This window comes from Marinobacter maroccanus (genome assembly GCF_002933275.1).
GTDB classification, from domain to species: Bacteria; Pseudomonadota; Gammaproteobacteria; order Pseudomonadales; family Oleiphilaceae; genus Marinobacter; species Marinobacter maroccanus.
Map to the genome: position 1 here is coordinate 1 of NZ_PSSX01000017.1, position 94,665 is coordinate 94,665.

The window sequence follows — 94,665 nt, forward strand, 5'->3', positions numbered from 1 at the left end:
TAGCATTCATAGGGACGGCGGTGGATTGGTTAATTTTGTTGTTTTGGCGAACTCAAAACTAACCGGTTTTACCGCCGTCTCCTACTTTTTCACGCTAACCTGCGATGAACCAAAAAAAAGCCCGGTCAGCAGGGGGGAATTAGCCTGACCGGGTCGCGAAAGATAACGCTGGAAGACGCAGGATCGCGTAGAGAGGAGTCGCCTATCCTTTAACACCGCCGGCTGTGAGCCCGCCGACAATCCACTTCTGGCAATAAAGGAAGATCACTGTGATCGGCAGACCGGAGAGTACCGCCGCTGCCGCGAAATCACCCCACAGGTAGTTCTGTTCATACAGATACTGCTGGGCGCCCACCGCCAGGGTCAGTTTATCGGTATCCACCAGAAGCACCGACGCCATCGGGTACTCCATGATTGTCATGATAAATGCCAGGATGAACACCACCACCAGAATCGGAACCGACAAAGGCAGCAGGATATAGCGGAACGCCTGCCAGGTGGTGGCGCCATCCACGATAGCGGCTTCCTCCAGGGAGCGGTCAATAGAGTCGAAATAACCCTTGATAGTCCAGATATGCAACGCCATACCGCCCAGGGAGGCCACGATGACCGCACCATGGGTATTCAGCCCGAGCCAGCTGACGTGGTTGCCGATCTGATCGAAGAGGGCGTACAGCGCCACCAGGGAAAGCACCGGCGGAAACATCTGGAAGATCAGCATCGATTTCAGTACAAATCCCTTGCCGGCAAAACGCATGCGGGCAAAGGCGTAGGCACTGGTGGTGGAAAGTGCCAGGATCAGCACCGCCGAAACAACAGCGATCTTGATCGAATTCCACAACCACAGAAGCACCGGAAACGGTGGCTGCGTGGTCACGCCATCTTCACCGGTGTAGGGAATACCCAGCGCCAGATACCAGTGTTCCAGCGAAGGATTCTCTGGCAGCAGGCTGCCGGCGGCAAAGTTACCGCTGCGGAACGAGATGGAAATGACCATCAACAGCGGGAACAGAATGATCGCGATGAACGCCAGCATCCCCAGGTGGGATGCCAGCACGCGGTATTTGGTGGAGCGGGGTTCAACCATGGCCATAAAAAGCTCCTTATACCTTGATCTTGGACAGTTTGAGATTGATCAGGGACAACGCGCCCACCACCAGGAAAATTGCGGTGGCAATAGCGGCGGCCAGACCAAAGTTCTGCCCGGAATCCTGGAACGCAATGCGGTAGGTGTAGCTCACCAGCAGATCGGTGGTACCTGCCGGCGTGCTCGCACCGATGATATCCGGGGCGCCCCCGGTCAGCAGTGCAATCAGGACAAAGTTGTTGAAGTTGAATGCGAAGCTGGCAATGAGCAGCGGCATCAGCGGTTTGATGATCAATGGCAGGGTGATATTGAACAGATTGTTCACCGGGCCTGCCCCGTCCATGGCCGAAGCTTCATAGAGGTCCCGGGGGATGGCCTGCAAAAGTCCCATACACAGCAGCATCATGTAGGGATAGCCGAGCCAGGTATTCACGATCAGAATCATGGTGCGCGCCAGCGCCGGATCACTGAACCAGTCCGGACGGATCCCGAACAGTCCCTCAAGAACAAGGTTGATCTCACCGAAGTTCTGATTGAACAAACCCTTGAACACCAGAATCGAGATAAAGGCCGGCACCGCGTATGGCAGGATCAGCATGGTGCGGTAAAAGCCCTTGCCGCGAATCTGGTCCCACTGCAGCAGGTTGGCCAGCAACAGTCCCAACGCCAGGGTAAAGACAACCGTGGCGACTGCGAACGAGAGCGTCCACACGAAAATCTCGAAGAATGGCCCGCGAATGGAGGGGTCGGACACCACTTTGAGATAGTTGTCCCAGCCGATATTGACCGTCCAGCCGGGCGAGAGGGCATTGCCATCGCCGTCCCGGTAGAAACCGGTTTCCTGGTCCGGGAAATAGGTAACGCCGGTCTGGTTGTTGGTCAGGCTGCCATTGTCATGCAGCGTAAACTGGGGATGAATCGCAGCGAAAGAGCGCAGGCTGGCCTGGCTTAACTCACGCCCATCTTCGGTGATCAGAGTGAGTTCCGAGAGTTTGCCCCTGAGCTGGATAATCTCGCGAATGGACAGCGGCTCACCCTGCGGCTTGCCAGACACTGGCAACACAGGCGCCGAGCGCTCCCCGCCCTCCAGGTCTACAGGTGTTGAAGTCAGATCCTGATGCTCGCCCTCAAGCCAGAAGACATAGCCTTCTTCGGTCTTGAAGAGCTGGTAGTCATAGCGAACCGCTTCGGACTGATAGCTCCGGCTCAGAAGGTTTTCCTGCACCTGCTCGAAGCTCAACAGATTGCTGGCGCTGTAATTGGTGAAGCCGATTCCCACGGTGTACATGAGCGGGAAAATGACGAACAGGCCCATGCCGGCGATGGCCGGAAAAATATATCGGTGCGCGTACAGCTTCTTGCTGACAAACACCGCAACTGCCGAGGCGGTGAGCACCAGAAACAGCATGGCAAAGACAAACTCGCGCTGGGCGTAGAGTGCCAGTATCAGGTAGAGCGCGGCGCCGACCAGCACCGCCAGTGCTCCCCATTTGAGAAGTACTCGGGTCATGGAGTGTCTGCTTTCAATACCGGGAGAGGACAGAGTTTCCGTTATCATTGTAGTCAGCCCGTTAATGACCGTCGCGCGATGGCAACGGCGGATGTTCATGCACGTCTCAGCGGACCGGTGTCGGACGCAAGCATAGCCCTCCGACACCGGGTTACCCTTCTGCTTAGCGGGTAATTCGCTGTGCTGCTGCGTTCAGGGCATCGTCAACGGACTGGCGTCCGGACGTGATGTTCTGCAGGGCCGGCCCCATGGAGGACCAGAAGGCACCCATGGCCGGCACGTTCGGCATGGGTTCGCCCAGCTGGGCATTCTCGAAAGTCGCCTTGATATTGGGATCGGACGAGAGCTCGTCCATGAATTCCTTGTTGGCCACAGCACCCAGGGGAACGTCGTTGTTCACCATTTTCAGGCCCTTAACGGAGAGCGCGTAGTTCTCCAGGAATTCAACCGCCAGATCCTTGTTGGGGCTGGCAGAGTTCAGGGTTGCGGCCATAACGCCCACCATGGGTTTGCCGGGCTGCCCATCAACCGTGGGAATGGTGGTTACTCCGAAGTTGATGCCGCTCTTCTCTAGGTTGCCCCAGGCCCAGGGGCCGTTGATCATCATGGCGGTCTCGCCCTTGTTGAAGCTGGACTCCATGGCGCTGTAGTCCGCTCCGCGGGGCATCACGCCCTCCTCGATCAGCCGGGTCAGCGCCTTGGCACCTTTGATGGCGCCTTCGGTGTTCACGCCGGTATCCTTCACATCCACGGAACCATCGGCATTTTCACCGAAGATATATCCTCCGGCTGCGGCCAGCATCGGCCAGGTAAAGTAGGTGTTGTTGTAATCCCACAGAATGGCGCGCTTACCGTCTTCCGCCAGCTTTTTATGAACGGCAGGAATGTCTTCGAAGGCGCTGGGAGGCTCGGGCAACAGATCCTTGTTATAAATCAGGCCAATAGACTCGACCGCCATCGGATAGCCGTACATCTTGCCGCCCACCGTGACCGCATCCCAGGTAAAGTCATAATTGGCGTCGATCACGCTCTGGGACGGTTTGATCTCGGAAATAATGCCACTCTGGGCCCATTCACCGAAACGGTCGTGGGCCCAGATGAAGATATCCGGGCCATTGCCGGTTGCGGCAGATTGCTGGAACTTGTCGGTGGCGCTGTCCGGGTGGGCGACTTCAACCGGGATACCGGTTTCTTGAGTGAACCAGTCCCCCACTTCCTGCAGACCATCATAGCCCTTGTCACCGTTGATCCAGACCAGGAGCTTGCCCTCTTCAATTTCGGCATGGGCCGGCGCGGCAACACCGAAGCTGGCGGCAACAATGGAGGCGGCGAGTGTGCTGCGGATAAAAGTTCGACGATTCATCAGGTGATTCCTCTGTATGTTCTTGCCTTATTCTTGTTTTCCGGCCATTCACGAGGTTGTCGGGCCGGACTTAACGCAAACTTTCTTTTGCGAGTATTGGCACTGTGTGGCAATTCCCGGTAATAAGCATCACCCCTTATTTCATTCCCCGAGGCGTAGTAGAGGGGAGTAGACGGGCGTAGAAAATTCCTTCTACCACCCCGGGGTGGAGTCTGGTTTGATGGCATCCACAAGAATGAAAACCGAAACGGAGCCATTGCCATGACAACCCGCGCCAGACACCTGAAACTTTCAGCTTGTATCGCCTCAGCCCTGATCACGGCCGGTTGCGCCTCGGGCCCGGGCAAGCCCGCAGTTGTGGCCGGGCCACCTTCAGCCAATGATACCAATGTCTTTTGCGAAGCCGCGTCAGCCGAAATGACGATTCCGGTCGGCTCTGCCTTCCCGGACGGAACACTGGTCCGGGATTTCTACACAGGTGACACTGCCCGGGTTATCGACGGTGAGGTAAGCATGGCGCCGGGTGCCAATGCCGAGGGGCTGGTGTTATTGGAATCAGTCGACGCCAAGGCGGGCCAGTTCACCTGGGCCGGGGCGACCGTCTATTTCGCCGTGACAGACCGGTTTGCCAATGGCACGACCGACAACGACCTGAATTATGGTCGTCAACCAGACGGCAAGGATGAAATCGGCACCTTCCATGGCGGTGATTTTGTCGGCCTGACCCAGAAACTGGACTACCTGTCGGAACTGGGTGTCAGCGCGCTTTGGATTACCCCTCCGTTCGAGCAAATGCACGGCTGGGTAGGCGGTGGCGACCGGGGCGATTTCCAGCACTACGGTTACCACGGCTATTACGCGCTGGACTTCACCGTTCCAGACGCCAACTTCGGTACCCGGGAGGAATTCCGGACTCTGGTTCAGGAAGCCCACAAGCGAGGTATCCGGGTGGTCATGGATGTGGTCATGAACCATCCGGGCTACAGTACCCTGCAGGATATGCAGACCTTCGGGTTCGGCTCGCTGTTTGAAGGATTCGAAAAGCATCTGCCCGAGCGCTGGGGCAACTGGCAACCGGAATCCTGGGAAAACTTCCACGCCTATCATGCCCTCATTGATTACGACCATCCTGATTGGCGCAACTGGTGGGGCAAGGACTGGGTCCGGGCAGGTATCGCCGACTACGACACGCCGCCGAACGCCTCCGTGGATGCCCAGCGCGGCTCTCTCACGTTTCTGCCGGATTTCAAGACCGAGGCCAAACAGCCCGTGGATCTGCCGGTATTTCTGAGGAACAAAACCAGCTCCAGAAGCCGGCAACTGGACGATGCCACCGTTCGGGATTACCTGATCACCTGGTTGACCGACTGGGTCCGGGAATTCGGCGTGGATGGCTTCCGGGTAGATACCGCCAAGCATGTGGAACCGGAAGCCTGGCGGGCGCTCAAGCAGGAGGCCCAGGCAGCTCTGGACGATTACCGCAGCCACAATCCCGACGCCAAACTGCCGGCAGAGGAATTCTGGATGGTTGCCGAGGTATTCCCCCATTCGGTCCGCAAGACCGCCTATTTCGATGCCGGCTTTGATGCGGTCATTAACTTCGACCTGCAGGAAGAGGCCCGGGCCGGCGCGCAATGTCTGCCCGCCATGGAATCCATCTACAGTGATTATGCCAGCAAACTCCATGGAGACGACGACTTCAACGTGCTGAGCTATATCTCTTCCCACGACACCAGGCTGTTCAGTCAGGTTGCGGGCTACGACCCGGCGCTCCAGAAGCGGGCGGCGGCGGCACTGATGCTCACGCCCGGAGCGGTTCAGGTGTTCTACGGTGATGAGTCCGGTCGCGCGTTCGGGCCAACCGGATCCGATCCGCACCAGGGCACCCGCTCGGACATGAACTGGAGTGACATTGAGAATGGCGAGGTGTCCGGTATCCTTGAGCATTGGCAGAAACTGGGCCAGTTCCGCGAGCGTCATCCCGCGATCGGCGCAGGCGAGCACCGGTTGATCAGCCAGCAACCCTATGTATTCTCAAGAACCAACGGCGATGACCGGGTGGTGATTGCGTTCGGGAGGAAGTGACCTGACCATGAGTTATTCGAGATTTCTGGAAGACACCCCCCTTATTCCCGGCATGATGCGTCTGCTAGACCATCCCGATCTCTGCCGGCCGGCGAGGCTGGCAGAATGGATCCACGGAAGACTGGATGAAGGACTGACTGTCTTCGATCATGCCGACATTTACGGGGATGGCGAGTGCGAGCGTGTTTTCGGTGAGGCACTGATGGCCTCGCCGGAACTGCGTCAGAAGGTCCAGCTTATTTCCAAGGCCGGGATCGTGCCGGCCCATCGGGACCCCTCGCCATGGACCACCAAACACTATCGTGCAGAAGCTGACTATTTTTCCGGGGCGATTGACCAATCGCTGAGCCGGCTTCGAGTTGAGCAGATCCACACCTTCCTTATTCACCGGCCAGATCCGCTGCTGGATGCGGAATCACTGGCGAGAGCCCTGGAACGGGCCGTGACCGCCGGCAAGATTCAACATATCGGGGTATCCAATTTTCTGCCGGAGCAGTGGCGCTGGTTTCAGAAAAATACCGGTCTGCCTCTGGTGTGCAATCAGAGCGAGCTTTCTCTCAGCCACTCAGAACCCCTGGTTGATGGCACCTATGAGGCCCATCTGAACGATGGGCTTCGCTGGCTTGCCTGGTCTCCGCTGGCCGGCGGCACCCTGCCCGGCTCGGTTCCCGAAAGCTTGCTTCAGGCCGCCAGGGAAGCAACCGGCCTGTGCGAAACAGGATTGGCCATCGCCTGGCTGCGACAGCTTCCAGGCGCCCCCATCCCGGTTCTTGGCTCAATGCGTGAGGCCAGAATTGAGGCCGCGCTTGAGGGCGCCCGCACGGTCTTGCCAAGACCTCTCTGGTTCGCCCTACTGGAGGCAATGCGGCAAACTGCGGTGCCCTGAGGGGCATCGCAAATTTGATATAAGTCACCGACCTACAATTTGTTACCCAAAATTCCACTTTAGTCCCATTGTTGACTCCATAATCAGCGCTGACACTAGTCCTGCTTAACAAATAATCAAAAAAACGATTGGCAGCCCCTCCCCCCCAGTGGCGCTGCAATTCCGGAGGCCAACCTGAATGAACGTCAGAAAAGTACTCTTTTCTGCTTGCCTGTTGTTGCTGGCGAGCACCACCGTCTATGCCGAAACTCTTAAAATCGGCCTGAATTATCCGCAAACCGGTCGTTACAAGGACCAGGGCCTGCAACAGCGTCTTGGGGCCTTCCTGGCCGTTGACGAAATCAACAAGGCCGGCGGTGTTATGGGCCGCCAGCTGGAGCTGGTGATCAGAAATACCCGCGGCGAACCTGCCCACGGCGCGGAGAACACGGCAGAGCTTATCGACCGTGAAGGCGTTCAGATGGTGTTTGGTGGCGTGTCCAGCGCTGTTGCCATTGCCTCAGGCAAAGCCGCTCGGGATCGCAACCGGATTTACTTCGGTACGCTCACCTACTCGAACGCCACCACCGGTGCCGAAGGTCATTCACACATGTTCCGGGAACCCTACAACGCCTGGATGACCGCCAAGGCGCTGAGCCAGTACCTGACCACCAACCACGCCGACGACGAATACTTCTACATTACCGCCGACTACACCTGGGGTTGGTCTGTGGAAGAATCTGTGCGCAAGTTTTCGGGAACCGAGGATACCGATCGCCACCAGGGCGTGAAAACGCCTTTCCCCCGAGCGCTGATTACCGACTTCCGTGAGGCGCTGGAAAAGGCAGACGCAAGCGATGCCAAGGTTCTGATGATGGTGCTGTTTGGCGACGACATGGTGCGTGCGCTGAATGTTGCCTACGAAATGGGCCTCACCAAGAAGATGCAGATCGTTGTGCCCAACCTCACCCTCGGTATGGCACGCCAGGTAGGCCCAACCATTATGGAAGGCGTTATCGGCGGCTCGCCCTGGGTCTGGAACGTACCCTACGAGCTGAACTACCCGAGAGGGAAAGAATTTGTCGAGACCTTCTCAAAGCGGTATGAAATGCGGCCTTCAACGGCTGCGGCCTCTGCCTACAGCATTGTTTACCAGTACAAGGATGCCGTGGAACGTGCCGGAACGACCAATACCGCCAGCCTCATCCGGGCATTGGAAGGCCACAGATACACGTTCCTGAAGGACGAGCAGTACTGGCGGGAATTCGATCATCAGAATGTCCAGACGGTGTATGTGGTCAAGGTAAAACCGCGCAACACCATCATTGCTGACGAATACAGTTCTGATTATTTCAGCATCATCGATTCCATGCCCGGCGACCAGGCAGCTCAAACCCGGGAAGAATGGGAAGAACGGCGCCGGGAGGCTGGCAAGCCCCTCCAGCTCTGAGCTCACACTGAAAGATCCGGCGATCAGAACAGGTAATCGGTCGTCAGGATCTTCGAGCGTCGCCCGCGCAGCGCCTATCGGAACTGTTCGGGTATGGCGCTCTCTTTCTGGCAAGACTCCTTTTGCATTAAGCCTGCTGGCTGCATTTCCATCAGCTGGTTTCACATTCACCGGCCAGAATGCCGGAAGCCTCAGCCAGGGCACCGGCAATCGTTCCGAATTCGTCAGCGTGCAGTGAGGCACCGCCAATCAACCCGCCATCAACGTCAGCAAGACTGAACAACTCGAAGGCATTGGCAGCCTTGACGCTGCCTCCGTATATCACCCGAAGCTCCTGACTGATGTCGTCGGATGCCTCAGGTGCACTCTTCGCGACGAATTGGCGAATTTGCTGGTGCACCGCGGATACCTGCTCCGGCGTTGCGGTTTTGCCCGTTCCGATAGCCCATACCGGTTCATAAGCGATTACTCCGTTCGCCATGGCCGCCAGGCCGACCTCGTCGATCACCGCTTGAAGCTGTTGTTCGATAACCAGATCGGTGCGGCCGGAATCCCTTTGTTCCAGAGTTTCACCAACGCACAGGACCGGAGTTAGCCCGGCACCAAGAACCGACCGGTAACGGGCGGCGACCTCGTGATAGCTTTCACCGAACAGTGACCGGCGTTCAGAGTGACCCACCAGTACATAGCGACAGCCCATCTCCTGCAGCATGGTAGCACTGACCTCGCCGGTGTAGGCGCCGGAGACAAATCCGGACGCATTCTGGGCACCCAGCATGATGCCGGTGTAGCCCAACAGATCCCGCACCTGAAACAGATAGGGATGTGGAGGACATACGGCCAGATCAATGGACTTTCGGAACATCCTCAGACGGGGCAGCACACGGACCATCAGGGCCTGGTTGGCCTGAAGACTGCCGTTCATCTTCCAGTTTCCAATCAGAATCGGTTTTCTCATGATGTTTCTCCTGAAAAGCGGTTTCAGGTGTCCAGGGCGCAACGAATCGCACCGACACCGGGATAAAACGCGTGAGCGCCAAGATCCTGCTCGATACGCAGGAGTCGGTTGTACTTGGCGACCCGGTCTGATCGACAGAGAGAGCCGGTTTTGATCTGACCCGATCGGGTGGCCACTGCCAGATCGGATATGAACGTGTCTTCGGTTTCACCGCTGCGATGGGAAATTACCGTGGTGTAGCCGGCATCCTGAGCCATACCAATAGCATCCAGGGTTTCGGTCAGAGTCCCGATCTGGTTGAACTTGATCAGCACGGAGTTGGCGATGCCCTTCCGGATGCCTTCTGTGATAATCGCGGTATTGGTTACAAAGAGGTCGTCTCCCACCAACTGAACTCGTTCGCCGAGTTTCTCCGTCAGCAGTTTCCAGCCGTCCCAGTCACTTTCATCCATGCCATCTTCGATCGAGGCGATGGGGTACTTCATGGCGAGGTCAAGCAGGTAATTCGAGAACTCTTCAGAGGTAAAACGTTTGCCAGCCCCCTTCAGGTTGTAGAGGCCATCTTCATAGAATTCAGAGGCCGCACAATCAAGCGCGAGGACCACATCGGACCCGGGCCGGTAACCGGCCTTTTCTACGGCCGCAAGAATGAGGTCCAGGGCTTCCTCGCTGGAACGCAGATTCGGAGCGAAGCCACCTTCATCGCCGACCGCCGTGGACAGGCCGTTTTTCCGGAGAAGTGACTTGAGGGCATGAAAGGTTTCCACACCCATCCGCAGCGCCTCACTATAGCTGGGCGCCCCGACGGGCTGGATCATGAACTCCTGGATATCAACGTTGTTGTCGGCATGAGCCCCACCATTGATGATGTTCATCATAGGCACCGGCAGGATGCTGGGGCCGTGGCAGCCGTATAGCTCGGCAAGATACCGGTACAGAGGCTGTTGCCGGTAATTGGCACCGGCGTTGGCCGTGGCAAGGGATACGGCCAGAATCGCGTTGGCACCCAATTCTGCCTTGTTGGCTGTGCCATCCATCTCGCACATGAGGCGGTCCATCACCAACTGGTCGAACACCACTCGCCCCTCCAGGGCCGGTGCGATGCGTTCGTTAACACAACGGACTGCCTGCAGGACGCCCTTGCCGTTATAGCGGCTGGCATCACCGTCGCGCTTTTCCAGCGCTTCCCGGGTTCCCGTGGACGCCCCGGATGGCACCCGACCCTGCCCGACCACGCCGTTACGGAGTTCAACGTCCACTTCCACTGTAGGACATCCCCGGGAGTCCAGAATTTCCCGGGCCGTGACTTTTTTTATGTGTTCCATAGCGTCGTTCCTGTTCAATCATTGTTGTTTGCGAATTCTATTTTTGGATAACGAACATTACTGACATCATATTATTCGCAAACGAACATCATCAAGGGAAAAATACGGACTAATCAGACAGATTTGTTATATAGAAACGAAAATAAGTACATGAAGGAAAAAGGGCCGGCAGGGTTAGCCCCGGGAGGGGCTACCTTGAAATGCTTTAAAGGGGGGGGGGGGAACTATAAGCAACCGGCCAAAACCCACCGTGACAACGGTGCTCTGCCTGCCGCAACCAAAGGGTCCTGTTGCGGCAGGCATTGCTCTTGAAGGAATCAGCTCGCCTTAGCGCGCCTCTTCCCAGGTTTTCAGCAGTTCATCATAGGCAACGGTCTTGCCCTGAGGCTTCTCGTTTGCCAGCTTCGGCTTGGGTGCACCGGGCTGGTCCAGCCAGTACTGCGCATCGCGCGGCTCGTTCAGCTTCGGACCACAAGTCGGCTGAACATTGGCACGCTCAAGGCGCTCCATGACCCGATCCTGGGCCTGGGCAAGGCCGTCGAGGGCTTCCTGAGGAGTAGCTTCACCACTGGCCGCCTGGGCAATGTACTGCCACCACAGCTGGGCCAGTTTCGGATAGTCTGGCACGTTGGTACCGGTCGGGGACCACTGCACACGGGCCGGGCTACGATAAAACTCCACCAGGCCGCCGAGCTTCGGAGCCATCTCAGTCATCGCCTCAGATTCGATGTCGGACTCGCGAATCGGAGTCAGGCCGGCAATTGTTTTCTCCAGAGATACGGTCTTGGATACGGTGAACTGGGCGTACAGCCAAGCTGCAAGGCGACGTTTCTCAGGCGTGGAATCCAGGAAAGTCCAGGAACCTACGTCCTGATAACCCAGCTTCATACCTTCTTCCCAGTAGGGCCCACGGGGAGACGGTGCCATGCGCCATTTGGGGGTGCCATCCTCATTCACAACGGGCAGGCCATCCTTGATCATGCTCGCGGTAAAGGCGGTATACCAGAAGATCTGCTGGGCAACGTTGCCCTGGGCGGGAACCGGACCGGCCTCTGAAAAGGTCATGCCCTGAGCTTCAGGGGGCGCGTACTTTCGCAGCCAGTCCACGTATTTCGCAGTGGCATACACGGCAGCGGGACCATTGGTTGCACCACCCCGGCTCACGCTGGAGCCGACCGGGTGACACTCTTCAACCCGAATCCCCCATTCGTCTACCGGCAGGCCGTTGGGCAGGCCCTTGTCGCCAGCACCCGCCATGGAGAACCAGGCATCGGTGAAACGCCAGCCCAGAGACGGATCCTTCTTGCCATAGTCCATGTGACCGTAGACGCGCTCACCGTCAATTTCCTTCACGTGAACCGAGAAGAACTCGGCAATATCTTCGTAGGCTGACCAGTTAACCGGCACACCCAGATCATACCCGTAGATTTCCTTGAACTGCTTCTGCAGGTCTTCACGTTCAAACCAGTCGGCCCGGAACCAGTATAGGTTGGCAAACTGCTGCGAGGGCAACTGGTAGAGCTTTCCGTCAGGCCCGGTAGTGAAATCGAGCCCGATGAAATCATCGAGATCCAGGGTGGGCAGGGTGAGATCTTTACCGGCACCGTTCATGATGTCTTCAACGGCCACCACCTTTCCATAGCGGAAATGGGTACCAATCAGATCCGAATCGTTCACGTAGCCATCGTAGATGTTGCGTCCGGACTGCATCTGGGTCTGGAGCTTCTCGATAACATCGCCTTCCTGAATCAGTGTGTGAGTCAGGTTGATCCCGGTGATTTCGGAAAAGGCCTTGGCCAGAACATTGGACTCATACTCATGAGTCGCTATGGTTTCAGAAACCACGTTGATGTCCATGCCACGGAACTGCTCAGCGGCTTTGGTGAACCACTCCATTTCTTTGAGCTGTTCTTCCTTGCTCAGAGTAGAATTCTTGAACGCTTCATTAACCCACTTCTCAGCTGCCTCACTGTACTGATCGGCGCTGACATGCAGGCTTAAACCCATGCTGGCGACACCAACGGCGGCGCTGAGCAACAGGGCTCTCGGATATTTATTGTTGTTGAACATATCCAACCTCGTTCGTCTTGTTATGAATGGAACGAAACAGCCGGGTTTCGTTTCCGCATTTATAGCGCTCTGGTCGCTATTCTTTTCACCGGAATCTCCAGTGATCGATTCCGATCATTTGAATAAAAATAGTTCGTTTACGAAATCTTTACAAGTGTTTCTTGCAGAATTTATAGAGTCGGGTGTTCGCAAAAACAACATAACGAACATCCCTATCCAGACTCACCCCCAGCGTAGTAACACCAGTAACCAGGCCACCGAGACAGCGAGCGCCACCCAAAGGGTGATATCGCTGACTGCGAGGAAGGTCAGGTGTATATAAGCAGCGGAGAGCAATCCGATAAACAGCCGGTCACCACGAGTGGTGGCAATCGGCAGAAAGCCCTTTCTTTCGGTACATGGGGAGACAATTTCGTAAACCGTCATTACCGCCAGAATTCCCGCAATCACTGCAAAGAAGATGGCAACGGTCGGCGTCCAGTTCATCCAGGCAATCATAAAACGTCTCCTTACACGCGTCCGAGGGCGAAGCCTTTGGCAACATGGTTGCGAACAAACCAGATCACCAGCAGGCCAGGAATGATGGTGAGCGAACCGGCGGCAGCCAGAACACCCCAGTCGATACCGCTCGCCCCTATCGTTCGGGTCATGATCGCCCCGATCGGCTGGGCATCCACGGACGTCAACGTCCGGGCCAACAACAGCTCTACCCAGGAGAACATGAAGGCGAAAAAGGCCGTCACCCCGATCCCGGAACGGATCATAGGCAGGAACACCTTCACGAAGAATTTAGGAAAGCTGTAGCCATCAATATAGGCCATCTCGTCATACTCCCGGGGCACACCGGACATGAACCCTTCCAGAATCCAGACAGCCAGGGGCACGTTGAACAGGCAGTGAGCCAGTGCCACCGCAATGTGGGTGTCGAACAGGCCGATGGATGAATAAAGTTGGAAGAAAGGCAGCAGGAAGACCGCTGGCGGCGCCATCCGGTTGCTCAGCAGCCAGAAGAACAGGTGCTTGTCGCCCAGGAATTTGTAGCGGCTGAACGCATAGGCGGCAGGCAAGGCTACAAGCAGCGTGATGACCACATTGATGGAGACATAGATCATCGAGTTGATGTAGCCGTTGTACCAGCTGGGATCGGTAAAGATCACGGCATAGTTATCCAGAGTGAAGTTCTGGGGCCAAAGGGTGAGTCCCCCGAGAATTTCCTGGTTGGTCTTGAACGACATGTTCAGCAACCAGTAAATCGGAGTCAGCAGCAGCAGAATAAACAGCGTAATCCCGACGTTTTTCGAACGTGTCTGTCTCATCACACTCCCCTTATTTTTCTTTGTCGGCGTGCGTAATGGCGGTAAAGAAGAGCCATGAAATCAGCAATACAATGAGGAAGTAGATCAGCGAGAACGCAGCCGCGCGCCCCAGATCAAACTGCCCGATTGCCATGGTCGTCAGGGTCTGGCTCAGGAAGGTGGTGGAACTGCCAGGGCCGCCACCGGTGAGCACGAACGGCTCAATGTAAATCATGAAGCTGTCCATGAACCGCAGCAGCACTGCGATGATCAGCACACTCTTGAGCCTCGGGAGCTGGATATACCGGAATACCGCCCACTTCGAGGCGCGGTCAATTTCCGCCGCCTGGTAGAAAGCTTCCGGAATTGCCCGCAACCCTGAATAGCAGAGCAAGGCCACCAGCGGCGTCCAGTGCCAGACATCCATCAACAGGACCGTTAGCCACGCATCGAGGGTGTCGCCAGTGTAGTTGTAATCAATCCCCAACTGATTGATGCCCCAGCCGAACAGACCGATATCGCCCCGGGCAAAGATCTGCCAGATGGTGCCAACCACGTTCCAGGGAATCAGCAGCGGAATGGCCAGCAGAATCAGACAGAGCGAGCCTTTAATACCGGATTTCGGCATCATCAGGGCAACCCCGATACCCAGAGGTATCTGGATCAGAAGTACCGCTCCAGAGAATATGAACTGACGAAGCAGGGAATCCTGCAGGCGCTCGTCGGTCAGCACCTCCTTGAACCATTCCGTGCCCACGAAGAACGCCTGGCCCGGGCCAAAAATATCCTGGACCGAGTAATTCACCACGGTCATCAGGGGAATCAGCGCCGAGAAGGCAACGAGCAGAAACACCGGCAGCACCAGCCACCAGGCTTTGTTGTTTTGTACCTTTTGCATCACTGTTGCTCCTGTACCAGGAATTCGTCCACATACAGCTTCAACCATTGCCTTGGGAACGAGAGATGAACCCTGCTGCCGATTGATGCGGCGAAGTCCTCGCTCTGCCGGACTTTCATTCTCTCGTGATCCAGCTGAACGGTAACGATCTTGTAGGTGCCGAGATCCTCCACGTCGAGTACCTCGGCCTCAAAGGTGTCATCTGAAGCGACCGAAGACACCTCGATGAACTCCGGCCGGATACCGATCTTGAGATTCGTGGATTTGGTTCGCTGAAGGATATCCACCTGCCAGGGCTCAAGTGCCACAACCGTGCCTCCGAAGCACACGCCCCGGGGACACCGCTGCACCTCAATGAGATTCATGCCGGGGCTGCCGATGAAGAACCCCACGAAGGTGTGATTGGGCTGTTCGAACAGCTCGGTTGGCGTACCGAACTGGACGATCTGCCCGCCGTACATCACGGCAATCTTGTCGGCAAAGGTGGAGGCTTCAAGCTGGTCGTGGGTGACATACACCATGGTGATGTCGAACTGTTCATGAATCTGCTTGAGCTTGCGGCGCAGCTTCCACTTGAGCTGCGGATCGATCACCGTCAGTGGCTCGTCGAACAGAATCGCCGAAACGTCTTCCCGCACCAGGCCGCGGCCCATGGAAACCTTCTGCTTCTCATCCGCGGTCAGGTTCTTTGCCTTCTTGTAGAGCTTGTCCTCGATTTCCAGGACTTCGGCGATCTCATGAACGCGGGCCTTGATCTTGGAGGCGGGCACCTTGTTGTTCTTGAGGGGAAACGCCAGGTTGTCGTAGACAGTCATGGAGTCGTAAATGACCGGAAACTGGAAGACCTGGGCAATATTTCTGTCTCGGGGAGACAGCTCATTGACACGCTTGCCGTCGAACAGGACATCGCCCTCGGAGGGCTGAACCAGGCCGGAAATAATGTTCAGCATGGTGCTTTTCCCGCAACCGGACGGACCCAGCAGCGCGTACGCCCCACCCTTGTGCCAGACGTGGTCGAGCTGACGGATGGCGTAATCGTCTGGGCTCTCGGGCATATCACTGTAACTGTGGGCGAGTGATTTCAATTGAATTTCAGCCATCAGACAGACCCTCCTGAAACCTGGGACGGTGTGTGCACCAGTTGTTCGTTGTTGTCGAAGACGAACAGTTTGTTGATCGGCAAGTACACCTTGACTGGTGAGCCTGTGTGGTACTGATGCACGCCCATCAACTGCAAGACCATTTCGAAGTGACTGTTCTCCACATGCATGAAGGTTTCAGAACCACTGATTTCGCTAAGCTCTACCTCCATGGACATTTCCAGATCATCGTCGCTGGTAGGTACCAGGCCGATATGGCTGGGCCGGATCCCGAACCAGTAATCACCCGGTTGAAGCTTCGCCAGCTCCTGAGTCAGCGCGTGGTGTGAATATTCGTCGAAGGTCACTTCGGTTTCAGAAACACGCCCGCGAATCATGTTCATCGGGGGTTCACTGAACAACTGTGCAGCGAGGGTGTTCACGGGGGCGCGGTAGACATCCATAACCGGGCCGGTCTGAACGACCTGGCCTTCGTGCAACAACGTGGTTGTGCCACCGAGCGCCAGAGCTTCATTGGCCTCTGTGGTTGCGTACACCGCTATGCACTGTCGCTCCCGGAACAGATCCCGCAGTTCCGCCCTGAGCTCTTCGCGGAGCTTGTAGTCAAGGTTGACCAGAGGCTCATCGAATAACACCAGGGTGGCATCCTTCACCAGCGCCCGGGCCATGGCGGTTCGCTGCTGCTGGCCACCCGACAGTTCCAGCGGGTAGCGCTTGAGCAGGGGATCAATCCGAAGCATGGACGCGGTTTCTTTCACCCGGCGATCAATCTCGGACTCCGTCATCTTCGCCAGCCGCAGCGGTGAGGCGATGTTTTCGTAGACGGTCAGATTGGGGTAATTGATGAACTGCTGATAGATCATCGATATGTTGCGGCTCTGCACGCTCTGCCCTGTGACGTCCTCACCGTTATAGATCAGACGGCCGCTATCAGGCTTGTCCAGCCCGGCCATCAGTCGCATCAGCGAAGTCTTTCCGGCCAGTGTCCGGCCGAGCAGAACGTTAAAGGAACCTGCCTCAAAGGTGAGGTTGGCATCCCGGATATAGTCGACACCGTCGACCTCACGGGAGAGGTTCTCCAGTGTTAAGGACATAGGCTTTCCTTTTTGTTCTTGTGGAAACGCACTCCGGGCCGGTTTACACCGACCACGAAAATTCGATTTCGAATCTCCCTACGCAAAGGCTATACCAGCTTACCTGTCTCCATAGGTGGTTTTACTTACATCGTTGTTTTTACGGTCTTTTTATCTATGTTTTAATTTCTTATACGAAAATCCATATGTTCGTTTAGCACTACTTTGTTCAAATTGAACATTGACGTGAACAGCATTTGCACAGATGATTGAGCAACACCTGAAACACATTTGCCTGGGTTAGCTGCTCGAACGTCGACCAGAACAACAAACGAACGCCTGAGTGACGCCAGATGAGAAAAAACGAATATTCGGATTATCGAAGCGTTATTGCCGATTCGTGGAATCGCTGCATTGCCTGGGGCCTTGATCACGATCACGAGCCGGCACCGCTGATGCCGGAATCGGCCCGGCTGGAGGAAATAAACCGCCAGTACATTGAGCTGCTCTCGGTAACCGAGGCCGAAGTACTGCCTTACTACCGGAACGTACTTTCCAACAGCCGCTGCCTCATTCTGCTCGCCGATCAGCACGCAACGGTGCTGAACAGCTGGGGCGATGAACGCATCACCGAGACCCGCCTGAAGCCCTGGTTCCAGACCGGCGCAAACTGGCAGGAGCAGAATTGCGGCACCAACGCCATCGGAACGTCGATTGCTGTCGGCGCGCCTGTACAGATTCAGCGAAACGAACATTTTCTGAAAACAAACCGAAGCATCATTGGCTCCGCAGCACCTATTTTCGACGCCCACAGGCAGATTGCCGGTGTTCTCAGTGTGTTCAGCGACGCCTACCTGCCCCAGGCACACACCCTGGGCATGGTTCGGCTGCTTTCCCAGTCGGTGGAAAACCGCCTCATCAACCGTCAGTTTGGCCCGGATCATTTCCAGATCACCCTGAATACCACGGCGGACAACTTCGACAGCCCCTGGTCGGGCATCCTGATGTGCGATGATTCCGGCCGGGTCATAGCGAGCAACCAGCGGGCGGACCAGTTGCTGGGAATAAATACCGTTGAGGCCCGTCTGGATGAGCTATTTACCGGCCACCGAAACCACATTCTGGGGCATTCTGAGACCGAAAACCTGCAGCTGACCACCCGAAGCAAGGTACGACTGAGCGCCCGGATCAAGCGCCCGACAAGGCTTGGCAATAACGCAGCACAGGCAGAGCCTTCGCCGCTGCCAGACGAGGTCAGGCAAGCCGATGCGTTTCTGGGCATCGACAACCTCGAGTATGGCGACTCAGCCGTCAAGCGGTGCGCCACACAGAGTCTCAAAGTCCTGCAGCGGGGTGTACCGGTGCTTATCACGGGCGAGACAGGGGTCGGCAAGGAAGTTCTGGTCAAGGCACTTCATCGGGCATCCCACCGCAAGGATCAGCCTCTGGTGGCGGTTAACTGTGCGGCGATTCCACCGGAACTGGTTGAATCGGAACTGTTCGGTTACGAAGCTGGCGCATTTACCGGCGCCCGGGCGCAGGGCTCCCTGGGGTTCCTTCGAAAGGCCCACAAGGGCATTCTGTTTCTTGATGAGATTGGCGAAATGCCCCTTTCGGCACAGTCCCGGCTGCTTCGGGTACTGCAGGAACGGGTCGTTACCCCGGTGGGCTCAACTGACAGTGTTCCTGTCGATATTTTGCTGGTTACCGCGACCAACCGGCCTCTGACCTCACGTATCGACAACGGCCATTTCCGGGCGGATCTCTACTACCGCATTAATGGCCTTTGCGTGGAACTCCCTGCCCTTCGGAACCGGGCCGACAGGTTGCCCCTGATACAGACCCTCTATTCGCAGCACCGGGACCCCGGACAGTCAGAGTATCTATCTCCCAAAGTACTTTCCGCCCTGGAGAACCACCCGTGGCCAGGCAACATTCGGCAACTGGTGAATGTGTTGCGGGTGGCGATCGCGATTGCAGACGGGGAGGACGTGCAGGTCTGGCACTTGCCGGAAGACTTTCTCGCGGAATTCGAGGCCAGGGCCGGTGAGGAGTCCGAAACAGCTGTCCTGGAGCCAGGTTTCGCCGACGTTGAGGTGGAAGCGGAGGATACACTTGCCAGAACGCTCAAGGTCTATCGAAAATGCACAGGCAACGTATCTCAGGCAGCGAGAGAACTCGCCATTAGCCGCAACACTCTGTACAAGCGCCTGCGGGAATTGGGAGTTCGGTGATATTCGCTGCCGGGAAAGTCAGGGATTCAGAGCTTTTGCACCGCCTGGATCCAGCCATCGTACAGCTTGTCCCGATCCTCTTTGGTCATGACCGGCTCAAAATTCCGGTCGCATCGCCATAATTCCGCGAGCTCCTCGAGGGATTTATAAACACCTGCTTCAAGGCCCGCCAGGTAAGCGGCGCCAAGGGCCGTGGTTTCTACAAGCGACGGGCGATCCACCCGGGCACCGAGTATGTCCGCCAGGAACTGCAGGACCCAGTTATTTGCCACCATGCCACCGTCAACTCTGAGGTTGACCGGGCGAATGCCGTCTTTTTCCATGGCCTTTTGCAGATCCTTGGTCTGGTAGCAAACGGATTGCAGGCCCGCCGTAACAATTTCCTTGATGCCAGTATCCCGGGTAAGACCGAATATGGCGCCTCTCGCATTGGGATCCCAATAGGGCGCCCCAAGCCCGGTAAATGCCGGCACCAGGTATACACCATGATCGACTGGCGTTCCCTCCGCCAGAGGCTCGGTTTCACAGGCGTCCCGGATAAGCTGAAGGCCATCCCGCAGCCATTGAATGGTGGCGCCGGCGATAAAAATACTGCCCTCAAGGGCATAGGTAGGCTTGCCCTTCACCCGATACGCCACCGTGGTCAGCAACCGGTGCTCCGATTGCAAAGCCTTGTCGCCGGTATTGAGCATCAGGAAGCAGCCGGTGCCGTATGTGCTCTTTGCCATGCCAATGCCAAAGCAGGTCTGGCCAAACAGGGCGGCCTGCTGATCGCCGGCAACGCCAAGTACCGAAGTGCCGTTGAGCGCCCCACCGTGGGTAATCTGTCCGAACTGATCGGCAGAATCCATCACCTCCGGTAAAAGCGATTCGGGAATGCCGAAAAGCTCCAGAAGCTCCGGATCCCATTTCTGGGAATGAATATTGAAAAGCAGTGTACGGCTGGCATTGGTGGCGTCGGTACGATGCTCGCGGCCACCGGTCAGGCGCCACAGCAGAAAGCTGTCGACCGTTCCAAAAGCCAGCTCACCCCGCTCTGCGCGCTCGCGGACACCAGCGACATTTTCCAGTATCCAGCGGATCTTGGTGGCGGAGAAATAGGGATCAATCAAGAGGCCAGTCTTGCTGTTGACCCAGGATTCAAGCCCTTCACTTTTCAGGGACTCACAGTAGGAGGCGGTTCGCCGGTCCTGCCAGACGATTGCGTTGTAAACAGGCTCTCCGGTTTCACGATCCCAAACCACTGTGGTCTCACGCTGGTTGGTAATCCCCACCGCAACCACTTCACCGCGATCACCGCACTCTTCGGCCATCACGGCGTCGCAGGTCTGCTGAACCGATGACCAGATGTCCTCCGGATTGTGCTCAACCCAGCCACTGGCCGGGAAATGCTGCGGGAATTCCTGCTGGCGAGTGGCGTGTATGTTGCCCTGCAGGTCAAAGAGTATGGCTCTGGAACTGGTGGTTCCCTGATCGATAGAAAGGATGTACTGGCTCATAATATGTTTGACCTCGCTTTCTTGTTTTTTCGTATTTTTACTTTTTTGAACATCAATGCCAAGAGGTTTTCACGGAAAACGCACATATTGCAGGTCGCCCCCGTTAAAAAAGCTGCATAACCCGCTGAAAACCACTAAACTTTGGGAATGTTTTCGGACGCACAGTATTTCGCACGAGAAGAATGACAGAGCGGAGGAGGTTTTAATGGCACAGCGTCGCCGACAGGATCTGATTATGGAGCTGATCCAGCAGAACGGTTTCGTCACAACCGAACAGCTGGTGGATCAGTTCAAGGTAACGCCCCAGACCATCCGCCGGGACCTGAACGAGCTTGCGAAACACAAAAAGCTCCGTAGACACCATGGTGGCGCAGGCATCGACTCCAGCACCGTCAACACCGCTTATCAGGCCCGGAAGATCATGGACCTGGAAGCCAAGGAGCGCATTGCGGAAGCGCTGGTAGCGCAGATACCGGATAACTCCTCGATGTTCATCAATATTGGTACCACCACCGAGACCATCGCCAAGGCTCTTCTGGAAAAGAACAACCTGCAAATCGTTACGAACAACCTCCATGTGGCATCGATCCTGTCGGCAAAAGAAGACTTCCATGTAATCATTGCCGGCGGTGAAGTACGCAACAGAGACGGCGGCATTGTTGGTGAAGCCACGCGGGACTTCATCAACCAGTTCAAGATGGACTTCGGCATCATCGGCATCAGCGGCATCCATAACGATGGCTCCCTGCTCGATTTCGATTACCGCGAAGTCCGCGTCGCCCAGGCAATCATTGCTAACTCCAACCAGGTTCTTCTTGCCGCCGACCATTCCAAGTTCGGACGCAACGCCATGGTCCGTCTCGGAAACATTTCCCAAGCTGACCATGTGTTCACCGACCAGCAGCCACCTGTGGAAATCCGCCAGCTGCTGACCGAACACAACGTACAGCTTCATATCGTCTGATTTCTTTCGCTCCCCTCCTACCCGAAAATGTGAACGCCTCGTTCTTTTCGTTTTTTTTCTATTTTTTCCTTTACGAATATCCTTGCCTTTCGCATAATGAGCTATACCGCATATTGAACATTGAAAAGTGCGCATCACAACAAAGCGTCTTTTCCATTGGTGTCAGGAGATGACCAACAATGACTATGGAGCACGATCAGTTTGACGTTATTGTCGTTGGCGGCGGAGTCAACGGCACGGGAATCGCCATGGACGCGGCGGGTAGAGGCCTGAAGGTCCTGCTTTGCGAAATGAATGATCTGGCATCAGCTACATCATCAAGCAGCAGCAAGCTGATACACGGTGGGCTACGGTATCTGGAACACTATGAATTTCGCCTGGTCCGGGAAGCCCTGGCCGAGCGCGAATCCCTGCTGCGCAATTCCCCACACATCATGTGGCCAATGCGTTTCCGACTACCTCACCGCCCTCACCTGCGCCCAGCCTGGATGATTCGCACCGGCCTGTTTCTGTATGACCATCTGGCAAAACGGGAAATCCTGCCGGGCTCACGCTCGATCAAATTTGGGACAGATGATCCGCTAAAACCCGATATCACCAAGGGCTTTGAATACTCGGACGGCTGGGTAGACGATGCCCGCCTGGTGGTACTGACCGCAAAGAAAGCACAGCAGTTCGGTGCGCAGATACTGACTCGCACCAAATGCGTTAAGGCAGAACAAGGCTCAAAGGAATGGACGGTCACTCTTCGTGACATGACGAATGAAACCGAGAAAACGGTATCGGCGAAGGCTATTGTGAATGCCTCAGGCCCCTGGGTAAGCAAACTGTTCGGCGAGACGCTTTCAATGCCGGCGCCCAAGATGATTCGCATGGTGAAAGGCAGTCATATTGTGGTACCGCGCATGAACAAGGGCACCGAGGCCTATATCCTTCAGAATGAGGACGAGCGGATCGTTTTCGTCATTCCCTATGAGGACGAATTCTCACTGGTGGGCACCACCGACGTGGACTACGAAGGTGACCCGAAAAAAGCAAAGATTTCGCCCGAGGAAACCGACTACCTGCTGAACATCGTGAACTCTCACTTCAAGCGACAACTGGAGCCTTCGGATGTTGTCTGGTCCTACTCCGGTGTCCGCCCTCTGATGGACGATGAGCAGGAGAATGCCCAGAAAGCGTCACGGGACTACTCCTTCGAGGTCAATAGTGAAAAAGGTAAGGCGCCGCTGATTTCGGTTTTCGGAGGCAAGATCACCACCTATCGCAAACTGGCCGAAGCCGCCACGGACAAGCTGTGCCAGTTCTTTCCGGAGGCCGGCGGTCGCTGGACCAAGACTGGTGTTTTGCCGGGCGGAGACTTTGCCAATCATGAGGCACTTGAAGAAACCCTCAGACGTGATTTTCCCTGGCTCTCCGAGAAGGTGATCAGTCGCTACGTTCGTACCTACGGCACAACCAGCTACGACATTCTCCGAGATTGCCACTCAATGGACGACCTGGGCAAACATTTCGCCGGGACGCTGTATCAGCGGGAAGTTGAGCACCTGATAAAGAACGAATGGGCCATGACGTCAGAGGATATTCTCTGGCGCAGGACCAAACAGGGGCTATACGCCAGTGACTCGAATGTTGAAGCTCTGGAACATTTTCTGATGGAAACGGTCACTACCGATAACCGCAAGACTGCTCTCCACCACAGCGCCTGAAGCTCTCTCAGGCATTTTTGCTCCGGCCGGATAATCTCCGCCCGGAGCTTTTTTACGTCCGAGTACACGGACAGGGGGAGGGCTTTCCCAAAACACGCTGTGAATACGTCCCTGTACGCTCGGCTCCGCCATCCCTGGCTCCGCACGGTTTTGGGAAAGCCCTCCCCCTGTCCTCGGAAACTTTGTGCAGAAACTCCAACAAAAAAGGTTGAGGAATGACCCTCAACCTTTTCATTGCATCCCCTATGGTTGGAGGAGCAGTCATCTGGCATCAATCAGAACGTCAGCTGCGAACCAAAAATGATCGCATCATATTCGCCCTGCCCATCACCTGTACCCAACGTGGTGTATTCAGCCATCAGGGTCAGGTGATCTGTTGCCGCGTAGCGAGCGAAGAGCATGGTCAGATCGGTGTCGTCACCGTCACCGGCGATGAAGTCATCCTCACCTTCACCGTAGCTGACACCCAACGTGGTCCGGTTGATCTGGTAGGTGGTTTCAACATACCACTGGCTCGCGTCTTCCTCGTTCGGGTCCAGGCGGGCGGCAAACACGCCATTGCCGGTACCCTGGGTAATGCCATAGTTGCCACGAACACTCAGACCACCGAACGATACGGAGCCGCCGAAATCGATACCGGACATGGTGTAGTCATCAAAAGCACCGGTTTTCGAGTCCACGTCCTGAGTGAAGCCACTGGACCATAGGGAGAAATTGTTGCCGGAGTACACCACGTTCGCTTCGATCCGGGGCATGGTGTATTCAGCGTCTGCCGCCGCCGGAAAATCTGCTTCACTAACCTTCGACGGGCTGAACAGGCCAACTTTGAACTGCAGGCCGCCCAGGCTGTTGGAGGTGTACATCACACGGGGTGTGAAGTTGGCGTAGAAGTAGCCGTTACCGATACGCCCGGCTGTGGCCGCTACCTGGTCCGGCCCTCCGATCAGGCCGACACCCAGCGCGCTGCCGTTATCACCAATGGCAGGAACCCCATAGATACCGAAACCCTTACCAATATTGACCTGGCCAAAATCACCGGCCACGGCAATCTCGGAAACCCGGCTGCGGAACTCCGCATCTGCATCGCCCGGCGCAATGTTGGCGTTCATCTGGAAGTGACCAGAGACTTCCAGGCCATTCTGGGTCGGTGCGTAGATGTTGGTTTGCAGTGTTGCCGGATTGAAGCCGGTCGTGATGGTGAATGAATCCTCATCGGTTGGTTGGTCATAATTACCGAACACGGCAAAGATCGGAATATGGCCATTGAATCCAGCTTTCCACCCATTGTCCGATTCAAACGAAACCTCTGCCAAGGCTGGCGAGGCGACGCCCGCCGCCAGTAGCAGCGCGGCTGCCAGAGGAGCCTTCCGGAAAGAATGGTTGTTGGACGACATAGGGACATTGTTATTTTCGATCATGTTAGCTTCCTGTTTTTGTTAGCGCTGAACTGTCGCAGTCCCCAAAACGCCTTGCCAACGGACATAACCGTGGTCAAGCGCCTGGCGACTAACTAATTGCGTTAACGAACCGCCTTATTTTCGAATAAGGTCATTTTGGTTCGAAACAGAACAAATTTAACTCTGAAAATTGCAAATGAAAAGTTTATGATCGAAAAAATTTTCGTTTTGATGGTGCCCAGATGGGCTTAACTCTCCTTAAAATTATTTAAATATTTGTTTTTAATATTTTTTTTAATTATTTATAGTTAATTGAAAAAACTTCGTTGTCGAACCTTTAGGCGAACCATATGATCAGCAAATGTACGAAAAGCAACAAATCAAGACACGATCATGAAAGCATTTCTGCTGTTTATCGGCTTGATGCTCGTGATGAGCCGCCCGGCAATCCCCGGCACTGGGAGGCTTGGTCGAGTTCTACCGCAGGCCAGCGAGGACTGCCTGGGGCCATTTTTATTGGCTTGGCGGGACGAGCCTGAGCCCGCTTATCCGGGCTCAGGCTCAAGAAGTTGGGCCACGCGCCGCTGCAGTTCGGGCACCACTTCGCTTTCGAACCAGGGGTTTCGGCGCAGCCAGAGGTTATTTCTGGGGCTGGGATGAGGCATAGGCAGAACTTTCGGCCAATACTCCTGCCACTGCTGCACATTGGCCGTGACGGATTTACGACAATCGGCCAGGTGCCAGGCATGGGCATACTGACCGATGACCAGAGTCAACCCGATTTGTGGCAGACGATCCAGCAACAAGTTGCGCCAGGCTGGCGCGCACTCCGGTCGCGGCGGAAGATCTCCGGACTTGCCGGTACCCGGATAGCAAAACCCCATGGGCAGGATGGCGAGTTTTTGCTCGTCATAGAAAGTATCCCGGTTTACCCCCATCCACTGTCGAAGCCGATCGCCGCTGGGATCGTTGAAGGGCAGCCCGGTTTCGTGCACTCGCCTGCCCGGAGCCTGCCCGACCACCAGGATTCTGGCGCTTTCCGATATCTGTATGACCGGCCTCGGCCCGCGTGGAAGAACGTCGGCGCAAATCGTACACGCCCGCACACGTCGAACCAGGTCGTCGAAGGGAAGCCGGGAAAGATCCTCAGTCATGAGCGTTCCGTCTTCAGGGTGATTGCATAAACAGGCATTTCCCGTAACGATAGAGGCACAATCACGACACAACAAGTCTCGAAGGACACATCATGAATGCCAAAGCAGGCTCTCTACCGCTGCCGGAAATCGATATCGAAGAGTTCCGGAAAGTCGTTCGCACGCGCCGTTCCATCAGGCGCTTCACCGATGAGCCTATTCCCGAGACGGTGCTTGACGATTGCCTGGAGCTGGCCACCCTGGCCCCCAATTCCAGCAATCTTCAGCCCTGGGAATTTTTCGTTGTCCGCACTCCGGAGCTGAAGGCAAAACTGGCCCACGCCTGCCTTGGCCAGAATGCCGCAAAAACCGCCGCCGCGCTAATCGTGGTGGTTGCCCGACCCGACACCTGGCGAGCTCATGCACGGCAAGCCCTGGAGGACTGGCCGGAAGAAAAGCTGCCGCCCATCGTTGAAAAGTACTACCGCAAAGTCGCCCCCATTCATTACAACCAGGGCCCCTTCGGTATTCTAGGGTTAGCAAAGAAAGCGGCAGGCCTGGCGGTGGGAATCACCCGGCCTGTGCCCCGAGGCCCCTACTCCACCTGCGAGATGAAAATCTGGGCCACCAAATCCACAGCCCTGGCGGCCCAGAACCTGATGCTCGCACTCCGGGCCCACGGCTATGATTCCTGCCCCATGGAGGGATTTGACGAGTATCGTGTCAAGAAGCTGCTAAACCTACCCGGGAAAGGCCTGGTGACCATGGTGCTGGCAGCCGGCCGACGGGCAGAAAACGGCGTGTACAACCGCCAGTACCGTTTTGATCAGAGCCAACTGGTGCATTATCTCTGATCCCGCGGCGGCAATCCGATGTCATACCTCCGGATTGCCCAGTGCCTCAGCGGCTCCCAGCAGCCCTGTGTAGGGCTCGGTGACCACGAAGACCGGAGTGAACTCCAGCAGCGGACGCATTCTGCCTTTATCCTCGAAGCCATTTCGAAACGGACTTTCCAGAAAGAACTCGAGGAAGCGGGGCAGGATTCCACCGCACAGGTAGACACCGCCGGTGCTCCCCAGGGTCAGAACCCCATTGCCGGCTACCCGACCGAGGATTTCACAGAAGTGGCGGAGCGTGTGTCGAGCCAGGCTGTCGGAGTTTTCTACCGCAGCCGCGGTGATTTTCTCCGGCGCATCCAGTGGGGCGGCTACGCCCTGAATTTCGGCATGAGCCTGATACAGGTTCAGCAGGCCCTGGCCACACAGAATTCGCTCTACGGACACCCGGCCAAACCGGGCCTTGAGAATCCGCAGCACAGCCATTTCGGTATCGTCCGTGGGAGCGAAATCCACGTGGCCACCCTCGGTCATTAACGGCACCCAGCCATGCTCAATGGGCACCAGGCCTGAAACACCGAGCCCAGTTCCAGGACCCATAACGAGTCTGGGGCGACGGCTGTCACCCGGGCCGCCACAAACATGCACCAGATGGTCGTCCGCAACGTGGGGAACGCCCAGGGCCATGGCGGTAAAATCATTGATTACCTTGAACGTGGACCAGCCAAACTGTTCCCGGACTTCTTCGGTATCGAAACGCCAATGGTTGTTGGTCATCCGAACCTGGGTACCGCGAACCGGTGAGGCAACTGCCAGACAGGCCCCATTTACCTCTGAAACCCCGACCCGGGCCAGATAATCCCGCACGGCGTCATCAAGATTTGTATATTCCCCACAGGGCAGAATCTCGATGGCCCGGGGCTGCACGCTGCCCTGCTCTACCAGGGCGAAACGAGCATTGGTGCCGCCAATATCACCAACCAGTGAATAATGTGTTGCTGTCATGCCTCATGATTCCAGAAAAAGCTGGCCCCTTCCTCGGGATTGCTGGCAGCGCGACGCATCCAGCCAAACAACTCCCGACCGTAGCCGTGATGATACCCGGTCAGGTCGGCTTTTTCAGATTCCCGGCCGGCGAACGCCTGTTCATCCACGCGGATGGCAAGAACACCGTTTTCGGCATCCAGGCAGACCGTATCACCATTCTTGACCTTCGCCAGGGGGCCACCATCCAGTGCCTCCGGGTACACATGGATCGCCGCAGGCACCTTACCCGACGCGCCGGACATACGGCCATCGGTCACCAGGCCCACCTTGAACCCGCGATCCTGCAACACGCCAAGGTAGGGGGTGAGCTTGTGCAGTTCCGGCATGCCATTACTCTTGGGCCCCTGGAAACGCACGATCACAATGCAATCCCTGTCCAGGTCGCCCGCCTCAAAGGCTGCCTTGAGTTCGTTCTGGTCATTAAAGACAACGGCCGGCGCTTCAACTTTCCGATGTTCCGGGGCAACGGCAGATACCTTGATGACGCCCCGGCCAAGGTTGCCGTCAAGAACTCGCAGCCCACCATCCGGTGCAAACGGTTCCGCAACCGGGCTGAGCACATCCGGACGAAGGCTTTTTTCCGGCGCCGGCTTCCAAACCAGCTTCTCATCCGCCAACTCCGGCATTTCGGTGTATCGTTCCAGGCCAAAGCCCACCACCGTGTTCACGTCATTGTGCAGGTACCCACCGCTCAACAGCTCCCTGATCAGGAACGGGGTTCCGCCAGCCTCGTGGAAGGCATTCACGTCTTCCTGCCCATTGGGGTAGATCCGGGTCATGGACGGAACTACCGAGGAAAGCTCGGCATAGTCGTTCCAGTCGATAATGATCCCCGCGGCACGGGCAATCGCGATCCAGTGGATGGTGTGATTGGTCGAGCCACCCGTGACCAGCAGCGCCACCAGCGCATTGACGATGCTCTTTTCATCTACCATATCGCCAAGACCAAGCTCGCCACCGTGAGGCTTTGAAAGCTTGATCACCTGCTCGGTCGCGGCCCGGGTGAGCTCGTCGCGCAGCGGTGTATTGGGATTTACAAAAGCCGACCCCGGCATGTGCAGACCCATGACTTCCACCAACAGCTGGTTGCTGTTGGCCGTGCCATAAAACGTGCAGGTCCCCGGACTGTGATAGGACTTGCTCTCGGCCTCCAGTAATTCGTCCTTGCCAACCTTGCCCTCGGCGTAAAGCTGGCGAATCCGCTGTTTTTCCTTGTTGGGCAACCCTGAGGGCATCGGGCCTGCTGGAACCAGAATGGTAGGAAGATAGCCGAAGCTCAGCGAGCCGATCAGAAGGCCCGGCACGATCTTGTCACAAATGCCCAGGAGCATCGTGGCATCGAACATGTTGTGACTCAGGGCCACGGCGGTACTCATGGCGATGGTGTCCCGGGAAAACAGGCTCAGCTCCATACCCGGCTGGCCCTGGGTTACACCATCACACATGGCGGGCGTGCCACCGGCCACCTGAGCCACGGAACCCATGCCCCGGGCCGCCTCCCGAATAAGATCCGGGAACTTTTCGTAGGGTTGGTGGGCCGAAAGCATATCGTTATAGGCCGTTACCATGGCCACGTTGGCCTTGTTCATGAACTTCAGGGTGTCTTTGTCGCCCTGATTACAGGCCGCAAAACCGTGGGCCAGATTGCCGCAGGACAGAGAACTCCGGTGCGGGGACTGGGCTTTGAGAGCATTCATGCGGTCCAGGTAGTCCTGCCGCGTTGAGCGACTGCGCTCGATAATTCTCTGGGTAACCTTGTCTACGGTCGGGTGCATGGTGGGCTCCATTGCATAATTTATTAGAGTGGTCGTTTTTAGACGTAATTTTACTTCCTTTTTTCGGCATTTCCACCGTTGAATCGTTCATTTCTTCTTTTTTTGTTGTTATATTTACTACATTAGCGAGGTTAAACGAACAAAAAACGACCACCCAAGGAGTCAAGACGATGACAATCCGTATCGCAATCAACGGTTTTGGCCGCATCGGTCGCAATGTTCTCAGAGCATTGTATGAAAATAACTACCGGAGCCAGCTCCAGGTTGTTGCCATCAACGACCTTGGCGACGCCGAAACCAACGCCCATTTGCTCAAGTATGACAGTGTTCACGGCCGGTTTAATGCCGACGTCAGCCACGACGCCGAATCCCTGACCGTCAACGGGGACAGGATTGCCATTACCGCTCTCCGCAACCCCGAAGAACTGCCCTGGAAAGATCACCGTGTTGATGTTGTTTTTGAGTGTACCGGCCTTTTCACCAAACGCGACAAGGCAGCGGCACACCTAAAGGCCGGCGCCCGCAAGGTCATCATCTCGGCGCCCAGCCCCGATGCGGATGCCATGGTGGTATACGGCGTCAACCACGATACACTGACCGCCGAACACGAGATCATTTCGAACGCGTCCTGCACCACGAACTGCCTGGCACCGGTTGTTGAAGCCCTTCACAAGACCATTGGCATCGAGAGTGGCCTGATGACCACCATCCACTCCTACACCAATGATCAGAAGCTGAGCGACGTTTACCATTCCGATCTCTATCGGGCACGCTCTGCCACTCAGTCGATGATTCCAACCAAGACCGGCGCTGCTGCCGCCATTGGCAAGGTCATTCCGGAGCTTGAGGGCAAACTCGATGGCCTGGCAGTTCGCGTTCCCACCATCAATGTGTCACTGGTAGATTTCGGCTTCATTGCCAGCCGGGAAACAACCGCGGACGAAGTAAACGAAGCGGTTAAAGCGGCCGCCGAGAAAAATCCGGTTCTTGGCTATAATATCGAGAAACTGGTGAGCGTTGACTTCAATCACAACGCGCTTTCGAGCATCTTTGATGCCAACCACACCCGGGTTCTGGGCCGTCACGTAAAGGTCATGGCCTGGTACGACAATGAATGGGGCTTCTCGAACCGCATGCTGGATAATGCCCTCGCCCTGATCAAGGCCGGCCAGTAAATCTGGCCGTCCCGGCTGATTCCGCTACTCTGTTCGAGACCATTTTGAAGAACCAAAGGACACCAACCATGCTCAGGCGTACCAAGATTGTCGCCACCCTCGGCCCCGCCACCGACTCACCGGAATCCCTCGCGGCCATTATCGCCGCAGGTGTAGACGTTACCCGACTTAACTTTTCCCACGGCAGTGCCGAAGAGCACATAGGGCGAGCCCGGCGCGTTCGCGAAGCGGCAGCGTCCCAGGGCCGGTTCGTCGCACTATTGGCCGATCTGCAGGGTCCCAAGCTCCGGATCGCCCGGTTTTCGGAGAACAAGGTCACCCTCACGGCAGGCCAGACATTTATCCTGGACGCTGCCATGGACAAGGAAGCAGGCACTGAAGAAAGGGTCGGTATCGACTACGAGCAACTGATCGAGGATGTGAAACCGGGCGACATTCTGGTGCTCGATGACGGGCGCATCGAGATGGAAGTGCAGTCGGTCAGTGACCACAGCATCACCTCCACCGTTCTGATCGGCGGCCCGCTCTCCAATAACAAGGGTCTGAACAAGCGTGGCGGCGGCCTGTCCGCGGAAGCGCTGACGGAAAAGGACAAGCAGGACATCGTGACGGCCGCCAAACTGGGCGCGGATTACGTGGCGGTCTCGTTTGTCCGCACCGCCGAGGATATGCACATCGCCCGGCGCCTGCTCAAAGAGGCAGGCTCTGACGCGGGCCTGGTCGCGAAAATCGAACGGGCGGAACTTGCCGACGATGTGGAAGCCCTGGACGCGGTAATTGAAGCATCCGATGCCGTGATGGTTGCCCGTGGCGATCTGGCTGTGGAAATCGGCGACGCCCAGCTGGTAGGCGTTCAGAAACACATCATCTCCCGCGCCCGCGTTCTTAACCGTGCCGTGATTACGGCCACGCAGATGATGGAGTCGATGATAACCAGCCCGATGCCAACGCGAGCCGAAGTCTCAGACGTTGCCAACGCGGTGATGGACTACACCGATGCGGTGATGCTGTCTGCCGAAACCGCAGTAGGTGATTATCCGAAAGAAGCCGTGGAAGCCATGGTGCGGATCTGCCTGGGTGCAGAGAAGCATCCGTCCATGCACCAATCCAAGCACCGGATTCACGAAAGCATGGAAGAGGTGGACGAGGCCATTGCCCTGTCGGCCATGTACGCGGCCAACCACCTTGAAGGCGTCTCAGCCATCATCTGCATGACCGAAACCGGGGCCACGCCACGACTGATGTCGCGCATCAAGTCGAGCCTGCCGATCTTTGCGTTTTCGCGCCATCACTCAACTCAACATCGGGTTGTGCTGTTCCGGGGTGTTCAGACGGTGCCTTTTGATTCTGCCAAGATTCCGAACGAGCGAACAAATGCGCTGGCGGTGTCGGAGCTGGTGAATTGTGGGGCGGTTAAGGATGGTGATCTGGTGGTGATTACCAAGGGTGATTATGTGAATGCCCAAGGTGGGACCAATACCATGAAGATTGTTCGGGTCGGGTCGGATATTCGCTGATCTGTTCTTTTGATCTCGCTGTCTCTGGTGCACGACCTGGTAGCCTGAGGGTCTGTGCCGGGCGGCAGTGAGGTATCCCTTTCCAAAAAACGCTACGAGCACATCCATGTGCGCTTGGCGCTGGCCGTCCCTGGCCAGCGACATTTTTGGAAAGGGATACCCCACTCCCTCCTTCAGAATTTTCCAGTTATCTCGGTCTGACAGCTTTTCTAGCATTGAGAGCGTCATGTAGGTCGGATTAGCCGCAGGCGTAATCCGACGGACCTCGCCTGGGTTTCAGAGTTTAAAGATTGATTGTCGGATTACGCCTGCGGCTAATCCGACCTACGAAATCATGGTGACTACCGGCGTTATCGGAAGGTTTAACTAGCGCGTTGGGGCAGGGCTTCCGGGAATGTCGCTGGCCAGGGATGGCCAGCGCCAAGCGCACATGGGTGAGGCGGAGCGTTTATGAAGCGAAGCTTCATGCGACAGACGAACGACAGCAATCTGTGATTGCTGGCTGGACCCCGAAGGGGTGCTCGTAGCGTTTCCCGGAAGCCCTGCCCCAAAGTGCGTCCACTCCAAAACTTCCAGGCTGGGGAAACCAAGTCGGAAGTCAGAGATCAGCCAAACTCCCCCGCGCAATCTCGGTAATCTGCGACCAGTCTTTGGCCGCCACCACATCCGCAGGGGTCAACCAGGTGCCACCGACGGCCTGGACGTTGCCGAGGGCCAGGTAGTCTGCCGCGGTGTTGCGGCGGATGCCGCCGGTGGGGCAGAAGGTGACGTCCGGGAATGGCCCACTGAAGGCTTTGAGGGCCGGGATGCCGCCGGCGACTTCGGCGGGGAAGAATTTGAATTCGCGGTAGCCGAGATTGTAGCCGACCATCAGTTCAGAGATGGTGGCAATGCCCGGCAACAGCGGGGCTTCGGAGGTTACGCCAAATTCCAGGATGGCTTCGGTCACGCCCGGGGTGATAACAAACTGGGCGCCCGCGGCTTCCACCTGGCGGTACTGAGCAATGCTGGTGACGGTGCCCGCACCCACCCAGGCGTCCGGGATGGCCTTGCGGACTTTTTCGATGGCTTTGAGGCCGTGTTCGGTACGCAAAGTGATTTCCAGGACGTTGATACCGCCATCAACCAGTGCCTGGCAAAGTGGCACGGCGTCTTCAAGATCTTGAATAGCGATCACAGGCACCAGGGGTGAGGATTGCAGTACTGCCCTGACGCGCTCGCGATGGTAGTCGGAAAGCTGGTTCATCATTTTCTCCATAACAAAGGTCGGGCGTTTCAGGGGCTCCAGAACACCTGGAGGCCAGGCTTCAGAAAAGCTCTGATGGGCATTTCGAGAACCTTATCCGGTTCGGACATGGCCCGCGCGAGTGTCTGCAGCTTGTCCTCGCCCTTCAAATGCAAAGCGGTGAAGCGGGCATCTCTCAGGGGTGGCCATGTCAGGGTGATGCGTTTTTGGGGTTGCGACGCGGGCGTGGCGGCCGCAACGATTTCCTGACACTCCGGATTCATGGCGCCCTCCAGCTCCGGTGCGTCCGGGAACAGCGACGCCGTGTGGCCGTCGTTACCCATGCCCAGAATCAGCACGTCGATGGGCAGGGCCAGATCGGCCAGCTCGGCCTTCACCCGGTCCAGGCCCTCGGCAGGTGTGGCACCGGGCTGTTTGAGGGACAGGAATCGGGCCGACGCAGCCTTGTTCTGCAGCAGATGCTCGCGAACCAGGCGGGTATTGCTGGCGTCGTCGGCTTCATCCACCCAACGTTCATCCGCCAGCAACACGTCTACCCTGCTCCATTCCAGATCCTTGCCGGAAAGCGCCTTGAAAAATGGCAGCGGCGTGGATCCGCCGGATACCACCAGGCTCGCCCTGGGCGCTTCTCTCAGGCGGGCAGCCAGGAACCCGGCGACCACATCCGCAAGATTCAGGGCCACGTTCCCCGGCGTTTCACCTGAACAGTCGCTGACGCCCTCGGGCAAGCGAAGATCAGACATCTTCATACCAGCTCCTCCCGTCCCGGGTAATCATGGCAATCGAGGCAACCGGCCCCCAGGTTCCAGCGGCATAACGCTTGGGCGGTTCGCCGCTGTCTTTCCAGTTCTGGATTACCTGGTCTACCCAGCGCCAGGCAAACTCCACCTCGTCACGGCGGACAAACAGGTACTGATTGCCTTTCATCACCTCCCATAGCAGACGCTCATAGGCGTCGGGAATACGGTCGGTGGCAAAGGTCTCCGAAAAGGTCAGCTCCAGCGGGCCCTGACGCAGGCGCATGCCCTTGTCCAGACCCTGGTCCTTGGTGAGGATCTTGAGGGCCATACCCTCATCCGGCTGAAGACGGATGATCAGCTTGTTGTTGGCCAGGTGCTTCTGGTCCGGATCAAAGATGTAGTGCGGCGCCGGCTTGAAGTGAATGATAATCTGCGACAGCTTCTCCGGCAGGCGTTTGCCGGTGCGGATGTAAAACGGAACACCGGACCAGCGCCAGTTGTCGATCTCGGCCTTGAGCGCCACGAAGGTTTCGGTGGCACTGCCCTTATTCGCACCCTCTTCTTCGAGGTAACCGGGAACCGGTTTGCCGTTACTGGTGCCGGCGGTGTACTGACCACGCACAACGTAGCTGTCCATCATGTCCGGAGTAATCTGCTTCAGCGCCTTGAGCACTTTTACCTTTTCATCCCGAATGCTGTCCGCGGACAAATCCGAAGGCGGGTCCATAGCGATCAGACACAGCAGCTGCAACAGGTGGTTCTGGATCATGTCGCGAATCTGGCCGGCCTTGTCGAAATAACCCCACCGGCCCTCAATGCCAACACTTTCAGCAACGGTAATTTCCACGTGTGAGATGTGGTTCTGGTCCCATTGGGAGGCAAACAGGTTGTTGGCAAAACGCAGAGCGATCAGGTTCTGAACGGTTTCCTTGCCCAGGTAATGATCAATCCGGAACAGCTGGTTCTCGTTGTAGACCTCGCCCAGCTCGTCGTTGATCACCTTCGACGACTCCAGGTCGTGACCGATCGGTTTTTCTACCACCACCCGCGTCTTCTCGGTACAGCAACTGGCGGAGCGCAGGTTTCGGGCTATGACGCCATACATGGACGGCGGGGTTGCCATATAAACAATAAGCTCATTGTTCGCGTCATCACGCCACTCGTTGAGCACACCGAAAGCGTCCGGTTCGTTAAAATCCAGAATCTGGTAATCAACCCGCTTCAGAAAGGACTTGGCCAGTTCAGCATCGAACTCTTCTGGCTTTACATGCTGCTTCAGCTTGTCAAACAACTGCTGGCGCACAGTCTCGGTATCCGCCTCTGTGCGGGCAATAGCCAGCACCCGGCTACCGTCGGCCAGGAGGTTGGCGCGCTCCAGCTGGTACAGCGCCGGAAACAGTTTTCGCTGGGCAAGGTCACCCAACGCTCCGAATAGCATGAGGTCACAACGGGTATTGATCTTGTTGACCATTGGTTCCTTCTCTCTGGTGGGCAGTCCGTCGCAAAAACTCGACGACAGGACTCAATGTAGTAATTTTAAACAAATAATGACATCCAAAAATCAATTTTCCAAGAAAAAACTGCGTTTCTTGATACTTTTACTACCCCAAAACCGGTAAAAAAGCGGTATAATCACCGCGTTTTCAAGACAACGACCGCCCATGATTCAGGGAGTACCATTGATGGCCGCGAACCAGGCGCACCGTGACGACAATCTGCTTGAGGACATCCAGTCCAGGCTGGAGACCCTTAACAAATCCGAGCGGAAAGTGGCCGAGGCCATTCTCCGCGACCCAAGCGCGGCCACCCGTTACAGCATAGCTGCCCTGGCCAGAGCCGCCGACGTCAGCGAGCCAACGGTTAACCGTTTCTGCAGGGGGTTCTCGGCCACAGGCTTCCCGGATTTCAAGATCCGCCTTGCCCAGAGCATCGCCACCGGCACCCCCTATATCGGCCAGAACGTGGAGCCCGACGACACCGTTGCCGAATTCGCCGACAAGATCATGCTCAGTACCATTGCCAGCCTGGACAAGGCTCGGCAGGCACTCGATCCGAAAGCCCTGGCCACCGCGATCGATTACCTGATCCAGGCCAAGCAGATCAATTTCTTTGGTATGGGCGGCTCTGCTGCTGTGGCGATGGACGCCCAGCACAAGTTTTTCCGCTTCAATATTCCGGTCATGTCCTACGACGACGCCCTGATGCAACGCATGGTTGCGGCCGGCGCCAACGTGGGTGATGTCATCGTGCTCATTTCCTATACAGGCCGCACCCGGGAAACCGTGGATATCGCCCAACTGGCGCGGGCCAACGGTGCTACTGTGATTGGCATCACCAATCCCGACTCCCCACTGGCAGAAAGCTGCACGGTGGTGCTGGGCGTCACCGCTCCGGAGGACACCGAGGTCTATATGCCAATGTCCTCACGCATCATTCACCTGAGCGTTATCGACATCCTCGCAACCGGCGTAACCCTGAAACGCGGCGCGGACTTCCTCGGGCACCTCAAGAAGATCAAGGAAAGCCTCAAGCCCACCCGCTTCCCGCCGAACTGAGAACGACTGCAGGAAAGATAGCAAAGCGAATAACGGAGGGGCTCATCCTCCTACGCCCCTCCTCCCCCTGAAAACTCACCCCCCAAATTCTTTGGGGCGGATGATGTACTACCCCTTACGTTACAACACTATGAAATCCGGTTTCCCAATGTCTGATTGGCAGAAGCTGCAATCGCGGGAACCGGAAGCCTGATCCGGCCATTGTCGACCTGAGTTTGCAAACCGGAGATTCCGCTTCCCTGACATTTAAAAAATGACAAAAAGCACAGGACACAGATGATGCAAAATAAAAAGCGCTTTACTGCAAACAAGCTTCCCCTGGCTGCAGCAATCACCGCCGCAGTCCTGGCAACGCCAGCCGTTGCCGTTGACTTCCACGGTTATGCCCGGGCAGGCGTGTCCACGAACATTGGCAGCGGTGGCGAGCAAACCTGTTTTGGCAGCGGCTCCACCGGCCACTACGTTGGTCGTCTGGCCGATGAATGCGACACCTATTCTGAACTGGCACTTGGCGACGAACTGTTCAGCCAGGACGGCAAAACCTTCCGGTTTGATTCCATGCTGGCCTACAGCGCCAACCGCCAGGGCAACGACTACCAGGCCCTGAACGGCTTCAACAACATCAACAACGTGGATTTTGGCAACCAGGAAACCACGTCGAACAGCTCCGACCCGTACGGCGGTGGTGACATTGCGCTTCGCCAGCTCTATGTCTCCGCCAACAACGTGATTGAATCACTGCCCGGCGCTACCCTCTGGGCCGGTAAGCGCTTCTACAAACGGAAAGATATCCATCAACTGGATCTGTTCTACGTCAGTAACGCGGGCTATGGCGCCGGTGTCGAGAACATCACCGCAGGCCCCGGCCAACTCTCACTGGCCTATACCAACTCCGATACCAGTGATGGTGACAACTTTGTTCAGAACAACAAAGTCGACGTGCGCTACTCCTTCCCTCTGGCAGGCGGTAACAACCTGGAGCTGATCGGCATCTACGCCATGGCCGACCTGACCGACGCCCAGGAAGACGCCGGCGTAAATGATGAGAACGGCTACTTCTTCACCGCTGAATTCTCGTCCGGCGTGATGGGCGGTTTCAACAAATTTGCGGTTCAGTACGGCGCTGACTCCATGGGCTTCGCCCTGGCGGAGAATGCCAGTGGTGGCCGGGTGGACAACGGCAACGTGGCCGGCTACTTCGAATCCAGCTGGCGCGTGCTCAACCACGGCGTGATCAAGCTTGGCAAAGGCTGGGATCTCGGCCACTCAGTTGTCTACGAGCAGGCTGAGTCTCATGACCCGTCCGCCAAAGACGGCGAACGCCTGAGCATTGTTGCGCGCCCGATCTACAACTGGTCGCCAGTCATGAGCACCGCGATCGAAGTGGGCTACAGCGACACCGACCGCCCCTGGTTCACCGAATCCCAGGACCTCGGTAAATTCGCGATCGCACAGCAGTGGCAAGCAGGCCCCGGATACTGGGCGCGCCCGGTTATCCGTGCCTACGCCGCAACCTTCTTTGGTGACGAAGCCGAAGGAGCTCGCGGCGGTGAAGGTGTCGATGGAGATATCCAGATCGGCGCCCAGATCGAAGCCTGGTGGTAAGGCTCTAAAACCCACACTCTCGTTGGACCTCCTCTGGGCCGGCTTTTTGCCGGCCCCTTTTTTTGCCTCCTGAACTGTTTCTACTACCCCGGCACCATTCCGTCTACGCCCCGAAAAATTGCCCACCGAAGGATGTTCTTCCGGCTGTATCACGCAACTATGAACGTGACCCGAAAGGGTTCAAAGCCAAACAAAAACAATGGAAAAGGGGATTTCCCATGCCTGAGCAAAAACTGGTTGCAGGAAGCCTGGCACTGGCGTTTTCGCTGGTGCTGGCCGGCTGCAAATCCGGAAGCAACAGCCCTGCGCCGGACGACGGCACCGGTGGCGGCGGCCAGACCGACACACTGCTGGAGCCGGGTGAGGACGAAGCACTGCTCTATTACAAACGACCTGACGAAAACTACAGCGGCTGGGGCCTGCATCTCTGGAACAACCCTGCCGACGGCTGCGACGGCCTTGCCGAGGGGGTTCCAACAGAATGGAGCAGTCCCCGGTTGCCCGATGGTGTCAGCGATACTTACGGAGCCTGGTACCTGATCCCGATGCGCGAAGCCGGAGAGTGCATGAACTTCATCATACACAAGGGCGATGAAAAAGATCTGGGCGGCCTTGATCACCGCTGGCACTTCGGCTCCCTCGGCGACCGAATTTTTACCCTCAGCGGCAGCCAGGAATTGTCACAAAACCCGATTGAGGCAGAGGCCGTAACCATCGCCGGGGCCAAGGCTCACTGGCTCGATGAAACCACGGTTGTGATCAAGGACGCAGGTAGCCTGGCCCGGGTTGAACTACGGCACGACCAGAATGCGCAAATCAATGTTACCGAAAGCGATACGCTCGACGGGGGACAGTCCCTGGCACTATCGGCAACGTCCCTTGCTCCTGCCCTTGCGGAAAAATTCCCGCACCTGAGTGACTGGCCGGCCTTTGAGGTTCAGGCAGGCAACTCGGACATCAAAGCGGCCCTCAAAGGCCAACTGGTGGCCGCCGGCTTCAACAGCAGTGACGATCTGGTCATGGCGACCGGCGTACAGATTCCGGGTGTTCTGGACGATCTGTTTACCTATAACGGGGAGCTGGGTGCCGTAGTAAACGGCGCAGACGTGGATTTCGCGGTCTGGGCCCCCACCGCACAGTCTCTGCGTCTGCACGTTTTCGACGATTCAGGCAGTCTGCTTCCAGGCTACCCGGTCAGCATGACTGAAACCGATGGTGTCTGGACCTCCAGCGGAAGTTTTGCGGAACTCGATCAGCAGTTCTACCAGTACGAAGTGACGGTCTACCATCCTAGAACGGGGGCCATCGAAACCACCATGGTTTCGGACCCCTATGCGCTCAGCCTCTCAACCAACGGCCAGTATGCCCAGGTTGTCGATCTCGAGAGCAACCACAAACCGGCAGGCTGGGATTCTCTCTCAACGCCGGCTATGCTCGCTCCGGAGGACGTGGTTGTCTATGAGACCCACATTCGTGATTTCAGCGCCACCGATGAAACCCTGGATCCGGCACTGAGGGGCAAATACCGTGCATTCACCGCACCCGCAGACGGCAGCGTCGACAGTGTCGCGCACCTGAAATCCCTGGCCGATGCCGGCGTCACCCACCTCCACCTGCTTCCCGCTTTCGATATTGCCACGGTCAACGAGGACCCCACCGCGGTGGTCGACATCAGTGATGACTTCGGGCGTCTTTGCGATCTGTCAGACGAGGCTGCCAGCGCCTATCAGTCATATTGCGCCAGTGGCAAAACGATTCGTCAGGTACTGGCTGAATTTGATCCGCTGACCGGCGACGCCCAGGCTCTGTACAACACCTTCCGGGACCTGGACAGCTTCAACTGGGGGTACGACCCGGTACACTTCACCGTTCCGGAGGGCAGCTATGCCTCCGATGCGGACGGCACCCAGCGTATTCTGGAGTTCCGGGAAATGGTGCAGGCGGCGACAGCACTCGGCCTGAACGTGGTCATGGATGTGGTCTACAACCACACCAACTCATCCGGGCTTGCCGAGAATTCCGTACTGGACAAGCTGGTCCCGGGGTATTACCACCGCCAGAATCCGGAAACCGGAGCGGTGGAACAATCCACCTGCTGCGAGAATACCGCCAGCGAACACGCCATGATGGAAAAGCTCATGGTGGACTCACTGGTGATCTGGGCGGACCAGTACAAAATCTCCGGTTTCCGCTTCGACCTCATGGGCCACCATATGCTCAGCAATATGGAAAAAGCCCTTGCAGCGGTAAAGGCAGTTGATCCGGACACCTACTTCTACGGGGAGGCCTGGAACTTCGGCGAAGTGGCCAATAATGCCCGGGGCCAAAACGCCATCCAGTCGAATATGGCAGGCACCGGCATCGGCTCTTTCAACGACCGGCTCCGGGATGCCGTCCGTGGCGGTGGCCCCTTTGACGGCGGTGATGCCATCCGCGCCAACCAGGGCTTCGGCAATGGGCTCTTCACTTCACCGAACGATCGCAACAGTGGCAGCGAAGACGAGAAAAACCGCCTGCTGCAGGTCAGCGACTGGGTACGCATCGGGATTGCCGGCAGCCTGAAGGATTTCAGCTTTGAGACGGCCAATGGCGAGATTCTGAGTGGCGCCCAGATTGATTACAACGGGCAGAATGCCGGCTATACCGACGATCCCCAGGAAATCATCAACTACGTCTCGAAGCACGACAACCAGACCCTGTGGGACAACAACCAGTACAAGGCAGATTTTGCCGCGACCACCATGGAGCGGGCACAGATGCAGGTGGTCAGCCTGGCCGTACCCATCCTCAGCCAGGGCATCCCATTCCTGCATATGGGTTCGGAGCTGCTGCGCTCAAAATCCATGGAACGGGACAGCTACGACTCCGGCGACTGGTACAACGAAGTGGACTTCAGTTACCAGAGCTCGGCCTGGAACCGGGGCCTGCCTCGCCAGGACAAGGACGGCTCGAACTGGGATCTCATCAGCGAAGTGATTCAGTCCGCAGGAGCCGGTGCAGCGCCGACGCCTGAAGCGATTGCCTACACCAACGAACAGGTCGGCGAGCTTCTGACCGTGCGCAGGGACAGCCCGCTGTTCCGCCTGCAAACGGCCGAGGCTATCCAGAATCGCCTGCGCTTCCTGAATACCGGCGTCGGGCAGATTCCGGGAGTGATCGGTTACAGCCTGCTGGATGACGCCACGAACGAGCTTGCAGATCTGGATGCCGCCAACGACGAGATTGTTGTTGTGATCAATGCCAGCAATACCACCCAGACTCTGAGTACGGCGCTGACCGGCACCTTTTCTGTCTTGGCGGACACCTCGCCAACCAGCACGGCCAGCGCGTCGGGCGGCGATTTCTCCGTTCCCGCACTGTCCGTTGGCGTCTTTGCCCGCTGACCGGCGGGTACTGGGACCACCAAACAGCCACCGGACCACCCGGTGGCTTCTACAAAAAGAAGGAGAACACCCATGAACATGAACCTCCACACTCTCGCCCTGGCTTCCGTTCTGGCCGTCACCGGTTGCGCGACGACCGGGGGCGAGCGAGACTACAGTGACTCGCTGTATCTCAGAGGCCAGTTTGCCTGGTGGGATGCACTGCCAGAGTACAAAGTGAAGAAGGTCGACAGCGGGCTGTACCGGACTGAAGTGGAACTGAAAGCGGACGGTCAGCCCTACGAATTCAAGTTTGGCGATGCTAACTGGAGCAGTGGCACCAACTGTGGCTATCTCTCAGAGGCCGACGACAAGGAGGTTGAGCTGGACAAGCCGGTAAACGCCAACTGTTCCGCGGTGTTCGAGAACTTCCGTTTCACACCACCGGAGTCGGCAGTCTACGGCTTTTACTTTGACACCTCGGGCGAAGTGCCACAGGTCTATATCAAGAAGGCCGAATAAAAGAAAAGCCCGGGCATGCGCACCGGGCTTTTCAAATCTTCTCAAGGGGCGCCATTCGGCGCCCTCTTTATGGAGCAGACATCAGGGTCTCTCGACTTCCGCCCGGTTCCTCAGGAACTGCTGGTAGGCGGCGTATTCACGCTGCCCTTCAAGCGATGCCAGGAACTCACGGAGCTGGTTCAGTTCAGTACCTTCTTCGGCCACCTGGCCATCGGTGACCTCGTCCAACGCGATCACAGCAGCTGAATTGGCCGTAACAGCCTTGCCGAAACGGGTGTTATCCGCAGGACGGGGCAGCGAAAAGACCTGTTGCAGAATAGCGGGCCCAACATCCGAGGCGTTCCGGGCCAGCCCTTCATAGCTCGACCATTCATCAATACCCTCAGGAGTCTCGCCCGCTTCAAGGTCAGCGATAATCTTATCGGCCCTTTCATCGAGAGCCTCACGTGTCTTGCGCTGCTCAAGTGTGGCACGGATCTGATCACGAACCGCGTCCAGCGGCAGCTGTTCGGCCTCATGGTACTCACGAACCCGCGCAACAACAGACACGTTGTCACCGACATCAATCAACTCGGTATTGTAGCCAGCCTCCAGAACATCCTCGGAGAACAGTTGCCGAACCAGCCCGGCATGATCAAACGGAGCCTGGCCACCTTGGCGGGTAATACCAGTGGCCTCACGCACTTCGAGCCCAAGCTCTTCCGCGGGGCCGGCCAGATCATCGGCTGCATAGGCAGAGTCGGCAAGCTCGGCACGAACCTCCGCAAAACGCTCCCTGGCCTGTTCGCGAGCCAGTTCACGACGCAGCTGCTCTTCCATTTCAGCCAGAGACGGCACCTCTGACTCCCTCACATCTTCCAGGCGAATCAGATGGACACCGAACGACGTACGAACCGGCTCGGAAACTTCCCCCTCTTCAAGGGCGAATAAAGCCTCCTCGAAAGCCTCGGCGTAGATACCCCGGCCGGCATAACCCAGATCGCCGCCTTCCTCAGCAGAGACGGTATCAATCGAATACTCCCGGGCGAGATCCGCAAAGGATTCACCAGCCGCCAGGCGCTCCTGGATAGTCGCCATGGTTTCGTCCGCGTCGCTGCCCTCTTCGATCAGGATATGAGCCGCACGACGCTCCTCGCTCGCCAGATCAGCCGACCGCTGCTCGTAATAGGCCTGAAGCTCCGCATCGTCAATTTCAATGCTCTCGGCGAGGGCGCCCTGGGACAGGGTGATATAGGCAGCATCGACCCGCTCCGGCTTCTGGAATGCTGCTGAATTCTCTCCATAGAAGGCTTCAATATCAGCCTCAGTAACCGAGACGGTATCCGCAACTGCGCTGGCGGGAATATTCAGCACCCGGAAACTGCGGGTCTGATTCTGGATCTGGAGCAGTTGCCCGGCGTTTTCATCCGCCACCAGGCCACTCTGGACGATGCCTGCACGGATCTGGTTAACCACATACTGCTTGCGCATGGCTTCACGGAATTCACCGACCCCCATGCCCATGTTGCGCACCGTGGAAACGAACCGGTCACGGTTGAACTGCCCATCCACCTGGAACTGCGGCATCTGGGTAATCAACGCATCGATATCGGCATCATCCAGTTCCAGGCCCTGGGCATTGGCATCCTGGATCAGGACCTGTTCCTGGATCAGGGAATCCAGCACGTCTGTGCGAATCTGATCTTCGTCGAGCATGGAAGGGTCGGGGTTTTCCATCCTGGACAGCCGGCGCTGGCTCTCCATCTGCACCACGCGGAAAAACTCCCGCTCGGTAATATCCTCGCCATTGACCGTTGCCACCTCAGGCTCGCCGGAGAAGCCGCCAACAATGGCGTCCATTCCCCAGATGGATAGCGACACAATGAGAAGACCAATGATGACCTTGGCAATCGTGCCCTGGGCATTGTTCCGAATATCTTGAAGCATGTTTCTCCCGGATCCCTGTTCAAGGTGGTGCGGTTTTTTCGTTTCAGCGCGCTGTTACGGGCGGACCTAACGTAAAAAGGCGCACCCGGTCTGGAATGCGCCTTGAATTCTTCGTGGGTGGCTCCCTGTGACAGGAGCCACCGGAGAAAGAACCGTTACTTAACGGCGTCTTTCAGGGCCTTGCCTGCTTTGAACCCAGGCACTTTGGAGGCCGGAATCTTGATCTCGGCACCAGTCTGCGGGTTACGACCGGTACGAGCAGCACGCTCTTTAACGGAGAAGGTACCAAAACCGATCAGAGTTACCTGATCGCCTTTTTTCAGGGCACCGGTGATGGAGTTGGTCATTGCGTCCAGAGCACGGCCAGCGGCGGCTTTGGAAATATCTGCGGACTCTGCAATTGCATCGATAAGTTCGGACTTGTTCACACTAAACCCCTTCGATTTCAGGTTGAAGATGTTATAGGTTGGATTGTTTTTTCTCGGACGTTCTCGACTATCGCATAAGCGGTCAGAGAATTCCATTCTTCAGTTTTCTTATTCCTTTCGGCTTTATACCGGCATTCGGAATAGGCACTTACTGCGCGGGAGCCCTTGGTATTGGCTGCTTCACGGCGAAACAGTTATACCAATGGGCTCTCAGGCATGTCAACAACTCATCAAGGCTTTAATGTGTATTTATGCGCTCTGACGCGTCGCCCTCTTCATCACGGGGCTTCCCGGATCCGGTTTCCGGAGATGAATCCTGGGTCCTGGGCTCGGGTGGATACGCCAGTGCAATATCCAGCACTTCGTCTATCCACTTCACCGGACGAATCTCCAGCGATTCCTTGATGTTCTCCGGTATCTCTTTGAGATCCCGAACATTTTCATCAGGAATAATCACCGTCTTGATGCCACCCCGGTGCGCCGCTAGCAGCTTTTCCTTCAAGCCGCCGATGGCCAGTACACGCCCGCGCAGGGTAATTTCACCGGTCATTGCCACGTCGGCGCGAACCGGAATCTTGGTCAGTGAAGAAACCAGCGCCGTGCACATACCGATACCGGCACTCGGGCCGTCTTTCGGCGTTGCACCTTCCGGTACGTGGACGTGCAGATCGTGTTTCTCGTGGAAATCATCCGCAATACCCAGGCCGGGTGCGCGGCTGCGTACCACCGTCAGGGCTGTCTGGATGGATTCCTGCATCACGTCACCCAGGGAACCGGTCTTGACCACCCGGCCCTTGCCCGGTGTGAGTGCACATTCAATGTGCAGCAGCTCGCCGCCTACCTGGGTCCAGGCCAGACCGGTCACCTGACCGATCTCGTTCTTTTCCTCGGCCAGACCATACTTGAACTTCTTGACCCCCGAGTAGTCTTCAAGCATGTCCTGACTCAGGGTCACAGACGCCTTGTCGCCACTCTCCACGTGGTCCCGTACCACCTTGCGGCAGATCTTCGCGATCTCGCGCTCCAGGCCACGCACACCGGCTTCACGGGTGTAGTAGCGGATCAGGTCCCGGAGGGTATCTTCCGGCAGCTTCAGCTCGTCCTTGCGCAGGCCATTGGCTTTGATCTGCTTGGGCAACAGATAACGCAGGGCAATGTTGACCTTCTCGTCCTCGGTATATCCGGGGATGCGGATGATTTCCATCCGGTCCAGCAGCGCCGGCGGAATATCCATGGAGTTGGAGGTGCACACGAACATCACATCGGACAGATCGTAATCCACTTCCAGGTAGTGATCGTTGAATGTGTGATTCTGCTCCGGATCCAGAACCTCAAGAAGCGCTGATGCCGGATCACCACGATGATCCATGCCCATCTTGTCGATTTCATCGAACAGGAACAGCGGGTTTTTCACCCCCACCTTGGACAACTTCTGCAGAAGTTTGCCCGGCAGTGCACCGATGTAGGTTTTCCGGTGACCGCGGATCTCGGCTTCGTCCCGGACGCCGCCGAGCGCCATCCGGGTGTATTTCCGGTTGGTAGCGCGGGCAATCGACTGCCCGAGAGACGTCTTACCAACGCCAGGAGGCCCAACCAGGCAAAGCACCGGGCCCTTTACCTTCTTCACACGACTCTGAACCGCAAGGTATTCCAGAATACGCTTCTTGACCTCATCCAGGCCGTAATGATCCCTGTCGAGGATTTCGCGGGCTTTCTCGATGTCGTGACGGACACGGCTGCGCTTCTTCCAGGGAATGGCCAGCATCCAGTCGATGTAGCCACGCACAACAGTCGCCTCTGCAGACATTGGCGACATCATTTTGAGCTTGTTCAGTTCGGTTTCGGTCTTCTTGCGAGCTTCTTCCGGCAGACCGGCTTCCTCAAGCTTCTGCTCAAGTTCCTCGAAGTCGTTGTTGCCCTCACCCAGGTTACCCATCTCCTTCTGGATAGCCTTCATCTGCTCATTCAGGTAGTACTCGCGCTGGCTACGCTCCATCTGCTTCTTCACCCGGCCACGAATGCGCTTCTCGACCTCGATCAGGTCGATCTCGCCATCGAGCTTGCCCAGCAGCAGGTCCACGCGCTTGCGGATATCCAGCGCCTCAAGAAGCTCCTGCTTTTCGGGAATACGCATTTCCAGGTGAGCGGCCATGGTGTCGGCCAGGCGCTCCAGCTCTTCAATACCGGTGAGAGCATTGGAAACTTCGGAGGGCACCTTCTTGGAAAGCTTTACGTATTTCTCGAACTCGTCCATCAGAGTCTTGACGAGCACTTCCTGCTCCCGCTCGGGCAACCCCTCTTCATCCATAAGGACAGCACCACCGGACAGGTATTCGCCTTCGGTGATATCGCTGATGGTGGCCCGGGCATTGCCCTCTACCAGCACCTTGACGGTGCCGTCGGGCAGGCGGAGCATTTGCAGGACCGTGGCCAGGGTGCCCATCTCGAACACATCCTTGGGGCCCGGCTCATCGGTGGAAGCGTCTTTCTGGGCTACCAGGAGGATTTCCTTGCTTCCTTCCATCGCGGCTTCCAGAGCCTGAATGGACTTTTCTCGGCCCACGAACAGCGGAACCACCATGTGCGGAAACACCACTACGTCACGAAGCGGAAGCAGCGGGTACTCTTGCACGGCATTTTCGGGTATACGGGTCATTGGGAATCCTCTGACGGTATTTACTTCAGCATATCACCCTTCATTGGGGCGCCCGCAAAAATTGCAATATTTTTACCAAACGAAACAGGGCAAGAATATCGGGATACAAAACGCGAAAAGGGGCGTCACCGCCCCTTTTCATTTGAACCACTGAGCAGCCTTCAATCCTCGGGCACAGCCTTGGCGTGATCACTGCTCGCGTAGATCTTGAAGGGCTCGGAGTCCCCGCTGATTACGCTCTCGTCGATCACAACCTTGGTCACGTCATGCTCAGACGGAATCTGGTACATGGTGTCCAGCAGGGTGGCTTCCATAATGGAGCGCAAACCACGGGCACCAGTCTTCCGCTCCATGGCCTTCCGGGCAACAGCCCGCAATGCATCTTCCCGGAAATCAAGCTCAACCCCTTCCATATCAAACAGCTTCTGGTACTGCTTGGTCAGGGAGTTTTTGGGCTCGGTCAGGATCTGCACCAGCGCTTCTTCGTCCAGCTCGTTGAGAGTGGCAACTACCGGCAAACGACCGACGAACTCGGGGATCAGACCGTATTTCACCAGATCCTCGGTCTCCACGTCCTTGATGACATCGCCGGTGTTCTTGGCGTCGTCCTGACTGGCAACCGAAGCGGAGAAACCGATGCTGTTCTTTTCAGTACGCTCGCGAATGACCTTGTCCAGCCCGGCAAAGGCACCACCGCAGATGAACAGCATATTGCCGGTATCAACCTGCAGGAACTCCTGCTGCGGATGCTTGCGGCCACCCTGCGGCGGGACCGACGCAACGGTACCTTCGATCAGTTTCAGCAGCGCCTGCTGAACACCCTCACCGGAGACATCCCGGGTAATGGACGGGTTGTCTGACTTGCGGGAAATCTTGTCGATCTCGTCAATGTAAACAATACCGCGCTGGGCCTTGTCGACATCGTAATCGCATTTCTGTAGCAGCTTCTGGATGATGTTCTCGACATCCTCACCCACGTAACCGGCTTCGGTCAGCGTGGTGGCGTCTGCAATCGTAAAGGGCACGTTCAGCATCCGGGCCAGAGTCTCTGCAAGCAGCGTCTTACCGCTGCCCGTGGGACCGATCAGCAGAATGTTACTCTTGCCGAGCTCCACATCACCCTTGCCTTCGCCGTAACGAAGACGCTTGTAGTGGTTATAGACCGCAACCGACAGCACCACCTTGGCGCGATCCTGGCCAATGACGTATTCATCGAGAGTAATGCGGATCTCGGCCGGTGTAGGAAGGCGATCGCTCGGCTCTTCCTGCGCATTCTCCTGGATCTCTTCCCGGATAATGTCATTGCACAGGTCGACGCACTCGTCGCAGATGAACACCGAGGGCCCTGCAATGAGCTTTCGGACTTCATGCTGGCTCTTTCCACAAAACGAGCAGTAGAGCAACTTGCCGTTATCGTCGCCCCTGCCGTTTCTTTCATCTGCCATTGAAATACCTCTGATCTCGTTTTGCCGGCGTCACTGCCTGATACGCCGGCCAAGTATGATGCGATTACTTCCAGTATTATTTATTCGGTACGCGCTTATCAAGTATTGAATCAATCAGCCCATACTCTTTCGCCTGGCCCGGATCCATGAAGTAGTCACGGTCGGTATCCTTGGCGATCGTCTCCAGATCCTGCCCGGTGTGATGGGCCAGGATAGAGTTCAGGGTGTGCCGGATCTTCAGGATTTCACGGGTGTGAATCTCAATGTCCGTTGCCTGCCCCTGATAACCGCCCAAAGGCTGATGAATCATCACGCGGGAATTGGGCAGGCACGCCCGCTTTCCGGCAGCACCACCGGCGAGCAGGAACGCACCCATGCTGGCCGCCTGGCCCACACACAGGGTCGCAACGTCCGGCTTGATGAACTGCATGGTGTCGTAGATGGACATGCCTGCAGTTACCGAGCCACCCGGGCTGTTGATATACAGATGAATATCCTTGTCCGGATTTTCAGACTCCAGGAACAGGAGCTGGGCCACGATCAGGTTCGCCATGTGGTCCTCGACCGGACCCACCATGAAGATAACCCGCTCTTTGAGCAGACGGGAATAAATGTCGAACGACCGCTCGCCGCGAGCTGTCTGCTCGATAACAATCGGTACCAGTCCGGAATTGGTAACCATTGCGGGACCATCGATTGGTTTCTGCGTCATGATGCGCCTGAACTCCTTATGGACAATGGGTCGTGGACTCGCGCCACGGCAGTTTCAATAGTGTTGCACCCCATACTTTGCCAGCAGCGGCCCCAGATGAAAACAGCCGGGCATGCCGGCTGTTCTCGGGGTCGGCCTTCGGGACCGGCTTCTACTCCGATCCCGGGCAAAATCAGCGCTGGGGCTGACCGGCCTGAATGGCCTCTTCGTACTTGACCTTCTTCTCTTTGACCTGGGCTTGCTCCAGCACATGGTCAACAACCGCATCTTCCAGAACAGAAGACTCAATCTGGGACTTCTGCTCCGGATTGCTGTTGAAGTGTGCAACCACTTCCTCAGGCTGTTCATACGTAGACGCGATCTCCTGGATCTTTTCGTCTACCTTCGCCGGGTCGGCTTTCAGGTCGTTCTTCTTGACCACTTCCTGGAACAGCAGGCCAGTCTTCACGCGGCGCTCAGCCTGCTCCTGGAAAATTTCCTTCGGCAGCTGCTGCGGATCAATCTGGCCGCCGAAACGCTGGACGGCGTCCTGACGGAGACGATCGATTTCCTGGTCAACCAGAGCAGCCGGGATATCCAGCTCAGTGGTTTCCAGCAGGCCGTCAACAACGTCGTTCTTGACCTTGTTGGAAACCGCTTGCTTGAGCTCGCGCTCCATGTTCTTTTTAACTTCTTCGCGGAAGGTCGCTTCGTCTTCGGCATCAATACCGAACTTCTTGAAGAATTCGGTGTCGAGCTCGGGCAACTGGGGCTCTTCAACCTTGTGAATCTTGATCTCGAACTTGGCCGGCTTATCCGCCAGATCTTCGTTGTGGTAGTCCTCCGGGAAGGTAACCTCGATCTCCATGTCCTCGCCGGCCTTACCACCAACGATCGCCTTCTCGAAGCCTGGGATCATCTGACCGGAACCCAGAGTCAGCCGGTGACCTTCGGCCGCTCCGCCCTCAAACTCTTCACCGTCGATGAAGCCTTTGAAATCGATGGTCAGCACGTCCTTGTTCTTGGACTTACGCTTGACTTCTTTCATGGTGGCCTGCTGACGACGCAGGTTATCGATCATGTTGTCGACGTCTTTGTCGGTGATCTCGGAGGTCAGCTTCTCGACTGAAATCTTGCTCAGATCGCCCAGTTCGATTTCCGGCAGCACTTCGAAGATGGCAACGAACTCCAGGTCCTTGCCCTCTTCCATGGTTTTCGGCTCAAACTTCGGCCAACCTGCCGGGTTGATATCCTGTTCCTGCAGTGCCTTGATGTAGTTGTCGCGCATAACCTCGCCAACGATTTCCTGGCGGACGCTGTCACCGAAACGACGTTTGACGACGCTCATGGGCACCTTACCCGGACGGAAACCGTTCAGGCGCACGGTACGCGCGGTTTCCTGCAGGCGTTTCTGGACCGCCTGGTCGATTTCCTGGGCGGGCACACCAATCGTCATGCGACGCTCGATGTTGGAGGTCGTTTCAACAGACACTTGCATGGAAGATCCTCAAATTACAGGTTCGGTATGTGAATGAAATTAAAACTAAAAGTCCGATTCCGGGAAAATCCCCGCAAAAGGACCGAAAATTAAAAGCCGGTAGCTTATCATGCTTTGCACCGCCGAGAGAATCACCCTGCTGCGCAGTTTGATATCACTTGAAAACACGGCTGGTAAATCGGGTAAAAAGAGAGATGGGGACGAAACAGAAAAAAGAAAGGGGTGGTGCGCGAGGAGAGACTCGAACTCTCACGGGTTGCCCCACTGGAACCTAAATCCAGCGCGTCTACCAGTTCCGCCACTCGCGCACAACAGAATGAAGAATGCCCGATGGCCAGAGTGCCATCAATCTATTCAACAAACGCGGAATCAACTCTTAAAGAAAAGTGGGGTGGACGAAGGGGTTCGAACCCTCGACCGCAGGAGTCACAATCCTGAGCTCTACCAACTGAGCTACGTCCACCACATCGGGACATGCCTTTACTTTTCAACTTTGCTGGTTACGGTCGCTCCGGCGCGGACCAAGCCGACGACTTGATGGCGCGCCCGGCAGGACTCGAACCTGCGACCACCCGCTTAGAAGGCGGGTGCTCTATCCAGCTGAGCTACGGGCGCTTGACCGTTCGCCCACCTGAACATCCAGAAAATGGTCGGGGTAGAGAGATTCGAACTCCCGACATCCTGCTCCCAAAGCAGGCGCGCTACCAGACTGCGCTATACCCCGTTTGAACTGAACAACAAGTGCCTCAGCAAAGTTGGCGCGCATATTACCGGCGCCGGAGGGTCCCGTCAACACGGATTTCCAAATTCCCTGAAACAACAGTCTCTTCAGTGACAAAGCGCGTTGCCGAAAGTCCCTCCAGGCCGCGCCACCCAACCGCCCAATTGGAGTTCCGATGGAAGCATGAGACAATGCCCGTCCTTCAATTTACCGATGCCCAACCGACAAGACGAGACATGACCGCCAAACTGATCAACGGAAAAGCAATTGCCGCAGAAGTAAGACAGCAGGTCGCCGCCGGGGTGGAAGCACGCACACAGCAGGGGCTGCGCGCTCCAGGACTGGCCGTGGTGCTGGTCGGCAACGATCCCGCATCCCATGTTTACGTAGGCAACAAACGCAAGGCCTGCGACCAGGCAGGAATTCTCTCCCTCTCATACGATCTGCCGGAAGACACTTCCCAGGAAGCCCTGGAAGCGCTGATTGATGAGCTGAATGAAAACCCGACCGTGGACGGAATCCTGGTACAGCTTCCGCTGCCCGCTCATCTTGATGCAGACCCGATTCTGGTCAAGATCCGCCCGGACAAAGACGTCGACGGGTTCCATCCCTATAACATCGGCCGCCTGATGCAGCGCAAACCCACTTTGCGGCCCTGCACGCCAGCTGGGATCATCACCCTGCTCGACAGCATCGAAACCCCCTATAAGGGCCAGCATGCCGTGATTGTGGGCGCTTCCAACATTGTTGGCCGCCCCATGAGCATGGAATTGCTGCTCAAGGGTGCCACCATTACCGTCTGTCATCGATTCACACCGGATCTCGAAAAATTTGTCCGGGAGGCGGACATCCTGGTGGCTGCCGTCGGCAAGCCCGGTCTGATCAGGGGCGATTGGGTGAAACCGGGGGCAACCGTGATTGATGTGGGCATCAACCGTATGGAAGACGGAAAACTGCATGGCGATGTGGATTTCGCAGCCGCGGCTGAACGTGCGGCCTATATTACGCCGGTTCCAGGTGGTGTAGGGCCGATGACCATCGCGACCCTGCTGCAGAACACCCTGTACGCCGCTGACGTACTGCACAAGGACTGAGCTCGACTTCTGTTGGATTACGGCTCCGCCTAATCCAACCTACGAGAGAGCGCAGGTTTTGGTGTAGTCAGGTAGGTCGGATTAGGCTAAGCCGTAATCCGACAAGCCACAAAAAACCCCGCCGCGGCGGGGTTTTTTATGCGCAGCGCTTACTGCCCGTACTTGGCTTTCGCCTTCAGACGGTAGGCGTGCAGCAGCGGCTCGGTGTAGCCGTTCGGCTGCTCCCGACCCTTGAGAACCAGATCCAGCGCTGCCTGGAAGGCGACGCTGTCGTCAAAGTTCCCGGCCATCGGGCGATAGGCCGGATCACCGGCGTTCTGCTTGTCGACCACCGCAGCCATGCGCTTCATGGTTTCCATGATCTGCTCTTCGGAGCAGACACCATGGTGCAGCCAGTTCGCCAGCAGCTGGGAGGCAATACGCAGTGTCGCACGGTCTTCCATCAGGCCGACATCGTTGATGTCAGGCACCTTGGAGCAGCCAACGCCCTGGTCGATCCAGCGCACAACATAACCAAGGATACCCTGGGCGTTGTTGTCCAGCTCCTGCTGGATATCTTCGGCACTCAACGACGAGGGATCATCCATCACCGGCACTGTCAGGATATCTTCCAGCGCGGCACGGGTGCGGCTTTCCAGCTGCTTCTGGACGTCAGCCACGCTCACCTGATGGTAGTGAGTGGCATGCAGTGTGGCAGCAGTCGGAGAAGGAACCCAGGCAGTGTTGGCGCCCGCTTTCGGATGTCCGATTTTCGCTTCCAGCATTCCGGCCATCAGGTCAGGCATGGCCCACATGCCCTTCCCGATCTGGGCAACGCCACGGAAACCGGTTTCCAGACCGATGTCCACGTTCCACTGCTCGTAGGCATTGATCCAGGTCGCCTGCTTCATCGGCCCCTTGCGGATAAACGGACCCAGTTCCATGGACGTGTGGATCTCGTCGCCGGTGCGGTCCAGGAAGCCGGTGTTGATGAACACAGCACGCTCTTTGGCCGCATGGATACAGGACTTGAGGTTAACCGTGGTGCGGCGCTCCTCGTCCATGATGCCCACTTTCAGGGTGAAGCGCGGCAGACCAAGCGCATCTTCAACACGACCAAAGAATTCATTGGTGAACGCCACCTCTTCCGGTCCGTGCATCTTGGGCTTCACGATGTACATGGAGCCTTTGGTGCTGTTCTGGAACTTGCCATTGCCCTTCATGTCGTGAATGGCAATCAGCGAGGTAATCAGACCGTCCATCAGGCCTTCCGGCACTTCGTTGCCGTCTTTCAGCAGGATGGCCGGGTTGGTCATCAGGTGGCCGACGTTACGGATGAACATCAGGCTGCGACCCTTCAGGCTCAGCTCGCTGCCGTCCGGTGCGGTATAGCTGCGATCCGCGTTCATCTTCCGGGTCAGCTGCTCGCCACCTTTTTCAAAGGTTTCCTGCAGATCGCCCTTCATCAGGCCCAGCCAGTTACGGTAGGCCAGCGCCTTGTCGTCAGCGTCTACGGCGGCGACCGAATCTTCGCAGTCCATGATGGTGGTCAGCGCAGACTCCATCAGCACGTCTTTGACGTTGGCGCCGTCGTCTTTGCCAATCGGGTGGCTGGCATCAATCTGGATCTCGAAGTGCATGCCGTTCTTGACCAGCAGTACGCCGGTAGGCGCGTCAGCAGCTCCGGTATAGCCAACAAAGCCGGCTTCGTCCTTCAGACCGGTGGTTTTACCGTTCTGCAGCTTGACGACCAGCTTGCCGCCTTCAACCAGATACCCGGCAGCATCTTTATGGCTGCCAGAGGCCAGTGGCGCTGAGCTGTCGAGCAGGTTACGGGCCCACTCGATAACTTTTGCACCGCGAACCGGGTTGTAACCACGGCCTTTTTCAGCGCCGTCTTCCTCGGAAATGGCATCGGTACCGTACAGAGCATCGTAAAGGCTACCCCAGCGCGCGTTCGCCGCGTTGAGAGCAAAACGGGCATTCATGATCGGAACCACCAGCTGCGGGCCCGCCATGGTTGCAACTTCCGGATCCACATTGGAGGTGGAGATCTTGAACTCGGAAGGCTCGTCAACTAGGTAACCGATGTCTTTCAGGAAAGACTTGTACTCGGCCATGTCCAGCTTCTGGCCCTTGTGATCGCGGTTCCAGCTGTCCATTTTTTCCTGAATAGCATCGCGCTTGGCCAGCAATTCACGGTTGCGTGGCGCCAGCTCGTTCACGATCTTGTCAAATTCTGCCCAGAATTTATCGGCATCGATTCCGGTGCCCGGGATCGCTTCGTTGTTCACGAAATCATACAGATTCTTTGCGACCTGAATGCCGCCGACTTGTACGCGTTCTGTCATCGTTGTCTGCCTCAGTGGGTTACGTTTCCCGACTCCCCCTTCATCTTGAGGGGGCATTCTAATTTGAGCGCCGCATTGTAAGGGAAAATCCTTACAAGATCATTCCTGCAGGCACAAAACTGGTCTGACCAACCAGCAGCTCCCTGAAATTCAGGCTTTACGCCAGGTTGTCCCTTCTCGGGAATCATCCAGAATAATACCTTTCTCGAGGAGCTCGTCGCGGATCCGGTCGGCCTCCGCAAAATCCTTCGCCTTGCGGGCATCAGCCCGGGCCTGGATCAGCGCTTCAATGTCTTCGGCGCTGAGCTCACCACCCGTGTCTGCCTGGAAGAAGGCCTCGGGGTCCTGCTGCAGCAGACCCAGAACACCACCGAGCCTAACCAGAATTGCCGCACTGCGCTTGGCGTCCTCTTCACGACCATCGCGACGATGCTGATTGATCTCGTTGGCAACGGCGTGCAGGACGGCAATGGCGCCCGCGGTGTTGAAGTCATCGTCCATCGCCTCGGCAAATCGCTGGTCATGTTCGGATTCCGGCACATCAGCGGCCTTGGCGGGCACAATCCCCCTCAGAGCATGGTAGAGCCGGGTGAGCGTCCGGCCGGCCTCAGCCAGATTTTCCTCGGAGTAATCCACCTGGCTGCGATAGTGGCTGGAAACCAGGAAGTAACGGACCACCTCTGCCGGGTACTTCTCCATGATTTCACGGATGGTGAAGAAGTTGCCCAGGGACTTGGACATCTTTTCCTTGTTAACCCGGATGGCACCCGCGTGCATCCAGGTATTCACAAAGGTGTGGCCGGTGGCACATTCAGACTGGGCGATCTCGTTCTCATGATGCGGGAACAGCAGATCCGGGCCACCACCGTGAATATCGAAGGTATCGCCCAGGCAGCAGGTGGACATGGCGGAGCACTCGATGTGCCAGCCGGGACGACCATCACCCCAGGGCGAGGGCCAGCTGACCTCCCCTGCCTTTGCCGCTTTCCACAACGCAAAATCCGCCGGGCTCCGCTTGGCTTCCTGGACATCGACCCGCGCGCCCGCCAGCAGATCTTCCAGCTTTTTCTTGCTGAGCTTGCCGTAGTCATCGAAGGAGTCCACAGCAAAGTAGACATCACCGTTATCCGCCGCGTAGGCGTGGCCGCTGGCAATCAGCTTGTGGATCATCGCGATGATTTCGTCGATATACGCCGTGGCCCGGGGCTCTTCATCCGGAGACAACACACCAAGACGGGCTTCGTCCTCGTGCATCGCCTTGATCATCCGGTCCGTGAGCTCGCTGTAGGGCTCACCGTTCTCATCCGCACGGCGCAGGATCTTGTCATCAATATCGGTGATATTGCGAACATAATTTACCTCGTAGCCGCGATGGCGCAGGTAACGGGTAATCACGTCAAAGGCAACCAGCACCCGGGCATGGCCCAGGTGGCAATAGTCGTAGACTGTCATCCCGCAGACGTACATCCGAACCTTGCCCGGCTCAATCGGTCGGAACTCTTCCTTCTGCTGAGTCAGCGTGTTGTAGATGCGGATCACTTGCCCCCCTTACCCCAGGAATCCCTGAGCGTTACCGTGCGGTTGAATACCGGCCGACCGGCAGCCTCGGTATGGGCCTGATCGCAGAAGAAATAGCCTTCCCGCTCGAACTGGTAGGGAAGATCTGTGCGAGGCGCGGCAAGACTCTTCTCGACCCGCGCACCTTTCAGAACCACCAGTGATTGCGGGTTCAGGTGATCCATCAAATCGCCCTCCTTGTCGCTGTCCGGCGATTCGTGGTTAAAGAGACGGTCATAAAGATTGATGTCCGCTTCCACACTGTCGGTGGCCGAAACCCAGTGAATGACACCGTTGGGCTTATAGCCTTCGGGATTGACGCCCAGGGTGTTGGGATCGTACTCGCACTTTAGCTCGACAATCTCGCCGCTGTCGTCGCGGATCACTTCCCTGCAGGTCATTACATAACCGCCCCGGAGGCGTACCGCCTGATCCGGCGCCAGCCGCTTCCACTTGCGCGGCGGTTCCACTTCAAAATCTTCGCGGTCGATGAACAGGGTCTGGGTCCAGGGCACTTCCCGCTCGCCCATATCCGGGTTCTGCGGATGCACCGGCAGAGTCAGGGTTTCGCTCTTGTCAGCCGGGTAGTTTATGAGCGTCACTTTCAGCGGCCGCATCACACACATGGCTCGCGGCGCGCGAGTGTTGAGGTCTTCCCGAATGGCATGCTCCAGCATGCCCACATCCACGGTACCGCCAGCCTTGTTCACGCCAATCATGTCGCAGAAGGTGCGGATGGATTCCGGCGTATAACCGCGCCGACGCATGCCGGAAATGGTTGGCATCCGCGGATCGTTCCAGCCATCAACAACGGCTTCATCCACCAGTCGCTTGAGCTTACGCTTCGAGGTGATGGTGTAATTAAGATTCAGCCGGGCAAACTCGATCTGGCGCGGGTGGCAGGGGCCGGAGATGTTATCCAGCACCCAGTCATACAAAGGCCGGTGGTCCTCAAATTCCAGCGTGCACAGGGAATGGGTGATTCCCTCCATGGCATCGGAAATCGGATGCGTGAAGTCGTACATCGGGTAGATGCACCACTTGTTGCCGGTCTGATGGTGTTCGGCGTAGCGGATGCGGTAAAGAATAGGATCCCGCATGTTGATGTTCGGCGAGGCCATATCGATCTTGGCCCGCAAAACCAGCTCGCCGTTCTGGTACTTGCCGTCCCGCATATCACGGAACAGCTGTAAACTTTCTTCCACCGGGCGGTCCCGGTAGGGGCTGTTTCTGCCGGGCTCTTTGAGGCTGCCCCGGTATTCGGCCATTTCATCGGCTGTCAGGGCGCAAACGTAGGCCTTGTCCCGGGTAATCAGCTCCTCGGCAAATTCATAAAGGGCGTCAAAGTAATCGGAGGCGTAACGCACGTCCCCGGCCCACTCGTAGCCAAGCCACTCCACATCCTGCTTGATGGCGTCGATGTATTCCTGGTTTTCCTTTTCCGGGTTGGTGTCGTCAAACCGCAGGTTACAGTCGCCGGAAAAGGTCTCGGCGATGCCAAAGTTCAGGCAGATCGATTTGGCATGACCGATATGCAGGTAGCCGTTGGGCTCCGGCGGGAATCGGGTGACCACCTTGCCGGTGTGCTCTCCGCTGGCGATGGCGTCTTCGATCAGGCTCTGGATAAAGTTGTGGGCTTTCTTCGACTCGGCGCTCATACAATCTCTGTTAAAAGGGGAGTGAATCTTAAACCGCGTATTATACTCACAAATCCTTGCCGGACTCATGCATAGCGGGAAACTCTTGAGTACAATGGGCCCGTTAACGTACCTAACCTTTCTGAACAGGAAAACCTGATGATTCTGCTGACAACCAACTACGGTGACATCAAGCTGGAACTGGACTACGACAAGGCACCGGAAACCGCCAAAAACTTCGAACAGTACGTTCGCGACGGTTTTTACGATGGCCTCATTTTTCACCGTGTGATCAGCAATTTCATGATTCAGGGCGGCGGATTCGAGCCAGGCATGACACCGCGCAAAACCCGCGACTCCATCCCGAACGAAGCCGATAACGGCCTGAGCAACATGCAGGGAACCATCGCCATGGCACGCACCATGGATCCGCATTCTGCTACCGCCCAGTTCTTTATCAACGTTGAGAACAACGGCTTCCTGGACCACACCGCCAAGAACGCGGAAGGCTGGGGCTACTGCGTGTTCGGCAAAGTGGTCGAAGGCATGGACACGGTAAATGCGATCCGTGCAGTGCGCACCACCATGCGTGCCGGTCACCAGGACGTGCCTGCCGATGACGTGGTTATCGAGAAGGCCGAGGTTCTGGAGGACGCGTGACCACGCTGTTTATTTCGGACCTTCACCTCGAGGAATCGCGCCCGGATATCACTGAGGCATTTATGGGCTTTCTCGACGAGAAAGCCAGCGGTGTTGATCAGCTCTATATCCTCGGCGATTTCTTCGAGGCCTGGATCGGCGATGACGAGCGCACGCCGCTTCAGGAGCAGGTCGCTGCGGCCCTGCGCAAGCTTCGGGACAGCGGCACCAATATCTTCCTGATGCACGGCAACCGGGATTTCCTGATCGGCCAGGATTTCTGCGACCGGGCCGGCGCAACGCTTCTGGACGACCCAACGGTGATTGATCTGCACGGCACCCCTACCCTGCTGATGCATGGCGACAGCCTGTGTACCGCCGATGTGGAGTACCAGAAGTTCCGCGCCAATATGCGCAACCCACAGTGGCAACAGATGATACTGCAGCGCCCCCTGGAAGACCGCCAGCAGATGGCCCGCCAGCTTCGGGACATCAGCATGGCGAAAAATCAGGGCAAGGAAGAGTTCATCATGGATGTAACGCCCGAGGAAGTCGTCAGAGACATGGAAAAGCACGGGGTTCAGAGACTGATCCATGGCCACACCCACCGCCCTGCAGTGCATGAGCTGACCGCCAACGGCTCGCCGGCCAAGCGGATTGTACTGGGCGATTGGGATAAGAACGTCTGGTGGCTGGAGGCGAAGCCCGGCGAGGATCCCAAGCTGAACAAGCAACCGCTGTAAAAAAGCCGGGCTCGAATGCCCGGCTTTTTTATCCCTGGCTTCAGTGCGCCAGTATCTGCTGGAGGAACTTCTGAGTCCTGGCTTCCTGCGGATTTGTGAAGAACTCGTGGGGAGGTGCCTGCTCCACAATTTCGCCACCGTCCATAAAGATCACCCGATCCGCCACCGTCTTGGCGAAGCCCATTTCATGGGTGACACAGAGCATGGTCATGCCACTGCCCGCCAGCTCAATCATGACATCCAGCACCTCTTTGATCATCTCCGGATCCAGTGCCGAGGTTGGCTCATCAAACAGCATGATCTTCGGCTTCATGCACAAAGCCCGGGCAATCGCCACCCGCTGCTGCTGACCGCCTGACAACTGGCCGGGGTACTTGTCAGCCTGTTCCGGTATTTTCACCCGCTCCAGGTACTCCATCGCCGTTGCCTCGGCTTCCTTTCGGGGCGTTTTGCGCACCCAGATGGGTGACAGGCAACAGTTCTCAAGCACCGTCAGGTGCGGAAACAGGTTGAAATGCTGAAACACCATGCCCACTTCCCGGCGAACCGTGTCGATCTGGCGGACATCATCGGTCAGCTCCACATCATCAACAATGATCTTGCCCTGCTGATGCTCCTCCAGTCGGTTGATGCAACGGATGAAGGTGGATTTACCCGAGCCTGATGGCCCACAGATAACAATCCGTTCACCCTGAGCCACGTTCAGATTGAGATCCTTGAGGACATGGAAATCCCCGTACCATTTATGCATCCCCTCGACCCGGATAATCCCGGGCTTTGCCTCCGATTGACCCTGGGGCTGGGCCTGTACATCTGAAGTCTGTGTTTGGTCTGTCATAGGATTACCCATCAGGTCTTATGACCGGTGTCGAGTTTTCGTTCAAGGTTCTGGCTGTATCTGGAAATGCCGAAGCAGAAGACCCAGAAACAGAACGCCACAAATACATAGCCCTCGATGGCAACGTTCTGCCAGGCGGGATCTGTCACAGTGGACTGGACCGTTCCCAGAATGTCGAACAGGCCGATGATCAGCACCAGTGTGGTGTCCTTGAACAGGGAAATGAAAGTGTTCACGATGCCCGGAATTACCATCTTCAGGGCCTGCGGCAGGATTACCAGCCCCGTCTTGCGCCAGTACCCCAACCCCAGAGCATCGGCGGCCTCGTACTGGCCTCGCGGAATGGCCTGCAGACCACCGCGAATTACCTCAGCCATGTATGCGGACTGCCACAGTGTTATGCCGATCAGGGCCCGGGCCAGCTTTTCGAAGTTCACACCTTCCGGAAGAAACAGTGGCAGCATCACCGAGGCCATGAACAGGACCGTGATCAACGGAACCGCCCGCCATACCTCGATAAAGACCACACAGATCCCCCGGATGATTGGCATCTCGGAGCGCCGGCCCAGCGCCAGCAATATGCCAATTGGCAACGAGGCTACGATCCCGATGTAAGCAAGGATCAGCGTCAGCATCAGACCGCCCCATTTCGAGCTCTGCACTTGTTCCAGGCCGAATGAACCGCCGGGAATCAGGAAGTAGCCAACAACGGGCAGACCGAAGATGCCAAAGAGTCCCAGCCACTTCCGGCCCGGAAACCGCTCGATAAACTGGGGCACAAAGGCAATGGCCAACAGCAGGAACATCGCGTCCACCCGCCATTGCAGCTCGTCCGGGTAAAACCCGTAGATAAAGAAGTTCAGGCGCTGGCTTATAAACAGCCAGCAGGCGCCGGCACCCGTGCAGTCACTCGCATCAGCGCCAACAAAGTTGGCGTCGAGGAAGAACCAGTTGAGCAAGGGTCCCACACTGGTAACCAGCATATAGGCGACACCCAGCGTCAACACCGTGTTGAACCAGCCGGAGAACAGGTTCTCCCGCATCCACTTGACCGGCCTGAGCGCCTTCTTGGGTGCTTTCATGGTTGACTCGGTCATCATCGCTCCTTAATGGCCACAGCCCGGTTATAGATGTTCATGAACAGCGAGATCAGCAGACTGATGGTGAGATACACCGCCATGGTTATGGCGACAACCTCTACGGCCTGCCCCGTCTGATTGAGCGTGGTACCCATGAATACCGCCACCAGGTCCGGATAGCCAATCGCGGTGGCGAGAGACGAGTTTTTGACGAGATTCAGGTACTGACTGGTCAGCGGTGGAATGATGACCCGCATGGCCTGCGGTATAACCACCAGCCTCAGGGTGAGGCCATTCGGCAGACCAAGAGCCTTGGACGCCTCAGTCTGCCCTTTACTGACAGAAAGGATACCCGAGCGCACAATTTCCGCGATAAAGCTGGCGGTGTACAGCGAAAGTGCAATCCACAGGGCGGCTAACTCTGGAATTATCGTGATACCTCCACCGAAGTTGAATCCCCTCAGAGCAGGCAGTTCCCAGTCAAGCGGGCGTCCCGCTACCAGGTAGGAAATCACCGGCACAAACACCAGAATCGCGACTCCAACCTTGAAGGTCGGAAAAATCTGCCCCGTCGCCAACTGACGCTTTTTGGCCCAGACCCGGACCCCAACGACAGCAGCAATGGCAAGCAGAATGCCGCCCCAGACAATCCCGAATCCTTCCTGAGTCATTGGCTCAGGCAAATACAGGCCCCGATTGTTGAGGAACATGGCACCCCCCACATCGACACTTTGACGCGGTGAGGGAAGATTGCTGAGTACGGCAAAGTACCAGAAGAAAATCTGCAGCAGCAGTGGAATATTGCGAATAACCTCGATGTAGACCAGCGCCATCTTGGCCACCAGCCAGTTACTCGAGAGCCGCGCTACACCGATAATGAAACCGAGAATGGTAGCGGCCACCACACCCATCGCGGAAACAAGCAGCGTATTGGTCAGACCGACCCAGAACGTTCGGCCATAAGACATGGTTGCATCGTAAGGCACCAGATTCATGATGATGCCAAAACCGGCGGTTTCATTCAGAAACCCGAAACCGGTGCTGATGCCACGGCTTTGCATATTGGAAAGCGTGTTATCGACGAGAACCCATCCGCCCCAGAACACAAGGGCAATGGCGATCGCCTGGAAGAAGAGTGAGCGGACCCGGGGGTCATACCAGGGCTTGGGCCCTGCAGGTCGGGTATCAATGGTTTGTTTTTTCATGGAGTGTCCTGAAGAGCTTTTCCCTGTGGTTTACAGCATCAGAGATAACGGCGAAGCCTCCGATCAGGAGACTTCGCCGCATGCCTTCAGGTCTTAACGGACCGGCGGGGCATACATGATGCCGCCTTCAGTCCACAGCGCGTTGATACCGCGGTCCAGGCCCAGCGGGGTATCCGGACCTACGTTGCGGTCATACATCTCGCCGTAGTTGCCAACCAGCTTCACTACCTTGTGACCAAAGTCATCCGGCAATCCGAGCTTGGCACCCATATCGCCGTCGGTACCCAGCAGACGCTGAATGTTCGGGTTATCGGACTTCAACATGTCGTCGGCATTGGCGCTGGTAACGCCCAGCTCTTCGGCATTGATCTGCACAGAGAGCACCCACTTGACGATGTTGAACCACTGATCGTCACCCTGGCGTACAACCGGGCCCAGCGGCTCCTTGGAGATGGTATTCGGCAGAATCTTGGCCGAATTCGGGTCAGACAGCTTTGAACGCAGGGCTGCAAGCTGTGAACGGTCAGAAGTCAGAACATCGCAGCGACCGGCCGCAAAGCCCTGAACCGTCTGTTCCGAGGTATCGAATACGATTGGCTTGAATTCCATGCCCTTGGCGCGGAAATAGTCAGAAAGGTTAAGTTCGGTAGTGGTACCGGCCTGAATACAGATGGTGGCACCGTCCAATTGAGTGGCGTCGTCCACGCCAATATCTTTGTTGATCAGGAAGCCCTGCCCGTCGTAGTAGTTCACGCCGGCAAAGTTCAGGCCCAGAGAGGCATCCCGGGTCAGTGTCCAGGTGGTGTTACGGGAGAGCATATCAATTTCGCCAGACTGCAGGGCGGTGAAACGCTCCTTCGCGGTCAGCGGTGTAAACTCAACGGCGCTCGCGTCACCGAAAATTGCCGCGGCCACCGCACGGCAGGTGTCTACGTCGATACCGGTCCAGTTACCTTTTTCGTCAGGCTGAGAGAAACCTGGCAGTCCGCTGGTCACCCCACACTGGAGATGGCCTTTTTCCTTGACGTTTTCCAGAGTGGTGGCAGCCATGGCCCCAGTGGCCGTGAACGTGCCTACCGCCAGAGCAATCCCCAGGGCAATCGATTTCGTCTTTCTCATTGTCTTTTCTCCGAACATCAGTTGGTTTTTCGCGACGTGTGACCTCAGCAATTTGCGAGCCATACACACTAAACCTTTGATTTGTATTGTTTTTATCCGCCACCGGGGCGTTACAGACAGATCTGGAACCAGGTGGCGCTGCTTCATGCACTGTTACAGTGCCCTCACTGCAGCCCTATGCGCCAAAAAAAGGCAGCTTTAGGGCCGTGCTCCTTAAAAGTAGAACAAGGTTCAGTAAATGAACTAGTTTTTATGCAAAATTATTCGGAAATTTTGAAGACGGGAGGCTCTTTATAGGTCTCGAGGCGCTTCAGCCATCCTGGCAGCCAGCGCTCTCGTTCGATCGGATCCTTGGCGTTTTCAGCCCTGCGTGTAAGAACAGTGCCAGCCGCCTCCCTGAATTGCACCAGAGCACTCCGGTCAGGTGAGCCAGACATTTCCAACAGCACCTGCAGCAGCCCCCAGCCTTGATCGTTGTAGCGTTCCGTAGCTGAAAGCCCCTCTCCCTTGAAATTCACATAGTCGATGATGGCGTAAACACCGCCGGGGGTCTGACCAAGCGCTTCCAGCCTGGAAGCCACCTCTGACCTTCGCTCACCCGGAGCTGCCTCAATGATCTGCCCAAGTGACCGCCTGGCGCGCCGAAATATAAATTCTGCCTGTATCCCCTGGGTGCCAGCCAGAAACTCCCGCAGTTCCGCAAGCCGGGGTGAATCGTCGACAGCAAGAAAGTCCGCTTTTACGTCCCAGGGAGCATCGAAAGGCTCCAGCGCCCGCAGCCATTCGGGAATATTGACTTGCCGTTGCTCCATGTATTCCATCAGCGCAGGAAAGCTTTCAACAAACCGTCCCTCGACGCCCTCCGGATACCAGATGAAGTGCCCAATCCCGAGCGACGGGAACGCCTCGCCATCATTCCAGTGGACCAGACACTGGAAACGACCGGCACACTCGTTCCGGAAAATCTGTTGGCCCACCCAGTCCAACTGGGCGGAGGTCAGCGCCAGGGAAACATCAACATCAGGACTTTCCGACGCGGACAAATCCTGCGACCCAGGACCGGGATTCGTAGCCTCATTCGCGGAATCACAACCAGCGAGGGTGAAAACCGTGATCAGAAAAAGCAATGCAAACGATTTACCAAACACCAACGCCTCCGGGAAGGTCAAAATTGCGCGCGATCACTCTACAACATGTTCAGACAGTCTTGCTTTGATGTCCTCTGGAATCGGAAGGGCTTTCTCCGTCTCATAATCAAAATGAATCAGCACGGCCACCCCCCGGGCAATCTGCTTATCGCCCTGCCACGCTTCCTGAACCACACGGAAGGACGAATTGCCGATCTTGCCGATGCCTGTTTTGATCTTGACCGGAATATGCCAGTAGCTCTGGGCCAACAGATCAATCTCCAGCCGTGCAATGATCAGCGGCCAGGTCTCTGCCTCAAGGGTGGGATGAAAAATCCGGAAAACCGGCGTTCTTGCCTGCTCGAACCAGACCGGTAGAGTGGTATTGCTGATGTGCCCGAGGGCATCGGTATCGCTGAAACGTGGTTCCAGTTCCAGATGAAACATGGCGGCTTCCCCCTGTTTGAAAACCGCCTACTATACACCGGCCACACGCAAACAACCCAGATCTCCGACTAAGGCACGATACGCAGAATCCGGCCGTCGGCATTGTCGGTGAGCAGATACACCCCGCCGTCAGGCCCGGTAGCAACATCCCGGATCCGTTCGCCAAGTTCCTCGAACATCGTTTCCGTGTCGCTGGCTTGCCGTCCGTCCAGGGTCACCCGGTGCACACTTTCGTCGGCAAGCGCACCGACAAGCAGGTTGCCCTGCCAGCCAGGAAACAGTTCGCCGCGGTAGCGTGTCATTCCCGAGGGAGCGATTGAAGGCGTCCAGTGCAACAGCGGCTGCTCCATACCCTCCCGCTCAACAAAGGGCGTGATCATAGCTCCGGTGTAGTCTATGCCGTGAGTGATCACCGGCCAGCCATAGTTACGGCCTGGCTCGATGATGTTGATCTCATCCCCGCCACGCGGGCCGTGTTCATGGGCAATCAGCAGGCCCTCAACGGAATCGTAGACCAGCCCCTGCACATTGCGATGCCCGTAACTGTAGATTTCCGGGAGCGCGTCGTCCCTGCGAACGAAGGGATTATCGGCCGGAGCACTGCCGTCCGGGTTCAGCCGGACAATCTTGCCCAGATGACTCGACAGGTCCTGTGCCTGCTCACGGTAGTCGAATCCGTCCCCCAGCGTGACGATCAACGTTCCATCCGGAAGCCAGGCCATTCGGCCGCCATAGTGGGCACTGCCCCGTTTCGCAGGTTTAGCCCGGAATATCTCGACAACGCCTGTCAGAGCCATTCCCTGCAACTGACCACGGGCAACACAAAGGTGATTGGCAGAGGCGGTACCGCAGGCGTAGGCGAGAAATACCGCCTGATCAGCCTCAAAATCCTGCGATAACAGGACATCAAAAAGGCCAGCCTGGGCATCATCGAAAACTGGAGGCACACCGCTGATCGGCTCCTGGCCCAACTCCCAGTCCGCCGAGATTCGACGCAGTCGCCCTGCCCGTTCGGTTACCAGGGCGCCACCGTCGGGAAGAAATGCCAGGGACCAGGGATGCTCCAGGCCAGAAGTTACCGTCTCTACGGTATAGTCGCCCGAAGACTGGGCCTGTACCGGGCCAGGCATCGATCCGAGGCCTGCTGTCAGGCAACAGGCCAGCACGGCGTTCGAGGCGCGGACACTGACACCCGCAAACGATTTGGCGGTCAAGCGGGCGAACAAGGCACCGGCAAACGCCGCCGTGGCCAATATGGCCAGCAATCCACCCGCGGACCGGGTCGCCGCAATCAGTGTCGGCATGGGCGCCAGGGCATTGACAATCATCAGTGCCGCCCATAGCCCGACTGCTCCCGCAAGCGCGAACAGCGGAACCCGCAGTCCACGCCCCACAAATTTGGAAACGACCGCGGCGACGCTCTGGGAAACCAGGAAACTGACGCCAAACAGGATCAGGTAGAGCGGCGCAAAGGAGGCCAGGTCGTGCACGGTAGCGGAAACGCGGGCGTCAAGTTCAACCGCCACCCCCATTGCCTGAAGGGCCAGGAGGTTTAACTGTGTCTGAACCACAGTTCCAAGAATAACCCCGACCACCAGTGCCACCAGAAAACTGATGACGTTTATCTTCTTTAACTGCCTTCCTGCCATGTTTCCGCCTCCAAAACCGTTTGCCGTTTATACGACCAGTTCTGTCAGATACAAACACAAAAAAGCCGGAGCATCACGCTCCGGCTCTTTTTCGAGGCAGTTTCAGCCTACGAACTCACTGCTCCACAAAGGCCCGCTCAATCACGTAATGCCCCATGTCGCCACCGCGGGCTTCCTTGAATCCCATGTTGTTCAGGATGGCGCAGGTGTCCTTTAGCATGCTCGGACTGCCGCAGATCATGAAACGATCGGTTTCCGGATCGAAATCCGGCAGGTCCAGATCACGGGTGATTTTCCCGGTTTCCATGGCATCGGTCAGCCGGCCCTGGTTGCGGAACTCTTCCCGCGTGACGGTTGGATAGTAGACCAGCTTGCCCTTCACCATCTCACCGAAATATTCGTTCTCCGGCAGTTCCTCGATTTCCTTCTGATAAGCCAGCTCCGAGACGTAACGAACGCCATGGGTCAGGATCACCTTGTCAAAGGCCTCGTAGACCTCGGGGTCCTTGATGATACTCATGAACGGTGCGAGCCCCGTGCCAGTGCTGATCAGCCAGAGGTTCTTGCCAGGCAGGAGATTATCCAGAATCAGAGTTCCCGTCGGTTTGCGGCTAACCAGAATCTCGTCGCCCACCTGGATCTTCTGCAGACGCGATGTCAGTGGGCCGTCCTGCACCTTGATGGAGAAAAACTCAAGTTCTTCCTCATAGTTGGCACTGGCGATACTGTAGGCGCGCATCAGGGGCTTACCCTCGGTCTCCAGACCAATCATGACAAAATGACCGTTCTTGAAACGAAAGCCCGGATCCCGGCTTGTGGTAAAGCTGAACAGGGTATCGTTCCAGTGATGAACGCTGGTAACTTTCTCTTTGATCAGGTTGCTCATGTAAACCTCTTGCCTGTTCGATACGCTGTTTTACGGCGAATGATTTAACTTTGGATTGCGCTTAGTCTAACCCGGCACTAACCTATCGGGAAAATGGGATATTCTCATAACCTTATTCGAGTGAGCCGATTAAGAGCCAAAAGTTATGAAATACAGTTTCCGACAGCTGGAAGTTTTCCTGGCAGCGGCGCACTTCCAGAATATTACCCGCGCTGCCGAATCGCTGGCCATGTCGCAGTCAGCAGCCAGCAGTGCGCTGAAAGAACTGGAAAACCAGTTCGATATCCAGCTGTTCGATCGCGTTGGCAAACGGCTTCAGTTAAACGAGCTCGGGCGGCTTTACCGCCCGAAAGTCGAAGCTGTTCTTGCTCAGGCCAATGAGCTGGAACAGGCCTTCAGCAAGCACACGGAAGTAGGCGCTCTGAAAGTTGGCGCCACGCTTACTATTGGCAACTATCTGGCCGTGGGTGTGATGGCCCAATACATGAATACCCCTACCCACCCCAGAGTCTCCCTGGAAGTTGCCAACACCAGCACCATAGCCAGACGTGTCAAAGACTTCGAGCTGGATATAGGTCTGATCGAGGGGGAACTGCAATCATCAGAGCTGGATGTGTTGCCCTGGCGAGGCGACGAACTGGTGGTGTTCTGTTCGCCCAGCCACCCCCTGGCGAGCCGGGATTCGCTCTCGGACGAGGACCTTCGCAACGCCACCTGGATCATGCGGGAACAGGGGTCAGGCACCCGCCAGAGCTTCGAGCGGGGCATGCACGGACTGCTGCCGGATCTGAACGTGCTGCTGGAACTGGAACACACGGAAGCCATCAAACGGGCAGTTGAGGCAGATCTGGGCATTGGCTGCCTGTCTGAAGTGGTGCTGGCCGACGCCTTCAAGCGTGGCAGTCTGGTGCCGCTGACCGTGCCGGCACACCGTCGGTTTGATCGCCAGTTCTACTTCATCCTGCACAAACAGAAATACCGCAGCGCTGGGATAGACGCCTGGATAGAGCTTTGTAGGAACCTGGAGTGATGAAGACGGGGTCAGAAGAAAGCTTTCTTCTGACCCCAACCTGGCGGGCCAGGCCTAGCCCATCGGCCCACTGTGGAACCGGAACTCCGTATCCGGCTCCTCGATCAACGCCTTCTCAAGCGCCAGAAATTCGCCGACGCGCGCCTCGACAGGCCCACCTGCGGCCTGCTCGGCCAGTGACAGATAATCCTGATAATGCCGGGCTTCGGATTTCAGCAGACTGGTGTAGAAATCCGCCAACTTCTCATCCAGGAACGGCACCAGGGCGGCAAAACGCTCACAGGAGCGCGCTTCGATGATGGCGCCAACAATCAACACATCCACCAGACGCCCGGGATCTTCTGTGCGAACTTCCTGTCTCAACCCTGCGGCGTAACGAGCCGGCGTCAGGTGACAATAGTCCACGCCCCGCTTATTCATGATCGCCAGCACCTGCTCGAAATGCCTGAGTTCTTCCCGGGCCAGCCGGGACATCTTGTTCAGCAGATCAGTGTTGTCGACATAGCGGTACATCAGGCTGAGCGCTGTGGAGGCGGCCTTTTTCTCGCAGTGGGCGTGATCGATCAGCATCAGGTCCTGATTAGCCAGGGCGTTGTCGATCCATCGTTGCGGAGTCCGGCATGGCAGGAAGTCGTGAATCTCTTGCAAGGCGTCGTTCATGGCTCAGTATATTGATTGATTTGCAGCCGGCGAGTATAGCGCACTTAACAGATTCCTCCGACCTCTGTCCAACTTAACTTTATAAGGGGTTTCCTATAGAATGCAGCGCCAGATTAAGGAGTCTCTGAATAAACCCTGAAACCCCATCGGTGATTTGAGGCATTATTCAGAGGCTCCTGTGGCCTTTCCGCCAAAACCTCCCGCCAAGGCATGAAGCCAACGGCGCGGGACATTCCAACTGATGAGGGTCCATATCGTGTTAGAAGCCTATCGTGAACACGTTGCTGAACGTGAAGCCCTGGGTATTCCTCCCAAGCCCCTGAACGCCGAGCAGACCGCTGCTCTGGTCGATCTGCTGAAAAACCCGCCGGCCGGTGAGGAAGATACCCTGGTGTATCTCCTGGAAAACCGCGTTCCGCCGGGCGTGGATGAGGCCGCCTATGTGAAGGCCGCTTTCCTGACCGCCATTGTTAAAGGCGAAGCATCCTCTCCCCTGCTGGACAAGCCCAAAGCGGTGAAGCTATTGGGCATGATGCAGGGCGGCTATAACATCGCGACCCTGGTTGACCTGCTGGACGACTCCGAACTGGCTGAACTGGCCGGTGAGCAGCTCAAGCGCACTCTGCTGATGTTCGACGCCTTCAACGATGTGAAGGAAAAGATGGACGCAGGCAACGCCGTTGCCAAGGCCGTGGTTGAATCCTGGGCCAACGGCGAGTGGTTCACCAACAAGAAGAAGGTGCCCGAGAGCACCAAGATGGTGGTGTTCAAGGTCACCGGCGAAACCAATACCGACGACCTGTCCCCGGCCCCGGATGCCTGGTCCCGCCCGGATATCCCGCTGCACGCTCGCGCAGCCTACAAAATGGAACGTGATGGCCTGAAGCCGGAAGAGCCGGGTGTAACCGGCCCGATGAGCCAGATCGACGAAATCAAGTCCAAAGGCCTGCCTGTTGCATTCGTGGGCGATGTGGTCGGTACCGGCTCCTCCCGTAAGTCGGCCACCAACTCCGTTCTGTGGTTCTTCGGTGAAGACATCCCGGGCGTGCCGAACAAGCGTGCCGGCGGTGTCTGTATCGGTAACAAGGTTGCTCCCATCTTCTTCAACACCATGGAAGATGCCGGTGCCCTGGTTTTCGAAGCCCCTGTCGACGACATGAACATGGGCGACGTTATCGAGATCCGCCCGTACGAAGGCAAGATCCTGAACGAGGCCGGCGAAACCATCTCCGAGTTCAAGTTCAAGTCCGACGTGATCCTGGACGAAGTTCAGGCCGGCGGCCGTATTCCGCTGATTATCGGCCGTGGCCTGACCGCCAAGGCTCGTACAGCACTGGGCATGGGCGCGACCGACCTGTTCCGCCTGCCGAAAGATCCCGAAGCCGGCACCAAAGGCTTCACCCTGGCCCAGAAGATGGTCGGCAAAGCCTGTGGCCTGGAAGAAGGCAAAGGCGTTCGTCCGAACACCTACTGCGAGCCACACATGACGACAGTCGGCTCCCAGGACACCACCGGCCCGATGACCCGGGACGAGCTGAAAGATCTGGCGTGTCTGGGCTTCCAGGCCGATCTGGTCATGCAGTCTTTCTGCCACACCGCTGCTTACCCGAAGCCGGTTGACGTGGAAATGCAGCACACCATGCCGGACTTTATCCGTACCCGTGGCGGTGTTTCCCTGCGTCCGGGCGACGGTATCATCCACTCATGGCTGAACCGCATGCTGCTGCCGGACACCGTGGGTACCGGTGGTGACTCTCACACCCGTTTCCCCATGGGCATCTCCTTCCCGGCCGGCTCCGGTCTGGTGGCGTTCGCTGCTGCCACCGGCGTTATGCCGCTGGACATGCCGGAATCCGTTCTGGTTCGCTTCAAGGGCGAAATGCAGCCGGGCATCACCCTGCGTGACCTGGTACACGCTATCCCGCTGTACGGCATCAAGCAGGGCCTGCTGACCGTTGAGAAGAAAGGCAAGATCAACGAGTTCTCCGGTCGCATCCTGGAAATCGAAGGCCTTGAGCACCTGACTGTAGAGCAGGCGTTCGAGCTGTCTGACGCTTCTGCCGAGCGCTCTGCTGCTGGCTGCACCATCAACCTGTCTGAAGAGTCCGTGGCCGAGTACCTGCGCTCCAACATCACCATGCTGCGCTGGATGATTGCTGAAGGTTACGGCGACCCACGTACCCTGGAGCGTCGCGCACAGCAGATGGAAGAGTGGCTGGCCGATCCGAAGCTGATGCGTGCCGACAAGGACGCGGAGTACGCCCACGTGGTGGAAATCGATCTGGCTGAAATCAAGGAGCCGATCGTGTGCTGCCCGAACGATCCGGACGACGCCCGGACGCTGTCCGAAGTGGCCGGCGACAAGGTTGACGAGGTATTCATCGGTTCCTGCATGACCAACATCGGTCATTTCCGTGCCGCCGGTAAGTTGCTGGCGCAGAACAAGGAACCCCTGAAGACCCGTCTGTGGATGTCACCGCCCACCAAGATGGACCAGGCTCAGCTGATGGAAGAAGGCTACTTCAACATCTACGGCACCGCCGGTGTTCGCACCGAGATGCCGGGCTGCTCCCTGTGCATGGGTAACCAGGCGCGTGTGGCGGCCAAGAGCACCGTCCTGTCGACCTCCACCCGTAACTTCCCGAACCGTCTGGGCGATGGTGCCAACGTGTACCTGACCTCCGCGGAACTGGCAGCGGTTGGCGCGGTACTGGGCAAACTCCCCTCCGCCGAGGAATACATGGAGTACGCCAAGGACCTCAACAGCATGTCGAAAGAGATCTACAAGTATCTCAACTTCGACCAGATGGAGAACTACACCAAGAAGGCCTCTGAGGCAAACGTTGCCTGAGCAGTGACTTTTAAGGTTTAGCTCCAAAAACGCCAGCCCTCGGGCTGGCGTTTTTTATGGAACACGGTTTGCCATTAACTGTTACACGCGTTACACGCGTGACTTGTTGGCGATCAATAGCAAATCAGCCTGGCCAGAATCGCCGCCACCATCACCAGGGTAATCAATTTAATCCAACGTGCTCCGCGCTTGCTCATATTCACCCGGGTAGCAATGAAAGCACCAGTGATATTACCCAGCGCCAGCGTCAGACCCACACCCCAGCGAACCTGGTCGTTGAGAGCGAAGACCACCAGAGCAGCGAATGTAAAAGGCAACACGATCGATACCTTGAGCACGTTCACCTGGCGCAGGTCGATCTTGAGCATGTGGTAAAGCACCACAATGAACAGCACGCCAACGCCTACCTGAATGAATCCGCCGTACATGCCAACGACGAACATCGCGAGATAAATGGCCGGACTGAGACGCTCCGGGGTCAGCGGCCGGGTACTGAGCACCGGTTGCGGCAGAAGCATAAATACGGAGGCGCCGATCATGGCGGACACCAACACCCACTCGAAGACAGTGTCCGATACCCAGGTAGCAATCCAGGCGCCCAGAAGCGAGCCGAGAACCGCGGGAAAGGCCAGATGCACACTGACGACCAGGTTGCCATGCCCCATCCGGTAGAAGCTGCCTACTGCAGTGATACTCTGCAGCGTTATCGCCACCCTGTTGGTGCCATTGGCCACTTGTGGCGGCAACCCCAAAAACATCAATAGCGGCAGAGTCAGCATCGATCCGCCAGCTGAGAGAACGTTAATAAACCCGGCAATGCCACCGATCGACAGTAATGCCAGGACTTCCAGAACAGTCACTCATCGCGCTCCGTTGCGGATTGGGGTGTCGCCATAAAAGAGACGAACGATCCGGAATCATTATGACCAAAAAAAGGACTCCCGAAGGAGCCCTTTTTCACTTCTTCAAACGCGCTTTGCGCGATTCTCTTTACCGCTCGATATGCTGATACTCGCCGGCATCGGCAGTTACCGAGCTCACTACCAGGATTGCAATGAAGGCGGCAATGAAGCCCGGAATGATCTCATAGACACCTGGACCACCCATGAACGAGCCGTTCCAGCCCATTGCGATCCAGATCATGACCGTGGCCGCACCGACAACCATGCCAGCGATGGCACCTGCGCCGTTAGTGCGACGCCACATCAGCGACAGGATAATCAGCGGACCGAAGGCAGCACCAAAGCCTGCCCAGGCGTTAGCAACCAGGGCCAGAACCTGAGAGTTCGGATCGGAGGCGATGACGGCTGCCACGAGACCAACAAGGACAACGCACACGCGACCGATATTTACGCACTCCTTGTCAGTTGCTTCCTTACGCAGGAACAGACGATAGAAATCTTCTGTCAGCGAGGAAGAAGACACCAACAGCTGACTGGAGATGGTACTCATCACCGCCGCCAGCAGGGCCGCATACAGGAAGCCTGTAATCAGGGGATGGAACAGCATGTCTGACAGGATGATAAAGATGGTTTCCGGATCCTGTACGTCCATGCCATTACGGATGGCGTAGGCACGGCCGAATACGCCCAGAGAAATCGCGCCGATCAGGGAAATCAGCATCCAGCTCATGCCGATGTTCCGGGCAACCGGTACGTCTTTCAGCGTACGGATGGCCATGAAGCGCACGATGATGTGGGGCTGACCAAAATAACCCAGACCCCAGGTAACGGCAGACAACCAACCAATGAAGGTTAGCCCCTCCGTCCAGGAAAGTAGCGTGGGATCAACCTCGTTCAGGGTTTGAGAGGCCTGTGCGAAACCGCCGCCGCCTTCACCAAACAGCACAACCGCGGGCATGATGACCAGAGCCAGCATCATGATGCAGCCCTGCACAAAGTCCGTCATACTCACGGCCAGGAATCCACCCACGACGGTGTAAGCCAGAACCACACCAAGGGTAATCACGATGCCTGCTGCGTAATCACTCATGCCACCGAAGTTGAAAATTCCGGCGAATGCGCTCTCAAACAGCTTACCGCCGGCCACCAGGCCCGACGCTGTGTAGACTGCGAAGAAAATGACAATAACGATCGCCGAGACGGTGCGCAGCGACAGGGCCTGTGTCGGGAATCGATTTGCCAGGAAAGACGGGATGGTGATCGCATTGCCGTAGTGAACAGTCTGTTCACGGAGGCGGGGCGCAACCAGGGTCCAGTTAAAGAATGCACCGACGAGCAGGCCAATACCAATCCAGGCAGATCCCAGACCGGACGCAAACAGCGCGCCTGGCAGACCCAGAAGCAGCCAGCCACTCATATCTGAAGCACCTGCCGAAAGCGCAGCCACCTTCGGACTGAGGGCTCGGCCACCCAACATATAGTCCTCGGATGAAGACGTAGCTCTGCGCATGGCATAAACGCCGATGGCAATCATGAGCGCAAAGTAAGCAAATAGACTGATCCAAACACCAATAGCCATAGGGGCTCCTCCGGTTTAATGAGTCGGAATAGATCCGCTCGCAAAGCACATGGCTGACCTTATGCCAACTCGCTGCACTGTTCTTCTTTTGTTTCCGAGTTCCATCTCATTTGAAGCAGGGAATTTCCTTGTGATCACTCCCTGAACCTGAGTGCGCAAATAACCTTTGCGACTCTCGCCCCGCACGCTCGCGTGAGACCGGGCTCCAGTCGCTATAACTTAGTATTAGTCCGGATTTCAGGCTTACGAAATCCTACGATTCTTTTGCACAATCCTACGGGACTAAGGAACGGGCCGGCCAAATCAGGCCACACTCTCGCCAACCTGCAATCTTGATGGCGTGGTCCCCTTGTATTTCCGCAAGGCATTTGTCAGCGCGCTTTGGGACGAGAAACCCGTTCGGTAACTGATTTCGGACACTGTCAGGGTCGTTGTTGCGAGGAGGTTGGCGGCCTGATCAAGGCGTGTCTGTAACAGAAACTGGTGCGGCGTTATACCTGCCACCTCCCTGAACACCTCATGGAAACGGCTGACACTGAGGCAAACCTCTCCCGCCATGTCTTCAACGGTTATCTTCTTGTGGAGATTCTTGAGAATGTAACGTCGGACTGCATCAGGGCTGATAGCATTCCGGTTTGACGTGAAGGACTGGCCATCTGAGATCCGGTCAGCCATACAATACAGAATGCTTGAAGCCAGGTGCTGCTGGAGCGTTGTATGATTGGGCGCTCGGTCAAACTCGCCAGCGGCGAACTGGACGAGACCATGTAAGCGACTATCCATCTGCAAGGTTCGCGGCTTTTCAAACACCCGCATCATACGCTCGTAATCGGCGTGGGCTGGAGAATTGACGGCAGGCATAAGCGGATCGAGATTGATCACCAGAACATGATTCTGGTCATTGCCACGATAATCGTGTCGGGCTTCCGTGGGTACCAGGTAGGCTCGCCAGGTGTCCAGATAAGCCCCAGCCCCATCAACGCTTAACTCGGCTTCGCCCCGCACCCCGATCACAATCTGGTGATGTTCATGCCAGTGCTGATGCGCGGCCATGGGAAGCTTCAGAAGTTTCGCGTTAACCATTAAAACTGCCAGCGTTTAACTGAGAATGTTCCTCAATTAAAGCAGAACATTACAGAAAGTGCACGAACGGAACAGAAACATCGGGGAAACTCGCAGCTCTCAGCGCACCGCTGAACGGCTCAACCACCGCTTCAACAGCTCCGAAACCTGCTCAGAAACCTCAGCCAGTGGGCGTGCGGCATCAATTACGTGATATCTGGCGGGCTGTGCCGTTGCCCGGGCAAGATAGGCATCTCTGATTCGCTGAAAGAACTCCAGATCTTCCTGTTCGAACCGATCAAGTTCGCCCCGCCTGCGGGCCCTGGCCATCCCCGTGTCCACGGGGGCGTCCAGGACAATCACGTAATCCGGACGAATGTCACCCTGTACCAGAGTTTCAAGCAGGGCGATTCGTTCCTCGGGAACGCCGCGTCCGCCGCCCTGATAGGCAAACGTCGCATCGGTAAAACGATCGCACAAGACCCATTGGCCACGTTCAAGGGCTGGCAAAATCCGCGTATGCAGGTGCTGGGCCCTGGCAGCAAACATCAGCAGTAGCTCGGTGATTTCATTCACCGGCTCATCCCGGGGAGCCAGCAGGAGTTCGCGGATGGACTCAGCCATCGGCGTGCCACCAGGCTCCCGGGTGACGATATAATCGACACCCATATGATCCAGTGTGTCGGCTGCGTTCGCCAACTGCGTTGACTTGCCAACCCCCTCGGTACCCTCAAACGTTATGAACTGCCCACGAACAGTCATCCCGCATCCTCATCGGCGTCGTTACCCTGTGGCGCAGGTGAGGAACGGTAATCGTCACGTCTGTTCAACTGGAATTCACGCACGGCTTTCTGGTGCTCCGACAGTGTGCGTGAAAACTTGTGCGTGCCATCACCCCGGGCAACGAAATAAAGTGCATCGCCGTCATCCGGATGCAGGGCCGCATGAATGGATTCACGGCCTGGGAGGGCAATGGGTGTGGGAGGCAGACCATTGATTCTGTAAGTATTGTAGGGTGTATAGGTGCGCAGGTCCTTGCGCCCTATCCGCCCCTGATAACTGTCGCCCATGCCGTAGATGACCGTAGGGTCGGTTTGTAACCTCATGCCCTTCTGGAGACGCCGGACAAACACGCCCGCAACCTGGTCCCGCTCATGGGGCGCACCCGTCTCACGCTCTACAATCGAGGCCATGATCAGGGCTTCGTATGCCGTGTCGTAAGGAAGCCCTTCTTCCCGCGCCTCCCATTCCTCGGCCAGCACTGTTTCCATCCGGTTGAAGGCCCGCTTCAAAAGGTCGAGGTCAGATTCGCTGCTGGTAAAGGCGTAGGTATCCGGAAAAAATCGCCCTTCGGGATGCTCACCCTCGGCGCCAACGGCTGCCATGATCTGCTCACTGGTCCACTGGCCGGTGACCTTCTGAAGCCGCTCAGCCTGGGCCAGAGCCGCTCTCACGTCCTTGAAGGTCCAGCCCTCGATGAACTGCACATACCAGTGCTTGGTATCCCCCGACACCATGGTACCGATCATATCCCTGGGGCTCATGCCACTGAGAAACTCGTACTGGCCAGCCTTGATCCGGGTCTGCCCAGGTTCGAGCCGACCGTACAGCCTCAGCCACAGCCGGTCTGAAACCAGACCCTCAGCCTCGAGCCGACCAACCACTTCGATAAAGGAACTGCCCTGGGGAACGTCAAAAAGCAGCGGCTCTTCCAGTATCACCGGCTTTTTCAGGCCTTGCAGACCCTGCCACACCCAGAGGCCGGTTCCTGCCGAGGCGAGGACGGCGACACAAACGCACGCAAGCAATAACTTCTTGAACAAACGATTTATTCCAGTGTTTCGAGAGGATTGAAGATTGTCGCAAGTCCGCTATCGACAGGCAAATCATGACCGGCAATAGTGCGAACCGGAACAATGCCCAGCACGCTGTTCAGCAGAAACAGACCCTGGCAATCCGGGCCGAGCACATCATTTACCGTGACCGGACGCTCTGTCACCGTCTCCCCCCTTTGCCGCAGACGCTCCAGAAGCCACTGCCTTAGCACACCGGCAACCGCCAGACTGGATGCAGGGGGCGTCACCCAGCCGCCTCCCTGACGAAGCAGAAGATTGGTACGGGTGCCTTCGACCAAGTTGCCATCGCGATCCGCCATGATCACCTCGAACAGTGAAGGCCCGAGTTCCGCAGCCGCCAGTACTTGCTCAATCCGGTTCAGAGACTTTATTCCGGCCACAAAAGGATTGACCGCCAACGGCACTTTGGAGAAATCAGCCGCCACGCCCTCCGAATCCGGCGCCGGCGGCATAGGTGATGCGGAAACCAGCAGATTAGGCTCCATCCCGGGATCCGGGCGATACCCACGCCCGCCACTGCCACGGGTCAGTGTCAGCTTGAGGATCCAGCCATCTGCCTTGAAACGATCGGCGAAACGTTGCGCCGCCTCGACGCAAACGTTGGCAAGCTCCTTCCGGGAAACCTCAATACCAAGTCGCCCGGCGTCGCGCACCATTCGTTCCAGATGGCGGGATAACAGAACCCCTCTTTGCCCGGACATCCGGATAGTTTCGAACAGCCCGTCGCCATAGGCCAGCCCACGGTCATCGGCGGGCAGGCCGGCCTCATCGGCCCAGTAAAGACGAAACACAGCGATTATCAGCCTTCGTAGCGACGGAAAATCAGGGTGCCATTGGTACCACCGAATCCGAACGAGTTGGACAGTGCCACCCTAACATCGGCCTGACGACTCTTGTGGGGCACAAGATCCAGATCGCACCCTTCATCGGGATTGTCCAGATTGATGGTTGGTGGTAGCACACTATCGCGGATGGCCAAGACCGAGAAGATTGCTTCCACGGCACCGGCGGCGCCCAGCAGGTGCCCGGTCATGGACTTGGTGCTGCTCATGGCCAGCTTTTCAGCATGCGCGCCGAATACCCTCCGGACAGCAGCCACTTCGGCGACATCACCGACCTGGGTGGAGGTACCGTGGGCATTGATATAATCAATCTCTTCCGGTTTCAGGCCGGCGTCACGCACGGCATTAGCCATGGAACGGGCCGCGCCCTCACCGTCCTCTGGCGGCGCAGTAATGTGGTGAGCGTCGTCACTCATCCCGAAGCCAACCACTTCGCCGTATATCGTGGCACCCCGCTCTTTGGCGTGTTCAAGTTCCTCAAGAACCACCACACCGGCACCATCACTGAGCACGAAGCCGTCCCGATCTTTATCCCAGGGGCGGCTGGCTCTTTCCGGCTCATCGTTGCGGGTAGACAGTGCCCGGGCAGCAGAGAAAGCAGCCATGCCGGTACGCGTGGTCGCCATTTCCGATCCACCGGCCAGCATCACTTCGGCGTCGCCATAGGCAATCGTACGGGCCGCGTAGCCGATGTTATGGGTGCCGGTAGTGCAGGCGGTCACGATTGCAATGTTCGGGCCGCGATAGCCGAAACGGATAGCAGCGTTCCCGGAGATCATATTGATGACAGAGGCTGGCACGAAAAACGGCGAAACCTTTCGGGGCCCGGACTTGTCCATGGTGAGAACGCTTTTCTCGATGTACTCGAGGCCACCGATGCCTGAGCCAATGGCAATACCGACGCGCTCCCGGTCAAGTCTGTCAAAAGACTCAAGGCCACTGTCGTCCACTGCCTGTTGGGCAGCAATCAAGCCATAGTGGATAAAAGCGTCGAGCTTCCGGGCGTCCTTGGGAGAAAGGTAGGACTCCATATCCAGGTCCCGGATGGCACCTCCAATCCTTGTGTTATAGGCCGACGCATCAAAGCGATCGATCATACCGATCCCGCTACGTCCGGCCTGAATCGCTTGCCAGGACGACTCCACGCTATTGCCGACCGGAGACAGCATGCCCATGCCTGTAATGACAACTCGCCGTTTAGTCATAACCTGTTGCACCTGATCTTGTCCGAATGAAACTGAACGCAGATTGAACCTGATTTTCAGCCAATAAAAAAGCCGTCCCTCGCTGTTTCACAAGGACGGCTTTTTGCCTGGCTTTCTTAAATGCAGAGTATCAGGTGTGCGCGACGATGTAGTCGATCGCGTCCTGAACACTTGTCAGCTTCTCGGCTTCCTCGTCAGGAATCTCGGTTTCAAATTCCTCTTCCAGTGCCATAACCAGCTCAACGGTGTCCAGTGAGTCAGCGCCAAGATCCTCTACAAAAGAAGATGAGTTCTGAACCTCGGACTCTTTAACGCCCAACTGTTCACAAACGATCTTCTTCACGCGCTCTTCAACTGTACTCATAATGTCCTCACTTTGTGTGTCAACCAAGCAACTCTAGTGCTGCCAGTTTAGTTTAAACCCTACCTGCAGACAAGCAGGGATTCTGATAAACATGTTGTGCGACAAGGAGTTGCGCACAGACCCCGACCGGAGCCTTATCCCATGTACATTCCGCCGTTCACGTTGATGGTTTCACCCGTCACGTATCCGGCTGCATCTGATGCCAGGAAGGCAACCACGGCTGCCACTTCTTCCGGCTCACCCAGACGACCCGCGGGTATGATTTCCAGCATAGTCTCGCGCTGCTTGTCGTCCAGTTTTTTTGTCATATCCGTGTCAATAAATCCGGGAGCCACACAATTTGCGGTGATTCCCCGGTTCGACATTTCTTTGGCAAGGCTCCGGGTAAACCCTTCAACGCCGGCCTTGGCAGCGCAGTAATTGCCCTGCCCGGGGTTACCCATACCGGCAACCACGGAGCTGATATTAATGATCCGACCCCATCTAGCCTTCGCCATGCCGCGAAGCACCGCTTTGCTGGTGCGGTAAACGCTGGACAGATTGGTTTCCAGAACTGACGCCCAGTCCTCGTCCTTCAAACGCATCAGCAGGTTATCACGGGTAATGCCGGCGTTGTTGACCAGAATCAGAGGTGCGCCGGATTTTTCCGTCAGCTGCTTCAGGCCTGCTTCGATGCTGGCCGGATCGGCCACATTCATGACCATGCCATAGCCTTTGTAACCGGCCGACTGGAGGTCATTGGTGATGGACTCGGCACCGGCCTCACTGGTCGCCGTACCGACGACTTCAGCACCCTGCGCAGCCAGCGCACGGGCAATCGCCTGGCCAATACCGCGGGTCGCACCGGTTACCAGTGCGGTTTTACCTTCCAGAGACATGAATAACTCCCTTTGGTTTCAGGACTGGCCGAAGGCGTCCAACGCCTTCGCCAGCGAATCCTGGTCTTCAATACTGTGAACTGCCAAAGCCCGGTCGATACGTTTGGCAAGCCCTGCCAGAACTTTACCGGTGCCGCACTCAACGGCGACTTCGACATCGTTGGCAACGAGAGTACGCACAGAATCCGTCCAGAGGACCGGTGAATAAAGCTGCTTGAGCAGGTTGGCCTTCAGTGTAGCGGATTCGGTCTCGGCGGCGGCGTTAACATTTTGTATAACCGGGATGACAGCATCATTAAAACGCACATCTTCCAACGCTTTTGCCAATTCCTGCGCAGCGCCCTTCATCAAGGCGCAGTGGGAAGGGACACTGACCGGCAATGGCATGGCCTTGCGAGCGCCTTTTTCCTTGCAGGCGTCAATGGCGCGCTCAACCGCGGCGGCCGAGCCAGCAATGACGACCTGGCCCGGAGCATTGAAGTTAACTGCAGAAACCACATCATCCTGAGCCGCTGCTTCACAGGCTGCAACAACGTCGTCGTCCTCGAGACCCAGGATGGCCGCCATTTTGCCTTCCCCGGCCGGCACGGCGTCCTGCATGAGCTCACCCCGCAGGCGAACCAGCTTTACCGCTTCCACAAAGTCGAGGCTCTCGGCGGCGACCAGGGCGCTATACTCGCCCAGACTGTGACCGGCAAGAAAATCCGGCGCACTACCACCCGCCACAAACCACTGCCGCCACAGGGCAACACTGGCCGTCAGTAGCGCAGGCTGGGTAACCATGGTTTTATTGAGCTCTTCGGCCGGGCCCTTCTGGCAGAGCGCCCAGAGGTCGTAGCCAAGCACATTGGAGGCTTCGGCAAAGGTTCTGTCGATAATGGGCCAAGCTTCAGCGGCAGCCGAAAGCATGCCCACTGATTGCGACCCTTGTCCTGGAAAAATAAAGGCTGATTTCATAAGCGGGATCTTATCGTCATTGGGTGGTTACGTGAGATTAGCCAATAGTACAAGTTAGGCCAATTATCCGCGAACGCGTGGCCAAACCGGGACAGACTTTAGTCTCAGGCACTCAAAGCATGAGATCGTCGAGACGCTCATTGATTCGGCGGGGCACTTCCAGCTCAACTTCCCTGACAGCTTGGCGAATGGCCGAGAGCATAGCGCGTTCGTTGGCGTTGCCATGACTTTTGATCACCACACCCTGGAGGCCGAGCAGACTGGCACCGTTGTGCCGGGAAGGATCCATCAATTGCAGAAGCCGACCGATAATCGGCCGGGCCAGCAGGCCGACCAGCCTGCCGTAGAGATTTCGGGTAAAAGCCTGCTCCATCAGCTCAATCAGCAGTCCGGCAACGCCCTCGCCGGTTTTCAGGGCAATGTTGCCGACAAAGCCATCACAGACCACCACATCGGCCACGTCCCGGAACAGATCACTGCCTTCCACATAACCGATGTAGTTGATGGTATCGCACTGGGCCAGCATGTGAGATGCCAACCGTACCTGCTCATTCCCTTTGATTTCCTCCTCACCAACGTTCAGCAAGGCAACCCGCGGCTCCGCCTGGCTGCAGATGGCAGACGCCATCAGTGAGCCCATCAAGGCATACTGATAAAGGTTTTCGGCGGTGGAGTCGACATTGGCACCCAGGTCAAGGACGTGGCAACGACCTCTTAACGAGGGAATCAGCTTGGCAATGGCGGGGCGCTCTATGCCCGGATACATCCGGATAATGGTGCGGCCGAACGCCATCAACGCACCGGTGTTCCCGGCGCTGACACAACCCTGGGCTTCGTCGTCCCGGACGAGGCTCAGCGCAATGGCCATGGATGAATTCTTCTTGTGACGAAGAGCGTGCGACGGGCGCTCGTTCATGCGCACTACATCCGCAGCCTCAACAATGCGGATTCGGGCATGCCCTTCACGCAACAAAGCCTCAAGCTCGCTCCGGATTCCCACCAGAACGATGCTCAAGGCTTCATTTTCGCGCACCGCCTGCAACGAAGCGGCAACCACAACGGCTGCGCCGCGGTCGCCACTCATGGCGTCAATCGCGATGGTGACCGGTTTCACCGTTCTGCCATCCGATTCCTGGCGATGCATAGCGGCAACGAGATTACTCGTCGCGAGCTTCGATTACCTGCTTGCCACGGTAGAAGCCGTCCGGAGACACGTGGTGACGACGATGAACTTCACCGGTGGTCGCATCAGTGCTCAGAGCAGCGGCGCTCAGGGCGTCGTGTGAACGGCGCATGCCACGCTTGGAACGGGTCTTACGGTTTTGCTGTACAGCCATGATTATGCTCCTGACCTGTTAACGTAAACTTTGTCTTGCTGAATAAGTAACGTCTGTTCGTTAAATGTGCGCCGGCTTCCCGAGGGACACCCACGCCCGGTTAATGCTTTGTCTTCTTGAGATCCGCCAGGACACTGAACGGATTCTCGCCCGACTTTCTCACCGGCTCAGCCCCCGAGCCGTCAGGCTCGTAAGCTTCCAGATCTTCCCGGGCCGGACACTCGTCCCGTTCGTGAAACGGGAACGGTGGCAACACCAGCAACAGCTCGTCTTCCACCATCGACCAGAGATCCGCGGTGAAATCATCGGTCAGAAACGGCTCGAGCTCTTTCGGTAGCTGTTGCGCCTGCTCGTCACTGGTGACCAGCCCCAGCTTGAATTGGGAGACCAGATTCACGCTCATGGCCCCCATGCACCGCTGACATTCCAGATCCACCGGAGCGGCCAGTTCACCCGAAACAACGCGACGCCGCTCGCCGTCCATAAAGAAAGACAGCTTCACCCGGCACGCAGCGCCTTCCGAGAACCCGAGAACGGCTTCGCGAAAACGGCCAAGCCCGCTGATGGGAATCTCTCCCTCCAGTGTGCTGTTCTGTTCCGCTAACCGGTAAGGATCAACAGATTTGGGCAACTCGGCGTTGGACGCGTTTGACATAGGCGCGCAATTTTAGGGGCGCAGCCCGCTGCTGTCAAAGACTTCGTTGCTTTTTCACAAGGGTTTCCGTGCAGATAGGTGTAATTTACGATAACCGCACCTCAGATACGCTGGCCAGGCACTAACAGGATACTACCCATGACCCGAAAACCGCTTTTACTGGCATCTTCATCACCTTACAGAAAGGCTCTGCTCGACCGACTGGGCCTGCCCTTTACCTGCGCCAGCCCTGACATCGACGAATCGCCAGAACCAGGGGAATCCGGAGAGTCTCTGGCCACACGGCTATCCGAGAATAAGGCCAGAGCACTGGCAGATCGCTACCCCAACCACTGGATTATCGGCTCCGACCAGGTGGCTTGCCTCCCGGACGGCTCGGTGCTGAGCAAGCCCGGCAATCATCAGCGGGCAACAAACCAGCTACGCCAGAGCAGTGGTCACCGAGTACTGTTTCTCACCGGCCTGGCGCTGCTTGACGCCGATTCCGGAAAGCTCGAGAGTCTATGCGAGCCCTACAACGTCCGATTCCGTGATCTGACTGACGAGGAAATAGACGCCTACCTGCTGCATGAGAAACCCTACGACTGCGCCGGCAGCTTCAAGATGGAAGGCTTGGGCATCACACTGTTCGACGCTCTGGAGGGCCGAGACCCGAACAGCCTGGTGGGATTACCCTTGATTGCCCTGAACGATATGCTTCGGCGCTGGGGCCGGAACCCCCTACTGGAAAACCGGCCCGAGCCCGAAAGATCTTAACGCAGCTGGAGACTGGACTCGACCAACTGACTGGCAAAGCCCTCACCAAAGGCAACACCAAGCTGATCAACAATATCCCTGAACGGCGATCTGCGGCGGCTGTAGTCAACGAGCTCTTCCTGCCCGACAATCTGCCGTGCCACGTGTGACGCACTGCCAAGCCCATCGGCCAACCCGAGCTCAACAGCTTGCTCGCCACTCCACACCAGGCCACTGAACAGTCGCTCGTCATCCGCCAGGCGATCACCACGCCCCTGCCTGACCGCTTCGATAAACTGTTGATGGGTGTTTTCCAGCACGCTCTGCCAGAACGCTACCTCTTCTTCCTGCTCCGGAGAGAACGGATCCAGGAAAGCCTTGTTTTCACCTGCAGTATAGAGGCGGCGATCGACGCCAATTTTCTCCATTACCTCGGTGAACCCGAAGCCACCAGCCACTACCCCGATCGAGCCGACAAGGCTGGCACGATTGGCGTATATTTCATCCGCTGCCGCAGCAATGTAGTAGGCTCCGGAGGCGCCAATATCGGAGATCACGGCATAAACCTTCTTCTCCGGATACTCCTCCCGCAAGCGCTTGATCTCGTCGTAGACATAGCCCGCCTGAACCGGACTACCACCCGGACTGTTAATGCGCAGGATCACGGCCACCGAATTCGGCTCTTCAAAGGCTGTTCGGAGAGAACCGACAATATTGTCTGCGCTTGCCAGCTCGTCTGCAGCGATCGGCCCGGTAATCTCCACCAGAGCAGTATGCTTTCCTGCCACCCCGTCAAGGGACTCGCCGAGGGGAAATTTGAACATGAACAGCAAGGCGATCAGGTACCCGAAAGTGAGGAACTTGAAAAAGATGCCCCAGCGACGGCTTCTGCGCTGCTCGGCCTGCAGCGACATAACCAGCTTTTCAATAAGCTTCCAGTCACGGCCGGATTCGGGCGGAAGCTTCGGAGACTTACGTCCGAAAAACGGCTTACTTTCCTTCTCCGGCTCCACCGGCCTGTCACCCCAATCGGCAGACTTGTCAGATTCCCAGTCACTCATGCACGCATCCTGTCAGCAACTTCAATGAATTCGGTCTTTTAAAAGCCCCAGCACCCGACGGAGGTCAGGCACGGAATCGACAATAGCGTGCGGGGAATAATCACCCAGCACGTCCCGCTTATGCACACCCCACTCTACCCCGATGGAAGGCATGCCAATACGCTGCGCCATTTCCAGGTCATATCGGGTATCGCCGATCATCACAGCGTCCTCGGGATCAATACGGTAGAAACGAAGGATTTCCTCGAGCATGGCAGGATCAGGCTTTGAGCGCGTCTCATCGGCGCATCGGGTAATCTCAAAGTGATCACCAAGGCCGCTGGAAACCAGGGCAAAATCCAGCCCGCGCCGGCTCTTGCCAGTGGCAACGGAACAGCTGCGCCCGGATCCGCGCAGATCGGCAACCACATCTGCCATCCCCTCAAACACGTTCTGGGGTGTTGTCACCTTGCTGAAGAAATAGCGCGCGTAACCTTCACGAATGCTGTTCATTTCGTCCCGACTGATACCCGGATAGAGCTTCTCCAGCGCCTCGACCATGCCAAGACCGATAATATCCCGATAAGCCTCGCGCTCCAGAGCGGGATACCCCAGCTCGGTTGCAGCCTGATGAAGGCTGTCGGCAATGTGCTCAACCGAGTCCACCAGGGTCCCGTCCCAGTCAAAAATAACCACTCTGACGTTCATTAATCGGATCCTTTGAGACGCCCAGAAAGTTTTCTGAGTACGTCGTTGAATGCATCGTCGTAGGGCGCCTCCAGGCGCATGGCCTCACCGGAAACCGGCAAGGTGAACTCCAGGGCCCGGGCATGCAGCATCAGTCGCTGGCCACCGATGGACCGAAACGCTTTGAGGCTGACATCATCCATATACTTGTCGTCACCCGCAATCGGATGACCAGCCCAGGCACTGTGCACCCGGATCTGGTGAGTCCGGCCGGTGATCGGCGAGGCTTCGACCAGGCTGTATCCGGCATAACGCTCCAGACAGCGAAACGTGGTCAGGGACGCCTTCCCTGAGTCATCAACCTTTACCCGGCGCTCGCCGTTGGGCATCTCATAGCGCAGCAGCGGCACATCAACACGGTCAACACTGACCGGCCAGTCACCGGCAACCAGCGCATGGTAGTGTTTGCGGATACGCTTCTGGCGCAGCTCATCCTGCAGATAACGCAACGCGGATCGTTTCTTGGCCACCATGACCAGACCGGATGTATCACGATCCAGACGGTGAACAAGCTCAAGGAATTTTGCCGACGGGCGAGCCGAACGAAGCACCTCGATCAGTCCGAAACTCAGCCCACTGCCACCGTGAACCGCAATCCCGGAGGGCTTGTTGACCACCAGCATCTGGTCATTCTCGAACACAATGGCCGACTCCATCACGCCCTGAACCCGGGAACCGGGGGCCACCTGCTCGGGCTTTTCCTTGCGGGTGACAGGCGGTATGCGTACCTGATCACCAGCTTTCACGCGGGCATCCGGCTTCACACGCCCCTTGTTAACCCGCACCTCGCCCTTTCGTATCACCCGATAGATAATACTCTTGGGCACACCGCGAAGCTGGGCGAGCAGGAAGTTGTCCACCCTCTGGCCTTCGTTGTCCTCGTCCACAGTCACCCACTGCACACCCTGACGAACTTCTCCAAGGACCGCCGCACTTTCGTTGCCCGCCTTACTTGTCTTTACCGGCTTTTCCGGCCTGACTCGGGCTGGCTTTTTGCTCGCAGACTTTCGGGACATGAAGTTCCTTGGGTGATGAAGTGACTGCAGGATTGAACGGCTGCATGAATACTGTTATATTCCGGCGTGATCTGCCGTTTGTCTACGGCCTGACCAACTCAAGTCAGAAGCCGGAGCGGCAGAAGTATACCGACACTATTCGAGAGTTTGAACGCCGTGCACCCAATCACTACCGGGAACGGCGAGAGAAATGCTCCCGGAGGACCAGGACAGATCTTCAAAAGACTGCGCCCTGTACCCGGGAGAAAGAAAAACCGCGCGGAAAACCGCGGGCGACATCGCGAAGAATCATTGCCACCCAGGGCCGGGCCGTCCAGCATACGAATACGACGTGAGACCCAGGCACCTGAGTGAACCTGAAAACGGATAACATGCGTCAACAGACACGAACCTTACACGACCTCTCCCTGCCCACAGGCAGCCGGATCGTCGGCGTTGGTCTCAGACCGATAGGATCACACCCCCGAAGGGTCTGATTTGTCTGGCCGCCGGTCCGCCCTTGATGTAACAGGGCCCGCGGCACGCACATCCTGCTTCGCTGATGCGAACCCCTCCGGTTTTCTGTCAAATTAAACGACAGGAACTCTTTCTTTCCATGAAAAGAATGCTTATCAATGCAACTCATCCTGAAGAGTTGCGCGTCGCCCTGGTTGACGGCCAGCGTCTGTTTGATCTTGATATCGAATCCAGCTCCCGCGAGCAGAAGAAAGCCAACATTTACAAGGGCCGCATTACCCGCGTCGAGCCCAGCCTTGAGGCTGCCTTTGTGGATTTCGGCGCCGAGCGCCATGGCTTTCTGCCGCTGAAGGAAATCTCCAAGGAGTACTTCAAGAAGTCTCCCGGCCAGATTGAAGGCAAGATCAACATCAAGGACGTGGTATCCGAAGGCCAGGAAGTGATTGTCCAGGTCGACAAGGAAGAGCGTGGCAACAAAGGCGCAGCCCTCACCACCTTTATTTCCCTGGCCGGCCGTTATCTGGTGCTGATGCCCAACAACCCCCGTGCCGGCGGCATTTCCCGCCGAATTGAGGGCGATGAGCGGGCGCAACTCAAAGAAGCCATGAACGATGTCCAGGTGCCGAAATCCATGGGCATCATCGTTCGCACCGCCGGTATTGGCCGAAGCACCGAAGAACTTCAGTGGGATCTGGACTATCTGGTGCAATTCTGGGAAGCCATCACCCAGGCCGCTGGCGAACGCAAGGCTCCCTTCCTGATTCACCAGGAAAGCAACGTTATTATCCGTGCGGTTCGCGATTACCTTCGCCAGGACATTGGCGAAGTGCTGATTGACGCCAACGGGGTCTATGAAGACGTTCTGAATTTCGTTCGTGCGGTCATGCCCACCTTCGAAAACAAGATCAAGCTGTACAAAGATGAAATCCCCCTGTTCAGCCGCTATCAGATTGAAGGCCAGATCGAAACAGCGTTCCAGCGGGAAGTAAAACTGCCCTCCGGCGGCTCCATCGTGATTGACCCAACCGAAGCTCTGGTTTCCATCGATATCAACTCCTCCCGGGCCACCAAGGGTCAGGACATCGAGGAAACCGCTTTCCAGACCAACCTGGAAGCGGCCGAGGAAATTGCCCGCCAACTGCGCCTGCGTGACATGGGCGGCCTGATAGTCATTGACTTCATCGACATGACGCCAGCCAAGCACCAGCGGGAAGTGGAACAGAAGATGCGCGAGGCCCTGGAAATAGACCGGGCCCGGGTTCAGGTCGGCAAAATCTCCCGATTTGGCCTGCTGGAAATGTCCCGACAGCGCTTGCGCCCCTCCCTGGGAGAGACCCGCAGCGAAGTCTGCCCCCGATGCGAAGGCCAGGGTACGATCCGCGGCATTGAATCCCTCGCCCTGAGCATCATGCGCCTGATCTACGAGGAGTCCTCGAAGGACAAGACTGGCGAAGTACGGGCCGTTGTGCCGGTTTCCGTGGCCACTTTCCTGCTCAACGAGAAGCGCAAACAGCTGGCTGACATTGAAGCCCGACAGGAAGTCAGCGTGGTGGTGGTTCCGGTTCCACACATGGAAACGCCGCACTTTGAAATCATCCGGATGCGTCAGGATGAAACCACGCCCGAGCATATCTCCAGCCACCAGGTGGCCCAGGAGTACAGCGAGCGTGAAGAGGAAATCTTTGAGGCACCAGCCCCAGAAAAGCCGGTTCGTGAGCAGGCCGCTGTGAAGGCCATCCGACCCAGTGCACCTGCGCCCACCCCGGCAGAACCCAAGGCCGCCGAAGTGGCGGAGCAGGAAGAGGGCCTGTTCCGGCGGCTCGGCCGTAAGATCTCCGCGTTCTTCAGTGGCGAGGAAGAGCAAAAGATCGAAAATCGCGACGAGGGCAAAAGCCAGCGCGAAGATCGCCGAAATCAGGGCCGTCAGGATCGTCGCAAGTCCCGGGTAGCCCGCGGGGATGACCAGCGTTCCGGTGGCAACCGCAGCGGTAATGAACGCCGTCAGGGCGGCCAACAGGGTCGCGGTGACGACAACCGTGGGCGCGGACGCAACCGCAGTGATGAGCAGAGCCGTGGCAACCAGAATCGCCAGAGCGCAGACAGCAAAGGCACGGATACCCGCGGAGGCGATAACAAGGGCACTGACAACAAAGGCTCTGATAACCGCCGTGACAACCGTCGCGACAATCAGGGCCGCGGCCGTAACAAGCCCCAGCGGGATCAGAAAGACAACCGCGAGCAGAAGGATCAGGGCCCGCAGGATAACGCAGCCAAATCTGGTCCGGCTGACAAGTCCGGCACGGACGAAAAGCGCCGCAAGCCGCGTCGCCAGCGCAATCGTGACGGCTCTCCCGCTGAGACACCAGCTTCGGCACCGGCGGATCGTAAAGCCGCCCGCAGCGAGAAGCACCAGAAGGATACCCAGCCGGAAAAAGCTCGTGACGACGCCAAGGTGGACGTAAAAGCCGAGCAAACGCAGGAGACCGCGAGCAAGCCGGTGGCGCCCGCAAAGTCCGAGAAAGCTGAAACCCGGACCGAGACGGCGCCCGCTGCCAAGGAAGCACCGAAAGCAGCGGCAGCCCAGCAAGAGCCTGAAAAGGAACACAAGCCTGAGCAGGCATCCGCAGACAAGGCGACTTCAGACAGCAAGCCAGAGGTTCAACCGGAAAAGGCCGAAAATGCGGCCGACCAGCCAGCTGAAAAACCTGCTGAAAAGCCTGAAGCAGACAAAGCAAAGGCTGAGAAGCCTGAGGAGAAGCCTGAGAAAGCAGAGCCGGCCAAGGCCGAAAAAAGCTCCGAACCTCGCCAGAAGTCTGAGGATAAGGGCGAAAAAGTTGCCGCCGCCAAGCCAGAGCCGGAATCGAAGGCAGCCCCCAAAGGCGAACAGGCGCCTGCGGCCAAAGAGCAGCCTGCAGAATCAAAGGAGACGCCCGCGGCGAAGGCCAAGCCCGAAGCGGCGGCCAAATCCGAGACAGCCTCCGAACCCGAGAAGGCTGAAAAGCCAACGGAGAAAAAGGCAGCAACCGAGAGCCCGGCTCCCGAAGCCCAACCGGAACCGAAGCAACCGGCACCTGCAAAGGCTGAAGCTGAGAAGGCGGTGACTGAAAAAGCAGAGCCAGAGAAGGTCGAAAAGCCTTCAGTCTCCGAAACAGCAGCGCAGGACACGCCTGCTGAAGCTCCGGCAGTTGACGTTCCGGTGACACCGGGCCGCGCCTACAATGACCCAAGAGAAGTCCGCAAGCGCCAGAAGGCTGCGGAAGAGGCCAAAAAGGCCGGGAGTAACTAACTGATGCTATCGAACTCCGACATTGAAGCGCTGGAAGATATCCTCTTTGCCGAGCCGTGGGGCGATGATGCCCTGGATTTCTTCGGTTTCCACGGGGTGGTCTGTGCCAGCGTCGTCGGCCCGGCTGAACTGAGCGCGGAAGAAATTTTCCGCCTCGCCACGGGCGCCGATCAGGTTCCCGACACCGGGATTCCCGAGGTGTTCAGGCGTTGCTCCGCCCAACTGGCCAATGACATGGCCCATGCCCTGGATATGGGGCAGGCCCTGGAATTGCCGGAGCCGGAGGACGGCGACCCGATGAACGCTCTGGAAAACTGGTGTGCAGGGTTCGTGGATACGTTCCTTGAACACGAAGAGCAGTGGCTGGAAGCGGCCAGCGAGGAAGAAACCGCCGATCTGATGGTGCCTATGCTGACCCTTTCGGGACTGTTCGATGACGAGGACTTCCAGAAGGTTCGCAACAGTGACAAGTTGTCCCGGCAGATGGCCGATGCCATCCCGGACTCACTGACGGACCTTTACCTGCTGTTCCACGCGCCGGATTAAGCCGGCGCGTCGCTCAGAACAGGTTGCCTGAATGAATGCCAGACCGGCTCAAGCCCGTCTGGCATTTTCATGATACGGCCAAGCTCACACCAGGGAGCGCCGGGAAAGTGAAAATCACTGCCCTGCGATGCCAACAGCTTCTCTTTCCGGCACAGCTCCGCCAGAAAACCCAGATCGCCACTGGACTGACCTGAGGTAGACACCTCAATTGCCTGCCCCCCTGCCCTTCGGAAATCCGCAGTCAGTTCCCTGAGCTTGGTTGCCGTAAGCTGATATTTTCGGGGATGGGCAAGAACCGCAACGCCACCCGCTTCGGTAATCCAACGAACGACCTCTGGAAGCTCCGGCCAAAAAGCCTTTACATCACCAGCCTTACCGTTACCAAGATATCGCTTGAATGCCTGGGCAGTATTGCGAACCACACCAGCCTCTGTCAGAACCTGGGCAAAGTGCGGGCGCCCCGGGACATCGCCGCCGGCAGCCTCAGACGCCTTACCGAGAAGATCATCAACACCAAGCTTGCCCAGCCGTTCGGCGATCATTCGTGCACGTGACCATCGATTGTCATTCTGCTGCTCCAGCGCCTGCCGGAAACCGTCTGCCTCAGGATCAAAATCGAGGCCCACGATGTGGATGGTGCGGCTCTTCCAGAGGCAGGAAAGCTCAACCCCCGGAATCAGCACAATGCCCTGTGCCTGCGCCGCAACCTGCGCTTCGACAAGTCCCGCGATCGTGTCATGGTCGGTCAGGGAAAGGTGGGTGACGCCGCGACCGGCAGCCCGCTCAACCAGCGCCGCCGGTGATAGCGCGCCATCAGAAGCCGTGCTGTGGCAGTGCAGATCAATGCACAAATGCGGGTCTTGCGGTATAGTCACAAAATATCCTGAATCATCAGATAACTGGCGGCATGCCATGGATTTACAGTGTACCAGCCAACCCCGGCGCGACACGACCGCTGATTATCTGCTCGATTACCTAGCATATGAAAGTCATTACGGAGAGCTGAATGTATTACGCGATTATCAGTGAAGACGTCGAGAACAGCCTGCCGTTGCGCCAGTCCGCCCGCCCTGCACATATAGAGCGGCTACAGGCTTTGAAAGCGGAAGGCCGGTTGCTTGTTGCCGGCCCTCATCCGGCACTTGATACACCCGAGCCCGGCGATGCCGGCTTTACCGGCAGCCTGGTGATCGCGGAATTCGACTCTCTGGAAGCAGCTCAGGCCTGGGCGGATGCCGACCCTTACGTCGATGCGGGCGTGTACCAGAAGGTGCTGGTGAAGCCCTTCAAGGCCGTTTTGCCATAGGCAAAGGCCCGAGGCTCCATGAGTTTATTGTAATGATGGCTCGCTTGCACGGCGGGGCATCTGTGACAAAATTGCGCTTTTGATCACGTTCAGATTTCAACTGCAGAATTTCAGGGAACCTAACCAGTGACGCTTTTTCGCCTCGCCATCAGTGTATTGTTCGCAGTGTCGTCCATCGCCGTTGCCCAGGCCAAAACTGTCTGGGTAGACGACCAGTTGTACCTTCCGGTGAGGTCCGGCGCTGGTTCCCAATATCGGATCATCGAAAATGCAGTGCCCAGCGGCACACCGCTTGAAGTGCTCGAAGCCTCTGATTCCGGTTATACCCGGGTCCGCACTCCGAAAGGCAATGAAGGCTGGGTATCCAGCCAGTACCTGAGCGAGACGCCCATCGCCGCCGACCGCCTTCGGACAGCCAATCGCCAACTGGAAGAGACCCGCGCGGAGCTGGACCGGGTCAAGGAGCAGCTGTCTAACGTCGTTAGTGAGCGAGACTCTCTGGAAAGCTCGGAGGCCTCCCTTTCTGACCGTTCACAGGAGCTCCAGGAAGAGCTGCAGCGGATCAAGAGTATCGCCGCCGATTCCATTAACCTGGAACGTCGCAATCGCGAGCTCCGTGAAGAAAACCAGAAAATTCGCAACGACCTTGAGGTACTCACGGCCGAAAACGAACGTCTTGAAGCCAGCAAGGAATACGACTTCATGCTGCTGGGCGCAGGCCTGGTTCTCGGTGGTGTACTGCTGGCACTGATCATCCCGATGCTCAAACCGACCAGAAAAACCGACAACTGGGCCTGATGCCATGAAGGATTACTCGGAAAAACGCGATTTCCACCGCATGCAGGTAAACTCGGAAATTGAAATTACCGATAGCCAGGGCAATCGCTTCACAGGAGTTTGCCGCGACCTGAGTGCCGCCGGCATGCAGCTATACGTCGAGCGGGAGGTGGCCGTGGGAGAGGAACTCCAGACGGTTCTTCACCCCAGCAGTGATCAGTTCCCGCCACTGGAAACCGTTTGCGAAGTCATTCGCTGCGAGCCAGAAGGGGATGGATTCCTCTTGGGAACAAACATCAGCGAAGTCACTCGCTGAATAGAAAACGACGGCCATTGGCCGCCGTTTCAGATTGCTGACGAACCCCGGTTTTTTCCGGGGTTCGTTGCGTTTGGGCGCATTAAATTCAGTTGGCGACAGATCTAGCCCAATAGTCCCGACCGGATTGCCAATACGCGAGATAACGCAGT

General features: G+C 57.1%; 78 protein-coding genes and 4 tRNA genes. 24 read left to right on the plus strand and 58 right to left on the minus strand.

The features are described from left to right. Nucleotides 1-202: 202 nt before the first annotated feature. From malG to malE, 3 genes are all read right to left on the minus strand, one after another. The gene (gene malG / locus KEHDKFFH_RS15870; protein WP_064228948.1) at nucleotides 203-1,093 is read right to left on the minus strand and encodes a maltose ABC transporter permease MalG; all 891 of its coding nucleotides are present in this window, start codon (nucleotides 1,091-1,093) and stop codon (nucleotides 203-205) included. Between the two features lie 10 nt (nucleotides 1,094-1,103). Further along, nucleotides 1,104-2,597 (minus strand): maltose ABC transporter permease MalF, encoded by a 1,494-nt coding sequence (malF, locus tag KEHDKFFH_RS15875; protein WP_241956536.1) that lies wholly within the window; start codon nucleotides 2,595-2,597, stop codon nucleotides 1,104-1,106. A gap of 163 nt (nucleotides 2,598-2,760) precedes the next feature. Continuing rightward, entirely contained in the window at nucleotides 2,761-3,960 is a 1,200-nt protein-coding gene (malE, locus tag KEHDKFFH_RS15880) for a maltose/maltodextrin ABC transporter substrate-binding protein MalE (RefSeq protein WP_104322821.1), read from the minus strand. Between the two features lie 261 nt (nucleotides 3,961-4,221). On the opposite strand from malE, the gene KEHDKFFH_RS15885 reads away from it, so the two are divergent. From KEHDKFFH_RS15885 to KEHDKFFH_RS15895, 3 genes are all read left to right on the plus strand, one after another. Then, on the plus strand, nucleotides 4,222-6,045 hold the full coding sequence (locus tag KEHDKFFH_RS15885; RefSeq protein ID WP_104322822.1) for an alpha-amylase: 1,824 nt from the start codon (nucleotides 4,222-4,224) through the stop codon (nucleotides 6,043-6,045). A 7-nt stretch (nucleotides 6,046-6,052) separates the two neighbouring features. After that, nucleotides 6,053-6,931 carry an aldo/keto reductase gene (locus KEHDKFFH_RS15890; RefSeq protein WP_241956537.1) on the plus strand — a complete coding sequence of 293 codons (879 nt, stop codon included), beginning with the start codon at nucleotides 6,053-6,055 and terminating at the stop codon, nucleotides 6,929-6,931. A gap of 178 nt (nucleotides 6,932-7,109) precedes the next feature. Next, on the plus strand, nucleotides 7,110-8,360 hold the full coding sequence (locus KEHDKFFH_RS15895) for a substrate-binding protein (protein WP_104322823.1): 1,251 nt from the start codon (nucleotides 7,110-7,112) through the stop codon (nucleotides 8,358-8,360). A 151-nt stretch (nucleotides 8,361-8,511) separates the two neighbouring features. Here the strand turns inward: KEHDKFFH_RS15895 and tpiA are convergent, their stop codons facing one another. The 8 genes from tpiA to KEHDKFFH_RS15935 form a co-directional block, all read right to left on the minus strand. Further along, nucleotides 8,512-9,318, minus strand: a complete 807-nt coding sequence (gene tpiA, locus KEHDKFFH_RS15900) for a triose-phosphate isomerase (RefSeq protein WP_104322824.1) — start codon at nucleotides 9,316-9,318, stop codon at nucleotides 8,512-8,514. A 23-nt stretch (nucleotides 9,319-9,341) separates the two neighbouring features. Beyond that, nucleotides 9,342-10,643 (minus strand): phosphopyruvate hydratase, encoded by a 1,302-nt coding sequence (eno, locus tag KEHDKFFH_RS15905; RefSeq protein WP_104322825.1) that lies wholly within the window; start codon nucleotides 10,641-10,643, stop codon nucleotides 9,342-9,344. Between the two features lie 327 nt (nucleotides 10,644-10,970). After that, a complete protein-coding gene (locus tag KEHDKFFH_RS15910) occupies nucleotides 10,971-12,713 on the minus strand; it encodes an ABC transporter substrate-binding protein (RefSeq protein ID WP_104322826.1) in 1,743 nt (580 codons plus the stop codon). Between the two features lie 222 nt (nucleotides 12,714-12,935). Further along, nucleotides 12,936-13,211, minus strand: coding sequence for a DUF2160 domain-containing protein (locus KEHDKFFH_RS15915; protein WP_014577499.1), 276 nt, complete (start codon nucleotides 13,209-13,211; stop codon nucleotides 12,936-12,938). Between the two features lie 11 nt (nucleotides 13,212-13,222). Then, nucleotides 13,223-14,029, minus strand: coding sequence for a carbohydrate ABC transporter permease (locus tag KEHDKFFH_RS15920; RefSeq protein WP_008174643.1), 807 nt, complete (start codon nucleotides 14,027-14,029; stop codon nucleotides 13,223-13,225). A 10-nt stretch (nucleotides 14,030-14,039) separates the two neighbouring features. Continuing rightward, entirely contained in the window at nucleotides 14,040-14,906 is an 867-nt protein-coding gene (locus tag KEHDKFFH_RS15925) for a carbohydrate ABC transporter permease (protein ID WP_104322827.1), read from the minus strand. Then, the gene (locus KEHDKFFH_RS15930; protein WP_104322828.1) at nucleotides 14,906-16,006 is read right to left on the minus strand and encodes an ABC transporter ATP-binding protein; all 1,101 of its coding nucleotides are present in this window, start codon (nucleotides 16,004-16,006) and stop codon (nucleotides 14,906-14,908) included. Before KEHDKFFH_RS15930 ends, KEHDKFFH_RS15925 begins: the two co-directional genes overlap by 1 nt. Continuing rightward, nucleotides 16,006-17,100, minus strand: a complete 1,095-nt coding sequence (locus KEHDKFFH_RS15935) for an ABC transporter ATP-binding protein (RefSeq protein WP_104322829.1) — start codon at nucleotides 17,098-17,100, stop codon at nucleotides 16,006-16,008. Before KEHDKFFH_RS15935 ends, KEHDKFFH_RS15930 begins: the two co-directional genes overlap by 1 nt. A 332-nt stretch (nucleotides 17,101-17,432) precedes the next feature. Here KEHDKFFH_RS15935 and KEHDKFFH_RS15940 point away from each other — a divergent pair, with 332 nt between their 5' ends. Beyond that, nucleotides 17,433-19,313, plus strand: a complete 1,881-nt coding sequence (locus tag KEHDKFFH_RS15940; protein WP_104322830.1) for a sigma-54-dependent Fis family transcriptional regulator — start codon at nucleotides 17,433-17,435, stop codon at nucleotides 19,311-19,313. Between the two features lie 26 nt (nucleotides 19,314-19,339). On the opposite strand, the gene glpK is transcribed toward KEHDKFFH_RS15940, so the two are convergent. Continuing rightward, complete coding sequence (gene glpK / locus KEHDKFFH_RS15945; protein ID WP_104322831.1) at nucleotides 19,340-20,812, minus strand: glycerol kinase GlpK; 1,473 nt, start codon at nucleotides 20,810-20,812, stop codon at nucleotides 19,340-19,342. Between the two features lie 205 nt (nucleotides 20,813-21,017). Between glpK and KEHDKFFH_RS15950 the strand changes: the two genes are divergently transcribed. Both KEHDKFFH_RS15950 and glpD read left to right on the plus strand, forming a co-directional pair. Next, nucleotides 21,018-21,776 carry a DeoR/GlpR family transcriptional regulator gene (locus KEHDKFFH_RS15950; protein ID WP_104322832.1) on the plus strand — a complete coding sequence of 253 codons (759 nt, stop codon included), beginning with the start codon at nucleotides 21,018-21,020 and terminating at the stop codon, nucleotides 21,774-21,776. Nucleotides 21,777-21,955: 179 nt separating this feature from the next. After that, nucleotides 21,956-23,485 (plus strand): glycerol-3-phosphate dehydrogenase, encoded by a 1,530-nt coding sequence (glpD, locus tag KEHDKFFH_RS15955; RefSeq protein WP_104322833.1) that lies wholly within the window; start codon nucleotides 21,956-21,958, stop codon nucleotides 23,483-23,485. Between the two features lie 275 nt (nucleotides 23,486-23,760). On the opposite strand, the gene KEHDKFFH_RS15960 is transcribed toward glpD, so the two are convergent. Next, complete coding sequence (locus tag KEHDKFFH_RS15960; protein WP_104322834.1) at nucleotides 23,761-24,903, minus strand: porin; 1,143 nt, start codon at nucleotides 24,901-24,903, stop codon at nucleotides 23,761-23,763. A 524-nt stretch (nucleotides 24,904-25,427) separates the two neighbouring features. Then, nucleotides 25,428-26,036, minus strand: coding sequence for a uracil-DNA glycosylase family protein (locus tag KEHDKFFH_RS15965; RefSeq protein WP_104322835.1), 609 nt, complete (start codon nucleotides 26,034-26,036; stop codon nucleotides 25,428-25,430). A 92-nt stretch (nucleotides 26,037-26,128) separates the two neighbouring features. On the opposite strand from KEHDKFFH_RS15965, the gene KEHDKFFH_RS15970 reads away from it, so the two are divergent. After that, complete coding sequence (locus KEHDKFFH_RS15970) at nucleotides 26,129-26,869, plus strand: nitroreductase family protein (protein ID WP_104322836.1); 741 nt, start codon at nucleotides 26,129-26,131, stop codon at nucleotides 26,867-26,869. Nucleotides 26,870-26,890: 21 nt separating this feature from the next. On the opposite strand, the gene KEHDKFFH_RS15975 is transcribed toward KEHDKFFH_RS15970, so the two are convergent. Next, the gene (locus KEHDKFFH_RS15975) at nucleotides 26,891-27,856 is read right to left on the minus strand and encodes a glucokinase (RefSeq protein WP_104322837.1); all 966 of its coding nucleotides are present in this window, start codon (nucleotides 27,854-27,856) and stop codon (nucleotides 26,891-26,893) included. Continuing rightward, complete coding sequence (edd, locus tag KEHDKFFH_RS15980) at nucleotides 27,853-29,673, minus strand: phosphogluconate dehydratase (RefSeq protein ID WP_104322838.1); 1,821 nt, start codon at nucleotides 29,671-29,673, stop codon at nucleotides 27,853-27,855. The genes KEHDKFFH_RS15975 and edd overlap by 4 nt, the downstream gene beginning before the upstream one ends. A gap of 170 nt (nucleotides 29,674-29,843) precedes the next feature. On the opposite strand from edd, the gene gap reads away from it, so the two are divergent. Next, nucleotides 29,844-30,848: a type I glyceraldehyde-3-phosphate dehydrogenase gene (gap, locus tag KEHDKFFH_RS15985; protein ID WP_104322839.1), complete on the plus strand. Its 1,005-nt coding sequence runs from the start codon at nucleotides 29,844-29,846 to the stop codon at nucleotides 30,846-30,848. Between the two features lie 68 nt (nucleotides 30,849-30,916). Beyond that, complete coding sequence (pyk, locus tag KEHDKFFH_RS15990) at nucleotides 30,917-32,365, plus strand: pyruvate kinase (RefSeq protein WP_104322840.1); 1,449 nt, start codon at nucleotides 30,917-30,919, stop codon at nucleotides 32,363-32,365. 598 nt (nucleotides 32,366-32,963) lie between these two features. Here pyk and KEHDKFFH_RS15995 read toward each other — a convergent pair. From KEHDKFFH_RS15995 to zwf, 3 genes are read right to left on the minus strand one after another with little or no spacing between them, the layout of a single operon-like run. Further along, the gene (locus KEHDKFFH_RS15995) at nucleotides 32,964-33,611 is read right to left on the minus strand and encodes a bifunctional 4-hydroxy-2-oxoglutarate aldolase/2-dehydro-3-deoxy-phosphogluconate aldolase (RefSeq protein WP_064229015.1); all 648 of its coding nucleotides are present in this window, start codon (nucleotides 33,609-33,611) and stop codon (nucleotides 32,964-32,966) included. A 29-nt stretch (nucleotides 33,612-33,640) separates the two neighbouring features. After that, a complete protein-coding gene (pgl, locus tag KEHDKFFH_RS16000) occupies nucleotides 33,641-34,354 on the minus strand; it encodes a 6-phosphogluconolactonase (protein ID WP_104322884.1) in 714 nt (237 codons plus the stop codon). Continuing rightward, a complete protein-coding gene (gene zwf / locus KEHDKFFH_RS16005) occupies nucleotides 34,347-35,822 on the minus strand; it encodes a glucose-6-phosphate dehydrogenase (protein ID WP_104322841.1) in 1,476 nt (491 codons plus the stop codon). Before zwf ends, pgl begins: the two co-directional genes overlap by 8 nt. 211 nt (nucleotides 35,823-36,033) lie before the next feature. On the opposite strand from zwf, the gene KEHDKFFH_RS16010 reads away from it, so the two are divergent. From KEHDKFFH_RS16010 to KEHDKFFH_RS16025, 4 genes are all read left to right on the plus strand, one after another. After that, nucleotides 36,034-36,906 (plus strand): MurR/RpiR family transcriptional regulator, encoded by an 873-nt coding sequence (locus KEHDKFFH_RS16010; protein ID WP_064228920.1) that lies wholly within the window; start codon nucleotides 36,034-36,036, stop codon nucleotides 36,904-36,906. A gap of 279 nt (nucleotides 36,907-37,185) precedes the next feature. Beyond that, on the plus strand, nucleotides 37,186-38,511 hold the full coding sequence (locus KEHDKFFH_RS16015) for a carbohydrate porin (RefSeq protein ID WP_104322842.1): 1,326 nt from the start codon (nucleotides 37,186-37,188) through the stop codon (nucleotides 38,509-38,511). A gap of 218 nt (nucleotides 38,512-38,729) precedes the next feature. Then, entirely contained in the window at nucleotides 38,730-41,894 is a 3,165-nt protein-coding gene (gene pulA / locus KEHDKFFH_RS16020) for a pullulanase-type alpha-1,6-glucosidase (protein WP_104322843.1), read from the plus strand. A 72-nt stretch (nucleotides 41,895-41,966) separates the two neighbouring features. After that, complete coding sequence (locus tag KEHDKFFH_RS16025; RefSeq protein ID WP_104322844.1) at nucleotides 41,967-42,395, plus strand: early set domain-containing protein; 429 nt, start codon at nucleotides 41,967-41,969, stop codon at nucleotides 42,393-42,395. Nucleotides 42,396-42,476: 81 nt separating this feature from the next. Here KEHDKFFH_RS16025 and KEHDKFFH_RS16030 read toward each other — a convergent pair whose 3' ends face one another. The 10 genes from KEHDKFFH_RS16030 to KEHDKFFH_RS16075 form a co-directional block, all read right to left on the minus strand. Beyond that, nucleotides 42,477-44,321, minus strand: a complete 1,845-nt coding sequence (locus KEHDKFFH_RS16030) for a SurA N-terminal domain-containing protein (RefSeq protein ID WP_104322845.1) — start codon at nucleotides 44,319-44,321, stop codon at nucleotides 42,477-42,479. Nucleotides 44,322-44,476: 155 nt separating this feature from the next. Then, nucleotides 44,477-44,749: an HU family DNA-binding protein gene (locus KEHDKFFH_RS16035; RefSeq protein ID WP_008174603.1), complete on the minus strand. Its 273-nt coding sequence runs from the start codon at nucleotides 44,747-44,749 to the stop codon at nucleotides 44,477-44,479. A 238-nt stretch (nucleotides 44,750-44,987) separates the two neighbouring features. Further along, nucleotides 44,988-47,405 carry an endopeptidase La gene (lon, locus tag KEHDKFFH_RS16040; protein WP_104322846.1) on the minus strand — a complete coding sequence of 806 codons (2,418 nt, stop codon included), beginning with the start codon at nucleotides 47,403-47,405 and terminating at the stop codon, nucleotides 44,988-44,990. Between the two features lie 161 nt (nucleotides 47,406-47,566). Further along, the gene (gene clpX / locus KEHDKFFH_RS16045; protein WP_104322847.1) at nucleotides 47,567-48,850 is read right to left on the minus strand and encodes an ATP-dependent Clp protease ATP-binding subunit ClpX; all 1,284 of its coding nucleotides are present in this window, start codon (nucleotides 48,848-48,850) and stop codon (nucleotides 47,567-47,569) included. Between the two features lie 76 nt (nucleotides 48,851-48,926). Then, on the minus strand, nucleotides 48,927-49,562 hold the full coding sequence (gene clpP, locus KEHDKFFH_RS16050) for an ATP-dependent Clp endopeptidase proteolytic subunit ClpP (RefSeq protein WP_064228914.1): 636 nt from the start codon (nucleotides 49,560-49,562) through the stop codon (nucleotides 48,927-48,929). A gap of 172 nt (nucleotides 49,563-49,734) precedes the next feature. After that, on the minus strand, nucleotides 49,735-51,039 hold the full coding sequence (gene tig / locus KEHDKFFH_RS16055; RefSeq protein WP_104322848.1) for a trigger factor: 1,305 nt from the start codon (nucleotides 51,037-51,039) through the stop codon (nucleotides 49,735-49,737). A gap of 223 nt (nucleotides 51,040-51,262) precedes the next feature. Next, nucleotides 51,263-51,347, minus strand: a tRNA-Leu gene (locus tag KEHDKFFH_RS16060). A 79-nt stretch (nucleotides 51,348-51,426) separates the two neighbouring features. Continuing rightward, nucleotides 51,427-51,502, minus strand: a tRNA-His gene (locus KEHDKFFH_RS16065). Nucleotides 51,503-51,577: 75 nt separating this feature from the next. Next, nucleotides 51,578-51,654 (minus strand) — tRNA-Arg (locus KEHDKFFH_RS16070). 32 nt (nucleotides 51,655-51,686) lie between these two features. Then, nucleotides 51,687-51,763: transfer RNA gene (locus KEHDKFFH_RS16075), tRNA-Pro, on the minus strand. A gap of 233 nt (nucleotides 51,764-51,996) precedes the next feature. On the opposite strand from KEHDKFFH_RS16075, the gene folD reads away from it, so the two are divergent. Beyond that, nucleotides 51,997-52,854, plus strand: a complete 858-nt coding sequence (gene folD, locus KEHDKFFH_RS16080; RefSeq protein WP_104322849.1) for a bifunctional methylenetetrahydrofolate dehydrogenase/methenyltetrahydrofolate cyclohydrolase FolD — start codon at nucleotides 51,997-51,999, stop codon at nucleotides 52,852-52,854. Nucleotides 52,855-53,003: 149 nt separating this feature from the next. Here the strand turns inward: folD and KEHDKFFH_RS16085 are convergent, their stop codons facing one another. The 3 genes from KEHDKFFH_RS16085 to KEHDKFFH_RS16095 all read right to left on the minus strand — a co-directional run bounded on the left by KEHDKFFH_RS16085 (nucleotide 53,004) and on the right by KEHDKFFH_RS16095 (nucleotide 58,399). Further along, a complete protein-coding gene (locus KEHDKFFH_RS16085; protein ID WP_104322850.1) occupies nucleotides 53,004-55,184 on the minus strand; it encodes a malate synthase G in 2,181 nt (726 codons plus the stop codon). A gap of 150 nt (nucleotides 55,185-55,334) precedes the next feature. Further along, nucleotides 55,335-56,723, minus strand: a complete 1,389-nt coding sequence (cysS, locus tag KEHDKFFH_RS16090; RefSeq protein ID WP_104322851.1) for a cysteine--tRNA ligase — start codon at nucleotides 56,721-56,723, stop codon at nucleotides 55,335-55,337. Continuing rightward, nucleotides 56,720-58,399: a glutamine--tRNA ligase/YqeY domain fusion protein gene (locus tag KEHDKFFH_RS16095; RefSeq protein WP_104322852.1), complete on the minus strand. Its 1,680-nt coding sequence runs from the start codon at nucleotides 58,397-58,399 to the stop codon at nucleotides 56,720-56,722. The genes cysS and KEHDKFFH_RS16095 overlap by 4 nt, the downstream gene beginning before the upstream one ends. Before the next feature lie 138 nt (nucleotides 58,400-58,537). On the opposite strand from KEHDKFFH_RS16095, the gene KEHDKFFH_RS16100 reads away from it, so the two are divergent. Further along, nucleotides 58,538-59,038, plus strand: a complete 501-nt coding sequence (locus KEHDKFFH_RS16100) for a peptidylprolyl isomerase (protein ID WP_104322853.1) — start codon at nucleotides 58,538-58,540, stop codon at nucleotides 59,036-59,038. Beyond that, nucleotides 59,035-59,760, plus strand: a complete 726-nt coding sequence (locus KEHDKFFH_RS16105) for a UDP-2,3-diacylglucosamine diphosphatase (RefSeq protein WP_104322854.1) — start codon at nucleotides 59,035-59,037, stop codon at nucleotides 59,758-59,760. Before KEHDKFFH_RS16100 ends, KEHDKFFH_RS16105 begins: the two co-directional genes overlap by 4 nt. A 40-nt stretch (nucleotides 59,761-59,800) precedes the next feature. Here KEHDKFFH_RS16105 and KEHDKFFH_RS16110 read toward each other — a convergent pair whose 3' ends face one another. From KEHDKFFH_RS16110 to KEHDKFFH_RS16145, 8 genes are all read right to left on the minus strand, one after another. Further along, complete coding sequence (locus tag KEHDKFFH_RS16110) at nucleotides 59,801-60,511, minus strand: amino acid ABC transporter ATP-binding protein (RefSeq protein ID WP_104322885.1); 711 nt, start codon at nucleotides 60,509-60,511, stop codon at nucleotides 59,801-59,803. Nucleotides 60,512-60,609: 98 nt separating this feature from the next. Then, nucleotides 60,610-61,695 carry an amino acid ABC transporter permease gene (locus tag KEHDKFFH_RS16115; protein ID WP_104322855.1) on the minus strand — a complete coding sequence of 362 codons (1,086 nt, stop codon included), beginning with the start codon at nucleotides 61,693-61,695 and terminating at the stop codon, nucleotides 60,610-60,612. After that, nucleotides 61,695-62,882, minus strand: coding sequence for an amino acid ABC transporter permease (locus tag KEHDKFFH_RS16120; RefSeq protein ID WP_104322856.1), 1,188 nt, complete (start codon nucleotides 62,880-62,882; stop codon nucleotides 61,695-61,697). Before KEHDKFFH_RS16120 ends, KEHDKFFH_RS16115 begins: the two co-directional genes overlap by 1 nt. A gap of 93 nt (nucleotides 62,883-62,975) precedes the next feature. Further along, on the minus strand, nucleotides 62,976-64,001 hold the full coding sequence (locus tag KEHDKFFH_RS16125) for an amino acid ABC transporter substrate-binding protein (RefSeq protein WP_192875799.1): 1,026 nt from the start codon (nucleotides 63,999-64,001) through the stop codon (nucleotides 62,976-62,978). 260 nt (nucleotides 64,002-64,261) lie between these two features. Next, complete coding sequence (locus tag KEHDKFFH_RS16130; protein WP_104322857.1) at nucleotides 64,262-65,149, minus strand: hypothetical protein; 888 nt, start codon at nucleotides 65,147-65,149, stop codon at nucleotides 64,262-64,264. 33 nt (nucleotides 65,150-65,182) lie between these two features. After that, nucleotides 65,183-65,575: an acyl-CoA thioesterase gene (locus KEHDKFFH_RS16135; protein ID WP_104322858.1), complete on the minus strand. Its 393-nt coding sequence runs from the start codon at nucleotides 65,573-65,575 to the stop codon at nucleotides 65,183-65,185. 68 nt (nucleotides 65,576-65,643) lie between these two features. Then, entirely contained in the window at nucleotides 65,644-67,224 is a 1,581-nt protein-coding gene (locus KEHDKFFH_RS16140; protein ID WP_104322859.1) for a PQQ-dependent sugar dehydrogenase, read from the minus strand. 115 nt (nucleotides 67,225-67,339) lie between these two features. Further along, nucleotides 67,340-68,110, minus strand: a complete 771-nt coding sequence (locus KEHDKFFH_RS16145) for a ferredoxin--NADP reductase (RefSeq protein ID WP_064228897.1) — start codon at nucleotides 68,108-68,110, stop codon at nucleotides 67,340-67,342. 145 nt (nucleotides 68,111-68,255) lie between these two features. Between KEHDKFFH_RS16145 and KEHDKFFH_RS16150 the strand changes: the two genes are divergently transcribed. Further along, on the plus strand, nucleotides 68,256-69,140 hold the full coding sequence (locus tag KEHDKFFH_RS16150; RefSeq protein ID WP_104322860.1) for a LysR family transcriptional regulator: 885 nt from the start codon (nucleotides 68,256-68,258) through the stop codon (nucleotides 69,138-69,140). Between the two features lie 54 nt (nucleotides 69,141-69,194). On the opposite strand, the gene KEHDKFFH_RS16155 is transcribed toward KEHDKFFH_RS16150, so the two are convergent. Continuing rightward, nucleotides 69,195-69,800: a MiaE family protein gene (locus KEHDKFFH_RS16155; RefSeq protein ID WP_104322861.1), complete on the minus strand. Its 606-nt coding sequence runs from the start codon at nucleotides 69,798-69,800 to the stop codon at nucleotides 69,195-69,197. A gap of 256 nt (nucleotides 69,801-70,056) precedes the next feature. Here KEHDKFFH_RS16155 and KEHDKFFH_RS16160 point away from each other — a divergent pair, with 256 nt between their 5' ends. Beyond that, complete coding sequence (locus tag KEHDKFFH_RS16160; RefSeq protein ID WP_104322887.1) at nucleotides 70,057-72,651, plus strand: bifunctional aconitate hydratase 2/2-methylisocitrate dehydratase; 2,595 nt, start codon at nucleotides 70,057-70,059, stop codon at nucleotides 72,649-72,651. A 113-nt stretch (nucleotides 72,652-72,764) separates the two neighbouring features. Here KEHDKFFH_RS16160 and KEHDKFFH_RS16165 read toward each other — a convergent pair whose 3' ends face one another. The 13 genes from KEHDKFFH_RS16165 to KEHDKFFH_RS16225 form a co-directional block, all read right to left on the minus strand. Further along, nucleotides 72,765-73,511: a sulfite exporter TauE/SafE family protein gene (locus tag KEHDKFFH_RS16165; RefSeq protein ID WP_104322862.1), complete on the minus strand. Its 747-nt coding sequence runs from the start codon at nucleotides 73,509-73,511 to the stop codon at nucleotides 72,765-72,767. A 130-nt stretch (nucleotides 73,512-73,641) separates the two neighbouring features. Beyond that, on the minus strand, nucleotides 73,642-75,132 hold the full coding sequence (gene putP, locus KEHDKFFH_RS16170) for a sodium/proline symporter PutP (RefSeq protein WP_104322863.1): 1,491 nt from the start codon (nucleotides 75,130-75,132) through the stop codon (nucleotides 73,642-73,644). 303 nt (nucleotides 75,133-75,435) lie between these two features. Then, entirely contained in the window at nucleotides 75,436-76,215 is a 780-nt protein-coding gene (locus KEHDKFFH_RS16175; RefSeq protein ID WP_104322864.1) for a helix-turn-helix transcriptional regulator, read from the minus strand. A 99-nt stretch (nucleotides 76,216-76,314) separates the two neighbouring features. Continuing rightward, a complete protein-coding gene (gene tmk / locus KEHDKFFH_RS16180; RefSeq protein ID WP_104322865.1) occupies nucleotides 76,315-76,956 on the minus strand; it encodes a dTMP kinase in 642 nt (213 codons plus the stop codon). After that, nucleotides 76,953-78,017, minus strand: coding sequence for an endolytic transglycosylase MltG (mltG, locus tag KEHDKFFH_RS16185; RefSeq protein WP_104322866.1), 1,065 nt, complete (start codon nucleotides 78,015-78,017; stop codon nucleotides 76,953-76,955). The genes tmk and mltG overlap by 4 nt, the downstream gene beginning before the upstream one ends. Nucleotides 78,018-78,022: 5 nt before the next feature. Then, nucleotides 78,023-78,841 (minus strand): aminodeoxychorismate lyase, encoded by an 819-nt coding sequence (pabC, locus tag KEHDKFFH_RS16190; RefSeq protein ID WP_104322867.1) that lies wholly within the window; start codon nucleotides 78,839-78,841, stop codon nucleotides 78,023-78,025. An 8-nt stretch (nucleotides 78,842-78,849) separates the two neighbouring features. After that, a complete protein-coding gene (fabF, locus tag KEHDKFFH_RS16195; protein WP_104322868.1) occupies nucleotides 78,850-80,097 on the minus strand; it encodes a beta-ketoacyl-ACP synthase II in 1,248 nt (415 codons plus the stop codon). 130 nt (nucleotides 80,098-80,227) lie between these two features. After that, nucleotides 80,228-80,461, minus strand: a complete 234-nt coding sequence (gene acpP / locus KEHDKFFH_RS16200) for an acyl carrier protein (protein WP_008174976.1) — start codon at nucleotides 80,459-80,461, stop codon at nucleotides 80,228-80,230. Nucleotides 80,462-80,595: 134 nt separating this feature from the next. Continuing rightward, nucleotides 80,596-81,339 (minus strand): 3-oxoacyl-ACP reductase FabG, encoded by a 744-nt coding sequence (gene fabG / locus KEHDKFFH_RS16205; protein ID WP_104322869.1) that lies wholly within the window; start codon nucleotides 81,337-81,339, stop codon nucleotides 80,596-80,598. A gap of 18 nt (nucleotides 81,340-81,357) precedes the next feature. Beyond that, entirely contained in the window at nucleotides 81,358-82,296 is a 939-nt protein-coding gene (gene fabD / locus KEHDKFFH_RS16210; RefSeq protein ID WP_104322870.1) for an ACP S-malonyltransferase, read from the minus strand. A gap of 112 nt (nucleotides 82,297-82,408) precedes the next feature. Further along, on the minus strand, nucleotides 82,409-83,410 hold the full coding sequence (plsX, locus tag KEHDKFFH_RS16215) for a phosphate acyltransferase PlsX (protein ID WP_064229011.1): 1,002 nt from the start codon (nucleotides 83,408-83,410) through the stop codon (nucleotides 82,409-82,411). 43 nt (nucleotides 83,411-83,453) lie between these two features. Beyond that, nucleotides 83,454-83,633, minus strand: coding sequence for a 50S ribosomal protein L32 (gene rpmF, locus KEHDKFFH_RS16220; protein WP_008174968.1), 180 nt, complete (start codon nucleotides 83,631-83,633; stop codon nucleotides 83,454-83,456). A gap of 100 nt (nucleotides 83,634-83,733) precedes the next feature. Then, a complete protein-coding gene (locus KEHDKFFH_RS16225; protein WP_104322871.1) occupies nucleotides 83,734-84,288 on the minus strand; it encodes a YceD family protein in 555 nt (184 codons plus the stop codon). Nucleotides 84,289-84,426: 138 nt separating this feature from the next. Here KEHDKFFH_RS16225 and KEHDKFFH_RS16230 point away from each other — a divergent pair, with 138 nt between their 5' ends. Continuing rightward, entirely contained in the window at nucleotides 84,427-85,044 is a 618-nt protein-coding gene (locus tag KEHDKFFH_RS16230) for a Maf family protein (protein WP_104322872.1), read from the plus strand. Here the strand turns inward: KEHDKFFH_RS16230 and KEHDKFFH_RS16235 are convergent. Genes KEHDKFFH_RS16235 through rluC form a run of 3 tightly spaced genes read right to left on the minus strand, consistent with a single transcriptional unit; the run spans nucleotide 85,041 to nucleotide 87,826 of the window. Then, complete coding sequence (locus KEHDKFFH_RS16235; RefSeq protein WP_104322873.1) at nucleotides 85,041-86,084, minus strand: S49 family peptidase; 1,044 nt, start codon at nucleotides 86,082-86,084, stop codon at nucleotides 85,041-85,043. The genes KEHDKFFH_RS16230 and KEHDKFFH_RS16235 overlap by 4 nt on opposite strands. Before the next feature lie 21 nt (nucleotides 86,085-86,105). Continuing rightward, nucleotides 86,106-86,771, minus strand: a complete 666-nt coding sequence (locus KEHDKFFH_RS16240) for an HAD family hydrolase (protein WP_104322874.1) — start codon at nucleotides 86,769-86,771, stop codon at nucleotides 86,106-86,108. Then, a complete protein-coding gene (rluC, locus tag KEHDKFFH_RS16245) occupies nucleotides 86,771-87,826 on the minus strand; it encodes a 23S rRNA pseudouridine(955/2504/2580) synthase RluC (RefSeq protein ID WP_104322875.1) in 1,056 nt (351 codons plus the stop codon). Before rluC ends, KEHDKFFH_RS16240 begins: the two co-directional genes overlap by 1 nt. 595 nt (nucleotides 87,827-88,421) lie before the next feature. Between rluC and rne the strand changes: the two genes are divergently transcribed. Both rne and KEHDKFFH_RS16260 read left to right on the plus strand, forming a co-directional pair. Continuing rightward, a complete protein-coding gene (gene rne / locus KEHDKFFH_RS16255; protein ID WP_104322877.1) occupies nucleotides 88,422-91,568 on the plus strand; it encodes a ribonuclease E in 3,147 nt (1,048 codons plus the stop codon). Nucleotides 91,569-91,571: 3 nt separating this feature from the next. Beyond that, a complete protein-coding gene (locus KEHDKFFH_RS16260; RefSeq protein WP_104322878.1) occupies nucleotides 91,572-92,114 on the plus strand; it encodes a YecA/YgfB family protein in 543 nt (180 codons plus the stop codon). On the opposite strand, the gene KEHDKFFH_RS16265 is transcribed toward KEHDKFFH_RS16260, so the two are convergent. Further along, nucleotides 92,111-92,965 (minus strand): PHP domain-containing protein, encoded by an 855-nt coding sequence (locus KEHDKFFH_RS16265; RefSeq protein WP_422385700.1) that lies wholly within the window; start codon nucleotides 92,963-92,965, stop codon nucleotides 92,111-92,113. The genes KEHDKFFH_RS16260 and KEHDKFFH_RS16265 overlap by 4 nt on opposite strands. A gap of 155 nt (nucleotides 92,966-93,120) precedes the next feature. On the opposite strand from KEHDKFFH_RS16265, the gene KEHDKFFH_RS16270 reads away from it, so the two are divergent. The 3 genes from KEHDKFFH_RS16270 to KEHDKFFH_RS16280 all read left to right on the plus strand — a co-directional run bounded on the left by KEHDKFFH_RS16270 (nucleotide 93,121) and on the right by KEHDKFFH_RS16280 (nucleotide 94,513). Then, entirely contained in the window at nucleotides 93,121-93,420 is a 300-nt protein-coding gene (locus KEHDKFFH_RS16270) for a YciI family protein (protein WP_104322880.1), read from the plus strand. A 126-nt stretch (nucleotides 93,421-93,546) separates the two neighbouring features. Beyond that, entirely contained in the window at nucleotides 93,547-94,218 is a 672-nt protein-coding gene (locus tag KEHDKFFH_RS16275; protein ID WP_104322881.1) for a TIGR04211 family SH3 domain-containing protein, read from the plus strand. 4 nt (nucleotides 94,219-94,222) lie between these two features. Further along, a complete protein-coding gene (locus KEHDKFFH_RS16280) occupies nucleotides 94,223-94,513 on the plus strand; it encodes a PilZ domain-containing protein (protein ID WP_104322882.1) in 291 nt (96 codons plus the stop codon). Nucleotides 94,514-94,665 lie beyond the last annotated feature (152 nt).

Bases quoted from the DNA above. Each gene is read 5' to 3' on its own strand.
- malG (WP_064228948.1), bottom strand. From the start codon at position 1,093: ATGGCCATGGTTGAACCCCGCTCCACCAAATACCGCGTGCTGGCATCC.
- malF (WP_241956536.1), bottom strand. From the start codon at position 2,597: ATGACCCGAGTACTTCTCAAATGGGGAGCACTGGCGGTGCTGGTCGGC.
- malE (WP_104322821.1), bottom strand. From the start codon at position 3,960: ATGAATCGTCGAACTTTTATCCGCAGCACACTCGCCGCCTCCATTGTT.
- KEHDKFFH_RS15885 (WP_104322822.1), top strand. From the start codon at position 4,222: ATGACAACCCGCGCCAGACACCTGAAACTTTCAGCTTGTATCGCCTCA.
- KEHDKFFH_RS15890 (WP_241956537.1), top strand. From the start codon at position 6,053: ATGAGTTATTCGAGATTTCTGGAAGACACCCCCCTTATTCCCGGCATG.
- KEHDKFFH_RS15895 (WP_104322823.1), top strand. From the start codon at position 7,110: ATGAACGTCAGAAAAGTACTCTTTTCTGCTTGCCTGTTGTTGCTGGCG.
- tpiA (WP_104322824.1), bottom strand. From the start codon at position 9,318: ATGAGAAAACCGATTCTGATTGGAAACTGGAAGATGAACGGCAGTCTT.
- eno (WP_104322825.1), bottom strand. From the start codon at position 10,643: ATGGAACACATAAAAAAAGTCACGGCCCGGGAAATTCTGGACTCCCGG.
- KEHDKFFH_RS15910 (WP_104322826.1), bottom strand. From the start codon at position 12,713: ATGTTCAACAACAATAAATATCCGAGAGCCCTGTTGCTCAGCGCCGCC.
- KEHDKFFH_RS15915 (WP_014577499.1), bottom strand. From the start codon at position 13,211: ATGATTGCCTGGATGAACTGGACGCCGACCGTTGCCATCTTCTTTGCA.
- KEHDKFFH_RS15920 (WP_008174643.1), bottom strand. From the start codon at position 14,029: ATGAGACAGACACGTTCGAAAAACGTCGGGATTACGCTGTTTATTCTG.
- KEHDKFFH_RS15925 (WP_104322827.1), bottom strand. From the start codon at position 14,906: ATGCAAAAGGTACAAAACAACAAAGCCTGGTGGCTGGTGCTGCCGGTG.
- KEHDKFFH_RS15930 (WP_104322828.1), bottom strand. From the start codon at position 16,006: ATGGCTGAAATTCAATTGAAATCACTCGCCCACAGTTACAGTGATATG.
- KEHDKFFH_RS15935 (WP_104322829.1), bottom strand. From the start codon at position 17,100: ATGTCCTTAACACTGGAGAACCTCTCCCGTGAGGTCGACGGTGTCGAC.
- KEHDKFFH_RS15940 (WP_104322830.1), top strand. From the start codon at position 17,433: ATGAGAAAAAACGAATATTCGGATTATCGAAGCGTTATTGCCGATTCG.
- glpK (WP_104322831.1), bottom strand. From the start codon at position 20,812: ATGAGCCAGTACATCCTTTCTATCGATCAGGGAACCACCAGTTCCAGA.
- KEHDKFFH_RS15950 (WP_104322832.1), top strand. From the start codon at position 21,018: ATGGCACAGCGTCGCCGACAGGATCTGATTATGGAGCTGATCCAGCAG.
- glpD (WP_104322833.1), top strand. From the start codon at position 21,956: ATGACTATGGAGCACGATCAGTTTGACGTTATTGTCGTTGGCGGCGGA.
- KEHDKFFH_RS15960 (WP_104322834.1), bottom strand. From the start codon at position 24,903: ATGATCGAAAATAACAATGTCCCTATGTCGTCCAACAACCATTCTTTC.
- KEHDKFFH_RS15965 (WP_104322835.1), bottom strand. From the start codon at position 26,036: ATGACTGAGGATCTTTCCCGGCTTCCCTTCGACGACCTGGTTCGACGT.
- KEHDKFFH_RS15970 (WP_104322836.1), top strand. From the start codon at position 26,129: ATGAATGCCAAAGCAGGCTCTCTACCGCTGCCGGAAATCGATATCGAA.
- KEHDKFFH_RS15975 (WP_104322837.1), bottom strand. From the start codon at position 27,856: ATGACAGCAACACATTATTCACTGGTTGGTGATATTGGCGGCACCAAT.
- edd (WP_104322838.1), bottom strand. From the start codon at position 29,673: ATGCACCCGACCGTAGACAAGGTTACCCAGAGAATTATCGAGCGCAGT.
- gap (WP_104322839.1), top strand. From the start codon at position 29,844: ATGACAATCCGTATCGCAATCAACGGTTTTGGCCGCATCGGTCGCAAT.
- pyk (WP_104322840.1), top strand. From the start codon at position 30,917: ATGCTCAGGCGTACCAAGATTGTCGCCACCCTCGGCCCCGCCACCGAC.
- KEHDKFFH_RS15995 (WP_064229015.1), bottom strand. From the start codon at position 33,611: ATGAACCAGCTTTCCGACTACCATCGCGAGCGCGTCAGGGCAGTACTG.
- pgl (WP_104322884.1), bottom strand. From the start codon at position 34,354: ATGTCTGATCTTCGCTTGCCCGAGGGCGTCAGCGACTGTTCAGGTGAA.
- zwf (WP_104322841.1), bottom strand. From the start codon at position 35,822: ATGGTCAACAAGATCAATACCCGTTGTGACCTCATGCTATTCGGAGCG.
- KEHDKFFH_RS16010 (WP_064228920.1), top strand. From the start codon at position 36,034: ATGGCCGCGAACCAGGCGCACCGTGACGACAATCTGCTTGAGGACATC.
- KEHDKFFH_RS16015 (WP_104322842.1), top strand. From the start codon at position 37,186: ATGCAAAATAAAAAGCGCTTTACTGCAAACAAGCTTCCCCTGGCTGCA.
- pulA (WP_104322843.1), top strand. From the start codon at position 38,730: ATGCCTGAGCAAAAACTGGTTGCAGGAAGCCTGGCACTGGCGTTTTCG.
- KEHDKFFH_RS16025 (WP_104322844.1), top strand. From the start codon at position 41,967: ATGAACATGAACCTCCACACTCTCGCCCTGGCTTCCGTTCTGGCCGTC.
- KEHDKFFH_RS16030 (WP_104322845.1), bottom strand. From the start codon at position 44,321: ATGCTTCAAGATATTCGGAACAATGCCCAGGGCACGATTGCCAAGGTC.
- lon (WP_104322846.1), bottom strand. From the start codon at position 47,405: ATGACCCGTATACCCGAAAATGCCGTGCAAGAGTACCCGCTGCTTCCG.
- clpX (WP_104322847.1), bottom strand. From the start codon at position 48,850: ATGGCAGATGAAAGAAACGGCAGGGGCGACGATAACGGCAAGTTGCTC.
- clpP (WP_064228914.1), bottom strand. From the start codon at position 49,562: ATGACGCAGAAACCAATCGATGGTCCCGCAATGGTTACCAATTCCGGA.
- tig (WP_104322848.1), bottom strand. From the start codon at position 51,039: ATGCAAGTGTCTGTTGAAACGACCTCCAACATCGAGCGTCGCATGACG.
- folD (WP_104322849.1), top strand. From the start codon at position 51,997: ATGACCGCCAAACTGATCAACGGAAAAGCAATTGCCGCAGAAGTAAGA.
- KEHDKFFH_RS16085 (WP_104322850.1), bottom strand. From the start codon at position 55,184: ATGACAGAACGCGTACAAGTCGGCGGCATTCAGGTCGCAAAGAATCTG.
- KEHDKFFH_RS16095 (WP_104322852.1), bottom strand. From the start codon at position 58,399: ATGAGCGCCGAGTCGAAGAAAGCCCACAACTTTATCCAGAGCCTGATC.
- KEHDKFFH_RS16100 (WP_104322853.1), top strand. From the start codon at position 58,538: ATGATTCTGCTGACAACCAACTACGGTGACATCAAGCTGGAACTGGAC.
- KEHDKFFH_RS16110 (WP_104322885.1), bottom strand. From the start codon at position 60,511: ATGCATAAATGGTACGGGGATTTCCATGTCCTCAAGGATCTCAATCTG.
- KEHDKFFH_RS16115 (WP_104322855.1), bottom strand. From the start codon at position 61,695: ATGACCGAGTCAACCATGAAAGCACCCAAGAAGGCGCTCAGGCCGGTC.
- KEHDKFFH_RS16120 (WP_104322856.1), bottom strand. From the start codon at position 62,882: ATGAAAAAACAAACCATTGATACCCGACCTGCAGGGCCCAAGCCCTGG.
- KEHDKFFH_RS16125 (WP_192875799.1), bottom strand. From the start codon at position 64,001: ATGAGAAAGACGAAATCGATTGCCCTGGGGATTGCTCTGGCGGTAGGC.
- KEHDKFFH_RS16135 (WP_104322858.1), bottom strand. From the start codon at position 65,575: ATGTTTCATCTGGAACTGGAACCACGTTTCAGCGATACCGATGCCCTC.
- KEHDKFFH_RS16140 (WP_104322859.1), bottom strand. From the start codon at position 67,224: ATGGCAGGAAGGCAGTTAAAGAAGATAAACGTCATCAGTTTTCTGGTG.
- KEHDKFFH_RS16145 (WP_064228897.1), bottom strand. From the start codon at position 68,110: ATGAGCAACCTGATCAAAGAGAAAGTTACCAGCGTTCATCACTGGAAC.
- KEHDKFFH_RS16150 (WP_104322860.1), top strand. From the start codon at position 68,256: ATGAAATACAGTTTCCGACAGCTGGAAGTTTTCCTGGCAGCGGCGCAC.
- KEHDKFFH_RS16155 (WP_104322861.1), bottom strand. From the start codon at position 69,800: ATGAACGACGCCTTGCAAGAGATTCACGACTTCCTGCCATGCCGGACT.
- putP (WP_104322863.1), bottom strand. From the start codon at position 75,132: ATGGCTATTGGTGTTTGGATCAGTCTATTTGCTTACTTTGCGCTCATG.
- KEHDKFFH_RS16175 (WP_104322864.1), bottom strand. From the start codon at position 76,215: ATGGTTAACGCGAAACTTCTGAAGCTTCCCATGGCCGCGCATCAGCAC.
- tmk (WP_104322865.1), bottom strand. From the start codon at position 76,956: ATGACTGTTCGTGGGCAGTTCATAACGTTTGAGGGTACCGAGGGGGTT.
- fabF (WP_104322868.1), bottom strand. From the start codon at position 80,097: ATGACTAAACGGCGAGTTGTCATTACAGGCATGGGCATGCTGTCTCCG.
- acpP (WP_008174976.1), bottom strand. From the start codon at position 80,461: ATGAGTACAGTTGAAGAGCGCGTGAAGAAGATCGTTTGTGAACAGTTG.
- fabG (WP_104322869.1), bottom strand. From the start codon at position 81,339: ATGTCTCTGGAAGGTAAAACCGCACTGGTAACCGGTGCGACCCGCGGT.
- fabD (WP_104322870.1), bottom strand. From the start codon at position 82,296: ATGAAATCAGCCTTTATTTTTCCAGGACAAGGGTCGCAATCAGTGGGC.
- rpmF (WP_008174968.1), bottom strand. From the start codon at position 83,633: ATGGCTGTACAGCAAAACCGTAAGACCCGTTCCAAGCGTGGCATGCGC.
- KEHDKFFH_RS16225 (WP_104322871.1), bottom strand. From the start codon at position 84,288: ATGTCAAACGCGTCCAACGCCGAGTTGCCCAAATCTGTTGATCCTTAC.
- KEHDKFFH_RS16230 (WP_104322872.1), top strand. From the start codon at position 84,427: ATGACCCGAAAACCGCTTTTACTGGCATCTTCATCACCTTACAGAAAG.
- KEHDKFFH_RS16235 (WP_104322873.1), bottom strand. From the start codon at position 86,084: ATGAGTGACTGGGAATCTGACAAGTCTGCCGATTGGGGTGACAGGCCG.
- KEHDKFFH_RS16240 (WP_104322874.1), bottom strand. From the start codon at position 86,771: ATGAACGTCAGAGTGGTTATTTTTGACTGGGACGGGACCCTGGTGGAC.
- rluC (WP_104322875.1), bottom strand. From the start codon at position 87,826: ATGTCCCGAAAGTCTGCGAGCAAAAAGCCAGCCCGAGTCAGGCCGGAA.
- rne (WP_104322877.1), top strand. From the start codon at position 88,422: ATGAAAAGAATGCTTATCAATGCAACTCATCCTGAAGAGTTGCGCGTC.
- KEHDKFFH_RS16260 (WP_104322878.1), top strand. From the start codon at position 91,572: ATGCTATCGAACTCCGACATTGAAGCGCTGGAAGATATCCTCTTTGCC.
- KEHDKFFH_RS16270 (WP_104322880.1), top strand. From the start codon at position 93,121: ATGTATTACGCGATTATCAGTGAAGACGTCGAGAACAGCCTGCCGTTG.
- KEHDKFFH_RS16280 (WP_104322882.1), top strand. From the start codon at position 94,223: ATGAAGGATTACTCGGAAAAACGCGATTTCCACCGCATGCAGGTAAAC.